Annotated in this window: 104 protein-coding genes and 1 tRNA gene (2 of these 105 cut by a window edge); 54 read left to right on the top strand and 51 right to left on the bottom strand. The window is 63.4% G+C overall.

Going from position 1 to position 113,610, the window contains the following annotated elements:
• Positions 1 to 439, top strand: partial view of a YbaK/EbsC family protein gene (locus ACX17K_RS05965; protein ID WP_493774087.1) — the 3' portion only. It extends 29 nt beyond the left edge of the window; 439 of the gene's 468 nt are visible here — the last part of the coding sequence; its start codon lies off the left edge, out of view; its stop codon occupies positions 437 to 439.
• Positions 440 to 442: 3 nt separating this feature from the next.
• Here ACX17K_RS05965 and ACX17K_RS05970 read toward each other — a convergent pair whose 3' ends face one another.
• From ACX17K_RS05970 to ACX17K_RS06015, 10 genes are all read right to left on the bottom strand, one after another.
• Positions 443 to 1,486 carry an ABC transporter ATP-binding protein gene (locus tag ACX17K_RS05970; protein ID WP_493774088.1) on the bottom strand — a complete coding sequence of 348 codons (1,044 nt, stop codon included), beginning with the start codon at positions 1,484 to 1,486 and terminating at the stop codon, positions 443 to 445.
• 1 nt (position 1,487) lies between these two features.
• Complete coding sequence (locus ACX17K_RS05975) at positions 1,488 to 3,092, bottom strand: ABC transporter permease (protein ID WP_493774089.1); 1,605 nt, start codon at positions 3,090 to 3,092, stop codon at positions 1,488 to 1,490.
• A 72-nt stretch (positions 3,093 to 3,164) separates the two neighbouring features.
• Entirely contained in the window at positions 3,165 to 4,157 is a 993-nt protein-coding gene (locus ACX17K_RS05980; protein ID WP_493774090.1) for an extracellular solute-binding protein, read from the bottom strand.
• A 127-nt stretch (positions 4,158 to 4,284) separates the two neighbouring features.
• A complete protein-coding gene (locus tag ACX17K_RS05985) occupies positions 4,285 to 5,574 on the bottom strand; it encodes a flagellar assembly protein T N-terminal domain-containing protein (RefSeq protein ID WP_493774091.1) in 1,290 nt (429 codons plus the stop codon).
• Entirely contained in the window at positions 5,574 to 6,296 is a 723-nt protein-coding gene (locus ACX17K_RS05990; RefSeq protein WP_493774092.1) for an LPP20 family lipoprotein, read from the bottom strand. The genes ACX17K_RS05985 and ACX17K_RS05990 overlap by 1 nt, the downstream gene beginning before the upstream one ends.
• Positions 6,297 to 6,409: 113 nt before the next feature.
• Positions 6,410 to 7,324: a GlxA family transcriptional regulator gene (locus ACX17K_RS05995; RefSeq protein WP_493774093.1), complete on the bottom strand. Its 915-nt coding sequence runs from the start codon at positions 7,322 to 7,324 to the stop codon at positions 6,410 to 6,412.
• On the bottom strand, positions 7,317 to 8,222 hold the full coding sequence (locus ACX17K_RS06000) for an EamA family transporter (RefSeq protein WP_493774094.1): 906 nt from the start codon (positions 8,220 to 8,222) through the stop codon (positions 7,317 to 7,319). The genes ACX17K_RS05995 and ACX17K_RS06000 overlap by 8 nt, the downstream gene beginning before the upstream one ends.
• Positions 8,209 to 8,421 (bottom strand): DUF1737 domain-containing protein, encoded by a 213-nt coding sequence (locus ACX17K_RS06005; RefSeq protein WP_493774095.1) that lies wholly within the window; start codon positions 8,419 to 8,421, stop codon positions 8,209 to 8,211. The genes ACX17K_RS06000 and ACX17K_RS06005 overlap by 14 nt, the downstream gene beginning before the upstream one ends.
• A gap of 79 nt (positions 8,422 to 8,500) precedes the next feature.
• Positions 8,501 to 9,052 (bottom strand): isochorismatase family protein, encoded by a 552-nt coding sequence (locus ACX17K_RS06010; protein ID WP_493774096.1) that lies wholly within the window; start codon positions 9,050 to 9,052, stop codon positions 8,501 to 8,503.
• A 98-nt stretch (positions 9,053 to 9,150) separates the two neighbouring features.
• Positions 9,151 to 9,771 carry a LysE family translocator gene (locus tag ACX17K_RS06015; protein WP_493774097.1) on the bottom strand — a complete coding sequence of 207 codons (621 nt, stop codon included), beginning with the start codon at positions 9,769 to 9,771 and terminating at the stop codon, positions 9,151 to 9,153.
• Between the two features lie 184 nt (positions 9,772 to 9,955).
• Between ACX17K_RS06015 and ACX17K_RS06020 the strand changes: the two genes are divergently transcribed.
• The 4 genes from ACX17K_RS06020 to ACX17K_RS06035 all read left to right on the top strand — a co-directional run bounded on the left by ACX17K_RS06020 (position 9,956) and on the right by ACX17K_RS06035 (position 14,756).
• The gene (locus ACX17K_RS06020; protein ID WP_493774098.1) at positions 9,956 to 11,398 is read left to right on the top strand and encodes an aminotransferase-like domain-containing protein; all 1,443 of its coding nucleotides are present in this window, start codon (positions 9,956 to 9,958) and stop codon (positions 11,396 to 11,398) included.
• Positions 11,399 to 11,640: 242 nt separating this feature from the next.
• A complete protein-coding gene (infA, locus tag ACX17K_RS06025) occupies positions 11,641 to 11,904 on the top strand; it encodes a translation initiation factor IF-1 (RefSeq protein WP_021478917.1) in 264 nt (87 codons plus the stop codon).
• A gap of 185 nt (positions 11,905 to 12,089) precedes the next feature.
• Positions 12,090 to 13,409: a glycoside hydrolase family 19 protein gene (locus tag ACX17K_RS06030; protein ID WP_493774099.1), complete on the top strand. Its 1,320-nt coding sequence runs from the start codon at positions 12,090 to 12,092 to the stop codon at positions 13,407 to 13,409.
• 192 nt (positions 13,410 to 13,601) lie between these two features.
• Entirely contained in the window at positions 13,602 to 14,756 is a 1,155-nt protein-coding gene (locus ACX17K_RS06035; RefSeq protein ID WP_493774100.1) for a methyltransferase, read from the top strand.
• Positions 14,757 to 14,823: 67 nt separating this feature from the next.
• Here the strand turns inward: ACX17K_RS06035 and ACX17K_RS06040 are convergent, their stop codons facing one another.
• From ACX17K_RS06040 to uvrA, 4 genes are all read right to left on the bottom strand, one after another.
• Entirely contained in the window at positions 14,824 to 15,198 is a 375-nt protein-coding gene (locus tag ACX17K_RS06040) for a hypothetical protein (protein ID WP_493774101.1), read from the bottom strand.
• Between the two features lie 139 nt (positions 15,199 to 15,337).
• On the bottom strand, positions 15,338 to 15,649 hold the full coding sequence (locus ACX17K_RS06045) for a thioredoxin family protein (RefSeq protein ID WP_343481822.1): 312 nt from the start codon (positions 15,647 to 15,649) through the stop codon (positions 15,338 to 15,340).
• Positions 15,650 to 15,705: 56 nt separating this feature from the next.
• Complete coding sequence (locus tag ACX17K_RS06050) at positions 15,706 to 16,152, bottom strand: VOC family protein (RefSeq protein ID WP_046155876.1); 447 nt, start codon at positions 16,150 to 16,152, stop codon at positions 15,706 to 15,708.
• 53 nt (positions 16,153 to 16,205) lie between these two features.
• Positions 16,206 to 19,037 carry an excinuclease ABC subunit UvrA gene (gene uvrA / locus ACX17K_RS06055; protein WP_231150678.1) on the bottom strand — a complete coding sequence of 944 codons (2,832 nt, stop codon included), beginning with the start codon at positions 19,035 to 19,037 and terminating at the stop codon, positions 16,206 to 16,208.
• 155 nt (positions 19,038 to 19,192) lie between these two features.
• Here uvrA and ACX17K_RS06060 point away from each other — a divergent pair, with 155 nt between their 5' ends.
• Positions 19,193 to 20,554: an MFS transporter gene (locus ACX17K_RS06060; protein ID WP_493774102.1), complete on the top strand. Its 1,362-nt coding sequence runs from the start codon at positions 19,193 to 19,195 to the stop codon at positions 20,552 to 20,554.
• 74 nt (positions 20,555 to 20,628) lie between these two features.
• Here the strand turns inward: ACX17K_RS06060 and ACX17K_RS06065 are convergent, their stop codons facing one another.
• On the bottom strand, positions 20,629 to 21,303 hold the full coding sequence (locus tag ACX17K_RS06065; RefSeq protein WP_231150676.1) for a YiaD family glycine zipper/OmpA-like lipoprotein: 675 nt from the start codon (positions 21,301 to 21,303) through the stop codon (positions 20,629 to 20,631).
• 346 nt (positions 21,304 to 21,649) lie between these two features.
• Between ACX17K_RS06065 and ACX17K_RS06070 the strand changes: the two genes are divergently transcribed.
• The 16 genes from ACX17K_RS06070 to ACX17K_RS06145 all read left to right on the top strand — a co-directional run bounded on the left by ACX17K_RS06070 (position 21,650) and on the right by ACX17K_RS06145 (position 44,364).
• The gene (locus tag ACX17K_RS06070; RefSeq protein ID WP_021475777.1) at positions 21,650 to 22,120 is read left to right on the top strand and encodes a single-stranded DNA-binding protein; all 471 of its coding nucleotides are present in this window, start codon (positions 21,650 to 21,652) and stop codon (positions 22,118 to 22,120) included.
• A 128-nt stretch (positions 22,121 to 22,248) separates the two neighbouring features.
• On the top strand, positions 22,249 to 22,911 hold the full coding sequence (locus ACX17K_RS06075; RefSeq protein ID WP_493774103.1) for a hypothetical protein: 663 nt from the start codon (positions 22,249 to 22,251) through the stop codon (positions 22,909 to 22,911).
• A 27-nt stretch (positions 22,912 to 22,938) separates the two neighbouring features.
• Positions 22,939 to 23,523, top strand: coding sequence for a tyrosine-type recombinase/integrase (locus ACX17K_RS06080; protein ID WP_493774104.1), 585 nt, complete (start codon positions 22,939 to 22,941; stop codon positions 23,521 to 23,523).
• Positions 23,520 to 25,061 carry a site-specific integrase gene (locus ACX17K_RS06085; RefSeq protein WP_493774105.1) on the top strand — a complete coding sequence of 514 codons (1,542 nt, stop codon included), beginning with the start codon at positions 23,520 to 23,522 and terminating at the stop codon, positions 25,059 to 25,061. Before ACX17K_RS06080 ends, ACX17K_RS06085 begins: the two co-directional genes overlap by 4 nt.
• The gene (locus ACX17K_RS06090) at positions 25,054 to 27,129 is read left to right on the top strand and encodes an integrase (RefSeq protein ID WP_493774106.1); all 2,076 of its coding nucleotides are present in this window, start codon (positions 25,054 to 25,056) and stop codon (positions 27,127 to 27,129) included. Before ACX17K_RS06085 ends, ACX17K_RS06090 begins: the two co-directional genes overlap by 8 nt.
• Positions 27,130 to 27,142: 13 nt before the next feature.
• Entirely contained in the window at positions 27,143 to 27,616 is a 474-nt protein-coding gene (locus ACX17K_RS06095) for a hypothetical protein (protein ID WP_493774107.1), read from the top strand.
• A gap of 669 nt (positions 27,617 to 28,285) precedes the next feature.
• On the top strand, positions 28,286 to 34,336 hold the full coding sequence (locus tag ACX17K_RS06100) for an ATP-binding protein (protein WP_493774108.1): 6,051 nt from the start codon (positions 28,286 to 28,288) through the stop codon (positions 34,334 to 34,336).
• Between the two features lie 150 nt (positions 34,337 to 34,486).
• Positions 34,487 to 35,647: a hypothetical protein gene (locus tag ACX17K_RS06105; RefSeq protein WP_493774109.1), complete on the top strand. Its 1,161-nt coding sequence runs from the start codon at positions 34,487 to 34,489 to the stop codon at positions 35,645 to 35,647.
• 60 nt (positions 35,648 to 35,707) lie between these two features.
• Positions 35,708 to 36,937, top strand: coding sequence for an AAA family ATPase (locus ACX17K_RS06110; RefSeq protein WP_493774110.1), 1,230 nt, complete (start codon positions 35,708 to 35,710; stop codon positions 36,935 to 36,937).
• Entirely contained in the window at positions 36,930 to 37,592 is a 663-nt protein-coding gene (locus tag ACX17K_RS06115) for an HNH endonuclease (RefSeq protein WP_493774111.1), read from the top strand. Before ACX17K_RS06110 ends, ACX17K_RS06115 begins: the two co-directional genes overlap by 8 nt.
• 456 nt (positions 37,593 to 38,048) lie before the next feature.
• Positions 38,049 to 39,047 carry a hypothetical protein gene (locus tag ACX17K_RS06120; RefSeq protein ID WP_493774112.1) on the top strand — a complete coding sequence of 333 codons (999 nt, stop codon included), beginning with the start codon at positions 38,049 to 38,051 and terminating at the stop codon, positions 39,045 to 39,047.
• 300 nt (positions 39,048 to 39,347) lie between these two features.
• The gene (locus ACX17K_RS06125; RefSeq protein ID WP_493774344.1) at positions 39,348 to 39,629 is read left to right on the top strand and encodes an HNH endonuclease; all 282 of its coding nucleotides are present in this window, start codon (positions 39,348 to 39,350) and stop codon (positions 39,627 to 39,629) included.
• Between the two features lie 591 nt (positions 39,630 to 40,220).
• On the top strand, positions 40,221 to 40,934 hold the full coding sequence (locus ACX17K_RS06130; protein ID WP_493774113.1) for a hypothetical protein: 714 nt from the start codon (positions 40,221 to 40,223) through the stop codon (positions 40,932 to 40,934).
• Between the two features lie 92 nt (positions 40,935 to 41,026).
• A complete protein-coding gene (locus ACX17K_RS06135; RefSeq protein WP_493774114.1) occupies positions 41,027 to 41,950 on the top strand; it encodes a hypothetical protein in 924 nt (307 codons plus the stop codon).
• Positions 41,951 to 42,280: 330 nt separating this feature from the next.
• The gene (locus tag ACX17K_RS06140) at positions 42,281 to 43,063 is read left to right on the top strand and encodes a hypothetical protein (RefSeq protein WP_493774115.1); all 783 of its coding nucleotides are present in this window, start codon (positions 42,281 to 42,283) and stop codon (positions 43,061 to 43,063) included.
• Between the two features lie 263 nt (positions 43,064 to 43,326).
• Positions 43,327 to 44,364, top strand: coding sequence for a hypothetical protein (locus ACX17K_RS06145; RefSeq protein WP_493774116.1), 1,038 nt, complete (start codon positions 43,327 to 43,329; stop codon positions 44,362 to 44,364).
• A gap of 248 nt (positions 44,365 to 44,612) precedes the next feature.
• Here the strand turns inward: ACX17K_RS06145 and ACX17K_RS06150 are convergent, their stop codons facing one another.
• From ACX17K_RS06150 to ACX17K_RS06170, 5 genes are all read right to left on the bottom strand, one after another.
• Complete coding sequence (locus tag ACX17K_RS06150) at positions 44,613 to 45,761, bottom strand: branched-chain amino acid ABC transporter substrate-binding protein (protein ID WP_231162669.1); 1,149 nt, start codon at positions 45,759 to 45,761, stop codon at positions 44,613 to 44,615.
• Between the two features lie 100 nt (positions 45,762 to 45,861).
• On the bottom strand, positions 45,862 to 47,121 hold the full coding sequence (locus ACX17K_RS06155; RefSeq protein WP_493774117.1) for an NAD(P)/FAD-dependent oxidoreductase: 1,260 nt from the start codon (positions 47,119 to 47,121) through the stop codon (positions 45,862 to 45,864).
• A gap of 3 nt (positions 47,122 to 47,124) precedes the next feature.
• Positions 47,125 to 48,699 carry an aldehyde dehydrogenase (NADP(+)) gene (locus tag ACX17K_RS06160; protein ID WP_493774118.1) on the bottom strand — a complete coding sequence of 525 codons (1,575 nt, stop codon included), beginning with the start codon at positions 48,697 to 48,699 and terminating at the stop codon, positions 47,125 to 47,127.
• Between the two features lie 122 nt (positions 48,700 to 48,821).
• A complete protein-coding gene (locus ACX17K_RS06165) occupies positions 48,822 to 49,769 on the bottom strand; it encodes a dihydrodipicolinate synthase family protein (RefSeq protein WP_493774119.1) in 948 nt (315 codons plus the stop codon).
• Positions 49,770 to 49,824: 55 nt separating this feature from the next.
• Positions 49,825 to 50,751 (bottom strand): 4-hydroxyproline epimerase, encoded by a 927-nt coding sequence (locus ACX17K_RS06170; protein WP_493774120.1) that lies wholly within the window; start codon positions 50,749 to 50,751, stop codon positions 49,825 to 49,827.
• 312 nt (positions 50,752 to 51,063) lie between these two features.
• Between ACX17K_RS06170 and ACX17K_RS06175 the strand changes: the two genes are divergently transcribed.
• The gene (locus ACX17K_RS06175; protein ID WP_493774121.1) at positions 51,064 to 51,867 is read left to right on the top strand and encodes a PAS domain-containing protein; all 804 of its coding nucleotides are present in this window, start codon (positions 51,064 to 51,066) and stop codon (positions 51,865 to 51,867) included.
• 123 nt (positions 51,868 to 51,990) lie between these two features.
• A complete protein-coding gene (locus ACX17K_RS06180; RefSeq protein ID WP_493774122.1) occupies positions 51,991 to 52,380 on the top strand; it encodes a hypothetical protein in 390 nt (129 codons plus the stop codon).
• Positions 52,381 to 52,387: 7 nt separating this feature from the next.
• On the opposite strand, the gene ACX17K_RS06185 is transcribed toward ACX17K_RS06180, so the two are convergent.
• A complete protein-coding gene (locus ACX17K_RS06185; RefSeq protein ID WP_231150666.1) occupies positions 52,388 to 52,810 on the bottom strand; it encodes an Lrp/AsnC family transcriptional regulator in 423 nt (140 codons plus the stop codon).
• 189 nt (positions 52,811 to 52,999) lie between these two features.
• Here ACX17K_RS06185 and ctlX point away from each other — a divergent pair, with 189 nt between their 5' ends.
• On the top strand, positions 53,000 to 53,929 hold the full coding sequence (gene ctlX / locus ACX17K_RS06190; protein WP_493774123.1) for a citrulline utilization hydrolase CtlX: 930 nt from the start codon (positions 53,000 to 53,002) through the stop codon (positions 53,927 to 53,929).
• Between the two features lie 230 nt (positions 53,930 to 54,159).
• Here the strand turns inward: ctlX and ACX17K_RS06195 are convergent, their stop codons facing one another.
• Positions 54,160 to 55,512 (bottom strand): DUF3100 domain-containing protein, encoded by a 1,353-nt coding sequence (locus tag ACX17K_RS06195; RefSeq protein WP_343481812.1) that lies wholly within the window; start codon positions 55,510 to 55,512, stop codon positions 54,160 to 54,162.
• A 13-nt stretch (positions 55,513 to 55,525) separates the two neighbouring features.
• Complete coding sequence (locus tag ACX17K_RS06200) at positions 55,526 to 56,734, bottom strand: M20 aminoacylase family protein (protein ID WP_231150663.1); 1,209 nt, start codon at positions 56,732 to 56,734, stop codon at positions 55,526 to 55,528.
• Between the two features lie 168 nt (positions 56,735 to 56,902).
• On the opposite strand from ACX17K_RS06200, the gene ACX17K_RS06205 reads away from it, so the two are divergent.
• Entirely contained in the window at positions 56,903 to 57,823 is a 921-nt protein-coding gene (locus ACX17K_RS06205) for a LysR family transcriptional regulator (RefSeq protein ID WP_493774124.1), read from the top strand.
• Here the strand turns inward: ACX17K_RS06205 and cynR are convergent.
• Positions 57,813 to 58,700, bottom strand: coding sequence for a transcriptional regulator CynR (gene cynR, locus ACX17K_RS06210; protein WP_493774125.1), 888 nt, complete (start codon positions 58,698 to 58,700; stop codon positions 57,813 to 57,815). The genes ACX17K_RS06205 and cynR overlap by 11 nt on opposite strands.
• 109 nt (positions 58,701 to 58,809) lie before the next feature.
• On the opposite strand from cynR, the gene ACX17K_RS06215 reads away from it, so the two are divergent.
• Both ACX17K_RS06215 and cynS read left to right on the top strand, forming a co-directional pair.
• Positions 58,810 to 59,469 (top strand): carbonic anhydrase, encoded by a 660-nt coding sequence (locus ACX17K_RS06215; RefSeq protein ID WP_493774126.1) that lies wholly within the window; start codon positions 58,810 to 58,812, stop codon positions 59,467 to 59,469.
• A gap of 83 nt (positions 59,470 to 59,552) precedes the next feature.
• Positions 59,553 to 60,020, top strand: coding sequence for a cyanase (cynS, locus tag ACX17K_RS06220; protein ID WP_493774127.1), 468 nt, complete (start codon positions 59,553 to 59,555; stop codon positions 60,018 to 60,020).
• Between the two features lie 88 nt (positions 60,021 to 60,108).
• Here cynS and ACX17K_RS06225 read toward each other — a convergent pair whose 3' ends face one another.
• The 7 genes from ACX17K_RS06225 to ACX17K_RS06255 form a co-directional block, all read right to left on the bottom strand.
• A complete protein-coding gene (locus ACX17K_RS06225) occupies positions 60,109 to 61,299 on the bottom strand; it encodes an MFS transporter (protein ID WP_493774128.1) in 1,191 nt (396 codons plus the stop codon).
• 170 nt (positions 61,300 to 61,469) lie between these two features.
• Positions 61,470 to 64,706: a transglycosylase domain-containing protein gene (locus ACX17K_RS06230; protein WP_493774129.1), complete on the bottom strand. Its 3,237-nt coding sequence runs from the start codon at positions 64,704 to 64,706 to the stop codon at positions 61,470 to 61,472.
• 209 nt (positions 64,707 to 64,915) lie between these two features.
• On the bottom strand, positions 64,916 to 65,242 hold the full coding sequence (locus ACX17K_RS06235) for a hypothetical protein (protein ID WP_046156793.1): 327 nt from the start codon (positions 65,240 to 65,242) through the stop codon (positions 64,916 to 64,918).
• 14 nt (positions 65,243 to 65,256) lie between these two features.
• Positions 65,257 to 66,129 carry a hypothetical protein gene (locus ACX17K_RS06240; RefSeq protein WP_493774130.1) on the bottom strand — a complete coding sequence of 291 codons (873 nt, stop codon included), beginning with the start codon at positions 66,127 to 66,129 and terminating at the stop codon, positions 65,257 to 65,259.
• 174 nt (positions 66,130 to 66,303) lie between these two features.
• Positions 66,304 to 68,001: a putative 2-aminoethylphosphonate ABC transporter permease subunit gene (locus ACX17K_RS06245; RefSeq protein ID WP_493774131.1), complete on the bottom strand. Its 1,698-nt coding sequence runs from the start codon at positions 67,999 to 68,001 to the stop codon at positions 66,304 to 66,306.
• Positions 67,995 to 69,095 (bottom strand): putative 2-aminoethylphosphonate ABC transporter ATP-binding protein, encoded by a 1,101-nt coding sequence (locus ACX17K_RS06250; RefSeq protein ID WP_493774132.1) that lies wholly within the window; start codon positions 69,093 to 69,095, stop codon positions 67,995 to 67,997. The genes ACX17K_RS06245 and ACX17K_RS06250 overlap by 7 nt, the downstream gene beginning before the upstream one ends.
• A gap of 74 nt (positions 69,096 to 69,169) precedes the next feature.
• Positions 69,170 to 70,192, bottom strand: a complete 1,023-nt coding sequence (locus tag ACX17K_RS06255) for a putative 2-aminoethylphosphonate ABC transporter substrate-binding protein (protein WP_493774133.1) — start codon at positions 70,190 to 70,192, stop codon at positions 69,170 to 69,172.
• Between the two features lie 360 nt (positions 70,193 to 70,552).
• Here ACX17K_RS06255 and ACX17K_RS06260 point away from each other — a divergent pair, with 360 nt between their 5' ends.
• Positions 70,553 to 72,157: a diguanylate cyclase domain-containing protein gene (locus ACX17K_RS06260; RefSeq protein WP_493774134.1), complete on the top strand. Its 1,605-nt coding sequence runs from the start codon at positions 70,553 to 70,555 to the stop codon at positions 72,155 to 72,157.
• A 55-nt stretch (positions 72,158 to 72,212) separates the two neighbouring features.
• Here ACX17K_RS06260 and phnN read toward each other — a convergent pair whose 3' ends face one another.
• The 3 genes from phnN to phnF are packed head-to-tail and all read right to left on the bottom strand — an operon-like array spanning position 72,213 to position 74,174.
• Positions 72,213 to 72,767, bottom strand: coding sequence for a phosphonate metabolism protein/1,5-bisphosphokinase (PRPP-forming) PhnN (gene phnN / locus ACX17K_RS06265; protein ID WP_031296974.1), 555 nt, complete (start codon positions 72,765 to 72,767; stop codon positions 72,213 to 72,215).
• The gene (locus tag ACX17K_RS06270; RefSeq protein WP_493774135.1) at positions 72,757 to 73,455 is read right to left on the bottom strand and encodes a DUF1045 domain-containing protein; all 699 of its coding nucleotides are present in this window, start codon (positions 73,453 to 73,455) and stop codon (positions 72,757 to 72,759) included. The genes phnN and ACX17K_RS06270 overlap by 11 nt, the downstream gene beginning before the upstream one ends.
• Positions 73,452 to 74,174, bottom strand: a complete 723-nt coding sequence (phnF, locus tag ACX17K_RS06275; protein WP_493774136.1) for a phosphonate metabolism transcriptional regulator PhnF — start codon at positions 74,172 to 74,174, stop codon at positions 73,452 to 73,454. The genes ACX17K_RS06270 and phnF overlap by 4 nt, the downstream gene beginning before the upstream one ends.
• A gap of 483 nt (positions 74,175 to 74,657) precedes the next feature.
• Between phnF and phnG the strand changes: the two genes are divergently transcribed.
• The 8 genes from phnG to ACX17K_RS06315 are packed head-to-tail and all read left to right on the top strand — an operon-like array spanning position 74,658 to position 80,767.
• On the top strand, positions 74,658 to 75,092 hold the full coding sequence (phnG, locus tag ACX17K_RS06280) for a phosphonate C-P lyase system protein PhnG (RefSeq protein WP_493774137.1): 435 nt from the start codon (positions 74,658 to 74,660) through the stop codon (positions 75,090 to 75,092).
• 2 nt (positions 75,093 to 75,094) lie between these two features.
• Positions 75,095 to 75,667 (top strand): phosphonate C-P lyase system protein PhnH, encoded by a 573-nt coding sequence (gene phnH / locus ACX17K_RS06285; RefSeq protein WP_493774138.1) that lies wholly within the window; start codon positions 75,095 to 75,097, stop codon positions 75,665 to 75,667.
• A gap of 1 nt (position 75,668) precedes the next feature.
• Positions 75,669 to 76,754: a carbon-phosphorus lyase complex subunit gene (locus ACX17K_RS06290; protein ID WP_493774139.1), complete on the top strand. Its 1,086-nt coding sequence runs from the start codon at positions 75,669 to 75,671 to the stop codon at positions 76,752 to 76,754.
• The gene (locus ACX17K_RS06295) at positions 76,747 to 77,589 is read left to right on the top strand and encodes an alpha-D-ribose 1-methylphosphonate 5-phosphate C-P-lyase PhnJ (RefSeq protein ID WP_493774140.1); all 843 of its coding nucleotides are present in this window, start codon (positions 76,747 to 76,749) and stop codon (positions 77,587 to 77,589) included. The genes ACX17K_RS06290 and ACX17K_RS06295 overlap by 8 nt, the downstream gene beginning before the upstream one ends.
• On the top strand, positions 77,586 to 78,359 hold the full coding sequence (phnK, locus tag ACX17K_RS06300; protein WP_493774141.1) for a phosphonate C-P lyase system protein PhnK: 774 nt from the start codon (positions 77,586 to 77,588) through the stop codon (positions 78,357 to 78,359). The genes ACX17K_RS06295 and phnK overlap by 4 nt, the downstream gene beginning before the upstream one ends.
• 4 nt (positions 78,360 to 78,363) lie before the next feature.
• Positions 78,364 to 79,071 carry a phosphonate C-P lyase system protein PhnL gene (gene phnL, locus ACX17K_RS06305; RefSeq protein WP_493774142.1) on the top strand — a complete coding sequence of 236 codons (708 nt, stop codon included), beginning with the start codon at positions 78,364 to 78,366 and terminating at the stop codon, positions 79,069 to 79,071.
• Entirely contained in the window at positions 79,068 to 80,204 is a 1,137-nt protein-coding gene (locus tag ACX17K_RS06310; protein ID WP_493774143.1) for an alpha-D-ribose 1-methylphosphonate 5-triphosphate diphosphatase, read from the top strand. The genes phnL and ACX17K_RS06310 overlap by 4 nt, the downstream gene beginning before the upstream one ends.
• Positions 80,204 to 80,767, top strand: coding sequence for a phosphonate degradation HD-domain oxygenase (locus tag ACX17K_RS06315; protein WP_493774144.1), 564 nt, complete (start codon positions 80,204 to 80,206; stop codon positions 80,765 to 80,767). Before ACX17K_RS06310 ends, ACX17K_RS06315 begins: the two co-directional genes overlap by 1 nt.
• Before the next feature lie 15 nt (positions 80,768 to 80,782).
• Here the strand turns inward: ACX17K_RS06315 and ACX17K_RS06320 are convergent, their stop codons facing one another.
• Entirely contained in the window at positions 80,783 to 81,454 is a 672-nt protein-coding gene (locus ACX17K_RS06320; protein ID WP_493774145.1) for a DAPG hydrolase family protein, read from the bottom strand.
• A gap of 95 nt (positions 81,455 to 81,549) precedes the next feature.
• Between ACX17K_RS06320 and ACX17K_RS06325 the strand changes: the two genes are divergently transcribed.
• The gene (locus ACX17K_RS06325; RefSeq protein ID WP_493774146.1) at positions 81,550 to 82,212 is read left to right on the top strand and encodes a TetR/AcrR family transcriptional regulator; all 663 of its coding nucleotides are present in this window, start codon (positions 81,550 to 81,552) and stop codon (positions 82,210 to 82,212) included.
• Here the strand turns inward: ACX17K_RS06325 and ACX17K_RS06330 are convergent.
• The 4 genes from ACX17K_RS06330 to ACX17K_RS06345 all read right to left on the bottom strand — a co-directional run bounded on the left by ACX17K_RS06330 (position 82,209) and on the right by ACX17K_RS06345 (position 84,235).
• On the bottom strand, positions 82,209 to 82,469 hold the full coding sequence (locus tag ACX17K_RS06330; RefSeq protein ID WP_493774147.1) for a P-loop nucleotide/nucleoside kinase family protein: 261 nt from the start codon (positions 82,467 to 82,469) through the stop codon (positions 82,209 to 82,211). The two genes, ACX17K_RS06325 and ACX17K_RS06330, sit on opposite strands and share 4 nt — an antisense overlap.
• Positions 82,448 to 82,705: a P-loop nucleotide/nucleoside kinase family protein gene (locus tag ACX17K_RS06335; protein ID WP_493774148.1), complete on the bottom strand. Its 258-nt coding sequence runs from the start codon at positions 82,703 to 82,705 to the stop codon at positions 82,448 to 82,450. The genes ACX17K_RS06330 and ACX17K_RS06335 overlap by 22 nt, the downstream gene beginning before the upstream one ends.
• A gap of 46 nt (positions 82,706 to 82,751) precedes the next feature.
• A complete protein-coding gene (locus ACX17K_RS06340) occupies positions 82,752 to 83,276 on the bottom strand; it encodes a GNAT family N-acetyltransferase (protein WP_493774149.1) in 525 nt (174 codons plus the stop codon).
• An 83-nt stretch (positions 83,277 to 83,359) separates the two neighbouring features.
• On the bottom strand, positions 83,360 to 84,235 hold the full coding sequence (locus ACX17K_RS06345) for an EAL domain-containing protein (RefSeq protein WP_231163902.1): 876 nt from the start codon (positions 84,233 to 84,235) through the stop codon (positions 83,360 to 83,362).
• A gap of 210 nt (positions 84,236 to 84,445) precedes the next feature.
• On the opposite strand from ACX17K_RS06345, the gene ACX17K_RS06350 reads away from it, so the two are divergent.
• The 5 genes from ACX17K_RS06350 (at position 84,446) to ACX17K_RS06370 (ending at position 89,654) form a co-directional block, all read left to right on the top strand.
• Positions 84,446 to 85,441 (top strand): sulfate ABC transporter substrate-binding protein, encoded by a 996-nt coding sequence (locus tag ACX17K_RS06350; RefSeq protein ID WP_493774150.1) that lies wholly within the window; start codon positions 84,446 to 84,448, stop codon positions 85,439 to 85,441.
• Between the two features lie 479 nt (positions 85,442 to 85,920).
• Positions 85,921 to 86,781, top strand: a complete 861-nt coding sequence (gene cysT, locus ACX17K_RS06355; RefSeq protein ID WP_493774151.1) for a sulfate ABC transporter permease subunit CysT — start codon at positions 85,921 to 85,923, stop codon at positions 86,779 to 86,781.
• Positions 86,778 to 87,656 (top strand): sulfate ABC transporter permease subunit CysW, encoded by an 879-nt coding sequence (gene cysW / locus ACX17K_RS06360; RefSeq protein ID WP_493774152.1) that lies wholly within the window; start codon positions 86,778 to 86,780, stop codon positions 87,654 to 87,656. Before cysT ends, cysW begins: the two co-directional genes overlap by 4 nt.
• A gap of 1 nt (position 87,657) precedes the next feature.
• The gene (locus ACX17K_RS06365; protein WP_493774153.1) at positions 87,658 to 88,728 is read left to right on the top strand and encodes a sulfate/molybdate ABC transporter ATP-binding protein; all 1,071 of its coding nucleotides are present in this window, start codon (positions 87,658 to 87,660) and stop codon (positions 88,726 to 88,728) included.
• Positions 88,725 to 89,654, top strand: coding sequence for a CysB family HTH-type transcriptional regulator (locus ACX17K_RS06370; RefSeq protein ID WP_046156771.1), 930 nt, complete (start codon positions 88,725 to 88,727; stop codon positions 89,652 to 89,654). The genes ACX17K_RS06365 and ACX17K_RS06370 overlap by 4 nt, the downstream gene beginning before the upstream one ends.
• A gap of 2 nt (positions 89,655 to 89,656) precedes the next feature.
• On the opposite strand, the gene ACX17K_RS06375 is transcribed toward ACX17K_RS06370, so the two are convergent.
• Positions 89,657 to 90,811, bottom strand: coding sequence for an FAD-dependent oxidoreductase (locus ACX17K_RS06375; protein ID WP_493774154.1), 1,155 nt, complete (start codon positions 90,809 to 90,811; stop codon positions 89,657 to 89,659).
• 124 nt (positions 90,812 to 90,935) lie between these two features.
• Here ACX17K_RS06375 and ACX17K_RS06380 point away from each other — a divergent pair, with 124 nt between their 5' ends.
• A complete protein-coding gene (locus ACX17K_RS06380) occupies positions 90,936 to 91,736 on the top strand; it encodes an AraC family transcriptional regulator (RefSeq protein ID WP_493774155.1) in 801 nt (266 codons plus the stop codon).
• 65 nt (positions 91,737 to 91,801) lie between these two features.
• Here ACX17K_RS06380 and ACX17K_RS06385 read toward each other — a convergent pair whose 3' ends face one another.
• The 3 genes from ACX17K_RS06385 to ACX17K_RS06395 form a co-directional block, all read right to left on the bottom strand.
• Positions 91,802 to 93,094, bottom strand: coding sequence for an L-cysteine desulfidase family protein (locus ACX17K_RS06385; protein WP_493774156.1), 1,293 nt, complete (start codon positions 93,092 to 93,094; stop codon positions 91,802 to 91,804).
• A gap of 123 nt (positions 93,095 to 93,217) precedes the next feature.
• Positions 93,218 to 94,447: an MFS transporter gene (locus tag ACX17K_RS06390; RefSeq protein WP_493774157.1), complete on the bottom strand. Its 1,230-nt coding sequence runs from the start codon at positions 94,445 to 94,447 to the stop codon at positions 93,218 to 93,220.
• Between the two features lie 28 nt (positions 94,448 to 94,475).
• Positions 94,476 to 95,078 carry a phosphatase PAP2 family protein gene (locus ACX17K_RS06395; RefSeq protein ID WP_493774158.1) on the bottom strand — a complete coding sequence of 201 codons (603 nt, stop codon included), beginning with the start codon at positions 95,076 to 95,078 and terminating at the stop codon, positions 94,476 to 94,478.
• A gap of 77 nt (positions 95,079 to 95,155) precedes the next feature.
• Here ACX17K_RS06395 and ACX17K_RS06400 point away from each other — a divergent pair, with 77 nt between their 5' ends.
• A complete protein-coding gene (locus ACX17K_RS06400) occupies positions 95,156 to 96,328 on the top strand; it encodes a ferritin-like domain-containing protein (RefSeq protein ID WP_493774159.1) in 1,173 nt (390 codons plus the stop codon).
• Between the two features lie 54 nt (positions 96,329 to 96,382).
• On the opposite strand, the gene ACX17K_RS06405 is transcribed toward ACX17K_RS06400, so the two are convergent.
• Positions 96,383 to 96,458 (bottom strand) — tRNA-Asn (locus ACX17K_RS06405).
• A 93-nt stretch (positions 96,459 to 96,551) separates the two neighbouring features.
• Positions 96,552 to 99,479: an Rne/Rng family ribonuclease gene (locus ACX17K_RS06410; RefSeq protein ID WP_493774160.1), complete on the bottom strand. Its 2,928-nt coding sequence runs from the start codon at positions 99,477 to 99,479 to the stop codon at positions 96,552 to 96,554.
• A gap of 525 nt (positions 99,480 to 100,004) precedes the next feature.
• Here ACX17K_RS06410 and ACX17K_RS06415 point away from each other — a divergent pair.
• The 9 genes from ACX17K_RS06415 to ACX17K_RS06455 all read left to right on the top strand — a co-directional run bounded on the left by ACX17K_RS06415 (position 100,005) and on the right by ACX17K_RS06455 (position 106,519).
• Complete coding sequence (locus tag ACX17K_RS06415; protein WP_493774161.1) at positions 100,005 to 100,943, top strand: RluA family pseudouridine synthase; 939 nt, start codon at positions 100,005 to 100,007, stop codon at positions 100,941 to 100,943.
• The gene (locus ACX17K_RS06420; protein WP_493774162.1) at positions 100,943 to 101,599 is read left to right on the top strand and encodes an HAD family hydrolase; all 657 of its coding nucleotides are present in this window, start codon (positions 100,943 to 100,945) and stop codon (positions 101,597 to 101,599) included. Before ACX17K_RS06415 ends, ACX17K_RS06420 begins: the two co-directional genes overlap by 1 nt.
• Entirely contained in the window at positions 101,575 to 101,934 is a 360-nt protein-coding gene (locus ACX17K_RS06425) for a Rieske (2Fe-2S) protein (protein ID WP_493774163.1), read from the top strand. The genes ACX17K_RS06420 and ACX17K_RS06425 overlap by 25 nt, the downstream gene beginning before the upstream one ends.
• Positions 101,935 to 101,977: 43 nt before the next feature.
• On the top strand, positions 101,978 to 102,916 hold the full coding sequence (locus ACX17K_RS06430) for a S49 family peptidase (RefSeq protein WP_493774164.1): 939 nt from the start codon (positions 101,978 to 101,980) through the stop codon (positions 102,914 to 102,916).
• A gap of 16 nt (positions 102,917 to 102,932) precedes the next feature.
• Positions 102,933 to 103,772, top strand: coding sequence for a flagellar motor protein MotD (gene motD / locus ACX17K_RS06435; protein ID WP_493774165.1), 840 nt, complete (start codon positions 102,933 to 102,935; stop codon positions 103,770 to 103,772).
• Positions 103,769 to 104,359, top strand: coding sequence for a malonic semialdehyde reductase (locus tag ACX17K_RS06440; RefSeq protein WP_046156759.1), 591 nt, complete (start codon positions 103,769 to 103,771; stop codon positions 104,357 to 104,359). The genes motD and ACX17K_RS06440 overlap by 4 nt, the downstream gene beginning before the upstream one ends.
• Before the next feature lie 73 nt (positions 104,360 to 104,432).
• Positions 104,433 to 105,467, top strand: a complete 1,035-nt coding sequence (locus ACX17K_RS06445; RefSeq protein ID WP_493774166.1) for a quinone-dependent dihydroorotate dehydrogenase — start codon at positions 104,433 to 104,435, stop codon at positions 105,465 to 105,467.
• Positions 105,468 to 105,491: 24 nt separating this feature from the next.
• Complete coding sequence (locus tag ACX17K_RS06450) at positions 105,492 to 105,953, top strand: outer membrane lipoprotein (protein WP_031296090.1); 462 nt, start codon at positions 105,492 to 105,494, stop codon at positions 105,951 to 105,953.
• Between the two features lie 113 nt (positions 105,954 to 106,066).
• Positions 106,067 to 106,519, top strand: a complete 453-nt coding sequence (locus ACX17K_RS06455) for a MarR family winged helix-turn-helix transcriptional regulator (RefSeq protein WP_021476299.1) — start codon at positions 106,067 to 106,069, stop codon at positions 106,517 to 106,519.
• A 51-nt stretch (positions 106,520 to 106,570) separates the two neighbouring features.
• Here the strand turns inward: ACX17K_RS06455 and ACX17K_RS06460 are convergent, their stop codons facing one another.
• The 6 genes in view from ACX17K_RS06460 to ACX17K_RS06485 are tightly spaced (at most 54 nt apart) and all read right to left on the bottom strand, a layout consistent with a single transcriptional unit that may run on beyond the window.
• Entirely contained in the window at positions 106,571 to 107,959 is a 1,389-nt protein-coding gene (locus tag ACX17K_RS06460) for an MmgE/PrpD family protein (protein WP_493774167.1), read from the bottom strand.
• 44 nt (positions 107,960 to 108,003) lie between these two features.
• Positions 108,004 to 108,576 carry an acyl-CoA carboxylase biotin carboxyl carrier protein subunit gene (locus ACX17K_RS06465; RefSeq protein ID WP_493774168.1) on the bottom strand — a complete coding sequence of 191 codons (573 nt, stop codon included), beginning with the start codon at positions 108,574 to 108,576 and terminating at the stop codon, positions 108,004 to 108,006.
• Positions 108,577 to 108,587: 11 nt separating this feature from the next.
• Positions 108,588 to 110,036: an acetyl-CoA carboxylase biotin carboxylase subunit gene (locus ACX17K_RS06470; RefSeq protein ID WP_493774169.1), complete on the bottom strand. Its 1,449-nt coding sequence runs from the start codon at positions 110,034 to 110,036 to the stop codon at positions 108,588 to 108,590.
• A gap of 38 nt (positions 110,037 to 110,074) precedes the next feature.
• Positions 110,075 to 111,292 (bottom strand): hydroxymethylglutaryl-coenzyme A reductase family protein, encoded by a 1,218-nt coding sequence (locus ACX17K_RS06475; RefSeq protein ID WP_493774170.1) that lies wholly within the window; start codon positions 111,290 to 111,292, stop codon positions 110,075 to 110,077.
• Between the two features lie 15 nt (positions 111,293 to 111,307).
• A complete protein-coding gene (locus tag ACX17K_RS06480; RefSeq protein WP_493774171.1) occupies positions 111,308 to 112,804 on the bottom strand; it encodes an acyl-CoA carboxylase subunit beta in 1,497 nt (498 codons plus the stop codon).
• Positions 112,805 to 112,858: 54 nt separating this feature from the next.
• On the bottom strand, positions 112,859 to 113,610 hold the 3' end of the coding sequence (locus ACX17K_RS06485; RefSeq protein WP_493774172.1) for an indolepyruvate ferredoxin oxidoreductase family protein. 2,749 nt of this gene lie beyond the right edge of the window; the window shows 752 of its 3,501 coding nt (coding positions 2,750-3,501); its start codon lies off the right edge, out of view; it ends in the stop codon at positions 112,859 to 112,861.

Here is a 113,610-nt window from a genome sequence, read left to right on the forward strand (position 1 = left end):
CTCCGCCCGCCAAGCGGACATCGCCATCATCGAGCTGGACGTCAGCACCGCCACCGTGGCCGAAGCCGCCGCCGCCCACGGCGTCGAACCCGGCCGCATCGCCAAGACGCTGGCCTTCCGTCTCAGCGACGGCCGCGAGGTGATCCTGGTCGCGCGCGGCGACGCCCGCATCGACAACCGCAAGTTCAAGGACGCCTTCGGCAAGGGCAAGATGCTGCCGCCGGACGAAGTGGAAGCCATCACCGGCCATCCGGTCGGCGGCGTCTGCCCCTTCGGCCTGGCCCGCGAGCTGCCCATCTATCTGGACGTTTCGATACAGGCCTTCGACGAGGTGCTGCCGGCGGCCGGCGCGGTGCACAGCGCGGTGCGGATCAGCCCGGACCGACTGGGCGACATCACCGCCGGCCAGTGGGTGGACGTCTGCCAGGCTTTCGCCTGAGCCTCATTCCCGGGCAAATGCCAGCAGCGGCCGCGGCTGCAGCCGAATGCCCACCATCTCGCCGACCGCCAACGGCCGCTCATGGCCCAGTTCGGCCAGCAGCCGCCGGCCGGACAGCAGCTCCAGCGCGTAATGGCTGACCGTGCCGCGCAGCACCCTGTCCACCACTCTCGCCCGCAGCGGGCTGCCCGGCTCCGGCAGCACCGCGTCCGGCCGCAACAGCACGTCCACCTCGGCGCCGTCGTCGAAGGGCAGGCCCTCCTCGCACCTCAGCTCCCCGGTCTCCAGCCACACCGCGCGGCCGCTCACTCTGCCCGGCAGAAACGCGCCCTGGCCGATGAAACCGGCCACGTAGCGGTTGGCGGGCCTGTGGTAAAGCGCGTCCGGCGCATCCCACTGCTGCAAGCGCCCCTGGTGCAGCACGCCCACCTGGTCGGCGATGGCGAAGGCCTCGTGCTGGTCGTGGGTGACCATCAAGGCGGCGATGCCCTGCGACTTGAGAATAGCGCGCACCTCGCGCGCCAGGCGCTCGCGCAACTCTGCGTCCAGATTGGAAAAAGGCTCGTCCAGCAATAGCAGGCGCGGTCTGGGCGCCAGCGCGCGCGCCAGGGCCACCCGCTGTTGCTGGCCGCCGGACAGCTGGTGCGGATAGCGCTCGGCTTCGCCCTCCAGCCCCACCAGGCTCAACGCCTCCGCCACCCTGGCCTTGCGCTCGGCGCGGGGCAGCGCCGACAGGCCGAAAGCCACGTTGCCGGCCACCGTCAGGTGCGGAAACAGCGCATGGTCCTGAAACACCATGCCGACCCGGCGGCGATGGGCGGGCATATTCACACCCACGCCGAACACCGTCTCGCCCTCCAGCCGGATGCGGCCGGCCGACGGCGTCTCGAAACCGGCGATGCAGCGCAGCGCGGTGGTCTTGCCGCAGCCGGAGCCGCCCAGCAGGCAGGCGATCTCGCCCGCCGCCAGCGAGAAACTCATGCCGTCCAACACCGGCCGGCCGGAAAAATCCAGGCTTACCGCGTCGAATTCAAGCGTCTTGTCCATCTCACACTCCAGACTTTTGCCGCGACAGCAGCAAGACCGGCAGCAGGCCGGCCAGCACGATGGCCACCGAGGGCAAGGCCGCGCGCTGCCACTCGCCCTCGCTGGTCAGGTTGAAAATGCGCACCGCCAGCGTGTCCCAGCCGAAAGGCCGCGTCATCAGCGTGATCGGCATTTCCTTCATCGCGTCGACGAACACCATCAGCATCGCGGTGAAGATGCCCCCCTTGAGCAGCGGCAGATGCAACCGGAACAACAGCCGTCCGCCATAGATGCCCAGGCTGTTCGCCGCCTCTTCCTGGCTGCGGCTGATCCGCTGCATCGCCGCCTCCAGCGCCGAATGAGCCACCGCCAGGAAACGCGACGCATAGGCCAGCATCAAGACCAGCAGCGTGCCCTTGAACACGGCGGACGCGCCTTCCGGCAACCAGCGGCCGAAATGCTCGAGCAACAGATTGTCCAGCGCCGCCACCGGCGCGAACACCCCCACCGCCAACACCGTGCCCGGCACCGCGTAACCCAGCGTGGCCAGCCTGATCCACGGCCGGCTGCCCGGATCGCGCCGGCCGGCGAAAACCAGGCACAGCGCGATGGCCGGCACCAGCAGCGCAGCCATCGCCGCCAGCGCCAGCGAACTCTTCAGGCTGTCGAGCAGGTCGGCGTCCAGATCGCTGGCCAGATGCCCGGCCGCCCAAACCAGGATCTGGCCGAAGGGCAAGACGAAGGCCAGCGACAGCACCAGCGCGCAGAAGACGCAGGCCAGCCAGCCGCGCGCGCCGGCCAGGCGGGTGCGCGGCAGCGGCGCCGCCCTGCCCGCCTGGACATAGCCGCGCTGGCCGCGGGCGCGCTGCTCCAGCCATAGCAGGACGAACACCAGCAAGACCAGCAAGGAGGCCAGCTGCTTGGCGGCGGGCAAGGAAAACAGGCTGAACCAGGCCTTGTAGATGGCCGAGGTGAAGGCGTCGAAATTGAAGATGGCGACGGTGCCGAAATCGGCCAGCGTCTCCATCAGCGCCAGGCCGAGCCCGCCCGCGATCCAGGGCCGGGCCATCGGCAGCGCCACCTTGAAGAAACCCGCCAGCGGCGACAAACCCATCGACTGCCCGACTTCCAGCGCGCGCCGACCCATGCCAGCGAACGCGTTGCGCGCCAGCAGGTAGACATAGGGATAAAAAGCCAGAGACAGCACCAGCACAACGCCGGGCGTCGAGCGGAGGTCGGGCACCCAGGCGGAGCTGCCGAAGGCCTCGCGCAGCCAGGTCTGGAACGGGCCGGTGAAATCGAACAGCCCCAATTGGGAAAACGCCATCACATAGGCCGGCATCGCCAGCGGCAGCATCAGCGCCCAGGAGAACAACCGCCGCCCGGGGAAATCGTGGACCGCGGTCAGCCAGGCCAGCGGCACGCCCAGCAGCAGCACCCCGGTGCCGACGCCCAGCAACAGGACGGCAGTGTTGCGCAGCAGCTCCGGCAGCGCGTGCTCCGCCAGATGGCGCCACACTTCGGCGTCCGGCTCCAACAGGCCCAGGGCGATCACCGCCAGCGGTATCAGGGTGAGCAGGCTGGCGGCGGCGGCCGACGCGCGCCAGCGCGAAAAGGTAAAAGGCATGCGATGCGATCCAACGGCGGCGGGCCCGCCATCGGCAGACGGCGAGCCCGGTTCAACACAAATCGCGGCGGCTTATTTGTAGCCGGCGCGGTCCATCAGCTTGACCGCCTCGGCCTGCCGGGCGCCGGCGTTGGAGACGTTGATGTAGTTGTGCTTGAAATCGCCCCAGGCCGCCACGCGGGCGTCAGGCTTCACCTTGGGATTGACCGGAAACTCCATATTGACGTCGGCGAACATGTTCTGCGCCTTCTCCGAGCTCAGCCACTCAAGGAATTTCACCGCGCCCTTCTCGTTCCGGGCATGGCGGGTGACGCCTGCGCCGGAGATATTGACGTGGGCGCCCTTGCCGGCCTGGTCGGCCCAGAAGATGCCTACCGGCAGCTTCGGCGACTTCTCCATCATCCGGCCGTAATAGTAGGTGTTGGCGATGCCCACCTCGCACTGGCCGGCGGCGATGGCCTCGAGCATCTTGGTGTCGTCGGGGAACGGCGCGGCGGCCAGATTGCCCACCCAGCCCTTGACCACCTGCTCGGTCTTGGCCGGACCCATCTCGGCCAGCATCATGCCCACCAGCGACTGGTTGTACACCTTCTTGGAGGTGCGCAGGCAGAGCTTGCCTTTCCACTTGGGATCGGCCAGATCGGCATAGCTGGACAGCTGGGACGGCTTCACCTTCTGGGTGTTGTAGAAGATGGTGCGGGCGCGGATGGACAGGCCATACCACTGGTTGGCCGGATCGCGCAGGTGGGCTGGAATGTTGGCGTCCAGCACCGGCGACTTGACTGCCTTCAGCAGCCCCAAACGCTCGGCCTGCCACAGATTGCCGGCATCCACCGTCAGCAGCAGGTCGGCCGGGCTGTTGCGGCCCTCGGCGCGCAGACGCTCCATCAGCGGACCTTCCTTGTCGGACACCAGCTTGACGTTGACGCCGGTCTCCTTCTTGTAGGCCTCGACGATGGGCTTGAGCAGTTGCTCGCCGCGCGCGCTGTAGACCACCACTTCTTCGGCCAGCGCGGGGCCGGCCACGGCCGCCAGCGCGGCGGCCAACATCAGTTGCTGTTTCAAGGTGTATCCCCTGTTCTCGATTGAGACGAAAAGCGAAGTGCGGGAAGCACCGTAACACCAGCTGATAATACTTATCAATACAAAAATAAATTGAAAACGGCGGAACTTCCGGCAGAAAAAACCACCGTCAGCGCGCCGTTCCGAAGCGGACGTAATCCCCCTCCGCCACGCGGGCGCTGCCCTGCGTCACGCCTATCGAGAAATTGGGCTGGACCTGGGTCAGCGTCACATCGCCGTTCAGGCTTTCCGGCATGCCCAGCTCCCGGCCGGAAATCAGGTCGCGCAGCGGCTGCCCGCTCGAGCGCTTGTACAGCAGCAGCTTGTCGCCCACCGCCATGCCGTCCAGCAGGCCGGCGTTGATGTAGACGCGCTTGCCTTCCAGCCTCACCACCCGGGCAGAGAACGGGATGCAGGAAATCACGCTTTCGATGCGGTCCGACACATTGTCCAGCAGCTTATCCACCTGCCTGCCGTACTCTCCCTGCCAAAACGCCAGCGAGGCGAAAGGCTGCGGAATGGCAGAAATCACCGGCCCTTTCGAATTGACGATGCCGCTGACCCTATCCTTGGCGATCAGCGAGCCGGTCAACCCGTCGTATATCCAGAATTCCAGATCGAACTGCCGCTGCGTGGGCACGTACTTGACGCCGCCGCCGAACATGCCGGCGAAGGGGCCGTTGTAAAACGCCCCCTGCTGGCTGGTATTGTTGGATTCGAACAAGGACTTGCGCATTCCCTTGTCCATCACCGATGTGGACAGCACCCGGCCCGCCACCACGAACTGCACGTTTTCCCGCTGCCCCAACTGGCTGGCGACCTGCCAGCCGGCATCCGGCTCGGAAACGCGGCTGTCGGCCAGCACCGACACGGTATTGGCGTCCTTCACCACCAGCATGCTGTTATGCGCCAGCCTGCGCGCCAACTCAGTCGGCAGCGCGGTGGCCAGGTCAGGCATATCGGACGCGTCGGCCGGATGCGCGACGTCGAAATACGTGGTCACCAGCTTGCGCTTCAGCGACCGGCCCACCGGCATCTGGCAGGCCGGGTCTCCGCGCCGCTCCGGCGCGGGCGCCGGAGCGGCCTTGGCCGGGCCGGTGTCCACTTCGACCTTGACGTGGTAAAGCTTGCCCTGCGCGTATTCGTTGACGACCCGCACCGCGCCCTGCACCGGAGACAAGGCCCTCAGCGTGCTGGACTCTCCCTGCCGGCCGGCATCGATCAGTTGCGTGGACTCGATGCGCGCGCCCTGCCGGATCGAGAGCAGCTTCAACGCGTCCTGTATCGCCATCTCCCGCGCGGCGACCGGCCCGTTGTCCAGCGGCGCCACGCCCTCGGCGGTCAGGATTTCCGCTTGCGACGGGCCCGACAAAACAAATGCCGCCGCAAGGGCGGCGGCGCGGATAGCGATTCGCGTCATTACTGGGTCACGTAGAAATTGTTGCTGTAGCGGGCTGGCGAAACGGTCATGACGGCGGGCGCCGGCGCGGCCGCCGGGGCCGGCACGATCTTGGTGGCGCCGCAGTTGGCTTCCGGACAGAGCGCGCCGGCGGTGCCGGTTTCCTTGGACGCCTGCATCACGCTGCCGGTCTTTTCCATGGAGTGGCGGAATTGCTTGTAGAACTCCTGGTCCAGCGTGATCTCGGCCACCGCCTCGCTGGTGCCATCCGGCTTCATCACGGTGGAAACGATGGTGACGCCGCGCAGATAGGCGTCCACATAGGTGCGGAAGCTATCGCTGTTGGCGATCATGTTGGATACCGAGCTGTTGCCGACCAGCTTCATGCCCTGCACCTGTTCCGCGATCGCGCGGAAAGCGTCCAGCCGGGCCGCGCGCATCGCCAGCAGCTTGCGCTGGGACGGCGTGAGGCTGTTGGTGTAGGGCGCGGCGCCGGAGCCGGTCACGCGGACGACGATGGGCTGAAAGGGATTCACTTCCTTGACCACCACCCTCACCTCCTCGCCGCTGGCCGTCTCGTCGCCGGAGCCTACATAGCCGACGCCCGACGGCACCGAGCCGCTTTCCTTCATCGGCGTCGGCGCGGACATCGCGGACGTCTGCGGGGCGGGAGTGGCGCAGGCGGTCAAACCGGCCATCAGGGCGAACAAGGCGAGGCGGGGCATACGACGGACTGTATTCATGGCAATTACCGATAGGTGTTGATGGAATGGTATGAACCATTCCCGGAGCTCGTCAACCTGAAACATCGGCAATAACTGATGAAACTTGAGAAGCGGACGGCATGCGGAGTCTCTCAGTCATGCGCGGCGGCGGCCCGGCTCATCTGCCTGGCCGAGGAAAAACCGGCCGACAACGCCGCCTTTTCCTTGCCAAGACCGGCCGAACGCCACTGTTCGGCCAGCGCCAGGCGCAGCGCGCGGTGGTAATCGTGCGCGGAAACGCCGGCCTGGTCGCGGAACAGCCGGGACAGATGGCGCGCGCTGACATGGACTTTAGCCGCCAGCTCGTCCAGCGGCCAATCGCGCACCGGGTCGGCGCAGATCAGGTCCTGGGCTCGATGCAGGGCCGGGTGCAGATGGTTGCGCCAGGCCAGCCATGGCGACAACTCCGGGTCTTGCGGCGAGCGGCGGAAATACACCACCATCTCGCGCGCCACCGCGCGGGCGATCGCGGGGTCGGCCAAGTCGGCGATCAGATGCAGCGCCAGATCGATGCCCGCGGTGATGCCGGCGCTGCTGTAGCACGGGCCGTCGGCGACGAATACCCGGTTCTCCTGCACCCGGGCGGCCGGCGCCAATGCGCGCAGCCTTTCCAGCAGCGTATGGTGGCTGGTGCAGGCGCGGCCATCGAACAAGCCAGCCTCCGCCAACAGCAGGCTGCCGGAGCAGACGCCGGCCCAAGAGACGCCCGGCTGGCGCCGGCGCTCGGCCATCCAGGAGACGATGCGCCTCGCCTCCGGCCGGGCATAGGCCTCGACGGACGGCGTCGACCCCGGCGCCACCACCACCGCGCCCTCCGGCAGTTGGTCCGGCAACGGCGCCAGGCCGCCCAGCGGCAAGCCTAGCGAGGTATACACCGTCTCCGACGCGCCGATGTAATGCAGGCGAAAGTCCGCGCCCTGCTGCCCCGCCAGACGGAAAGCGTCGGCCGGCCCGGCCAAGTCCAGCAGCAAGACGCTGGGCGACAGCACGAAATAAACGTCACGCACGGCTGGTTCTCCTGGATGCGGCCAAGGCCAGCAGCCTGCCGCCGAACACCGTCGCCAGCAAACCGGCCATCAGCAGCCCGCTGCCGGCCAATTGCGCGGCGGTCAGGCTCTCGCCCAGCAGCCAGTGCGAAGCCAGCAGGCCCACCACCGGCACCAGCAGGGAGAATGGCGCCACTTTGGCCGCGGCGTGCCGCGCCAGCAGGCGGCTCCACAAGCCATAGCCGAACATGGTGGCGACAAAAGCCAGGTAGGCGACGGCGAACAGCGACTGCCCGTCGAAGCCGCGCAGCGCCGCCTCGATGCGCTCGCCGCCTTCCATCTGCCACGACAGCAGCAGGAAAGGAATCGGCGGAACCAGGCTGGACCAGATCACCAGCCCCAGCGGCTCCACTTTGAAGCCATCGCGGCCGATCGCGCGCACCACGATATTGGACGCCGCCCAGCTGGTGGCGGCGGCGATGGTCAGGCCGAAGCCCAGCGCCGTCATATTGCCGCCCTTGCCCATGCCTATCAGCGCCAGGCCGCCCAAGGCCAGCGCCAGCCCCGCCAATTGGCTGGCCTGCCAGCGCTCGCCCAGGAAGACCCGGGCCAGCAACAGGGTAAAGAACGCTTGCGACTGCAGCACCACCGAGGCGAGGCCGGCCGGCATGCCGAGCTTGATCGCGGTGAACAGGCAGCCGAACTGTCCCACGCCCACCGTCAGCCCGTACAGCGCCAGGTAACGCCACGGCAGCGCCGGCCGCTTGACGATGAATACCGCCGGCAGCGCCACCAGCGTGAAGCGCAACGCGCCCAGCAACAGCGGCGGCACGCCGGCCACGCCCCATTTGATCACCACGAAATTCACGCCCCAGACCAGCACGATGGCCAGCGCCTGCGCCACGTCAGCCAGCGGCATGGTCGCTCCCCGGCCACAGCACCGCCTGCGCGACGATCACCCGCTCGCCGTTGAAAGTAGCCGCCGGCGAGCCATACAGCCGGTAGCCCAGCGCCAGCGCCTCGCTGACCCGCTTGCAGAAGGCGGAATCGTCAGGTCCGGTCAGCAGCCGATAAGCCGGCAGGCCGTCGGGCGGGATGTTGCTCGTATCTGCGGGCATGGTTTCACCTTGTTATGACTATTCGCACCACTCTATTCCATGGACATGCCGAGCCGCAAGCGCGGCCCGGCGCTCCAGATCAGCCTTCCATCCGGCGCAGCGCCTCCTCCACGGTGACGATGGTGGCGAAGCGCCCGGCCAGCACCAGCTCGGTGCGGGCGCGGATATCGGCCGCGCTGTAAACCACGCCGCTGCCGGCATGCGTCATCGGGAAAGTCAGCGTCGCCTCTGTGACGAAGTCCACCTCGTAGCCCAGATCGGACGCCACGCGGGTGGTGGTCTCGCAGCACTGCTCGGTGCGGATGCCGGAGATGACCAAGCGGCGGATGTCTCGCCGCTCCAGCCAATCTTTCAGCCCCGAGTCGGTCAGCGCGTTGTGCACGCGTTTGACGAAAGACGCCACCGGCTTGTGCGTCAGCCAGGACTGCGGCTTGACCAGCCCGGACTCGATCCGGAACGATGCATCGTCATCGGTATGGAAGATGTTGACGACCGGCACCCCGCGCGCCTCGGCGCCGGCGATCAAGCGGAGCTGAGCCTCGCGATAGGCGGGCAGTTCGCTCTCTTCCCAGTACGGACGGTGAAGAAAGGAATCCTGGACGTCGATCACCAACAATGCGGTCTTTTTCATTTCGCCTCTCCCGGCGGTGTGGATATGGACAGCATCGTAAGGCGGATAGCGCCAGGAAATAAGGCCGCGAGCGGACAAGCGCCTGCCAAAAAAGGACATCATGCCATCGGGGCAAATACAGGCATCAGTTCGTCGTAGAGCAGCCACACCGCGGTGACGGCCATCAGCGCGCCCATCGTCAGGTTGTAAACCAGCAAGGCGCGCGGCGCGGCCAGCCAGCGCCTCAGCTTCTCACCCCCCCAGGCCCACACGCTGATGCAGGGCAGATTGACCACCGCGAAGGCCAGCGCCAGCAGCGACGCCGCCAGCCAGCGGCCGCCCTCGCCTGCCGGCATGAACAGGATGGACGCGTTCAGCACCATCACCCAGGCCTTGGGGTTCAGCCACTGGAACAAGGCCGCGCCGACGAAGCCCAGCGGCCGAGCCTGCTCGCGCGCCTCCGGCTGGCCGGAGCGGGCGATCTGCCACGACAGCCACAACAGGTAGACGCAGCCGGCCACCGCCAGCGGCAGCCGCCAGGCGCTGAGCCAGCCCAGCATCTGCGCCAGCAGCATCGCGACGATGAATACCTGCAGCGCGCAGCCCAGGCTGATGCCCAGCATGTGCGGCACGGTGCGGCGGAAGCCGAAATTGACGCCGGACGAGGCCAGCATCAGGTTGTTGGGGCCCGGGGTGATGGACATCAGGGCGACATAGGACAGCAAGGCGAATTCTGGCATGGCGGTTCTCCGGCGAAACGGCAAGCGGCGACAAGCCCTTGCCCACTCCCACATGCTATGCGGACCGTCCTTATGGATACAGATTCAAAAATCCATTATTGATCTGGTTACAGATTGATCTTTTCAGCAACTGTCACCATCCACTATGATGAGCGTTGTACTTCTCCCCCGCCGAAAGCCGACGATGCAGAACAGCGCCTCCACCCTTTACCAGCAGTTGGCAGACGATCTGTCGCTGGCGATCAGCCGCGGCACGCTGCCGCCGGGGTCGCGGCTGCCGTCGGTGCGGCGCACCGCGCACAACCGCCAGCTCAGCCTGAACACCGTGGTCAGCGCCTACCGCGTGCTGGAAGACCGCGGCCTGATCGAGGCGCGGCCGCAATCCGGCTATTACGTGCGGGCGCGGCTGCCGTCGCCGGCCAGGCAGGCCGGCACCCAGAGCAGCCCGGCCTCGCCGACCAAGCACGCGGTGCTGGACCTGATCGGCACCGTGCTGCAGGCGCAGCAGACCGAAGGCTTCATCGATCTGGCGCTGGCCTGCCCGCGCGGCGGCGACTTCTACCCCGGCAACAAGCTGGCGCGGCTGATGGGCCAGATCCTGCGCCGCCAGCCCGGCATGGTCAGCACCTACGCGCTGCCGCCCGGCCCGGAGAAGCTGCGCACCCAGATCGCCCGCCGCGGCATGGACCTGGGCATGACGCTGCAGCCGGACGACATCATCCTCACCCACGGCTGCATGGAGGCGCTGCAACTGGCGCTGCGCGCGGTCACCCGCCACGGCGATGCGGTGGGCCTGGAATCGCCCACCTACTTCAATCTGCTGCCGCTATTGGCCAGCCTGGGGCTGAAGGCGGTGGAGATTCCCACCGACCCGCAGACCGGGCTGTCGATAGACGCGGTGGAGGTGCTGCTGGCCGAGGGGCGCATCCAGGCGCTGGTGGCCATGCCCAACGTCCACAATCCGCTGGGATGCTGCATGCCGCTGGAGAACAAGAAGCGGCTGGCGCGGCTGGTCAACCAGCACAAGGTGCCGCTGATCGAGGACGCGCTGTACGCCGAGCTGCAGTTTTCCGACACGCTGGCGCCGGCGGTGAAGTCCTTCGACAACGATGGCTGGATCATCGTCTGCGCCAGCTACACCAAGACGCTGGCGCCGGATTTCCGCATCGGCTGGATGGAAGGCGGCCGCTTCGGCGCGGCGCTGCGCAAGCTGAAGTTCGCCTCGTCGGTGGCGCAGCCGGCGGTGCTGGCCGAGACCCTGGGCGCGTTCCTGGAGTCCGGCGGCTACGACCACCATCTGCGCACGCTGAAGCGCCGCTACGCCGCCCACGTGGAAAAAGTGCGCGGCCTGATCGCCCGCCACTTTCCAGCCGGCACACGCGCCACCCAGCCTCAAGGCGGCTTCCTGATCTGGGTGGAGCTGCCCGAAGGCTGCGACAGCGTGGCGCTGTTCCACGCCGCGATGGCCGAGAAGATCAGCCTGATTCCCGGCCCGCTCAGTTCGCCCGGCGGCCGCTACCGCAACGCGATGCGGCTGTCCTGCTGCTACCCGCTGGACGAACGCTACCTGGCCGCGCTGGTGCGCGTGGGGCAACTGGCCGGCGCGCAGCTTGCGGGCGCGAACTGAGCGCTTTTTTCCGCGATGAGAACAAAACAGCTGACCAGTCTGCCCGCTTGGCGGTACAATACCGGCTTGCCTCTGGATTTCAGCTGTCGAGCCCCGCGCGGCCCGACGCTTAGCCTCGCCTCTTGGGCCCGCCTAGCGCCCATCCCGCAAGGTCACCGAACTGAAGCTAAAACGCCTCGCCGCGGCAGTCGAACCGACAGCCGCGCGAAGCCATTTCATTACCGTATGAGAAAGGAAACGCTATGTCCAAGGAAGACATGATCGAACTGGAAGGCGTCGTCATCGAAATGCTGCCCGAGTCGCGCTTTCGCGTGAGACTGGACAACAATATGGAGATCCTGGCCTACGGCTCCGGCAAGATGAAGATGCACCGCATCCGCGTGCTGCTGGGCGACCGCGTCACCGTGGAAATGTCGCCGTACGATCTGACCAAAGGCCGCATCAACTTCCGCCACCCGACCGCCAACCCCGGCGCCGGCCCGCGTCCGTCGCACCACCGCCGCTGAGCGCCTGCGGCCGTTTTTTCGGCCCTGTGCGCTCCGCATCGGCCAGCTTCGGCTCTGGCCCCTCGCCGCTTGGCGCTTCCTCTGCGGATTGAACTAGCGGCATTGATTTGCATTTGACATACTTCATATTGGTTCCATAGTGGTATTACGTGCCATCCGGCATGCCCCACCATCGAGGAACCGATATGAAATTATTCGCATCCCTTGTCCTGTCGCTGCTGACGGGCTCCGCGCTCGCCGCTCCATGGAACGCCGGCGCCGCCTACCAGAAAGGCCAGACCGTCCAATGGCAGGGCCGCGACTGGCAGGCCAAATGGCCCACCCGCGGCGAAACCCCGGGCGCCAACCCCAAGGGATCGTGGGTCGCCCATGTCGGCGGAACCTTGCGCAAGCTGGATGACGCCGCGCCGCCCATTCCCACCCTGCAGCAAGCGCTGCAACACGAAGCCGACCTCACCAACAACGACTTCTTCCGCAAGGTGAAGGCGTCCATCCGCACCCTGCCCAACGACCAGGTGGAACAAGTAGCCCCCGGCCGCGCCGCCAATCCGGCCAATGTGCGCCGCGTCGAACGGCTGCTGCCGTCGGCCAAATGGGACTATTACTTCAGCCGCCGCGACCCCAGCTACACCTACACCCGCTTCCTGCAGGCGGTAGCCAAATTCCCCGGCGTCTGCGACGACTACAGCGACGGCCGCGACGCCGACGCCATCTGCCGCCACAGCCTGGCCACCATGTTCGCCCACTTCGGCCAGGAAACCGGCAACCACGACGCCAGCGACACCGTGCCGCAATGGCGCCAGGGCCTGGCCTACCTGCGCGAGATGGGCTGCACCGACAGCGGCAGCGCCTGCGGCTACAACACCGAGTGCAACGATCCGGTATTCAACAAGGTGTGGACCTGCGGCAAGAACGCGGACGGCAGCTGGAAGAAATACTACGGCCGCGGCGCCAAGCAGCTGTCGTACAACTACAACTACGGCCCCTTCTCGCAGGCGATGAACAACGGCGACCAATCGGTGCTGCTGCAAAACCCGGACCTGGTGGCCAGCACCTGGCTCAACCTCGCCTCCGCCACCTTCTTCTTCGTCTATCCGCAGCCGCCCAAGCCCTCGATGCTGCACGTTCTTGACGGCACCTGGGTGCCCAACGCCGCCGACATCGCCGCCGGCGCCGGCAACAACTTCGCCACCACCATCCAGATCATCAACGGCGAATGCGGCGGCGGCACCGAGCGCCAGGCCGCGCAGAACCGCATCGACTACTACAAGCAGTTCGCCCACGATCTGGGCTGGGACTACGGCAACGAACAGCTGTCCTGCGCCAATATGCAGCGCTTCACCGCCGCCAGCTCCGCCGCCTACAACATCTACTGGGAAAAAGACTGGCAGTGGCAACACGACTACCAGTGCCAGCTGGTCAGCTACCAGACGCCGTACAGCGCGCTGCAGGCCGGCAACTACCAGCGCTGCGTGGAAGACAACTGGGGCGTCAAGCTGAAATAAGCCCCGCCATCGCGCCGGACCGCCCGCGCGGACCGGCGCGTTTTCCAGATGACGGATGGCCCCGTTGCGTTTACCATTCAGCCCTTCCCCGCAGTCCCGCACACCAAAGCCCGCCGCCTCGCGGCGAGTCGCAGCCCATTGGCCCTGCGCAGACGCGGCTCCGCCCTTGGCCAACCTTATCCGACGCACGACATGACCCAGATTCCGCAGCCCGCCGCCCCAGCGCACCCCATCGCCCACTGGCAGGAGGACGGCGCCGAGCGCAGCGCCCGCTGGCGCTCCGAAGCCGGCCTGCCGCCGCCCAAGCGCATCGTGATCGCCGACGACAGCCTGTCCGCCGACGCCGCCTACAAGCTGGCCTGCGAAGGCGGGACCCTGCTGTGGCGCGGCGACTACCAGAACGCCCGCCAGCTGCTGCAGGCATTGGCGCGGCGCGTGGACCGCAAGGGCGCCAAAACCGGCGCCACGCCGCTGGAATCGTTCCACCTGCATCGCCAGGCCCAGGGACGCCGCGCGCAGATCCTGTCGCGGCTGGTGCTGCCGCTGGACGCCGACTACGCCATCCCGCTGCGCCGCGCGCCCGACTTGCGCCAAGCCTGCCAGGAGGCCTACGGCGAGGGCGGCGAGGCGTCGCTGGTGTCGCTGCGCGAGCTGCTCGGCCTGATCGGCGCGCACGAATGGCGCAAGAAGGGCGTGGAAGTGAAGGCGCTGGCCGCGCGCATCCACCCGCATTACGGCGTGTTCGCGCCGATACGCGGCGAATACGTCGACCTGGCGGCCGACGCCCCGCTGCCGGGAACCGAGCTGGCCTTCGACATCGGCACCGGCAGCGGCGTGCTGGCGGCGCTGCTGGCCAAGCGCGGCGTGGCCCGCGTGGTGGCCACCGATCAGGACGAGCGCGCGCTCGCCTGCGCCGCCGACAATCTGCAACGCCTGCAACTGGACGGCCAGGTGGAGTTGCGGCGCGCCGATCTGTTCCCGGAAGGACGGGCGCAGCTGGCGATATGCAACCCGCCCTGGCTACCGGCCAAACCCAGCTCCGCGATCGAATACGCGGTCTACGACCCGGACAGCGCCATGCTGCGCGGCTATCTGGACGGTCTGGCGGCGCACCTGCTGCCAGGCGGCGAAGGCTGGCTGATCCTGTCCGACCTGGCCGAACACCTGGGCCTGCGCTCGCGCGAACAGCTGCTGCAATGGATAGACCAGGCCGGCCTCGCCGTGCTGGGCAGGCTGGACGTCAAACCCAGCCACAAGAAGGCGGTGGAGCAGACCGACGGCCTGAGCGCGGCGCGCCGGGCCGAAATCACCAGCCTGTGGCGGCTGGGCACCAAGCCGCAAGCCTGAGTCTGGCGGCGGATCGAACGCCCAAAACATCCGATCCGTCCCGACAAGCCGCGCCGGCCTGCCGGCGCTAGCCCTGCTTCGCCATCCTCAACACCCGCTTGATCTGGCCCCGGGTCCAGGCGCTGCGCGCGGCATGCGGCGCGCAAACGTCCGGATGGGTCTCGCTGTCCGCCACGCAGAACAAGCCTTGGTATGTCCAGTTGTCCGCGCCTTGCTTCAGAAAGACCGGAATCGCGCCGCCCTGGCTGGCCAGCTGTTCGCCGGCCGCGCGCTCCGGCGGGCAGGAATTGCACAGGATCACTTCGGGCGCGTCCGGGTTCAGATCCGGACGTAGGCAGGCGGCCACCACCCTGCCCTTGTGGCGCGGCAGGAAGGAATGCTTGTTGCCGCCAACCTCCGCGTGGATTTCCTCGCGGGTGTAGCTTTTGCCTTTTTCAAACATGGATATCTCCAGACCATGCCCAGGCCGGGCATCGCCCCTTGCGACGCCCTTTGGCGGGACGGACATGCAAGATATCCAAATACGCTTAAAAACCGGCTAAAAGCGGAGGCCATCCGCGCAAAACCGGCGTCAAAGCCGTTTACGCGCCAGCCGGCAGCGCCTCCAGATCGTCCAGGCTTTGCGGCCGGACGGCGCGGCCGATCTCGATGCCGTCGCGCAGCAGGATGAAGCTGGGCCACAGCTTGACGCCGTACAGCCGCCCCAGCCGCCTGCCCTTGCCGTCCTCCACCGCCAGATGGCGCAGCCGCGGATGCGCTGACAGATATTGCGCCAGCAGCGGCTGCGCGCCCTGGCAATGCGGGCACCAGTCCACGCCGAACTCCAGCAGCGTCAGCCCCGGCAGCGCCGCCACATCCTCGGGCGAGGGATTGTCAGTCAGATAATGCGTCATGAGCCCGCTCCAATAGAAAAACACCCGCTCGCGGCGGGTGTCTTGAACGACTCGGATCAAACGGCCAACTGGCCGCCCAGCTTCAGCTTGCCGACCAGCCAGGTGTGGTCGTAGCTGACGATCTCGTACGGATTGCCGAACGGATCGACAAAGGACAGCGCGCAGAAGAAGCGGTGGTCGTGCACCGAATCGCGGGCGATGGTCTGGCCTTCGCGGTTGGTGACGCGCTCGCCGGCCAGCTGGTCTATCCACTCGACGAACTCCTGCCCGCTCACCACGAAAGCGACCGCGCCCTGGGCGTCGGACGGCGCGGCGTCCGCGTCCTCGCTGATCGCCAAGCGCACATTGCCGCTGGCGTTGGCCAGCATGGCGTTGTTGTGCTCGCCGTCGGTCTTGTAGCGCGCGTCGGGAACCATGCCCAGCACCCGCTGGTACCATTTCAGCGCGACGGCCACGTCCTTGACGCGGATGTGGATGTGATCGATCTTGCCTAAGCTCAGCATGCCTACCTCTTGATGTGCTGTGGTTTGCCGCCGGACGAGCCGGCGCCTTGGTTTTATTTCTTGTCTCGTTCGAGCAGCGGCGCCAGATAGCGTCCGGTATGGCTGACCGGATTGGCCGCCACTTGTTCCGGCGTGCCGCTGGCGATGATCTGGCCGCCGCCGGCGCCGCCCTCCGGCCCCAGGTCGATCAGCCAGTCGGCGGTTTTCACCACGTCCAGGTTATGCTCGATCACCACCACCGTGTTGCCGCTCTCGCGCAGGCGGTGCAGCACCTGCAGCAACAGGTCGATGTCGTGGAAATGCAGGCCGGTGGTCGGTTCGTCCAGAATATACAGGGTTCGGCCGGTGTCGCGCTTGGAGAGTTCCAGGCCCAGCTTCACCCGCTGCGCCTCGCCGCCGGACAGCGTGGTGGCGCTCTGACCTAGGCGGATGTAGCCGAGGCCGACGTCCATCAGCGTTTTCAGCTTGCGCGCCACCGGCGGCACCACGGCGAAGAACTCCAGCGCCTGCTCCACCGTCATCTCCAGCACTTCCTGGATGCTCTTGCCCTTGTACTGCACTTCCAGCGTCTCGCGGTTGTAGCGCTTGCCGTGGCAGACGTCGCAGGGCACGTAGATGTCCGGCAGGAAATGCATTTCCACCTTGATCACGCCGTCGCCCTGGCAGGCCTCGCAGCGGCCGCCCTTGACGTTGAACGAGAAGCGGCCTGGGCCGTAGCCGCGCTCGCGCGCCAGCGGCACGCCAGAGAACAGCTCGCGTATCGGCGTGAACAGGCCGGTGTAGGTGGCCGGGTTGGAGCGCGGCGTGCGGCCGATCGGGCTCTGGTCGACGTTGATCACCTTGTCCAGCTGGTCCAGTCCCTTGATCTCGCGATACGGCGACGGCTCCTCGCCGGCGCCGTTCAGGTCGCGCGCGGCGATCTTGTACAGCGTGTCGTTGATCAGCGTGGACTTGCCGGAGCCGGACACGCCGGTGATGCACACCAGGCCGCCCAGCGGCAGGTTCAGCGTCACGTCCTTCAGGTTGTTGCCGGTGGCGCCGATCAGCTGCAGCATGCGCTCCTCGCCCAGCTCGCGGCGGCCGCCCGGCAGCGCGATCTTGCGGCGGCCGGACAGGAAGGCGCCGGTGACCGAGTTCTCGCTGGCGGCCACGTCGGCCGGCGTGCCGGCAACCAATACTTCGCCACCGTGCTCGCCAGCGCCGGGGCCCATGTCCACCAGGTAGTCGGCCTCGCGGATCGCGTCCTCGTCGTGCTCCACCACGATCACGCTGTTGCCCAGGTCGCGCAGGCGCTTCAGCGTGCCCAGCAGGCGGTCGTTGTCGCGCTGGTGCAGGCCGATGGACGGCTCGTCCAGCACATACATCACGCCGGTCAGGCCGGAGCCGATCTGGCTGGCCAGCCGGATGCGCTGCGCCTCGCCGCCGGACAGGGTGTCGGCGGAGCGGGACAGGTTCAGGTAGTCCAGGCCCACGTTGTTGAGGAAGGACACCCGTTCGCGGATTTCCTTGACGATCTTCTCCGCCACCGCCTGCTTCTGGCCGGTGAATTCCAATCCCTCGAAGAAGTCCGCGGTTTCCTTCAACGGCAGCTGGTTGATCTCATGCAGCGTGCGCGTGCCGATGAACACGTGGCGCGCCTCCAGCCGCAGCCGGGAGCCGCTGCAATGCGGACAAGCCTGGTTGTTCTGGTACTTGGCCAGCTCCTCGCGCACCGCCATGGAGTCGGTTTCGCGGTAGCGGCGCTCCAGATTGGGAATGATGCCTTCGAAGGGATGGGCGCGGGTGAACTTGGTGCCCTTCTCCGACATATAGCTGAACTCGATGCTGTCGCGGCCGGAGCCGTGCAGCACCACGTGCTTGACCTTCTCCGGCAGGTCGTCGAAAGACAGGTCGGCCACCGAGAAATCGTAATGCTCGCCCAGCGCCAGCAGCATCTGGTAGTAAAACTGGTTGCGCTTGTCCCAGCCCTTGATCGCGCCGGACGCCAGGGAAAGCTCCGGATGGGCGACCACGCGCTTGGGATCGAAGAAGGTGATCTCGCCCAGGCCGTCGCACTTGGGGCAGGCGCCCATCGGGTTGTTGAACGAGAACAGCCGCGGCTCCAGTTCCGGCAGGCTGTAGCTGCACACCGGGCACGCGAATTTGGCGGAGAACCAGTGCTCCTTGCCGCTATCCATTTCCACGGCGATGGCGCGGCCCTCGGCGTGGCGCAGCGCGGTCTCGAAGCTCTCGGCCAGCCGCTGCTGCATGTCGGCGCGCACCTTGAGGCGGTCTATCACCACCTCGACGGTGTGCTTCTTGTTCTTGTCGAGCTTGGGCACCGCGTCCAGCTCGTACACCTCGCCGTCCACCCGCACGCGGACGAAGCCCTGCGCGCGCAGGTCGTCGAACAGGTCCAGGTTTTCGCCCTTGCGGCCGACGATGACCGGCGCCAGGATCATCATCCGCGTTTCTTCCGGCAGCGCCAGCACGTGGTCCACCATCTGGCTGACGGTCTGGCTGGACAGCGGCACGTTGTGTTCCGGGCAATGCGGATCGCCGACGCGGGCGAACAGCAGGCGCAGGTAGTCGTGGATCTCGGTGACGGTGCCGACGGTGGAGCGCGGGTTATGGCTGGTGGCCTTCTGCTCGATGGAAATGGCAGGCGACAGGCCCTCGATCAGGTCCACGTCCGGTTTTTCCATCAATTGCAGGAACTGCCGCGCGTAGGCCGACAGGCTCTCCACGTAGCGGCGCTGGCCTTCGGCGTACAGCGTGTCAAAGGCCAGCGAGGACTTTCCGGAGCCGGACAAGCCGGTAATCACGATCAACTGGTTGCGCGGCAAGTCCAGGTTGACGTTCTTCAAATTGTGGGTGCGGGCGCCACGGATGCGGATGCTGTCCATAAGAAGCTGTTACTCACCGTCGTCAGGGAACCTGTTAATATACCCGACTTGGCCGGGACGGCTCCACTTGTCCGTGCAATGACCGTGCAAACGCGTCATCCGTTTGCGCGGCGCGGTCGTTAAAACCCAGATACGCAAAACCGAAATCTCACCGCATGAATGCCACTGAATTGCGGGCCAGCCTGGGGCTGGCCGGTATCTACGCCCTGCGCATGCTGGGCATGTTCCTGATTCTGCCCGTCTTCGCGATCTACGCCAAAACCCTGCAGGGCGCCGACAACCACACGCTGATCGGCATCGCGCTGGGCAGCTACGGCCTGACCCAGGCCATCCTGCAGCTGCCACTGGGCATGCTGTCCGACCGCATCGGCCGCAAGAAGGTGATTTACGGCGGCCTGTTGTTGTTCGCCATCGGCAGCTTCGTCGCCGCCGGCGCGCACGACATCGCCACGCTGACCATAGGCCGCGTGATCCAGGGCGCCGGCGCCATTTCCGCCGCCATCACCGCGCTGCTGGCCGACCTCACCCGCGAAGAAAACCGCACCAAGGCGATGGCGATGATAGGCATGTCCATCGGCACCACCTTCGCCGCCAGCCTGGTGCTGGGCCCGCTGCTGGCCAAGTACATCGGCGTCAACGGCATCTTCGCCCTCACCGGCTTCCTGTCGCTGGCCGCGTTGATCGGCGTATGGCTGGTCATTCCAGACCCGGCGCAATCGCGCTTCCACTCCGACACCGAGGCCAACGCCAAGCGGCTGCCGGCGGTGATGAAAGACGGCCAGTTGCTGCGGCTCAACTACGGCATCTTCGCGCTGCACGCGGCGCAGATGGCGATGTTCGTCACCGTGCCCTTCGCGCTGATCAAGACCGCGCACCTGGACAAATCCCAGCACTGGCAGGTGTATCTGCCGGTGACGGTGATCGGCTTCATTCTGATGGTGCCGGCCATCATTTACGGCGAAAAGAAAGCGCGGCTGAAGCCGGTGTTCGTCGGCGCCATCGCGCTGATGACCGCCGCCCAGCTGGGCATGGCGCTGGCGCTGGACAGCTTCTGGCAGATCGTCGGCTGGCTGTCGCTGTACTTCATCGCCTTCAACATCCTGGAGGCGACGCTGCCGTCGCTGATCTCCAAGATCGCCCCGGCCGATGCCAAGGGCACCGCCATCGGCGTCTACAACACCTCGCAGTCGTTCGGCCTGTTCCTGGGCGCGGCCGCCGGCGGCTGGCTGTACAGCCATTACGGCCCGACCGGCGTGTTCGGCTTCACCACCCTGCTGATGCTGTCCTGGCTGATCTGGTCGCTGGGCATGCAGCCGCCCAAGGCGGTGCGCTCGGTGATGCTGCACATCGGCGAATCGTGGCAGGGCGACGCCGAGGCGCTGTCGCGCGAGCTGGCCGGCGTGGCCGGCGTGCACGAAGCCTCGGTATTGCTGACCGACCGGGTGGCGTATCTGAAGGTATCGCAGCAGCAATGGGACGAGGCCGAGGTGCGGCGCTTGATAGACGCCACCTTCTAACCTCCCCCAGCCTGAATGCGACAAGGGCGGCTACCCGATTGGGAGCCGCCCTTGTTTCGTTTCGCCGTCCGCGCTTACTTCTGCGGCTGCGCCGGTTCGGCCACGAAGATCTCCACACGGCGGTTCATCGCGCGGCCGGACACGGTGCCGTTGTCGGCCACCGGTTCGCGCGAGCCGCGGCCGTCCACGCCGATGCGGTTGATGTCCACGCCGCGCGACGCGATATAGCTCTGCGTCGCCTTGGCGCGGTTGACCGACAACGGGTTGTTGATCGCGTCGCTGCCGGTGTTGTCGGTGTGGCCGATGATGTTGACCGAGGTCACCGGGTTTTGCTGCAGCGTGGTGGCCAGCTTGTCCAGCACCGGCTTCAGGCTGGGCTTCAGCGCATAGCTGCCGGTATCGAAGGAGGCGTCAGCGGGGATGTTGAGCTTCAGGCGGTTGTCGGCGGTCTGGCTCACGCCGATGCCGGTACCCTTGGTCGCCTGCTCCATCGCTTCCTTCTGCTTCTGCATGTGCTGCGACCACAGATAGCCGCCGCCCGCGCCCAGCAGGCCGCCAATCGCCGCGCCGGTGGCCGCGCTGCGGCCGCCATGGCCGCCCGCGGTCAACGCGCCGATAGCCGCGCCCACGCCGGCGCCGATGGCAGCGCCGCCGCCCACGCCCTTCTGGGTGTCGCTCATGTTGGCGCAGCCGGACAGGCCGGCCACGCTCACGGCAACCAGCATCGATACTATTGTGTTCTTCATCATGTCATCATCCTTTCAACAAACCCATGACAGACCGCCGCGGACCGATACAGTTCCCCGCGCGCGGCCAAGCCCATCGTTCCAAGCGGAAGCACTTCAGCTTGCGCCGCATCCGGAACAAAGCAAAGCCGATTGGCGTGTATAATACGGCCCATTCGCCAAACCTGCCCCGAAACCCAGCCCGCCCGCTGGCCTTTGTGCAAGCGCCCAGCCAGAAAATCCGTCTTCGCGGTAGTATGGAAGGCTGCGGCAATGCCGCATCCTCGCGGGCAACGGCAAGCAGACGCGCCGCCAATCGGGCCTCGCTCGCGGCGCAGGCCAAGCAGTTTGAACTTATCCGGAGAATTGAATGAACAGCATCACCTTTGACGGCCGCCTGGCCGCCGACGCCGAACTGCGCTACACCCCGAGCGGCGAGCCCGTCCTGTCGTTCCGCGTGGCCAGCGACATCGGCTTCGGCGAGCGCAAGAGCACCAACTGGTTCAGCTGCCAGGTATGGGGCAAGCGCGGTGAATCGCTGAAGAACTACCTGGCCAAAGGCCAACAAGTGACCGTGTACGGCCAACTGACCCTGCGCGAATGGCAGGACAAGGACGGCAACAAGCGCGTCTCCCCGGACGTGCGCGTCAACGAACTGAGCCTGCAAGGCGGCCGCAGCGAAATGGGCGCCTCGTCCGGCGGCGGCATGGGTGGCGGCATGGACGACGGTTACGGCTACAGCGCCCCGGCTCCGCGCCAGGAAGCCCCGGCCGCCCCGCGCCGCCAGGAGCCGAAAGCGGCTCCGCGCATGGACGACATGGACGACGACATTCCGTTCTAGCCCTGACTAACGAATTTTTGTCCATAACACAAGCCAAGTTACTGACGTAACTTGGTTTTTTCTTGTTTACACTTTTTTGAAGCAGGAGCATGCTAAGAACAGACGGTGACTAACGAAAGTGTCAACAAATGGCATCTCGGCTCATCATCCGCACCATCACTCTTGCCAACGGCGAACGCCTCCCGCTTCCAATAGAGCGGGCTACCGGCATCCCTCTGTACAACCCCACCCTCTTCATTCTGACCGAAGTACGACAGCGAAACAGGGCTACTGCCACCATCTTGCGCACCCTACGCGAACTGGTCGTTTTCTTCGACTTTCTCTCCGAGCATGACATCAACTTGGAAGAACGGATGGAGGCAGGGCAACTCCTTTCTCTCTGGGAGATCGATGCCCTCGCTCGACGTTGCCGAGAATTCGCAGGGGCAGTAGATCGCATCTATACAGACCAAACCCTTCGCGAAGTGAATGTTTTGTCTCTGGAAAAGGCCCGTATGCGGCGTTCAAAGGCGGTCCACGAAAGTGTTTCACCCCAAACAGCCGCGAACCGGATTCGCACCATTCACACCTATTTGGAATGGCTGACCAGCAGCTATCTCTCTGGACATACGCTAACTTCAGAACACAACGCCATGTTGCGTGCCACAACGGCGGATGTGCTTGGCTCCCTGCTACAGCGTATTCCGAAGTCAAAAGCTCGGAACGTTCTGGGACAACGAGAGGGGCTCCCAAACGATATTCTTGAACGCATCCTTACCGTAATAAACCCGGCATCGCCTGAAAATCCCTGACGAGACCGTTTTGTTCGTTCTCGCAATGTGCTCATCATCTACCTGTTACGCACGCTAGGCTTGCGCCGCGGCGAACTCCTGAATATCAAAATCTCCGATATCGATTTCCGAAAAAACGTGATCAGTATCCTGCGTCGACCGGACGACCCGACCGACCCGCGCATTCATCAGCCACGCGTCAAAACCCGCGAACGCATCCTGCCTTTGTCAGAATCCCTTGTCACTGCGATTGAACACCACATCCTGCATGAGCGTACCCGGATTCCCAGGGCGGAAAAGCAGGCGTTCCTATTCATCACGGAGCGAATGGGGCAGCCAATGTCTCTGGCGTCACTTAACAAGCTGTTCCGTGTTCTGCGCACCAAGCTACCGGACCTGCCGGAAGATTTCACCCCGCATGTGCTACGGCACGATTGGAATGACGAGTTTTCTGAACGGATGGATGCCAAGAAAATTTCTGAGCCGGAAGAGCAGCGATACCGCTCATACCTGATGGGATGGTCACCGACTTCAAACACCGCAGCCACCTACACACGACGTCACGTAAGGAGCAAGGCCATGGAAGTGTCGCTCGAAATGCAGGCCAAAAAGCCGAGAGGGAAATCTGAATGATGCCGAGCCAACTTCCTGCACGTACTGAAACCAACCGCCGACCGCTCCCTACTACAGCACGGACCCGGAATGGTGTTGAATTCGACCCATCATCGGACCACTGGAACTACCGAGATGGTGCACACTCTGTAAGCCTGAATTTTTCGGATATTGCAGATATTTCGCCAGCAATGCGGCACAGCTTGAAAGTGGTCTTGTTGTGGTACGCAGAAAATCTCTCGCCGGCTTTTCTCAATAACGGTTTTGCACATTTCAAACGATTTTTCAAAGAGTTATTCGCCCAAAAGGGCCAGGTACTCGAAGAAGTCAACAGCACAGACCTCATCAACTACCGTGCAAGCCTTGGTAAGAATACAGAGTGGTTCCTTGGCTATGTAGCCGTCTTCCTGAAGCAATGGGAAGGGCTTCGACTCCCCGGGGTAACTTCGGACGCTATCGCATTCCTGAACTCGATCCGGCTATCCGGAAACCCCAGAGGCATTGCTGTTCTGACGATGGACCCGGAGAAAGGCCCGTTCACCAGCATCGAACTTGAGGCCCTCCACAGTTCCCTGAACGACACCTATGCAAAAGGCGAACTATCGCTGGGTGACTACCTGCTTGCCTGGCTCTTGATGATGCTTGGGCAACGCCCCGTCCAATACGCCTACCTAAAAGTCTGCGATGTTCTAGCTCTCGACCAAGGCGATGCAAAAACTTACCTCCTCCGCATCCCACGGGCAAAACAACGGGAGGCCCTTCCGCGCAGCGTTTTCAAAGAGCGGATACTAAATCCACAAGTAGGTGCCCTACTTCTGTCCTATGCCGAGATGGTAAAGGCACAATTCAGGCACCGCATGACGGATTCGACTCAAGCCCCGCTGTTTCCGGAGAAAGGGTCGAGCCGGAAATATCCCGCAGGATTGGAGTTTCATCAAACTGGCTCAGGGCTCGGGCAACGAGTGAAATATCTTTTTGCCAAACTACAAGTTCAGTCCGAACGCACTGGCCAGCTTCTGCACATCTCACCAACCCGCTTTCGCCGCACTCTCGGCACACGCGCTGCTGCTGAGGGGCATGGCAAACTGATCATTGCGGAACTGCTCGATCATTCTGACACCCAGAACGTTTGGGTCTACGTCGAAGCCACACCGGAAATGGTCAAACGCATCGATCGGGCGATGGCGGTGCAATTGGCTCCGCTCGCACAGGCGTTTGCCGGGGTCATCATCGACAAAGATCCACGGCAAGGCGGACACCCAGCATCCAACATCGTCGCACCGCAATACACTGAGGATTTCACGCCCGTCGGCAACTGCGGCAAGCACGGTTTCTGCAGTTTTGCCGCACCCATCGCCTGCTACACATGCAGAAAATTCCACGCATGGCTGGACGGGCCACACGAGGCCGTACTCGACTATCTCATCGCAGAACGCGAGCGTCTGATGACTGGGACAGATCCGCGCATCGCCGCAATCAACGACCGCACCATCTTGGCAGTCGCTCAGGTCGTCCAGCAGTGTAAAAACGTCCGAAGCGAAAGAGGAATACATGGCTAACAACATCATCCACTTCACTCCGAAATCGGAGCTGGACGCTGAAGCCAACCTAGCCGGATTCATTGACATCTGCCGTCATCAACTAACAATGTTTGGTGCTGACTTAGCATTTGATGACATGGTCTGGGACGTGACTGATGCCTGTGCCCGCAAAGGGCAAGGTACCAAACGAGAACGCATTACCTTCTGTACGCTGAAAAGTGCCGGCACATCCACCCCATCCCCCATGCCGGCTTCCTTCAGTGACTTTGCCAAGGCATACATCCGTTATATGCAAGGTATGCGTCCGGTCGTGGCACTTGGACCGCGTGTAGCGGCTTTGCGCGCACTTTCTGCTGCGTTGGCCGAACATGGGGAATCCACCTCTCCCGTTACCGTGAATGCCGAAATCCTGAACAGAGCAGCCCAATTCATCAAGGCCCATTTTAGCGAAGCCGCTGCATACCGGAATTGCAGGCAACTGGAGCTCATTTCAGCTTTCATGGCCGAGCATAAATTGACGACAGCCCCTATCCGATGGCGAAACCCAATACCTCGCCCTATTATGGGAGGAACACGCGTCGGTGCAGAGTTCGATCAACGACGCACAGAAAAAATGCCAACTCAAGCAACATTGGATGCTTTGCCGAGAATCTTCCGCAGCGCCAGCGAACCAGCCGACAGACTCATCAGCTCCATCGCAGCCATACTCTGTGCCTCACCAGATCGCATCAACGAAGTTCTTTTGCTGCCACTCAATTGCGAAGTAACACAATCCCGCCCGAATAGTAACGAGCACGTTTACGGGCTGCGTTGGCGGCCCGCAAAAGGCGCTAACCCGATGGTGAAGTGGGTCGTGCCATCCATGGTCGGAGTAGTAAAAGAGGCTTTGCAACGCATCCGTTGTTGCACAGAATCCGCACGTATGGTTGCAGCTTGGTATGAGGAAAACCCGCGGCAGCTATACCTGCAAGAAGATCTGAGCTTTATGAGGCAACATGAGTTCTTGTCTATGCATCAGATTGCCGAAATCCTGTGGGGACGCAACAACGCGAAAGGAAGCGCTCGCGCCTGGTGTAAAACGAATGGGGTACCGTTGCACCAACAGGGACGAGCGATATATGCCCGATTCTCCGAGGTAGAAATAGCAGTGGTCAGACAGCTTCCGCAGGGATTTCCCTATGTAAATCGGGAGCATAGACTGAAATATAGTGAAGCACTGCTTGTTGCTAACCTGAATTTCTTCCATAGCCGAAAAGCCACCTACATCCCATTAATTGAGCCTGTAGTTATTCAGCACATCAACGATGGGCTAGGAGCCCGTAAGAAGCATGGCTGCTCTTCGATTTTTGACTCCCTTGGAATTACAGAAGATGACGGGAGCCCTATCTACGTCACGACCCATCAGTTCCGCCACTACCTGAATACCCTCGCACAAGCCGGCGGCCTGAGCCAGCTTGATATTGCAAAATGGTCAGGCCGCAAAGACATCCGCCAGAACGAGGCCTACGACCATGTGTCGGCTAGTGAGATGGTCATGACTATCCGTAAAGCGGTCGGTAATGATGAATTAGCCTATGGCCCACTAGCCTCGCTACCGAAGTATCTGCCCATCGCACGGGACGAGTTTGCCCGGCTGAAAATCCAAACAGCACACACGACAGACCTCGGCTATTGCATACACGATTACTCCATGATGCCGTGCCAAGTCCATCGAGACTGCATCAACTGCGAAGAACACGTATGCGTTAAAGGGGACGAGGCCAAGTTGGCTCGCCTTCGGCTGCAACTAAATGAAGCCCGGCAGCTATTATTGAAGGCACGAGATGCAGCCAAGGATGAATACGTCGGTGGTGATCGCTGGATGCAGCACCACCAACTCACGGTCAGCAGGCTCGAACAGCTCCACGACATCATGCAAAACCCTGCCATCCCCATTGGGGCAGTCATCCAATTGTCAAACGTTCGCTCACCATCGCGGCTGGAACAGAACACAGAAAATATAACTGAGAACCTACCTGCTATCTCTGTCGACGAGGATGAAAATATACCTCCAATAACACTACTCCGCGAATTGCTTGAGGATTGACGGAGAATCACTCATGGGAACTCAGCGAGCTAAAAATATCGATGACAAAATCATCGAGGAAATCGTCGGCATTCTCGATGGCTGGAGCAGTAAGCTAACTTGGGAAAGGCTCATAGAAAGCATCGAAAAAAGACTGGGTAGCTCCTACACCCGACAAGCCCTTCACCAGCACGAGCGTATCCTTTCAGCATTTCAAGATAGAAAGGCCGCATTAGCCGATAAGTCGAACCACCCCACAAAGCCTGCGCGACCAAGATCTGAAGAAGAAGTGGAAATGCTCATTGGCCGCAATGAGCGGCTGCAAGCAGAGAACGCCAGGCTAAAAGCGGAAAACACACGGCTCCTGGAGCAATTTGTTGTCTGGGCGTACAACGCCCACATACGTGGCCTGAGCGAGGAATTTCTAAGCCGACCACTACCGACAATAGACAGAGATCACACCCGCGTAGTAGCCATCTCTTCACCCCCCAAGAAACTAAGAAAATAATTGAGGAGCCGCAATTATGACCACAAATGACATCGAGAGCCGCTACGCATGGCAGTTCCATGGAGGCAGAGGCATCGACAACTGCGTTCCGCCACAATGGCTCCCCATTGTGGCAGAGCTGTGCAAAGCAATTGAGGAAGCAATCCCAGCAGCGGATCGGTCCGCATTCTACTGGCTGGACATCAAGGAGAAGCGTGGCACGATCGCAGTCGATTACGTAGCCCCGACAGATATGACAGATACAATCGACACTCTGATTGAAGCGACTTGTGCAAAGCTCGTAATAGGATAGTGGGCCACGATCTTGGGAGTTACCAGCCCCAAGACACCCAGACAACATATCTCCCTAATCAGGGGTACCTATTATCAGTCGCAGGCTTGGGATGTGTAGCCATCACGAAAGGTGAATGTTTATGGGGAGCTACAGCGCTCAAAAAAATGAATACCACGTTCGATCACCCAGGACCCTCCCTTCAACCCAAGATCTATCTCTTCGAGAAAGTGGCAGGGGGAGACACTATTGTCTTTGAATTGATAGTCACTCCCCCACATCTCAATTTATTTTGAATTTATTTGTCGCCACCAGCGTGACAGAGAGATAATTCGGCAATGGTCCTCCTATCTCGTCAGCCTGTTGCGTCGAGATCTTGCACGTTGAGCACTTAAGGCATGCACTCAAAAAAAGACACAGACCTGCAGAGCCACAAAGCACAAGTTCAAGCCCTACCACCGGCAGAAGGCGAGCGCAGGGCAATGCGTGGCTATATGGGGCAATATGACCGAGCTGGCGCGGCAATCTACGCGGAGTTAGAGCGTGGCCAGCTACTATGGATTGGCGTCGCCGACAGAAGTGCAGGTATTGCAGACGATCTCGTATTAGGGCTCGACGGACTAGTAGTAGGCCACCAGTTCAAAACATCCCGATTCCCCGGCACTTTTACGGTCGAAACACTGTTGACCGGCGCCAACGGACTTCTGAAGCCCCTAGTCAACGCCTGGCAAAGTTTATCCAGGAGCTCCCCAGAATCCAGGATAGAGATCCGTCTGGTTGTGAACGACTACCCGTCGAATCATGACAAGCCAGGCGAGGCAGCTCCGGCACACAGCGCGGCATTCTTAGAGGAATTCGAGCAATCGCCAGACCGCCCCCTGCAGGCTTGGCAGACCAGCAATTGGAGGCGTCTGATTGAAACGCTTCTGGAGGAGTCGGGTCTTCAAGAAGCAGACTTTGAGCAATTCTTGCATGCACTGCGTGTTCTTCACGGTGTGGCAGCCAACTTTGTACAGTTTCACCAGCTAAGTGTAGCGCAAGCTCGTCTGGCGGCAGAGATCGCCGAAGTGCTGCCAAAGCTGGTCACCGACACGAGAGACAAGGATCGATGGTCTCGTGAGGAGCTTTTGAAAGAGTTAGGATGGAGAGATCCGGCCAAGACCCTCCATCAGCATCGATTTCCCGTCGGCGCTTATGCCCAGCGCAACAGGGATACAGAGATCGCCTTGCTTCATGTGCTACACAATGTAGATCAAGGCTATGTTTCGCTAGTGGGACCTCCAGGCTCGGGTAAGTCCACGCTGCTTCAAATGGCATTAACCACAGAGTCAAACATCCGGCTAGTGCGCTATCTCGCATTCATGCCAAGCACCGCACAGGGAGTGGGCCGAGGGGAAGCTGATAATTTCTTGGAAGACGTTATCACGCAATTACGCAGCGGTGGATTATTTGGTCTGCGCCTAAGAGACAGCACCCAGAATGAAAGGCGCGCACAGTTCGGCACGCAATTGAAGCAAGCCGGTGAACGTTATGAACGAGATGGTGTTCGCACGATCATCGTCGTGGATGGACTCGATCATGTGCCGCGAGAAGAACAGCCAACAATCTCCTTACTTGGGGAGCTACCACTGCCCGCTGCGGTGCCCAAAGGAGTCACGTTCGTACTGGGTACCCAGCGTCTTGCACTTGCCCATCTAAAGCCCGCGGTACAGGAGCAGGCAGCACAATCCAATCGGTATGTGGAGATGCGCCCCTTGGACCGAGAGGCGGTGACACGAATGGCTGATGCCCTTGGTCTTGACTCCACCATCTCACGTCAGCGCCTCTACGAGCTCGGCCATGGGCACCCTCTAGCCATCCGCTACCTTATTCAAGCGCTATTGAGCGCAGACAAGGCGATGAGCACACATTTGCTCTCGGGTGGAATGGAGTTCGACGGAGATATCGGATCGGTGTATGCATCCGCCTGGAGAGAAATAGCCCACGATCCCGACGCCATGAATGTACTTGGATTCATCGCTCGAGCAGAAGCCCCCATGCCTTTGCCTTTACTCGCCACTATAATGGAGGAGCCAGCAATCGAGCGCGCACTCTTGACAGCCCGCCATTTGCTGAAAAAATCACCGCGCGGCTGGGGTATCTTCCACAACAGCTTCCGCTTGTTCATTCTTTCCAAACCACGCATACGCCTTGGAAGCATTGACCTCGATTACTCTCCGCGCGTTTACCGCGAACTTGCACAGTTGTCACGACGAGCGCCAGCGAATTCGCCGCAGCGCTGGTTGGAGTTGCGCTATCGGGCTCGGGCAGATGATAGAGATGACGTACTAGCCCTAGCGACACCTGAACGCTTTCGTCGTCAACTGGCAGAAGGACGATCCGTAACAGAAATTCAGTCCGATATCCGCCTAGCCTTGCTCGCGGCACGCACCAGTCTTGACGCCACTGTCGTGACCAGGCTGCTGCTGAGTGACGACGAAGTGTCCCGGCGTGTGGCTGCGCTTGAGAACGCAGACCAGGTACCACTGGCGATGCTAGCAGTGGGAGACACCGAAGCTGCCTTCGCCTTTGTCCAAGATTTTCCCAATATGGGCTATGAAGTCGTAGATGCCCTATTAGAACGGGGAGAGTTCGATCGAGCGAAAGAGCTATTTGAACACCTTGAACCACTGTCACAGCTACACACGGACAGGTATCAGAACCACGGCCAAGATCACAATCTTCAAGAGTTTGTGAAGTGGGCGAGACGAGTCTTCCACTTCCGTGATTTCGAGCAGATCTTGCAGTCGATCGATCACCTAGCTGTCGAGGGGATAAAGCAAACACCTAGAGCAACATCCGAGGAAACAGCCACCTCCGTACGCAAACGCCTGAGGCTAGAAGTAGCCGAGACAATCCTTGGCCAGCAGAGCGGCACAGACGCCTGTGAAGTCTGCGAGAAGCTCGGTGTTGAGCAGGCTTTTCTACCTGCGCTGATGGTACGGGCCGGATTTGATGCTCGGAACAGAGGCGAAAATGCACATGCGCTAGCATTGTTCCTAGCAGCTAAAGATCTACCCGGATTTGATAACGTCCCCAACGGCTTGCGCCGCTCGATTGCACTACTCGCAGTAATCAACGGACATCGAGAGGTTGCGGAATATCTGTTCAGCAAGCTCGTAGTACCAGCAATCTCAATGATCGACAAAGAACCGCGCAGTGGAGCGACAGAGGATCTCGTTCATGCCGTATTAGAACACTCACAATTATGCGCAATGCTTGCAAGGCCGCTACCGATAGTAGCTCCATCAAAGCACGCAATTTTTCAGCCGCTGCAGGCTCATGCCTCCAAGATCGGCACACTCTTGGGGTGTGCCATGATGGATCCTCTCTCCATCGCGTCTGGCAATATCCAGAGGATTAGCCGTTCGGCCATGAGTTACGTACTTCATCTCGGAACGAACGGTGGGTACGAGTTTGATCTAACACTCCAAGCGGTAAGAGCCGCACCAGTGCTTGCAAAATCTCTGATCAAAATAGGGGCGCTCTGTGGTGAAACGGAATATCGTGCGGTACTGAACGAAATCGATAAAGCTATCTCGACATCAGCGCACAAAGGCACCATGCTGCTGCGCCGCGAGCTTGCCATTGCAACTTATCAAGCCGATGGAGACCGCGTAAATGCTGCAACGCGTTTGGAACCATTAGTTGATGAGCTCTTAGAGAGCACCCCGAGCGAACAACTCAATGGTCTGTCGGACCTTGTGATCGCTTTTGCGGCCATTGGGGATGTAGAACGGGCACGAAATCTCATCGCCACCATACCGGACCACTGCCTAGGTTACGCTCTTGCCGCTCGTAAAGACCCTCAATACTCAATGTGGCGCGACATCCTCGTACTAGCCAATGCAGCTGATCCAGAAAAACGAGGAGAACGAATCTCTCTACTGATGCAGCAAATCGATGGTATGAGGGAAACCGAAGGTGCTTCTGCAGCTCATCGATTGACCATGACACTCATTGATGAAGCAATGCAGATTAATGCCCGCTACGGTTTCGATGTATCGCAAACGCTTGCCGATTGGCAGCTAATTGCATGGCCGAACCAGGTAGATGCATTGATGATCGGGTTGCTGCGCCGTCAGCCAGGATTGCTGTTTGCTTGTGTCGCAATCTGGAGCAGGTTGTGTCTGCCGTTTTATATGGAGCCGCACTACCGCGATCCAACTCATGTCGGTGATTTTATCGACATTGCTGCCGATGCTGCTGGTCCAGAACAAATAGCCAAGCTCGTGCTTATGCTACAGACTGCGATTGAGGTGGAGAGCCGCGCTTACGAGCGGCTGCTCCTTCTCAACCGACTACGAGCTGCTGCAGCTAGGCATGGGTACACAAGCTGCCACCTACAGGATGCTGTTGACCGTTGGTCCTTGGAAGCACCGGAGCCTCGTCACTCATCAACTCCACAGAAATATGACGATGCGGCCGACCTGAATGAGTTGCAGCAAGCTTTCGAAGCGGATGGCACGAAACTGGATTACAACGCGCCATACCGCTTTTATGAACTGGCTCCGTCAGCGCCACTAGAGCAAATTCGCCAGATGTATGAATGTTGGGACATTCTACAGTCTGACCCGCGTTGCAGATTTATGTTGGTTGAGCGTTCAGCATTGGCTGGAGATACAAGCTACGCAAAGAAACTGGTTCAAGAATACAAAATCAACGAAGACCAGAGAGGATATTGGAATAAATGGATGGGAGGAGGCAAGTTCCGATATTTCCACGCGCGAAAATTACTAGAGGGCAAGACAGTTCACCAGGCTGCCTATGAGAACTTAGTTGATTCGGTAATCGCACGAGAGGAAAACGCTCAATTCATACTCATGGATATCGATTCAATATTGCCTGTAATCACGGAGTCACCGGACTGGCCTGCCATTTGGTCGGACGTAACTGAGCAGATTACTTTCACACGCGAACATCAGTTGGGTGAGCCATTCACCGTTAGTCAGAAACCACTCAGCGATGTGGAATTGCTCGTTGAGCTGCTTTACTTCGCGCTGCGATTGCCTATTCCCCAGGTTCAGCGTCACGCGAGAGATTGTGCTCTGCAGTTAGCAGATCATGAAGGAGATGGGAAAGACGTATTTGAGCTTACCATACGAAAACTCCTCTCCGGAGACTTGGATGAGCCGCTACAAGCACTCCATGTACTCCTTCTACTGGCTCATGATCGTTTCTCCGAACCATTAGGCTTCATGCTGGCAGATTTTATTAATCATCGGGACGTGGCCGTAGCAGAAGCTGCGAGGCTTTTGGCACGGCGTTGGGATATACCAGTATCGATGGAAGTAGATTCTCTGCCGCTTTTTTATCAGTTAGCGCTCTCGGGTAGTCCGGAAACCGACGATGTACTCATAGACAAGGCCACTGGTGCCATGCGTATTGAGAGCAATATGGGCTGGACACGGCACCTGCAGACAATTGCTCAGGCATTGGCGAAAGCAGCAGACTGCGACGAACTGAATATTCGACTACGCGCTGCAATGTTTATACAGCAATGGGGTGGTCTTGAGGCATTTGGATTACCCGCACTCAAACGAGTGGAAGCACAGTTGGGCGTACTCTCGATGCGTATCACCTACTCAAAACCCCACGCACGGATCGGCATACTTGCTCTGCGTCATGTAGCTGGAGAGTTGCGCATCGCGGGACGGCTACCTCCAAAGAATATGCCGTCAATTTTGGAACAGTTAAACTCACCGCTACCACCTCGGGTTGTCATCCCCGTACAAGTTCGTCCACAAGGAATTCATCGGCCACTTGAAGTGCGAGATGCACCTTGGCAGGAAAAAGAAAAGCTATGGGCAGACCAAGTCAGTAGTGATGTTGCACCATGGATAGATCGAGCCGATGAGTTTGTCGTCGCAGAAGTTTCTCGATTCACAATCTTTAAAGTAAGACAGGCCAAGTATGAGTTACACAGAATTCGAGCTCCCAGACTCCAAGCGGAGGGCGATGATTTCTGGAATTGGTACAAGGAATTGCCAGCTGCAGTTTGGCTGGGCCAAGTCGTACCGCTGGATAGAGAATTGTCGCTCACCCTAGTCCGACGCTTAGTCAGCTCGTTTGGCTGGGAAGATGTTGCCTATCCAATAACCCTTTGCCCCAACTGGCTCTGTCGGCTTAGATGGCGCGCACATGAAGCAGACTCCTCAATCTACGTCGACAGCAATTCTACCATCGTAGCAAGAATTGTTGTATGGCGTGATGCCGGACCGGTGGATATAGAAAGCGAGTCAATTTGGGGAGAAGGAACATACGTTGCACTAACTAAAACGGGTCTCCAGCAATTCTCCGCAGTGCAGGCAGATTCTCCAATTTATGCCTTTGCCAGACGCGAGATTCGCAAGTTCCATGAAGAAGATTCGGAAATTGTCAAAACATTCAAAAACAGTTACAGAAGCTAGGTTAGATGACAGAGACACTCAACGATAATTAGATTTTTTAAATAAAAATACTCATTGGCAGCACTTTCTTATTGGCACTCTAACCGCATTAAACATTTCACTAAAAAACATATCAACCATATTTTAAGCAATCACTTCGCACAAATAAGCATGGAAAAAATCAATGATCCCGAGAAAGTAGAAATTGAACTTCCTGAGATTAATTTCGACGAGTCGCTTTTGGAAGCCTGGACGAAAAATCAACGTAAGTATCTTCAGAAAAAGCGAATTGCTCGATTCTTTGAATTCAATCCTTTGGCCTGGTTCTTTGACGAGTATCCTCCGCAAGATATTTATATAAGCTCCTTTGAAGACAGAAGAAATACTCGACAAAATGTGCGCTACCATTGGATACGACAACGTACTGGCTGGTCATTTTTGTTTCAATTGAAGACCTCGGCAGGTATTCGATTTGCAGCGATTGCCGGGTTGATAAGTGCCGTTTTTCAAGCTGCCCCAATGTTGCATACTACAGAATGGAGTGGAATGCCTTTCCGCTGGCTGCTACTTGCAGGACTTTTCTATTTGGCGGCAGTGGCCTTGATTGAGATGTTTACTCCCATTTTGTTGAAGCAAGTTATAAATTATAAGGGAGATCCACTTGGACATCATGGTAGACAATGGTTCCGCACTTTAGTTGAGGATGAACTACGCAGATGGTGGTCTAAGAGAGAATGGTGGCCACACCCGGATTTGTTAGACTCATCCAAAATGGAAGACAGCACTGTTCTTGGAATAATGTCCGGGTATGGAGTTCCAGCATATTCTGGATTTGGAGTGTATGCTAGCGCCCATATTGAACTGGCACTTGATGAGTTTTCAAAAGAAAGAAATTTAAAGCTATGGAGAGTAGAGCGGCATAACAAGAGCGTGTCAAAATTTTACCCTTGCCATGGATATGAAGGAAATAGACCATGGATGCAACGACTGCACATTCGGCATCTTGACTCACTGGAGTTAAAAGAGAACCCAGGAATTTCTGAAATGGACTTGGTGATCCAATGGCATAATTCCTCAGTTGACATATCTCACCGCATGCCAAACAGAAGAGATCTTTTAATATCCGAGGAAATTAAAGGATTGAGATATCTCTTTGGAAGTAATGAAGATGCAATTTGCTTTGCAAGCATTACTTCTCGCTGGCAAAATTCTATGCACCCATGGCGACGGCTATTTGTGATTATTTTTTATGCAGCCAGCTTATTCTGCTTTGCTTGGTTTATTGTATTACAAGTCTTTATGGTGTCTCAAGGGTTAAAATTTTTTATATAAATAAAAACCAACCATTTTGTGAAAAGCAGCAACCATACTGACATTATCGGTGAGTAATTTATGAAAAATACCAATCAAACAATAATAAGTAACGAGCCCATGGGGCTAAACGTTTCCATTATTGTCGGAAAGAACGGAAACGGTAAGAGTCGTTTATTAAGAGATTTGGCTATACAGTATCGGAAAGCTGATCGTTATGTTATTGCTGTTTGCAATACACCATATGACCGTTTTAGCTCTATACGGGGAATGTCTAGAGTATCTGCATCTAGAGGCAGCAAGCTTCCTGAAGAGGTTTTAAAAAAAACAATCATTGCCGCATTGAAAGATGGGCCAACGAAATTTAGAGCCATTGGAAAGACACTTGACTATTGCGGCTATCGACCGGGTTTTGGGTTGCATGTACAAGGCCCAAAAGAGAAGAAAGTCCCGCCAAATTCGGATGTGTATGATTTTTTTGCGGAAGACGATCTCCGTCACAAACCTCTAGAGGTGGATTATCAGCAGCTGGAGGAAATTGCTCGTGGACTTAATATCAAGGACAGAGATATTACTGAGGTTCTGCAACTGGCAGATTTGCTTGAAAAGATAATTAATACTGAGCAGCTTTGGTTGGATTTTTCTCGATCCGATTTTGAGACGCTTATCAACGAGAACATATCAAGACTAGTCAAGCATGAACATATATTTCGCAAGGCAGGTCTTATTTCTAGCATTAATATATTTCTAACACGCTCCGACGGAGTAATAATTCCACTGGCAGAGGCAAGCTCGGGTGAGTTAACTCTCATATCTACATTGGTCTTCTTATCAGTTAACACACGATCACATTCCGTGATTTTGATTGATGAGCCAGAGAACAGCCTTCACCCACAATGGCAGAAGGAATACGTTGAGCGAATTACGAACCTGCTTTATTACCAACAGCCAACCATAATCATAGCAACCCATGCACCTATAATCGTTTCAGGGGCGTGCATTACAAGTGATATAGAAGTACGTTTGTTCTGTGTGGAACAGGATGCAGTAAAGGAACTGAAGCTCGAGTCCAATAGTGTTGAAGGAACTCTATGGAACATCTTCGGCACCGTAACCCCTATGAACCACTATGTAAGCGAGGAGATTATCAAAGTTATTGAGGCTATGGCACATAGCGATATTTCCCAAGAAGACGGGTTCCAATTGATCTCAGACATGCGCAATTCAGCTTACGACCCGAAGCAGTTAAAGTTCTTTGATGCGGCACGTAGATTAGCAGAGAAGGTACTTATGGAATCTAAAAATGGATGATTCTTACTTATCTAAGTTGTCTGACCATCAATGGATACCAGAAGAAGAGGAAATAATAAAGGTTGCTTTAGCGCACAGTGATCCCTGGGATGAGAATGCCCCAGCGTTAGCTGCAATCAAGGAACAATTGAAACAAATAAAGAAAAAAATTAGAGACTTGCACATGCACCTGCAGGAGAACACCTGCTGCTATTGCAAAACAAACTTAGCAGGAGGTGGACTATTTATGGTCGATAGGGAACATATTTTGCCAAAGAAGAAATTCCCTCTGCTGACTTTCGTGCTTTCAAATTTGTCTGTGGCATGTAAGCGATGCAACATGGAATACAAAAAGGATAATATTGATTTTATAATTGATCCAAAAACCATTGAGTTCGATCACTGCAATTCTAAGCGATATTTACTTGTACACCCGAATCACGATAAATGGTCGGAGCATTTGGGTAGAATAACCCTACAGGAAGACGAATTCGTTCTCGTCAAATTTCGAGTCAAAAATCAAAGCCCCAAAGGCGCGTATACATACAATTATTTCAAACTTGACAAACTAGAGATAGATAACTTTGATCGAGCCCAAGGTTGCGAAGTTCGCAATCAAGAGCAAGAGGCTATCCGAAATAAGCTTGAAGATGAACACGGCTCCCCCTTGCCATAAATTAAAGTCTGTGAATCGTCCCTAATTTCCTAGACGCTTCTGCCCCTCATGCCGAAGCCATTAAAAGGCCTTGGGGACTCTCACTTATCCAAGGTCTGCTTCTCTCGGCCAGAGCGGACAATCACGCCCCGGCGGCAGACAACAGCTACCGGTCAAGAACGGTCTGATATGAGCCATGACTGTCAAAAGTCATACTTTCTCCTTCGGCCACAGGGACAACGTACCAAAGATGCGTCCCACTGTTCGACGACTTCAGGCATTCGAGCCTTCTCGCAATCCTCTCGGATCAAAGATATGAGCAGCCAATTGGACTAACCAGCGGCCTAACCGGCAGGCCTGCCGCAGCCTTAAAAGATTAGGGGATTGCTACTCGCCAGCCTCCACGACATTTGTCTACTCTTCCTCGTTATATTATGCTTTTGTGCTTATTTGGCTCAATTTACAGGAGGAGATTCAATGAATGAGTTCGCGTCTCAATTCAATCAGATCACGATGCGAGTGAGTGTTCCTCGGGACCAGGTCGAAGTATTCATTGCCACTATGCAGCAATGGATGCTGATGGTACCCACCGTCTACTTACTCGATATTTGTGCAATCGGCCACATCAAGACCTACCTCCCGACCAAGAGCTTCAAGGACGAGCATCACATGAAGTCGATCCAGGAACTTCAGGGTCTCGACTTGCCACACAACAGCGTGTCCTACCTACCAGCCCTGATGGAGAAGGCCAGCGACCAACGCAGTAAGTTTTCTGTTATTGAGTTCGTCGCCGAGGCGCGGCGTGACTGGGATGCCATGGGAGCCTTCTTCAGGAACGCGAGTGTCTTAGAGCCATGGGACTTCGTCGAGGCCTATGCGACCGACCTGTTCGGAGCCCATCCTGAGCAGTCTACCCCAGAGTATCTGGCATTTCTTCAGTTCGCGAACGACCAGGGCCTGCACAACAAGATTGCCGCAGAAAAACGCCTCAAGATGGCTCAAGTGCTTTGCGGCAAAGCGCAGGAGCTCGGTATCAGCACGAGTCACCCAGTGGTGCTGGTGCCGATCGCATGCGTGTATGGGTGCGAAGACGCCCAACTGGTGATGAAATTCTCTGGAAAGCCGGAGAACTTCAATCCCGGCAATGCCCTGGGTGACATTCAGTCGATCTCACGTGTCGCCGGAACGATGACCAGTTTCATCCAACGAGCGGGCACAAGCGGCGGACCGTTCAAGAACGGAAAATTCAAGACCGCAGACTCGCCGCTTCATAACATGTTGCGCTATTTCACCGTGCAATCCGTGAGCACAACGGAAATGTCGGACGGGGCAACTCACAAATTTACGGTTTCCGTTGACGCCCCTAGTCTTTATCCAGATCTCTTCGGTGCGGATCGCGAGCCCAAGGATGAGAAAAGCCGAGCAGAGCTGGACAGACTTTACGATCTGCTAGGCGCAGAATTTCCCGAGCACTGATCTCCCACTAGCCCCAGCTTGGCCGGCGCGTGATGCCCGGCTCTTTGAGTAACTGTTGGAAGTACCCGCCGGTGTATTGCTTGCTGTGATCCGAGTGGTGCCTCGTGCTGCAAGTTTGCCGCGCTACCAGATGTCATCATCGGCACATCGGCCAACAGCTGCGAGGTCATGCGAGATCCGCATGCTTCGCAATAAAGCCGTGCAACGGCCCTGCCCTCTAACGTTGAGCGACAACTTTCGGGCATCGAGTTCGCCGTCGGCCAAGACAGCAACGGGGTGCCTCCCCCCAACAAGCAAGACGTGTGTGGTTCGGTCTATGTCCAGTCACGAGACGTTCGTCGCAACGTATTGTCCCGGGCACAGGGCAAATGTGAGTACTGTGAGCAACCAGGCTTTCTAACGGAGCATGGCGCGATCTTTCTAGAAACACATTACGTTATTCCTCTGTCGGAGCGGGGGGCGGATCAGGAGTGGAATGTCATGGCGCTTTGCCCCGATGATCATCGGAAAGCGCACTATTCCGCTGACAAAGCTGCGATGCAGCAACAGATGCTGGCAAAACTAGCGATGATAGGAACTTAACCGCAGGCTGGACGCACCCCGGCAAGCGAAAAGTGTAAACAATGATGGCCACAATTGTGCATGTTATTTACACCTAGCCAGTAACGGTGCCAAAGAGCAATGCCAATACTAACTAATACGGCTATTTACACTTTTTAGTAAACATAACCGTTTTGATTCACTGTATTGTCTTGCACAGACAAAAGCCCGCGTCTCTTAATGAGCGCGGGCTTTTTCATTTCTAGCGGACTGGGCTGTCAGCGATTCTAGCCAATCGCTGGATGACCTCTAGGGCAATAGACACACCATGATGGGCCACTGTGGCCGCTATTCGGCCATAGCCGACGAACTAGCTAAAGCCCGCACTGACCGCTATCGACCCAAAGCTGCCGTTTCCTGGTCACAATGGATACCGACAACTTTGAACCATGATGCCGCCGTTGCAGCGGTCGGCGTGGGAGGCTCGACTATAGCGGCCGTTGATAGGGACAAGCTCGTAGTTTATGGCTTGAGAAATATAGTATTTGGGTACGATAATGGTTGCCTGCAATATCAATTGATATACAGAGCTTGGTGTCCGTATAAACACGGTTAGCCACCTAGGAACAGACCATGCTTGATAACCCTTGGTTCGTCGGAATCGTTGGTGGAATCCTAAGCGGTGTTGCTGCAACCTGGATTAGTCGGCTCATCTTCTCGAAGCGAGACAGCCGCGAGTACGCGCAGAAAGTGGCGGCGGTCAACCGGGAAGTGATCTACTCAGTTCGCCCGGGAATTTCCGAGGGTAGCATTCCCGTGTCGGAAGTTCTACAGGCACTGATCGCGGCAACATGCCGCAAGTACGGTGTGACCAACAAGGATGCATTCAACGTCCAACAGATTTCCGAAGAACTTATGAAGGAGGTGATGGATTCCAGCTTCATCTCCTCAGCCATAAAGCAAGACTACTGCACCAAACTTTTGCAAATGCAGGAAACGCAAGTAACGCCACCTTCTTCTGGCCTGCGAGTCATCGAGGCCAAGGAAGGGGTATCGGTCTCGTCCATCGAGAACTTAAGGTCCAAGATGCTCACGCAAATGAGCGCCATCACTGGTGTCATGGTCACTACGCTGACGATCTTCTTAACCTTGTACAAAGAGCAGTTTGACTTAGGGATTGGCAGCCCTATCAAAGACTTATCGCTTCCCTTTGTCGTACTTGCAGCGTCCGTTGTTAGTATGATGTCGGTACTACTAGTTACCGTCGTCGCACGTGAAGCAAGGCGTTCCACAAGAAGGCGCGAGCAAACGGGATCGGAGGCGGATAGTGAGCGCAAAGACGGCTAACCCATCCCGCGAGAGGACGCCTTTCGGCGGGCTGCGCCCACTCACTGTCGCCTCTCATGTCAAACGTTAGGCCCTAATAATAAGGTGCATCAATGGCAAAGCAGCTTTCACCCGCCGGTGTAATGGCGCTTAAAGAAGCACTGTGTTCGGTCTACTGGTACAAATCTGACCTGCGCGGCTTTCTAGGTCTTTGCCTGTCGAATCCTGTCATTCTGAATTCGTTCAACTGGGAAAACTACAAGCGTCAGATCGCATCTGATGTCGTCGACTTCCTGGTCACCAACCCTGACCACCACCTAGGCGATCTGACCAAGATTTGCTTCGAGCTATGCAAGCTGACGGATTTTTCCCATCTCAAGCCTCTTGACGATGGTTCCGCCAAGGTTGAGAAGGCACGCAACGCCGTCAATCAACTGAAGCAACTTGTGGAACCACACCAAGAACTTAAACGCGAACAAGACGAGATCAAAAAGCGGCAAGAGACAGCAGCAAAGAAGTTGCGTGAGAATACAGCGGTTCGCCAGAAGCTTGAGTCATTCAAAAACAAGTACATGACATTAATTAGTTCAAACGACCCACAAGGACGGGGGTTTGAGCTTGAACGCATCATGTACGAGCTCTTCGAACTTTTCGACTTGGACCCGAAGGCCTCCTTCAAGAACCTAGGCGAACAACTAGACGGTGCGTTCACACTCGACGGCACAGAGTATCTATTCGAAGCGAAATGGCATAAGGAGCTTGTCAACAAGGCATCTTTGGCAGCGTTCACCGACAAAGTGCGCACGAAGCTAGAGAACACTCTTGGCATCTTTCTTTCAGTCAATGGGTTTTCTCAAGACGGTGTTGCAGCCCACCAGGCAGGTGGGGCATCCATTCTCCTGATGGATGGTGGCGACCTAATGGCCGTATTTGAGGAGCGCATCGACTTTGTGAGTTTGCTGCTAAGAAAGAAGCGCCATGCTGCGCAAACAGGCAACATCTACTTTTCCTATTACCAAATGGTCACGGGTACCTAACTGGGAAATCAAGCGGATGCCAATATCCTTCGCGCTTAAGCTGCCCTCTCCTTCAACGTTGATGGCAGCTTTTCGATAAATACCGACCATTTAGTTATCGAGCAACGCCCCCGGTATTGAGCACCACTAGACAAGCGATGCCCATATGATTGCAAATTCCACAGTTGCTTAACATCGAAATGACGGATATGCATCTCTATGACAATCAAGCACTTCACCTATATTTTAGCCAATATGGACTTCACGTAAAAACATGTATGGTAGGTTACCTTAAATGTTAGTACTCAGATGAAACGGTACCGCGTAATTGCTCTGGACTTCGATAGTCGCGTGCTCACCCTCGACACTATCCAGGATCATTGGGAAGAACACGTAAAGGAGTCACATCGCCAAAATCAGGAACGGCTCATTGCTTGCTTGAGAACAGAGTTTGGCGAACTCGATTTCGACGCAAAGCTCACCAACTTCAGAGAACTTGGGGTGAAGCCATTCTCTGTGGTTGCCTTCCACAATCGTTTCCTCGCGCAAGCCAGACAGGCGTTTGTTCATTGCCTGTACTACCCAGCACTCACAGGCGCCTGCGCGTTGGGTGAGCGAATACTGAACCACCTCATCCTTGGGCTCAGAGAAAACTACAGGGCTCATCCGCTGTACAAGAAGGTCTATCGAAAAGAGTCCTTTGACTACTGGCCCCTCGCAATCGAAGTGCTAATCGAATGGGGAGTGCTTACTCCTGAGGCGGCAGCAAGTTTTAAACTATTGAATGAAAAACGTAACAATGCTCTCCATTTCAATCTGGCTACCGAGATACATGATCGGCAACTCGCGCTAGAGGCAATAAAGAATGTGGAAGAAATCGTAAGCTACCAATTTTCGGGATTTGGCTTGTTGCCGTGGCTACTTCCCGCACCGGGTGAGTGCTATGTTAAGAAGGACTACGAGCAGTCACCATTTGTCCGACTTGTCTATCTTCCGAATTGCGTTTACGTCGGCTACAAGCATGTCGTCACAAATGTTTTTCCATGGACCTTTCAAGATCATGACGATTATCCAAACCAAGAAATTTCCGATGAAGAATTCCTGCACCTGCGTTCAGAGTTGTCTGGACGTTAACCTCTCATTCGAGAGGGACGCTACACCGGTAAGCCAGCGTCGTGCACTATAAATCAAATGTTCCTTACCGTCAGCTTGCAGAAGCTACCTAATTCCGGCTTGGGTCGTTTTCAGACACTGAAAGCAAACCGCATTCGGCCAGAAACAGTCGTTGCCGTCCCAGCACACCACGCTTTCGAGAGCGTTCTATGGGAGCAATCTTCTAGTCGAAAGGGTTACGCATGTATATCGCTGGAGCTCTATCACCTACTCGAAATATCTTAATGGTTGACAAAAAATACGATGAGATAATGGTGCGTTACTTCGCGGACATAGAAAAACAGTCCCGCAAACGGCTAGTCGAAGCTGCTGACCTGATTGCGAAATTCACTGCTCTGGCTGCATCCAAAGGCGTGATTCTCAGCGCGGAGTCGTTCGAGTACATCCAGACCACGGGTATCGTTGCCAGGGCACAGGGCATCGCAAGGACTCTATTGGGACCAATAAGGAGCGAACGTGACGGGCTGCTGCCGTTCAACGAGATCGCAAGCCGGCTTCCTCCCAGCCAACATTACGAAGGATGCTTTGCCGGGCCTGACTTTATCTTGATGGCCCACCCCTGTTATCGGCGCGGAATGCATCCAGTCAACAATTGGGCCCCGAGGTTTATAGACCTGTTCTGGTGGTTAGACGGCCCTGGTATAGAGAAATACATTGCCCTCGATGAGGACCGGGTCCGGATCGACGTCAACGGACTAGACTACTTCGAGGCCGACACTTGGTACGGTGCTCCCTTCGACGAGGACATACGAAACATCAAATCTGGAATCGCCAAGCTGCGCCCGCCCCCGGATCTCGAATCTCGACATGTCTCCTTCTTCTTCGCTAACGCGTACTGCCTAGACATTAAGTGGAGCGAATCGGATGGTATTAAATCGTTTCAGGCCCTGGAAATGAAGACGGAGGATATTCGGATCGAGATAGGAGGGCAGCACTACTTCCCCGCCCGCTACCTACACGCCGAGTTTGATCTCGCAGCCAACTGTTTCAGGCACTTCGACGGCGCGATCCAGCTTTTCACGGAAGAAGAATATTTCCATAGACGGGATTCCGACTTCAACATGACAATGAAGAATCCTGCGCACATCAAGGCCAGATCGAACAAGGTCTTCAAGATCAATGGCCCGTTGAAAACGGAAGACTGGGTCGAGCTCTGCTGCCACTTCTATACAGCCAATCCACTTACTTTCGAGTACTTCAGCGGTGAATATCCGAAGCACATCACTGAGCTCCTCGAAAAGATCAGGGGCCACGCATCGTAACTCGCCCACGAGACCAAATCTTGCTGCTAGGTGAGTTTGTGGCGAAGGTCCGCAACGGGTTGGTAGCGGCTAGTACGGGCTTTGTCTGGTTCGGCCGATAAGCAGCCAATCTGACTCGATTAGTTGCAGTAACCAGCCCCCCCTCCTACGCCAAACCAACCCTCTAAATAAAAAAGAAGCCAGCCCCCAATCAAGAGAGCCGGCCCAGAGGAGTACGCCAGGGGAAATATCGTTTTAAGCCGTCACGCTCAGCGGACCACCGTCTCCACCGCCCAGGCGTTGTTTTTCACCGTGGACAGCGTCACCGGCGCTTTCAACAGATTGCCATTGGGCGCGAAGGCGAAGTCGGCGGTGACGCCGCTGTAGCGGATGGCGGCCAGCTTGGGCAGGTATTTGGCCGGCTCCACCGATCCCGCCTGTTTCATGGCCGCGGCCACCAGCATCACGCCGTCGTAGAACTGCGGCCCCAGCAGCACCACGTCTTGATGAAAGCGTGCTTTGTAGCGGCGCTCGAACTCTTTGCCAGCCGGGCGGGCGCCGAGCACGCCGCCGGCCACCGCCGAGTAATGGCCGGCCGCGTCCGCGCCAGCCAGCTGGATGAAGGTGGGAGTATTGAGCATGTCGCCGCCCATCAGCTTGGCCTTGAGGCCCAGCCGTTTCATCTGCTTGACCATGGGCGCGGCCTGGGCGTCGGCGCCGCCGTAGAACACCACGTCCGGATTGACGGCCTTGAGCGAGGTGAGGATGGCGGTGAAGTCGGTGGCTTTGTCAGTGGTGAATTCTCGGCGCGTCACCTTGCCACCGTTGGCCGCCACTGCCTTGACGAATTCGTCGGCGATGCCCTGGCCGTAGGCGGTGCGGTCGTCGATGGCGACGATGGTCTTGGCCTTCATCGTTTTGACGGCGAACTGCCCCAGCGCGCCGCCTATCTGGCTGTCGCTGCCCACCAGGCGGAAGGTGGTTTTGTAGCCTTGCTGGGTATAGGCCGGGTTGGTGGCCACCGACAATTGCGGGATGCCGGCTTCTGAGTAAATGCGCGAGGCCGGGATGGACACGCCGGAGTTGAAGTGGCCGATGACGGCCTTCACCCCGGCGTCCACCAGCCGCTGCGCCGCCTGGGTGCCGATGCGGGGGTCGGCCTGGTCGTCCTCGGACACCAGTTCGAACTTGATCTTCTGCCCGCCCACCACCAGGCCCTTGGCGTTGACATCGTCCACCGCCATCTTGGCGGCGTTTTCATTGTCCTTGCCATAGTGGGCCTGCGGGCCGGACATCGGCGAGGCGAAGCCTATCTTGACCACGGTATCGGCATGGGCCGCCGCCATGGCGAACGGCGCCATCATGCCGCCCAATGCCACCACCCAGTTCACTTCCGCAAACAGTTTGTTCCAAGCCATGAGATGTCTCCTTTATTGCTGCATTGACCAGGGCAAGCCACCCGGCCCGCCCTGCTACCGCTCCCCCGCCGCGGCTGGTCTCTGCCAGCCTGAGACGGGGTCAAAAACGAGATAGCCGATACGGCTGCATGTCCAGCGCCGGAGCCCGCCCCTGCAGCATGTCGCGCAGCAGCGCGCCGGTGGTGGCCGCCAGGGTCAGGCCCAGATGGCCGTGGCCGGTGGCGAACCACAGCCCTGGCTGCGGCGCCGGGCCGATGATGGGCAGGGTGTCCGGCAGCGACGGGCGGTTGCCCATCCACACCGTCATGTCTTCGGTTGAGAAATCGCCGACGATGCGCCTGGCCTTGTCCAGCAGGATGTGGGCGCGGCGCCAGTCCGGCGGGGCGTCGCGGTGCGCCAGCTCCACCGTGCCCGCCAGACGCAAGCCGCCGTTGGCCATCGGCAGGATGACGAAGCTCTCGCTGGCGCACTGGATGAAGTGGCGCAGCGCCACCCCGGCCTTGGGCAGGTTGACGTGATAGCCGCGCTCGCTTTCCAGCGGCACGCGGTATTGATGTTGTTTGACGAAGCGGTCGCTCCATACGCCGCAGGCGATCACCACCGCATCGGCGCGCAGGCGGCCATTGCCCGCCGTTTCCACGCCGACCGCGCGGCCGGCTTCCGTCGCCGTGGCCAGCGCCTCGTCCCGGACAAAGCGACCGCCCTCGCGGATGAAGGCGTCGAACAGGCCGCGGCTGAAGACATAGGGGTCGTCCACATGGGACCACGCCGGCACCTTGACTGCGTAGCGCCACTCCTCGCCTACAGTCCCCTCCTCTCCCGCCAGCGCCTCGCGGTCCAGCGCCTGCCATTGCACGCCATTGCGGCGCTTGGCGTCCCAGTCCGGCGCGGCGGCGTCGAACTCTTCCCGGCTGCGATACAGCGTCAGATTGCCGTGCCGCCGCCACAAATGGCCAAGGCCGGCTTGGGCGATCAACCCGGCATAGTCGTCATTGACCCGGCCCAGCAGTGCGGCCAGCGCCTGCGTCAGCTCGGCCACGCGACGCGGCCGGCTGGCGGCCAGAAAGCGCAGCAGCCAGGGCGCCAGCGTGGGCAGGTAGCGCCAGCGCAGGGCCAGCGGCCCCAGCGGGTCCAGCATCCAGCCGGGCACCTTGCGCAGCACGCCGGGCTCGGCCAGCGGGATCACGTCGCTGACGGCGAAAGCGCCGGCATTGCCGTAACTGGTTTCCATCGCCGGCTCGCCGCGCTCCAGCAGCGTCACCTCGAAACCGGCCAGGCGCAGCTGCAAGGCGGCGGCGATGCCGACCACGCCGGCGCCCACCACGATGACGGCCGCGCCGGGCGCAAGAGCGGGCGCCATCGCTCAGCTCTCCCGGCCGCCGTCCAGCAGGCGGCGCAGCGCCAGCGGATTGGCCTGTTGCAATGCCTGCGGTAGCAGCGCGTCCGGGAAATCCTGGTAGCAGACCGGCCGCAAAAAGCGCTGGATGGCCGCGGTGCCCACCGAGGTGGCCCGCGCGTCCGAGGTGGCCGGGTACGGCCCGCCGTGCACCATGGCGTCGCACACTTCCACACCGGTGGGCCAGCCGTTCGCCAGAATGCGGCCGGCCTTGCGCTCCAGCGTGGGCAGCAGCGCGTGGGCCAGGTCCAGATCGCCCTCGTCCAGCTGCAGCGTGGCGGTGAGCTGGCCTTCCAGCTGTTCGGCCAACTGGCGGAACTCCCCCGCGTCACGGCATTGCACGATCAAGGCAGCGGCGCCGAACACCTCGGCCCGCAACGCTGGGTTGGCCAGGTAATCCCGCGCGTCGGCCAGCCACAGCTGGGCCTGGCACTGGTTCGGCCCGGTAGCTGGCAGGCCGGCAGCCAACTGCCGAGCATGGCCGGACCAAGCCTCCACGCCAGCCTGATAAGCCTGGAAGATGCCGGGCGTCAGCATGGTTTGCGCCGGACTCTGCCGCAGCAGGGCGGACGCGGCGGCGATGAAGCCGTCCAGCGCCGGGCCCTGCTCGGCGATGATCAAGCCGGGATTGGTGCAGAACTGCCCCGCGCCCAGCGTCAGCGAGCCGACGAAGCCCTTCGCCAGCGCCTCGCCGCGCGCCCGCAGCGCCGCCGGCAGCAGAAACACCGGATTGGTGGAGCTCATTTCCGCATAAACCGGAATCGGCTCCGGCCGGCTTTGCGCCAGCCGGCACAAGGCCAGGCCGCCGCCGCGCGAGCCGGTGAAGCCCACCGCCTTGACGCGCGGATCGTCCACCAGCGCCTGCCCCGCTTCGCGGCCTTCGCCGAACAGCAGCGCGAACACGCCGGCCGGCAGCCTGCATTTTTCCACCGCCCGCGCGATGGCCCGCCCCGCCAGCTCGCTGACGCCGGGATGGGCGCTGTGGGCCTTGACGATGACCGGGCAGCCGGCCGCCAGCGCGGAAGCGGTATCGCCGCCGGCCACCGAGAAGGCCAAGGGGAAATTGCTGGCGCCGAACACTGCCACCGGCCCCAGCGCCACCTGGCGCTGGCGCAGGTCGGCGCGCGGCAGTGGCTGGCGCTGCGGCATGGCCGGGTCTACCCGCGCGTCCAGCCACTCGCCGGCCCGCAGCGTGCGGGCGAACAGCCGCAGCTGGCCGCAAGTGCGGCCGCGCTCCCCCTGCAAGCGGGCGCGCGGCAGGCCGGTTTCGGCCATCGCGCGTTCTATCAGCGCATCGCCCAGCGCTTCCATTTCGTCGGCGATGGTTTCGAGAAAGCGTGCCCGCGTTTCCGGCGCGGTTTCTCGGTAGGCGTCAAACGCCTCCCAGGCCAATGCGCAGGCCTGCTCCACTTGTTCGCGGTCCGCGCCGGGGTAGCCCGGCTCCAGCGCTTGATCGGTGGACGGGTCTATCGCCCGGATCTTGTCGCGGCGGCCGGCGACGGCCTGCCCGCCGATGAGCATCTTGCCTGTCAGATTCATCATGTTTCCTGCGTGAAGGCCGCGAACAAAACTCCTGATCCTGCGTTGGCTCAGGCGCTCTGCGAGGGTTTGTTCGCGGCGTCCATTAAACTGCCGCGCCGCAATGGCGCGGCGGGGATGGGATATCAGGCGACGTTCTGCTCGGCCGACCAGTTGCGGTACCACTCGCGGAACAGCGCGTACTGGGTTTCGGCATAGCGGCGCTGGGCGGCGCTCAGCGCGTCGGTCTCGTTGAAATGCAGCGCATATTCCTTGTCGCCGTTCAGCACCATCAGGTGCTTGTAATACAGCACCAGGTCGCAGCCCTCGTCGAAGGAGGACAACACGGCCAGCGCCGATTCCAGCTCGCCGGCACGGCGGCGGGCGGCGGCATCGCCCCTGGCTGCCGCTTTGCTCAGTGCCACCAGGTGCAGCACTTCGCGCGGCAGCGCGTTGCCGATGCCGGTGATGGCGCCGGTGGCGTTGCAATTGACGAAGCCGTGCACCACCTGGGTGTCCACCCCCACCATCAGCGTGACTTCGTCATCCTGGGAGGTGATGTGCTCGGCGGCGTAGCGCATGTCGGCGGCGCCGCCGAACTCCTTGAAGCCGATCAGATTGGGATAGGCGCGGCGCAGCTCGAAGAACAGGTCGGCGCGGGTGGCGAAGCCGTAATAGGGGCTGTTGTAGATCACGGCCGGCAGCTTGGGCGCGGCAGCCAGAATGGCCGAGAAATGCGCCTTTTGCGCGGCCGGCGACGCGCCGCGCGACAACACGCGCGGGATCACCATCAAGCCATGCGCGCCCACCCTGGCGGCGTGGGCCGCATGGGAAACCGCCTCGCGGGTGTTGACGGCGCCGGTGCCGACTATGGTCGGCACGCCGGCGGCCACCAGCCGCGCCACGCCCTCCTGGCGCTGGGCTTCGCTCAGCAACGGCCAGTCTCCCATCGAGCCGCAGTACACCACCGCACTCATGCCCAGGGATACCAGCTCCTTGCCCTTGGCCACCAGCGCGTCGAAATCCGGCTGGCGATCGGCTGTGCACGGGGTCATCAGCGCCGGGATGCAGCCGGTGAAAATGTTATCGCTCATTGTCTTGCTCCTTGCGGCATTCATTCAGGTGGTAAAGGTAACGAGAGGCGCGGGCTCAGATGCCCCACGCGAAGGGGTCTTGCTCGTCGATCAGCAATGTGGCGCGCGCCGTGATGTGGGCGCGGCCGGTGATGTAGGGGCGGATGAAGTCGCCTTCGCGCTGGTAACGGCCGATGAAGCGGCTGCCGGTGATGCCGGCCTGCACCCACTCTTCGCCTTCGGCCAGCTTGCCGTCGGCGGCCAGGCAGGCCAGCTTGGCGCTGGTGCCGGTACCGCAGGGGGAACGGTCGTAGGCCTTGCCGGGGCACATGACGAAGTTGCGGCTGTCGGCGTGTTCGTCATCGGCGAACAGCTCCACATGATCGATGCGCGCGCCGTCGGCGCCGGTGATGCCCTGCGCCTCCAGCGCCTGCATCGTGGCGCAGCTGAACGCGCTCAGCGCCTCGACATTGTCCAGCCGCACGCTCAGGCCATGCTCGGCCACCAGGAAAAACCAATTGCCGCCCCAGGCGATGTCGCCAGCCACCGTTCCATGGCCGGGCACCTCCACTGTCGCCTGCCTGCGGTAGCGGTAGGCCGGCACATTGCGCAGCGTCACCGCGCCGTCCTGATGCAAGACGGCGTCCACCGGCCCCACCGGGGTGTCGATCTTGTGGGTGCCGGGCGCGATGCGCCCCAGGTAATGCAAGGAGGCAATCAGGCCTATGGTGCCGTGGCCGCACATGCCGATGTAGCCCGTGTTGTTGAAGAAGATCACCCCGCAGGCGGCGTCGGGCGAAACCGGCTCGCAACACAGCGCGCCCACCAGCACATCGCTGCCGCGCGGCTCCAGCAGGCAGGCGCGGCGCCATTGGTCGTGCCGCTCGCGCAATTCATCGCGCTTGTCCGCCATGGAGGCCCCCGCCAGCGCGGGAAATCCGCTCAGCACCAGCCGGGTGGGTTCGCCCCCGGTGTGGGAATCGATGATCTCCATCTGTTTCATTCGCTTGTCCATTTTCAAACCCCATCCAGTCCGGCCGACCGCGCCGTCGTCTCGCAGGCCGTTGATTCCATTGAATCTCCTCGCCGCGCCGGTATTCGCTTCCACCCCGCTAGCATGGCTGCGTTGTCGCCGACAATCTTGATGGTTATCATCAGTTGCGATGACGAAATCGGCATAGTTTTCGTTTCAGAGGGCTTGACGTGCGGGATAGGCTTGATGCTTGGCCGGGCGGCAGAGCATTCGGGATGGCGAGGCGGCGTCGGACGCCGACGGCCAGGCGCGGCGCTTGGCGCGCCAAGAAAGGCGGGAGGGATGACGAGCGAGACCGTGGAAAAAATCGCCCGCTGGCGGGATGAAATCCGCCCGGCGACGATAGACCAGCTGCTGGCGGGCATCGCCCCGCTGTTGCCGGTGCTGGACCTGATCCCCAATGCGGCCATCTTCATCAAGGACAGGCAGGCGCGCTATCTCTGCGCCAACCAGACGCTGGTGCAGCGCTGCGGACTGAGGGATTTGCGGCCGTTGCTGGGCAAGACCAGCGCGGAAGTGTTCCCGGCCCAGTTGGGGCCGGCGTATACGGCGCAGGATCTCAAGGTGCTGCAGGACGGCCTGGTGCTGGAAAGCCAGCTGGAACTGCATCTGTTCAAGAACCGGGAGCCGGGCTGGTGCCTGACCTACAAGTGGCCGTTGCGCGACCGGCAAGACGAAATCATCGGCCTGATAGGCATCTCGCTGGACCTGCAAGCGGCCAGCAAAACCCACCCGGCGTACAAACGCCTGGTGGCGGTGGACGAGTTCATTCGCCGCAACTTCAGCCAGCCGGTCACCATGGCGGAGCTCACCGGCATCGCCGGCATGTCCGCCGCCCAGCTGGAGCGCTACTGCAAAAAGGTGTTCCACCTGTCGCCGCGGCAGATGATACACAAGGCCAGGCTGGAACACGCGCACCGGCTGCTGCATGAAGACATGGCCATCACCGAAGTGGCGCTACGCTGCGGCTATGCCGATCACAGCGCCTTCAGCCGGCAGTTCAAGGCCTTGACCGGCCTGACGCCGCGCCAGTACCGCCAGCAGCTGGGCAAGAGCGATGCCGGGCCGGCTTCGGATGCTGAATAGCCAGCGCGGGGTTCTGAGACCGGCTGCGCTTGTCCGGCCGTGGGTCTGACAGCAAGTCCACGCAACCTCTGGCGGCGGCCTCGGTCATAATGCGGTGATCCATCACTGAACACGGAGCGTTTGATGAAGTTTCTCCTGCCCGCCGCCGCCCTACTAATTTCCGCCGCGGCCATGGCCGATGCGCCAAGCAAGCCCGTCATCACCGGCAACATCCTGCGTCTGGATTCCGCCTGCGATTTCACCGAAAGCAGCCTGAACATCCAGCGCGACAACCTCTCCCTGAGCGCCACGCTCAACAAGCCAGCCGCCGCGCGCCTGCAGCAGGCCACCGGCGACTTCCTGAATCAAAGCATGGTGGTGGTGATCAACGACGTGCCCGTCAGCGCTCCGGTAGTCCGGGCCGTGATCAACACCGGCAAGGTTCAATTCGCGCTGGGGCGCGACGCCGCCGACAAACTGTTGCCCACCCTGCTGGAAACCACCTGCTACCAGGAAAAGCCGCAGGCCAAATAACCGGCCGCTAGGCCTTGTGCGTGGACAGCAAGATGCTGGTTTCGCTGGCGGAAATGCCCGGAATCAGCCTGACGCGCCCCAGCACCCGGTCGAATTGCTCGAGCGAATCGGCGCGCAGCTCGGCCAGGATGTCCCAGCGGCCATTGGTGGAGTGCAAGGCGTGGACGCTGGGATCGCCGCGCAGCGCCTGCATCACCGCGGCGGCCTTGTTGCCCTCCACCGAGATGCACATCCATGCCCGGATGCGCCTGGCTTCCGCCTCCGGCTTCACTTTCACCGTGTAGCCGACGATCACCCCGCTCTCTTCCAGCCTGGCGATGCGATGCTGCACCGTCGCCCGCGACACTCTCAGCTTCTCCGCCAACGCGGTGACGGATATCCGCGCGTCGTCGCGCAGCAGCGCCAGTAATTGCCTGTCGGTATCGTTCATGCCAAATCGTCAATCAAACCCATCAATTTGTAAAACAATATGAAAATTCTGTAAGGTTTGCCAGCTTTTTGACGACAATCCGGAGGCGCACAATATCGACCATTCTTGATCGGCATCAATACCGGCTCAATCAATGGCCGCGGATCAAGACGGACACCTTACCCACCGCCTCCCCTAGGATGAAAAGGCATGCAAACCACCAGCGACGTTCTGATGATCCGGCCGGTCCGCTTCCTGTCCAACCCGCAAACCACTGCCAGCAACGCCTTCCAGAACCGGGAACGGGACGCCGCCGAGGCGCAGCGCGCCGCGCTGGCCGAATTCGACGCCTATGTCGACGCGCTGCGCGCCTGCGGCGTCAATGTGCTGGTGGTGGATGACACCCATGAGCCCCACACGCCGGACTCCATCTTTCCCAACAACTGGCTGAGCCTGCATGCCGACGGCCGGGCGCTGATTTACCCGATGGAGGCGGAAAACCGCCGGCAGGAACGGCGCCAGGACATCCTGGACGCCATCGGAAAACAGTTCGATTTGCGCCGCGCGGTCGACCTCAGCCCTTTCGAGCGCGATGGCCATTACCACGAGGGCACCGGCTCCATGGTGTTCGACCACTCGGCCCGCGTCGCCTATGTCTGCCGCTCGACGCGCAGCAGCGAGCGGGTGATGGAAGCGGTGGAGCGGGAAATCGGCTACCGGCCGTTCTGGTTCGGCGCGGCCGACCGCGTCGGCAAACCCATCTTCCACACCAATGTGATGATGAGCGTGGGCCGCGCGCTGGCCGTGGTCTGCCTGGAATCGGTGGCCGACGCCGGCGAGCGCCGCGCGCTGCGCCATTCGCTGGAGCAAGGCGGCAAGCGCGTCGTCGACATCGACTACCGCCAGCTGGAATGCTTCGCCGGCAATATGCTGGAGCTGTCCGCCGCCGACGGCGCGCCGGTGTTCGCCTTGTCGCGCCAGGCCTGGGAGGCGCTGACGGCGGAACAGCAAGGCCTGCTCTCCAGCGAGGCCCGCATCGCGCTGGCGCCGATCGACACCATAGAGCGGCTGGGCGGCGGCGGCGCGCGCTGCATGGTGGCGGAGATTTTCCTGCCGCGCCGAAGCGTGGCTCAACCCTAGCCGATGTCGCCGGCGCCGGCCGACAAGAAAAAAGGCCGCACGAGGCGGCCGCAAAGGGGTAGATGGTTGAATGTCATGAACATGATCATTCCATTCATAACAATTTAGCACATAGGCATTCTTTAGCAAGCTTGCTTGACTTAATTTTTATTAAGAAAAGCTTGATTGTTCACAAAGCTATTACATTGAATTTGGCAACTTTACTGAATTTTAAGCCGATCATTTGGCAATCAGTGTCCAAATTTCAACGAAAACAGAATATCGCTGACCAAGGCCGATCCCAGGAAGGTGCCGCTGAACACCAGGATGGCGATCACCAGCAGACGCAGGCCGTCGCGCTTGAAAATGGCCGCTTCGCGCCGGGTCACGGCCAAGCCGGCGTAGGCCAGCACCAGCGTCGCGCAGGCCAGCACGTCCACCTGGCTGAAGCACTGGTTGCGCCACTCGCCGCCGGGCAGGCCCGGCAGGCTGGCCAGCACGCCCAGGATGGACAGCCAGATCAGCGTCGGGATCTTCAGCGGCAGCCAGCGGTTGAGCAGGCGGCTGGCGAAACAGATGCCCAGCACCATCGCCACGCCCGGCAGCACCGCGGCCAGCTCTTTCTTGGGGCCGATCAGATGGCTGAGCACGATGATGGCGCCGGCCATCAGCAGGTTGGCGGCGAAAGCGCCCAGCCCCAGCTCGGGCTCTTCCGATTTCAGCAGCTCGGCATCGGCGGCGTCCATCCGGATGGCGGCTTGCGGCCGGGGCGCGCGCAGGCGGCTCAGCAGCGCGTACAGCTTGTTGGCGAACGGCAGCGCCACGTAGATGCCGAACAGCACGCCGGTGGTGGTGGTCAGCAGGTTGCTGGCCGCCGCCAGCGCCATCAGCGTGTCCTTCTGCTCCGGCAGGGCGGTGATCAGCGTGCCGGCGCAGGCGGCCATCATGCTGCCGCTGCCGACGCCGCAGGCGATGGCCAGCGCCTTGTCGCTGAACAGGTTCCAGGAGTGCACCACCGGCACGATCAGCGAGAAGAAAATGGTGCCGAACATGGTGCCGATCGCGTAGACGCTGAGCGCGCCCATGCCTTCCGGGCTGCGCAGGCCGTAGCGTTCGGAGATCACCGCGATATTGGGTTCGCGGTCGATGGAAAACGTTGCCCCCACCGCCTCGCGGCCCATGCGGAACAGCAGCACCGCCACCGGCATCGCCACCAGCGCGGTGGCGACATTGCCCAGCTCGTGGAAGATCAGCACCGGCCCGGCGGCGACGATGGCCTGGAACTGCGGCCCCAGCAGCGTGGCCAGCTTGGCCACCAGCGGCAGCACCGCGATGATGATCACCTGGCTCAGGGTGGCGCTGACGTCGCGGCTCACCCAGCGGCCGGCCAGCGGATTGACAGCCGGGTTGCACATCATGCCCAGCACGAAGGCGTACAGCAGCGGCAGCAGGATGATGCTGCCCTTGCCCACCGAAAACTTCTGCACGTAAATCAGTTCGGCGACGATCACGATGCCTATCGCCATCAGGTGGGCCAGACGGTTGAATCCCGCGCCCGCAGCCACCCCGCCGCCCTGCAATTGCCCAACACCCGCATGCGCCATGCTTTTATTCCCGTTATTGTTTTGCGGCCGCGGGGGCCAACGTGGTTTCCACCAGCTTGATCCAGTACGCCGCGCCTATCGCCAGCGCCTGGTCGTTGAAATCGTAATGCGGGCTGTGCAGCCCCGCGCTGGGCGCCGGACCGTCCACGCCCAGCCAGGCATAACAGCCGGGACGCTCCTGCAGCATGAAGGCGAAGTCTTCGGACGCCATCGACGGCCGCATATTGGTGCGCACGTTCGCCTCGCCCAGCAATTCGGCGGCGACGTCGGCCGCCCGCCAGGTTTCCGCCTCGGCGTTGATGGTGGCCGGATAGCGGTACCAGTAGTCCATTTCCGCCTCCACGCCCATCGCCAGCGCGATGTGGTCGACCAGCGCGCGCATCCGGCTCTCTATCACCGCCTGCACCGTGGGATTGACATAGCGGACCGTGCCACGCAGCAGCGCCTGCTCGGGAATGATGTTCCAGGTGGAACCCGCTTCCACCTGGGTGACGGACAGCACCGCGCAATCCAGCGGATCGACGTTGCGGCTGACGATGCTCTGCAGCGCCGTCACCAGCTGGGCCTGGGCCGCGACCACGTCGCGGGTGCGCTCCGGCATCGCCGCGTGGCCGCCCTGGCCGCGCAGGCGGATCTCGAACAGGTCGAAGGCCATCATCATCGGGCCCGGATGCATGGCCATCTGCCCCAGCGGCAGGCCGGGCCAGTTGTGCATGCCGTAGACGCCGTCCACCGGGAAGCGCTCGAACAAGCCGTCTTCCAGCATCTCCTGGCCGCCGCCCTCGTTCTCTTCGGCCGGCTGGAAGATGAACTGGACAGTGCCGTCGAACGCGCGGCTCTCGGCCAGATGCCTGGCGGCGCCAAGCAGCATCGCGCAGTGGCCGTCGTGGCCGCAGGCGTGCATGCGGCCGGCGTGCAGCGAGCGGTAAGGCGCGTCGCCCTCTTCATGCAGATGCAGCGCGTCCATGTCGGCGCGCAGGCCGATGGAGCGCTCGCCGCCGCCGGCGCGCAAGGTGCCCACCACGCCGGTGCGGCCGATGCCGGTCGCCACCTCCAGCCCAAAGCTGCGCAGCAAAGCAGCGATCTTGCCCGCGGTGCGGTGCTCGTCGAACGCGGTTTCCGGATGGCGGTGCAGATCCTGCCGCCATGCCGCCATGTCCTGCACGGCGGCATCGGACAGCATCGCGAATCCGCCCAACCGGCCTTGCCTGTCTGCCTGCATACCCTTCTCCCGATTCGCGGCAGCCAAGTCCAATGGACTGAATAACCACACCGCGAAAGTACCTTGTCATTATGAGCGGCGATTGTAAGCAAATGACAAACAATTCTCCAACATCATAGAATGGTTTCTTTGTTGCCTTTAAGGCAACACAACTAATCAGGATGAAACATGGAGTTCAATGATCAGCGCGTCCGTTACTTCTTCGAAGCGGCCCGGCTGGGCGGCGTGCGCGCGGCGGCGGACCGCATGGACATCGCCGCTTCCGCGGTCAGCCGGCAGATCCGCCAGCTGGAGATGGAACTGGGCGCCACGCTGTTCGAACGCCACCGCCGCGGCTTCCAGCCGACCGAGGCCGGCCGGCTGCTGCTGGACTATCACAGCAAGCAGCTGAGCGAGCAGGAAGCGGTGATGACGGCGCTGCGCGAGCTGAAAGGCATACACCGCGGCCACGTGTCCGTGGTGACCGGCGGCGGCGTGATCAGCGATCTGATCGAAGCCATCCATCCGTTTTCCCAGCGTTACCCGCAGATCACGGTGGGCATCGACATCCGCGGCACCAACGACATCGTGCGCACGGTGCTGGAGGACCGGGCGCATATCGGCATCGTGTTCTATACCGCGCCCAACCCTTTGTTGAGGGTGCACCGCAGCTCGGTCCAGCCGCTGTACGCGGTGGCAGCCCCCAATCACCCGCTGGCGCGGGCGAAACGCCCCATCGGCCTGGAGGAGCTGGCGCGGCACAAGCTGGCGCTGCCGGACGTGAGCTTCGGCGTGCGGCAGATCCTGCGCGACGCGGAGCGGGCCGAACAATGCCAGCTGGAACCGGCCATCGTCACCAATTCCTACCGGGTGATGATTGAATACGCGCTGACCGGGCAGGCGGCGACGGTGCAGCCGCTCTTCGCAGTCCGGCGCGAGCTGGAAAACGGCCAGTTGCTGGCCATTCCGATCGAACAGCGCAATCTGCAGCGGGCCGAGGTGCACCTGATCACCCATCAGGGCCGGCGGCAAAGCCCGGCCGCCGCCAGGCTGCTGGAGATGCTGGCCGGCTCCATGCCGGCCTTCCGCGACGGCGCCGTTACGCCGTAGCGTCCGCGAAGCTCCGCGCCAGTTCCGCGAAGGCGCGGGCGGCGGCGCTGCGATAGCCGTCCCGCTTGGTCAACAGCGCGGCCTGCCGCCCCGGCAAGGCCGGCTCCAGCGCCAGCACCACCAGCCCTGGCTGGCTGGCGGCGACGGCCGCGGGCAGGATGCCGGCCAAGCCGCCGTGGCGGATGACCTCCACCGCCGCGCCCATGCCGTTCACCTCGATCGCCGCCCTGGGCCGGATGCCGTGGCGGAGGCAGTAGTCGTCGACATGGCGGCGCGTGATGAAATCCGCGCTCAGCAAAACCAGCGGCATCGCCTCCAGCTCCGCCAGGGACAAGGCCTCCCTCCTCCCCGCCAGCGGGTGCCCCTCTCCCGCCACCAGCGCCAGGCGCTCGTCCAGCAAGGGCTGTGCCTCCACCTCCAGCGTGCCCGAGGGCGCGAAGCCAATGCCGATATCGAAAGCGTCGTCGGCCAACCCGGCCTCCATCGCCTCTTGCGACATCTCGCGCACGATCAGCGCGATGCCGGAATGGCGCTGATGGAAGCGCGCCAGCAAGGGCCCCGCCAGCCAGGCGGCGAAGGTCGGGGTCATCGCCAGGCGCAGCTGCCCGCGCTGCAACGAAGCCACATCGTGCAAGGCGCGCTTGCCGGCCTCCAGATCGCGCAGCGCGCGGCGGGCGTAGACCCGGTAGGCGTCGCCGGCGTCGGTCAGCCGCAGCTGGCGGCCGCTCCGGTCGAACAGCTCCGCGCCCAGCGCCTCTTCCAGCTGGCGTATCTGCTGCGACAGCGTCGGCTGGGAAACATGCAGCGCCTCGGCCGCGCGGGTGAAATTGCGGTGCTCGGCTACCGCGAGGAAGTAACGGATGTGTCGTAACAGCATGAGCCCAAACTATTGGTTATTCCTATGAAAGTCATAATTTACCAGTCTTGGACCCAATAATAAAAGCGGCGCATCATCCGTTCATCGTTTCACCACACGGAGAACCGCCATGCAGGACATCATCGCCGGCACCCTCAAATTCCAGCGCGAGGCCTATCCGGAACGCGCCGAACTGTTCCGCCGGCTCGCCGGCTCGCAATCTCCCGCCACGCTATTCATCGCCTGCTCCGACAGCCGGGTGGTGCCGGAATTGCTGACCCAGCGCGAACCGGGCGAGCTGTTCGTCATCCGCAACGCCGGCAACATCGTGCCCGGCTACGGCCAGGAGCCGGGAGGCGTGTCAGCCTCCGTGGAATACGCGGTCGCCGCGCTGGGCGTGGCCGACATCGTGGTCTGCGGCCATTCCGACTGCGGCGCGATGACGGCCGTCGCCTGCGACAAGGATCTGACGGGCATGCCCGCCGTCGCCGGCTGGCTGCGCCACGCCGACTGCGCCAAGGCGATCAGCGACGCCGGCGAGCACGCCGGCCACGACGCCAAAGTGAATGCCATGGCCCGCGAAAACGTCATCGCCCAGCTGGCCAATCTGCGCACCCATCCCTCGGTGGCGCTGGCGCTGAGGCAGGGCCGGCTGCGCCTGCACGGCTGGATGTACGACATCGCCAGCGGCGACATCCAGGCCCTGGATCCGGAGCAAGGCCGCTTCGTTCCGCTGCTAGATTGCCCGCAAACGGCGGCCATGCTGGACGGCGCCGTCCAACGGCCCTGAACCAAAACCATCCCCCGCGCGGCGGCGCGCCAGCCTTTCATGGCACCGCCAGCCGCGCTCAATCCCAAGCAAGGAGAATCAATATGCAATCCCAATGCCAGCAAGCCCCGCGCCAAGCCCTGACCGACGCCATCATCGCCGCCAAGACGCGCAAGCGCCTGAGCTTCGAGGAGATAAACCAGGGCACCGGCCTCAGCATCGCCTACACCACCGCCGCGCTGCTGGGCCAGCACGCGCTGCCGGAAGCGGCCGCCCGCCTGGTGGCGGACCGTCTGGAACTGGACGACGACGCCGTCACGCTGCTGCAGACCATCCCGCTGCGCGGCAGCATTCCGGGCGGCGTGCCGACCGACCCCACCATCTACCGCTTCTATGAAATGGTGCAGATCTACGGCACCACGCTGAAGGCGCTGGTGCATGAGCAATTCGGCGACGGCATCATCAGCGCGATCAACTTCAAGCTGGACATCAAGAAAGTGGAAGACCCGGACGGCGGCCAACGCGCGGTGATCACGCTGGACGGCAAGTACCTGCCGACCAAGCCGTTCTGATTGTCCCCGCAGGCGGATCGGCGGTCTCTCCCGAGCCGCGTCCGCAGCAGCCGCCGGCATCGCGCCGGCGGCTGAACCGGCGCTACTGCTAGCCGCGCGCGGGCTCCGGCGCGCGCTCGGCCAGCATCAGCGCCACCGTGGCCATGCCCAGCATGGCCGCCACGGCCCCGGTCAGAAACACCGCGCCGTAGCCGAAGCTGTCGGCGAACAAGCCGGCCACCGGCCCCGTCAAGCCATAGGCCAGATCCTGGAAAGCCGCGAAGCCGCCCAGCGCGGAGCCGCGCAGATGGGCTGGCACGCGCTTGATCACCTCCACGCCCATGCCCGGGAACACCATGGAGCAACCGACGCCGGTCAGCAGCGCCCCCAGCAAGGCGGCGGCCGGCGTGGCCGCGCTCCAGATCAGCCACTGGCCGACGGCCTCCACCGCCAGCGAGGCCAGCGCCACCTTCGCGCCGCCGATGCGATCGGGCAAATGGCCGCACAACACGCGCACCAGCACGAAGCCGACGCCGAAACCGGTCAGGCCCAGGCTGCCCCAGGCCCAGCCCCGGCTGGAGAAATACAAGGCGAAGAAGGCGCCCAAACCGGCGAAGCCGACCCCTTGCAGAAAGACCGCCGCACCCGGCTTGCCGATGCGCCCCAGGATGCGCAGGAAGGACTCCCGCTGGCCGGCATGCGGCGCGATGCGCGGAAACCGCCGGATCAGAAGCAACCCGGCCAGCGGCAGCAACGCGCAAGTAGCCATCAGCGGCCGGAAGCCCGCCTGCTGGAACAACAACAGCCCCAAAGGCCCGCCGGCGGCGAAAGCGCCATACATTCCCATGCCCACCAGCGACATCACCTTGCCGGAATGGGCCGGCCCCATCAGGCCTATGCTCCAGGCCGCCATGCCGACGATGGCCAGACTCTCGCCCAGACCCAGCAGCAAGCGCCCGGACAACAGCACGCCCAGCGCCAAGGCCGGCTGATCGGCCAGCCAGGACGAAGCCAGGCAAACCGCGCCGGCCAGCATGTACAGGTACAGCCCGCGCCGCATGCAGGCCTTGCCGCCCTGCTGATCGCACAGGCGCCCGGCGTAGCCGCGGGTCAGGATGGTGGAAAAGAAAGTGATGCCCACCGCCAGCCCGCCCAGCGCGTTGCCGTAATGCAGTTGGTCGATCACATAAATGGAGGTGACCGGCAGCGACATCGCCACCGCCAGATAAGACAGGAACAACGCCGCCGTCTTGGCCAGCAGGCGGCGGTAAGCTTGAGGAAATGACAGGACTTCAGACATGAACAGCGATCTCCGCGCAGATCCCGGCCCGCGCGGCGGTCGCTTCAATAAGGCAACGCACCGCGCCACGGCCGGGTGGCTAGGGTGCGTTGCTTGACGTAAACGCTTACGGCCGCAGGCTTGCGCCTGACGGCGGATATAGTTCGCCTAACTTATCACTTGCGCCGCCGTCACGCAAGCCCGCGGCCTCCCCGCCTGGCCTCATCCTGGCTCGCCGGCGGCCCCGGCTTCATTTCCGGCTGCTGAAGCAACTGGCACATGCCGCCCATGCTGGGCACCATGCACAAGGGCGTGCCCGGCGGCAGGCCGGCGTCAGGCGTCCCTTCCGCCACGCTGTCCGCGCCGCGGCTGGTTTCGAGCGGGGTGTAGTCCAGGCGCGGCAACAAGGTCGGCGCCAGCACTTTCAGCACCTGCACCGGCAAGGCGCTGGTGAACCGGTAATCGGCCGCCTTGGGTCCGGCCACGTAGGCGACGATGGTGCCGAAGTAATGGTCGCCGATATAGAACACGAAGGCGCCGGAGCGGCTGACCACCCGCGCCGAGGTCAAGCCGCCGCCGCGGGAGAAGGTCTTGAAGCGGTTGTCGCCGGTGCCGGTCTTGCCGCCTATCAACGTGTGTTCGCCCTTCTTGCGGTCGAAGGAACCGGCCACCCGGTGGGCGGTGCCCTTGTCCACCACTTCGGACAGCACCTGGCGCACCAGCTGCGGAATCTCCGGCGGCAGCACCCTCACCCCGCGCGTCGGCGCCTGCGCCAGCGAAGTCTCGTACGGCGTGGCCTCGGCGAAGCGCATCTTGTCGATGTAGACGGTGGGCAGGCGGACGCCGTCATTGGACAGGATGCCCATCAGCTCGGCCAGGGCCGCCGGCCGGTCGGCCGAAGCGCCCAGCGCGGTGGCGTAGGACGGCACCAGGGAGTCGAAGGGATAGCCCATCCGCTTCCACGCCGCGTGTATCTTGCGGAAAGCGTCGGTTTCCTGGATCTGGCGGATGCGGTTGTCCTGGCCGCCCTTGTGCTTGCTGTTGAACAGCCACTGGTACACTTCCTGGCGCTGGGCGGCGCTGGCCTGGACCATCTCGCTCCAGCCCGCGTCGGGATGCGCGTGCAGATAGGCGACCATCCACAGCTCCAGCGGATGGACCCCGGCCAGGTAGCCGCGGTCGGCCAGGTTGAAGCGGTCCGGGCCCAGCTCGTCGTACAGCTTGGCCAGCGTCGCGGGCTCCAGCTTGGCCGGCGGATTGGCGTGCTTGGCGATGAAAGCCGCCATCGCCTGCTGATCTTCCGTCGGGCGGATGCTGCGGAAGATCACCGCCAGACGCTTGGGACTGCGCCGCGCCTTCTCCACCAGCAACGCGTCGATCTGGTTCACATCCTTGCCGCGGTACTTGTGGTAGAAGCCGGCCATGAAGGTCTTGCCTTCCTTGTCGGCGAAGCGCTGCAGGTATTCGCGCCGGCGCGGGTCTTCCTTATCGCCCATCAGGGTGTCGTCGTAGCCGGCCGGATACATGTAGTAGCGGACGATGTCGCGCATCACCCGGATGTAGACCAGGTTCACCGAGCGCTGGGTCGCCTCGCGCAGGCTCAGGATGCGGCCATTGTCGTTCTTGTCGAAGTTCTCGAAAGTATGGCGCCCGCCGCCGGTGAAGAAGCTCTCGCCCGGGCTGGCGCTGTACTTGCGTTCCAGGGAAGCGGCCAGCATGGACGGCAAGGTGCGGTCGTCGCTCTGGCGCAGATAGTCTATCGCCCAGCGCCGCAGCACCGACTCATGCTCGCCCGACTTGATCTTGCCCAGCGCCTCAGGGCTCAGGCCCGCGTATTGCCGGTGCAGATCGGCGATCACTTCCAGATAGGTGACCAGCGTGCGCAGCTTGGAGGTGGAGCCCAGGTCCAGCTTGGTGCCCTCGTTGATGTCGAAGGGCTGGTCGAAATTGTCGGCCTGCACCCGCACCTTGTTGCCGAACGGCGTGCGTTCGATCAGCGTGAAGCTGTAGGTCACGCCCTCCGGCGAGCCCTGCTGCAGCAGGAACTTGTCGCCCAGGCCCACCGACTTCGCGTACTCGGGGTCGCGCAGCTTCATCAGGTGGTCGGTGACCGACTGCTGCAGCTGCGAATCCAGCGTGCTGTTGACCTCGAGATCGACATGGTCCAGATCGTACAGCCTGGGCATGCCCAGCATGCCGGCCAGCTTGATCCGCACCGCGTTGGCGCCCTTGCGCTCCACCAGCGACTTGACCGTCGGATTCACTTTTTCCTTCTGCTGCCGCAGCGACACCTTCAGCGCCGCGTCGCACAGCTCCTGCGAGATCACCTTGTCCCGCGCCATCAGCCGCAGATAGGAATTGGTCAGGTCTTCCAGCACCTTCATGTCGCCATTCAGGTAAGCGGACGGGCCGCGCTGGGAAATCATCAGGCTGAACGCCTCCTTGAACACGGTGGCCTGCTCGTCCACCGTCAGCGGAGAGTCGTTGTCCAGCGTGCGGTTCATCTCGTCGAAAGAGCGGCCATACCAGGCCCACATGCCGTCGCCAATGCCGGAGATCTCGCCGAAACCGGCGCGCGCCGCCAGCGGCACCGTGTTCAGATACTCCACCACCAGTTGGCGGCGGAAAGCGGTGGTGTCCTCGCCGTTGTGATAGGCGCGCACCGAGGCCGACAACATCTGGCGCAGCTTTTCCTTGGGCGAGCCGGTGCGGCCGCCGGGGGAATGGCGGAACTTCTCGATCTGGGTGGCCAGGGTGCTGGCGCCGGCCGAGTGGTAGCCGGAGCGGAACAGGTGCAGGCTCTCGTCGGCCAGCGCCTTGCCGAAGCGCGACCATTCGATGGCCGGGTTCTGCTGCGGATTGCCATCGTCCAGCAGGGTATGGTTTTCGATGTACAGCAGACCGGCCACCAGCAACCGCGGCAGCGATTCGAAATTACTGTATATCCGCTGCGGATACTGCGACTGGTAAATGGGCCTGCCATAGCCGTCCCGGACCAGCAGCCCGGCCTGGTCCTTCTCGCGGTATGGCGGGAACAGGCCCAGCGGCAGCAGCGGACCGGTGACGCCGCGGTCGGTCAGCTTGATCAAGTCGGGGGACTGGCGGGCCTGGGCGTCTATCGCGTAACCGCGCTGCCCCAGCCGCTGCAGGAAGCGCGGCAGCTCGACATAGCCCATGCGCTGGTCGTAGGGGCCGCCGGGAGAGGGAAAACGCATTTCCTTGCTCGGCCCCTGCTCCACCGCGAAGGTGGCGTGGCGGCCGGCGCGGCTGAAGAACATCGACTGGAAGTGGGATGTGTGGATTTCGTTCAGCAGCAACGAGGCGCCCAGGCCGAACAATGCGATGCCAAGGCCGGCCAGCGCCCACCAAACGGAAGAAGACGGTTTGCCCTTGCCCAATCCGAGTTTGGCTTCCGAAGTGTCTATCATGATCAGTCGGCCCTCAGGGCCGCCCCCTTAGCAGGAACTGGAGAATGTCGCCGCCGCTCCGCCCCCGGCGGCATCCTCTCGGATATCGCGCGCCAGACAGGCTTTATCTCACTATCGGACAGCCTTACGGCTTTACAAGCCCGGGACAACTCTACTCACAATTCCCTTGCGCCGACACGCGCCTTCCGCGCCCTGCGCGCCCCTTCGGCTCAGGCCAGCACGCCCGCCGCCAGCGCGGACGCCTGGCCGGCGAACTTCACCACTTTGGCCACAGCCTCGATCGAACGCGCGGTCTGATCCAGCGCCGCGGCGGCCGCGTCCGCCTCCTGCGTCGCTTCGGTCAACGCGTTGACGGCGGCGGCATACTGGGCGGTGGCATGGTCCAGATCCTTGGCGATGGCCGCCAAAGCCTGGCCGGTAAGTGTCTCCTGCAAATCGGAACATTGGCGGCTGACGGCGCCCGAGGTGTCCACCATCAGGTTGTTCAGGCGCGACGCCAGGCCGGTCAGCAGCTCGGCCAGATCATGACTGTCCATGGTTTGCCTCCTCGTCAACTATTCGGCAGATCGCGGTACAGCGCCCGCAGGCGCCGCGCCTCCGCGATGAAATCATGCAAGCGGTCAAGCGGCTTGCCTGGCTGATCCAGGCTGGCGCGCAGCTGTCGATGCAGCTCCGGGAAGTCCCGCACCGCCTTGTCGGTGGAGTCCAGCGCCTGCTCCAGCCTGTCGTAGCCGGCCAGCTGCGCGGCTACCTTCTGGTCGAAGCGATAGCGCTCCCAGCTGTGATAAGGCGGGCGCACGCCGTCGCGGTTGACCAGCCCCAGATAGCGCAAGCGGATATTGAGCACATAGAGCTTCAAATCCTCGTCCACCCGTCCCATCATCTGCGCCAACGCGTCCAGCCCGGGCTGGGCGCGGTCCATCACGCTGCGCAAGCCCTCGCGGCGCTGGGCCGCGAGCATGGCCTGGCCCAATGCGTCCACCGCGACAGCGACGCCATTCGCCGCCTGAGCGTCCAGCGTCCCGGCCGGCAGGCCGCGCAGGCTGGCCGCCAAATCCTGCGACGCGCGGTCTATGTCCTCCATCTTGCCGCCGTCCGCCAGCTTGGCCAGCGCTTCCGAGTAGCAGCTGAGCGTGTCCAGCGCAGCAGCCACCCGGGACAGCGGCGCGCTCAGGTCGTAGCTTTCGCCCTGCGCGTTCACCAGCGGGAAGCCCTGCGCGCCCACCTTGCGGTCAGGATAGCCAAGCACGGCGCTGTCACGCGCGTCGCGCTGCAATTGGTCGAAGCTCGCCTGGGCGCCGCGATTCACCTGGACGGCGGCGTCCCGCAAAGCGATGAATTTTCCGCTGTCGACGCTGCCGGCGCAGCCGGCGAGCAGCGCCAGAAGCAGCGCGGCGGGCAACAGGGATGAAGGAATGGGCATGGCGCGACTCCGCGATGGACGATGACGGCCCGGACCGCCTGGCGGGGCCGGCGATGACATGCCTTCCAGATATAGTCCGTCATCAAACCAAGGCAAAGCGATTGCAGACCGCTTAAGTAATACGCCGTATTCCCCTCTTGCCCATGAACGCCCGCGCCATGCCGGCGTGAACCGTCAGCGCGGACGCCACGGCTGGCCGCGCCCCACCAGCCGCCGCGCCAGCAGCGACGCCGCCAGCGAGGCCAGCGCCGAGCTGAGCACGATCAGCGTCGCCATCGCGGCGGCGGCAGCGGTGTCGCCGGCGTCGTCCATGGTCACGATGGCCACCGCCGCCAGGCTGCGCTCCGGTCCGGCGATGAACACCAGCGCCGACAGCGTGGTCATCGCCGACACGAACAGGAAGCGCGACACGTCCAGCAGCGCCGGCAGGCAGACGGGCAGCGTCACTCGGCGCAGCGTGATCCAGAACGGCACTTTCAACGCGGCGGCCACGGCTTCGAACTCGCCATCCATTTGCTTGAGCGCGGTGGCGATGGTCAGATGGGCGGTGGTGTAGAAGTGGACGACAGTGCAGGCCGTCATCAACGCCAGGCCGCCATACAAACCGTTGAGCGGATTGTCAGGGTGGTTGAAGAAGAACACATAGCCCAGGCCCAGCACCAGGCCGGGCACCGCCATCGGCAGCATCGCGAACAGCCGCAGCGCGCCCTTCGCCAGAGGCGCGGCCGGCAGCTTCTCGCAGCAATAGGCGCCCAGGAAAGCCAGCGTCGCGCCGATCGCCGCGGTGGCCGCGGCCATTTCCAGGCTGTTGAAATACGCGTCCCAGCCGCCGCCGTCCACTTGGTCGAAACGGTAGTGCGCCAGCGTCAGGCTCAGGTCATACGGCCAATACTTGATGAAGGAAGCCGCCACGCCGACGCCCATCAGCCCCAGCAGAGGAATCGACATCGCCGCCAGCAGGGCGAACGCGGCCGCGTCCCGCGCCGGGGCTCTAGAGGGCGCGAACGGCGTGGACCGCGCGGACAAGGCCGCGCGCTGGCGGCGCGACATCGCCCGCTCGATGAAGCAGGACAGCACGGCTGGCAACAGCAGCATCAGGCCCACCACCGCGCCGCGCGGAAAATTCTGCTGCCCCACCACCTGCTTGAACGCCTCCACCGCCAGCACATTGCAATTCCCGCCCACCACCTTGGGCACGCCGAAGTCGGTAAGCACCAACGTGAACACCAGCAGCGCCGACGACGCCAGGCCGTAACGCGCGCCAGGCAGCGTGATGGTGGCGAAACGCCGCCACGCGCCGGCGCCCATCGCCCGCGCCGCCTCGTACAAGCGGGCGTCGGCGACGGACAAGGAAGTGGAAAGCAGCATGAACGCGTAAGGGAAAGCATAGAACGCCTCGCCGGCGACCATGCCCCAGAAGCCGTAAATGGACCCGCCGCCCAGCCAGCCTTTCAACAGGCCCTGGTTGCCGAACAGGTAAACCAGCGAGATGGCAGGCAGCAGCGAAGGCGCCAATAGCGGCAACAGCGCGATCTGGCGGAACATCCCCCTGCCCGGCGCCCGGCTGCGGCACAGCGCCCAGGCGAAGAGGAAAGCCGACGGCACCACCAGCGCCGACACCGTCAAGGCCAGCAGCAAGCTGTTGCCGGCGGCGCGCATCAGGCCGGGCGAAGCCAGCACCTCGGTGAAATTGTCGAGTCCGGCGAAATCGCCGTCCATGGTCAGCACCGATTTGCCGAGAATGAACAACAGCGGCAGGCCCAGCGCCAGCGCCAGGCATCCCAGCAGCGCCCAGGCCAGCGCGGCGCCGGCCAGGCGTTCGCCATCCAAGCTCAGGGCGGCGGGCAGCCATCGTCGCGCCAGGCTCAGCATGCCGTTTCTCCCGGATAGGCGCGCAACTGCGCGGCCGGCAACTCCACCGGCACGATCTCGCCCGGCACCAGCGGCTGGCGGTTCAGCATCGACGGACATACTTCGGCGCGCAGGATCAGGCCGGGCATGCCTTCCGGGCGCAAGCGCAGCCGCGTCATCGCGCCGCCGAAAGACACATCCTCCACCCGCGCCAGCAAAGTGTTGGCCGCCGGCTCCCAGCGCGGCTTGACGATGACGTCCTCCGGCCGGATGAACAGCGTCAAGGCCATGGCATCGGGCAGATCCCAGGTCAGGCTCAGCGCGCAGCCGCCAACCGCCGCCTCACGACCGCCGCGGCGCTCCGCCGGCAGCCAGTTGGCGTCGCCGACGAATTCGGCGACGAAACGGCTGGCCGGGCTGCGGTAGATCTCGGCCGGCGTGCCGATCTGCTCGATCCGGCCGGCGTTCATCACCACCACCCGGTCGGCGATGGACAAGGCTTCTTCCTGATCGTGGGTCACCATCAGCGTGGTGACGCCCAGCCGCCGCTGCAGGCCCTTAAGCTCATCGCGCAACTTGTCGCGCACCCGCGCGTCCAGCGCCGACAACGGCTCATCCAGCAGCAACAGGCCGGGCGAGGTGGCCAGCGCGCGCGCCAGCGCCACCCGCTGCTGCTGGCCGCCGGACAGCTGCGACGGGTATTTTCCTTCCGAACCCGGCAGGCCGACGATGTCCAGCAGCTCGCGCACCCGGCGGGCATGGCCGGCCTTGTCGCGGCGTGGTGTCAGGCCGTAGGCGATGTTGTCGGCCACGGTCAAGTTGGGAAACAGCGCGTAACTCTGGAACACGATGCCGTAGTCGCGCTTGGCCGGCGCCGCGCGGGTGATGTCGCGGCCGGACAGGTGGATCGCGCCGGCATCCGGCAAGTCCAGCCCGGCGATCAGCCGCAACAACGTGGTCTTGCCGCAGCCGGATGGGCCAAGCAGGCAGACAAACTCGCCCTTGCGGATGGAAAGCGAGGCTTGGTCCAAAGCGGTGAAGGCGCCGAAACGGCGGCTGAGCGCATGAACGGATAAATGCTCGGACAAGCCGGACAAGCTATCGACCGGTTTCATCGGGTGCTCCAGTGACCTGAGACAGTGCGTAAAACAAGCCGCCCCCGGCACGGGGGCGGCTGCTAGGCGGCCGCTTATTCTTTCGGCGCGGCCTTGCTTTCATAGCGGCGCGACCATTCCTTCAGGATGGCGTCGCGGTTTTTGGCGGCCCAGCCGAAGTTGTTCTTGGACAGCCGCTGCGAGTAGTCGACCGGGATGAAGGGGTTCTGCTTGGCCACGCCCGGCATCGCCAGCACCGCGTAGTTCTGCTCGTACAGCTTCATCGCCGGCAGGCTCACCGAGAAGTCGGCCAGCTTCCTGGCGGCTTCCAGGTTCTTGGTGCCCTTGATGATGGCGGTGGCTTCCAGATCCCAGCCCAGACCTTCCTTCGGGTAGATCAGGTCGATCGGCGCGCCCTTCTCCTTCAGCTGCGCGCCGCGGTATTCAAACGAGATGCCGATCGGATACTCGCCGGCGGCGGCCATCTTGCAGGGCTTGGAGCCGGAATGGACGTACTGCGCCATATTGGCGTGCAGCTTGTCCATGTAATCCCAGCCCTTCTTCTCGCCCATGGTCTGCAGCCAGGCCGACACGTCCAGATAGCCGGTGCCGGACGAGGCCGGATGCGGCATCACGATCTGGCCCTTGTAGACAGGCTTGGTCAAATCGGCCCAGCTTTCCGGCTTGGGCAGATTCTTTTTCGCCGCTTCGACGGTGTTGAAACAGATGGTGGCGGCCCATACGTCCATGCCGGTCCATTTCGGCGGCTTGGCCTTGTCGACGAACTGCGGGCTCAGCTTCTCCACGCCCTTGGGCGCATAGCCCTGCAGCATGCCCTGCTGGTCCAGGATCATCAGGCTGGTGGCGGCCAGGCCCCACACGGCGTCGGCCTGGGGATGGTTTTTCTCCGACAGCAGCCGGGCGGTGATCACGCCGGTGGATTCGCGCACCCAGCGGATGTCGATGTCCGGATTGGCCTTCTCGAACGCCTCCTTGTAATCCTTCACCTGGTCCGCCTCCAGCGCGGTGTAGACAGTCAGCGTGGTCTTGGCCTGCGCCAGCGGGGACAGCAGCCCGGATACGGCCAGGGCGGCCGCGACAGCCATCTGCTTTTTCATCGACGATGCTCCTTGGTTTAGACGTATAGACAAATCTATTTACACATCGGACTGATTGAAACAAAACAGCGCAACGATAAGCGCCGGCGATGACAGGCCGGTGAACTCGGCATGAAGCTTGTCTTGCCGCGCTAGACCTATGCGGGCGGAAAGCCCCGCGGCTCTTATCTATAGTGAGGACTGGACACAGGCGACGACAGATGAATACGACCCCGCAAGGCCATATGGCGCAGCAGGCATGCCGCTCTCAGGAAATGGCGCTTCGCCCCGCATCCCCGAAAAGGAGCGATGGTTGACCCTGCGCGAGGAAAGCGGCAGCCTGGGTCCGGGCGGAATCCGAGCGAACAAAGCGGAGCAGACATGAAGTCCAAACGTCTGTCGGACAGCATCATCATCCGCCTGCTGGCGCTGTCCCTGGCCATCATGATCTTCGGCGTGCTGTCGCGTTACTACGCGCTGGGCTCCTTTCTGCGGCAGGACCTGGGCCAGGTCGTCTCCGAGCAGCAGCTGGCGCTGGCTGGCTACGTCGCCCACGACATCGACGACAAGATCAAGCAGCGCAAAGCCTTGCTGTCCCGCCTGGCCACCGCGCTGCCTCCCGAGCTGCTGGACCAGCCTGACGCCCTGCGCGCCTGGCTGAAGGAGCGTTACCAGTACCAGCCGCTGTTCTCCATCGGCTTGTTCGTGGTGCGTCCGGACGGCCGCGTGATCGCCGATTATCCGGAGGTGCCGCACCGGATTCAGGTCAACTACGGCGACCGCGACTACATCCGGCAATCCCTGCAAGGCCGGCTCTACATCGGCAAGGCGATAACCGGCCGCAGTTCGGGCGTGCCGGTGCTGCCGATGTCGGCTCCGGTGCAGGTGAGCGGCGAAGTGCCGGCGGTGCTGGTCGGCGTCACCGCCATCGCCGCGCCGGGTTTCCTCGACTTGCTGCAGCAATCCCGGATTGGCGACCATCGCGACAGCTTCCTGCTGATTTCCCCGCGCGACCATCAGATCATCACCGCCTCTCAAAGCGAGCTGACGCTGCAACCAACGCCGGAACCCGGGCGCGACCCGCTGCACGACCAGGCGATGGCCGGCTATCGCGGCGCGGCGGTGGCGGCCACGCCGCAAGGGGAGGAGGAGGTCCGCGCCATCGTGCAGGTGCCCAGCACCGGCTGGCTAGTGGTGGCCAAGCTGCCCGGCCGCGACGCCTTCGCCACGGTCGCCCGGGTGCAAAGCTTCACGCTGCGCCAGGCTTTGATCGCCTTCGTCGTGTTCTCGCTGCTGGCCTGCGGCGGCATGTACATCGTGCTGCGCCCGCTGTTCCGCGCCGCGCGCCACGCCGACCGCATGACGCGGGGCGAGTTGCCGCTGGAGCCCCTGCCGATACACCGCAAGGATGAAGTGGGCTATCTGATCGCCTCCTTCAACCGCCTGCTGCGCAAGCTGGAAGACAAGCAGACGGAGCTGGCGCAGATGGCGCACCACGACTCGCTGACCGGCCTGCCCAACCGCTTGCTGCTGTCCGACCGGCTGCACGTGGCGCTGGCCCAGGCCCAGCGCCGGGAGACCCGGCTGGCGCTGCTGTTCATGGATCTGGACAGTTTCAAGATGATCAACGACACCCTGGGCCACAAAGCCGGCGACAAGGTGCTGTGGCAGGCCGCGCAGCGCCTGTCCGGCACCGTGCGGCAGAGCGACACCCTGGCCCGGATAGGCGGGGACGAATTCGTGCTGTTGTTGAGCGATCTGGACGACAAGGCCGAAGACATCGCCCGCACCGTGGCCGACAAATGCCTGGAGGCCTTCGACACGCCCTTCCTGGTCTCCGGCACCTCGTGCCAGCTGGGCATCTCCATCGGCATCGCCATCGGCGACGGCTACAGCAACCCGGACAGCCTGCTGCAAGCGGCAGACCAGGCGATGTACCGCGTCAAGAAAACCGGCAGCAGCGGCAGCGCCACCATCACGCTCTAGAAGCAGCCAGCTTCGCGCGAGCAACGGCAGCGGTCCGCTCGCCGGCGGAAAACAGTCAGCCGGCTTTCGCCAGCAAAGCCAGCAGACGCTCGCCGGCATCCTCCAGGCGGCCGTCGTTCACCAGCTCGACGCAGCCGGGCGGCGGCGCGAAACCGGCCGACTCGCCCAGCCGGCGCGCGATCGCCTCCGCCGACTCCCGTCCGCGGCCAGCCAATCGCGCGGCCAACACCTCGGGGCTGGCGGTGATCCACAGCGGCCTCAACGTGGCGAAACGCTCGGCGGCGCGCGGCAACATCGCGCGCGAGCCATTGACCACCACATCCAGCCCCTGCTCAAGCCACATCGCCGTTTCCACGCCCAGCCCGTAAGCCAGGCCATGCCGCCTCCAGGCCAGCGCGAAACAGCCGCGCCGCTCGCGAGCGTCGAACTCCTCGGCGCTCAGCGCCACGTGGTTCTCGCCGCCGGCGTCCGCCGGCCTGGTGATGTAGCGATGGGCGAACATCACGCCGGACTCGGCCGGCAAGCGGCCGCGCGCGTAAGCGAGCAGGCTGTCCTTGCCGGCGCCGGACGGGCCGATCACATACCACAGGATTCCGGACTCAACAGTCATGGCGCGCCACCACTCCGTCAAAACCGCAGTGGGCCAGGTAGCGGAACGGCTCGCCCGGCGTCCGCTCGACGAACAGCGCGACGCCCTCGATCTCGGCCGTGGCGGCTAGGCCGGAGAAATGCCGCCTGGCGCCCGCCTCCAGCGCGGCGGCCGTTTGCGATCCGCGCGCCAGGCTGCTGGAAAGCGTCAGGTGGAAACGGAACTGCTCGAACACATATGGGTAGCCCCAGCGCCGGCACAGCTCCTCTTGCCGCGGACTCAGTCCCGGCCTGGACTTGGCCGGGCCGCTCCGGTCCGCCAGCGGCTCCAGCGCCGCCACGCAGGCGGCGGCCAGCTCGTCCAGCCGCGGCAGCGGCGTAGCCGGCCGCAGCGCGAGAAAGTCATCCAGCCAGCCCACCTCCAGATTCAGCGCGAATGGCTGGAACGCCGCCGCCAGCCCGGCGGTCCGCCGCAACAGCGCGTCCTCATCCAGGTCCGGCCGCAAAACGAACGGCGCCTTCAAGGTGGCGTGCCAGCCGTAGCGGGCGGCTTCGCCGGTCAAGCCGGCCAGGCCCTCCGCCCCGATGCCTGGCACCTCAGGCTGAGTCAGGGCGCCGCCGCTCAAGGCATCTCTCCCCAGCCAGCGGCAGCCGGCGCGCCACAGCTCGCTGTCCGGCCTGGGCGCATAATAAATCGCGTAGCGCGTCATTCCTGCTCCATCACCAATTGCACCAGGTCGCCGTTGAAGCAGGTGACGCCGTACTGCACCGGCGCGCCGGCCGCGTCGACGTTCAGCGACTTCACATGCAGCACAGGACGGTTCTTGGGAATGCCCAGATAATCGACCGTCTCCGCGTCCGGCAGCCGGGCGGTGACGCGGGTGAAGCGGCGGGTGTAGTCGGCCACGCCGCACTCGGCCAGCGCGCGCGTCACCGAGCGATGCCTCAGATACGCTTCCGGCAAGCCTGGGAACCGGGAAGCGGGAAAGAACATGGTCGCGTAATCCACCACCCGTCCCTCTACCTTGCTCAGGGTCTTGATGCGGTACAACGTGTCGCCCGCGACCACCTGCAGCAATTCCGCCAGCTCGGCGTTGGCCGGCACAGTATCGCTGTTCAGGATGTCGATGTCCGAGCTGAGGTTCTGCCGCGCCATGTTCTGCGAGAAGCGCGTGCGCTTGCTGATCGCGTAGTCGATCGCATTGTCCTGCACGAAAGTGCCGCGCCCCTGTTCCACCCGCAGCAGGCCGCGCTCCACCAGCGTGGCCACCGCGCGGCGTATGGTGTGGCGGTTGACGCCGAAACGGTCCGCCAGCTGCAGCTCGGTGGGCAGCTGCTGGCCCGCCTGCAATGCGCCGCCGGCGATGTCGGCCGCCAATGCCTCCTCTATCTGCCGCCACACGGCGATGCCGGAGCCTCTCTCTATCATTCCTATCCTTTCGCGTTTCTTAAACGACGTTTTCGCCTGGATCTGCAAATAGCAAACACGGGGCCGACGCGCCCAGATCCCTTCAAGCCTGCGTCGGGTGGCAGGCCCGAGGTTTTAAGCGGCTGCCTGTTTGAGCGATTTGACGTTAGCAAATCGCGAGTTCAGCCGCGCCTCGGGCCTGGCGGGACCCGACGGGAAGCCGCAGGCCAGGCTTGCAGGGTGGCTTTTAGGGGTGGAGGGGATATTTGGCCACACAAATATCCCCTCCCTGCCCGCCGGGCAGCCCCGGCTATGAAAAGCATCATCCGCGCAGCGGATTCAAAAAACATGTTGATCACCGCAGCGCTAAAGCAATCGTCTGTGCCCGCCTTGAAAACGTCACAAAACCTTCATCGCCGCGTGCTGTTTGTCCTTCGATGCCCGCCATTATCATGCATACGTCTATACGTTTATATGAATCTTTCTTGAACCATGAGGCACACGATGGACACCTCCACCCGACAGCGCTGGCTTTCCGCGCTGGCCAACAGCCCCATCGAACGGCTGCTGGCCCTGCTGCCGCCGGCTCTGCCCGCCGCGCCGCGCTGGCTGCGCCGCGCCGAAACCGGCCTGATGATGCTGCAAGGCCGCAGCGGCGGCGCCGGCGCCCGTTTCAACCTCGGCGAGATCAGCGTCAGCCGCGCCAGCTGCGAGATAGACGGCCATGTCGGCCACGGCTGGGTGCGCGGCGGCGACGGCCGCCACGCCGAGCTGATCGCCCAGGCCGACGCGTTGCTGCAAGACCCTGCCCGCCACGGCGAGCTGATGCTGGCGTGGATTGTGCCGCTGGAAGCGGAGCTGGCCGAGCGCCGCGCCGCCCGTTCGCGCGAAGCCGCCGCCAGCAAGGTCGAATTCTTCACCATGGTGCGGGGGGAATGACCATGCGCAGCGCTTTTGCCCATCCGGTGGACGATTCCCAACAGACTTTCCGCGCCGTATTGAGCTCGATGGCCGAACCCTTGTCGCCGCGCGCGCTGCCGGTGCTGCCGCCGGTCTTGCCCGGGTTGCAGGCCGCCACCGCCGCCCTGCTCTACACGCTGGCCGACCAGGATGTGCGCGTCTGGCTGCCGGCGCTGCCGGACGAAACCATCGCCAGCCTGCGCTTCCACACCGGCATGCGCGTGGCCGATCAGGCGGAAGAAGCCGACTTCATCGTGATCGCCGCCGGCATGCCGCTGCCGGATTTGATGAGTTTGAAAGCCGGCAGCGCCGAATATCCGGACCGCTCGGCCACGCTGTTGATCGAAGTGGATGGTTTCGGCGCGGATCAGGTCGAAGGCAGCGGCCCCGGCTTCGCCGCGCCGCGCCGCTTCGGCGCCGCCGGCCTGTCCGCAGGCTTCTGGAAAGCATGGCAAGACAATCATGCCCGCTTCCCGCTGGGCGTGGATGCCGTGCTGATTTCCGATACCCACATCGCCGGCCTGCCGCGCAGCGTCCGCATCCGGGAGGGTTGAGATGTATGTAGCCGTGAAAGGCGGGGAAACCGCCATCGCCCGCTCCTGGGACTTGCTGGCCGCCGCGCGCCGCGGCGACGAGGCAGTCCCGGAACTGAGCATCGCCCAAATCCGCCAGCAACTGCGCCTGGCCGTGGCCCGTGTGATGCAGGAAGGCTCGCTGTACGACGAAGAGCTGGCCGCGTTGGCGCTGAAACAAGCCAGCGGCGACAGCATCGAAGCCGTGTTCCTGCTGCGCGCCTTCCGCACCACGCTGCCGCGCTTCGGCCAGACGCTGCCGCTTAACACCGCGGCGATGCGGGTGCGCCGCCGCGTGTCCGGCACCTTCAAGGACGTGCCGGGCGGACAGATACTCGGCCCCACCGCCGATTACACCCAGCGCCTGCTGGACTTCGGTCTGACGGAAGCCGCGCCAAAGAGCGAACTGGAGCAGGCCGCCGCGCCGCTGCCGGACACGCTGCCCGGCGTGCTGCAGCTGCTGGACCGCGAAGGCTTGATCGAAGCCGACCTGCCGCCCGAGGGCGATCCGGAGCCGGTGGACCTGACCCGCGAGCCGCTGATGTTCCCCGCCGGCCGCCCGGCGCGGCTGCAGAACCTGGCCCGCGGCGACGAAGGCTGGCTGCTTGGCCTGGCCTACTCCACCCAGCGCGGCTACGCCGAGAGCCACCCCTTCGCCGGCGAAATCCGCATGGGCGAAGTCAGCGTGATGGTCTGCCCGGAAGAACTGGGCTTCGAGATAGACATCGGCGAGATCACGCTGACCGAATGCCAGATGATCAACCAGTTCGCCGGCAGCAAGACCGCGCCGCCGCAATTCACCCGCGGCTACGGCCTGAGCTTCGGCGAGGCCGAGCGCAAGGCGATGGCGATGGCGCTGGTGGACCGCAGCCTGCGCGCCGGCGAGCTGGGCGAAACCGCCCACGCGCCGGCGCAGCAAGGCGAATTCGTGCTGTATCACAGCGACAATGTCGAAGCCTCCGGCTTCGTCCAGCACCTGAAATTGCCGCATTACGTGGATTTCCAGGCCGAGCTGGCGCTGATCCGCCAACTGCGCGCCGCCGCCGACCAGGAGAAGGCCGATGACTGACTCCCGCAACGACCGCTACAACTTCGGTTTCCTCGACGAGAACACCAAGCGCATGCTGCGCCGCTCGCTGCTCAAGGCGGTGGCGATTCCCGGCTACCAGGTGCCGTTCGGCAGTCGCGAAATGCCGCTGCCCTACGGCTGGGGCACCGGCGGCATCCAGGTGACCGCCAGCGTGATCGGCCGCGACGACGTGCTGAAAGTGATAGACCAGGGCGCCGACGACACCACCAACGCCGTCAACATTCGCCGCTTCTTCGGCCGCGTGGCCGGCGTCGCCACCACCACAGCCACCGCCGACGCGACGCTGATCCAGACCCGGCACCGCATCCCGGAAACGCCGCTGGTGCCCGGCCAGATCATGATTTTCCAGGTGCCGGAGCCGGAGCCGCTGCGCACGCTGGAAGCCAGCGAGGTGGAAACGCGCAAGCTGCACGCGCACCAGGAATACGGGCTAATGCACGTCAAGCTGTACGAGGACATCGCCCGCTTTGGCCACATCGCCACCAGCTACGACTACCCGGTAATGGTGAACGACCGATATCTGGCCTCGCCGTCGCCGATTCCGAAATTCGACAACCCCAAGCTGGACATGAGCCCGGCGCTGCTATTGTTCGGCGCCGGCCGCGAGAAGCGCCTGTACGCGATCCCTCCCTACACCAAGGTGGAAAGCCTGGCCTTCGACGACCATCCGTTTACAGCCCAAACCTGGGAGCAAGGCTGCGCGCTGTGCGGCTCGCGCGTGAGCTACCTCGACGAAATCGTCACCGACGACGCCGGCAGCCGGATGTTCGTCTGCTCGGATACCGACTATTGCCAGCGGGAGAAACAAGCATGATGGCGCCCATCCTTAGCGTAAACGGACTCAGCAAGGACTACGGCAACGGCCAGGGCTGCTTCGGCGTCAATTTCGAGCTGTATCCGGGCGAGGTGCTGTGCATCGTCGGCGAATCCGGCTCCGGCAAATCGACGCTGCTGTCCACCCTGGCCGGCCGCCTGGCCGCCGACGCCGGCAGCGTGCGCTTCGCCGACCGCGACGGCGCGGCGCACGAGCTGACCTGCCTGCCGGAGGCCGAGCGCCGCCGCCTGGCACGCAGCGAATGGGGCTTCGTCACCCAGCACGCCTGCGACGGCCTGCGCATGGGCGTCTCCGCCGGCGCCAACGTCAGCGAGCGGCTGATGGCGCTGGGCCAGCGCCACTACGGCCGGCTGCGGCAGACCGCCGGCGACTGGCTGGAAAAAGTGGAGATAGACCGCGCGCGGCTGGACGACAAGCCGTCGGCCTTCTCCGGCGGCATGCAGCAGCGGCTGCAGATCGCCCGCAATCTGGTGACGCAGCCGCGGCTGGTGTTCATGGACGAGCCCACCGGCGGCCTGGACGTGTCGGTGCAGGCGCGCTTTCTCGACCTGACCCGCCGCCTGGTGCGCGACGCCGGCATCGCCGTCATCATGGTAACGCATGATCTGGGCGTGGCGCGGCTGCTGGCGCAGCGCACGCTGGTAATGCAGAAGGGGCTCGTGGTGGAAGCCGGCCTAACCGACCAGATACTCGACGACCCGCAACACCCGTACAGCCAGTTGCTGGTGTCCTCCATCCTGCAGGCCTGAAATCATGAATCTATTGATAGACGCGCAAAACCTGAGCAAGACCTTCACCCTGCACCAACAGGGCGGGCTGCGCCTGCCGGTGCTGACCGATGTTTCGCTGCAGGCGGCCGCCGGCGAATGCGTGGCCCTGGCCGGCCCGTCCGGCGCCGGCAAAAGCACCCTCTTGAAAGCGCTGTACGCCAACTATCTGGTCGAAAACGGCCGCATCGGCGTGTTCCACCAGGGCGCATGGCTGGACATGGCCCGCGCGCTGCCGCACGAGATCGCCGCCGTGCGCCGCCGCACGCTGGGCTATGTCAGCCAGTTTTTGCGGGTGATTCCGCGGGTGTCGGCGCAGGACATCGTCGCCGAGCCGCTGCGCGAATGGGGCGCCGCCGACGCCGAGGCGCGGCTAGCCGCCGGCGAATGGCTGGCGCGGCTGAACATCGCCGAGCGGCTGTGGAGCCTGCCGCCGGCCACCTTCTCCGGTGGCGAGCAACAGCGCGTCAACATCGCGCGCGGCATGATCGCGCCGCGGCCGATACTGCTGCTGGACGAGCCGACGGCATCCCTCGACGCCGCCAACCGCGACGTGGTGGTACAACTGATGCGCGAAGCGCTGGCGCGCGGCGCGGCGCTGATCGGCATCTTCCACGACGCCCCCACCCGCGACGCCATCGCCAGCCGCGTGTTCCAGGTACCGCTGGCGCAACAAACGGAAATCGCAGCATGAAACAGATTCTGAACCACGCCCGCATCGTGCTGGCCGACCGCGTGATCGAAAACGGCGCGCTGGAGATCGAGAACGGTTTGATCGCCGCCATCCACGAGCAGCCGCTGACCGAAGGCGAAAACCTGGCCGGCGCGCTGCTGCTGCCCGGACTGGTGGAAATCCACACCGACAATCTGGAAAAACACCTGATGCCGCGCAACGGCGTGCTGTGGCCGATTTTGCCGGCGGTGATCACCCACGACGCCCAATGCGTGGCCGCCGGCATCACCACCGTGCTGGACGCGCTGGCGGTGGGCGACCTGGAAGGCGAAAGCGTGCGGCTGGATACCCTGCACAGTTCCTTCCAGGCCATAGACCAGGGCATGCGCGAAGACGCGCTGCGCGCCGACCATTTGTTCCACCTGCGCTGCGAGCTGGCCTATCCGGGGCTGCTGGCCGAACTGGAGCCGCTGATCGCCCATCCGGCGGTGAAGCTGGTGTCGGTGATGGACCACACGCCGGGCCAGCGCCAGTACCGCGACCTGGAGCAATACAAGAAGTACTACGGCAAGAAGAAAGTGGGCTGGAACGAGGATACCTTCCTCGCCGCCGTGGAAGAACGCAAGGCCAAGCAGGCCGAATTCGCCGGCCGCCACAAGCAGGCAGTGGTGGAGATGGCCCGGGCGCGCGGCATCGCGCTGGCCAGCCACGACGATACCGACGAGGCGCACATCGACGAGGCGCTGCGCGACGGCGTGGCGATCTCGGAATTCCCCACCACGCTGGAGGCGGCGGCGGCGGCCAGGCGGCATGGCCTCGCCACCGTGATGGGGGCGCCCAATGTGGTGCGCGGCGGCTCCCACTCCGGCAATGTGGCGGCGCTGGAGCTGGCCCGCCATGACTTGCTGGACATCCTGTCGTCCGACTACGTGCCGGCCAGCCTGCTGCACGGCGCCTGGCTGCTGCACGCGCAGGCGGGCTGGAGCCTGCCGCGCGCCGTCGCCGCTGTCAGCCTGAATCCTGCGCGCGCAGTGGGCCTCGCCGACCGCGGCGACATCGCCGTCGGCCAGCGCGCCGATCTGGTGGCGATGACGGCGCGCGGCGACGTGCCGCTGGTGCGGAGCGTGTGGAAGCTGGGCGTGAGGGTATTCTGATGTTCGACGCCATCGCCGCGCTGCGGCAGCTGTACCGCGAACACGGCGCCCGCCGCTACGGCGAGGCGGTATCCCAGTTCGACCACGCGATCCAGGCCGCCACGCTGGCGCGCGATGCCGGCTGCGACGACGAACTGACGCTGGCGGCCTTCCTGCACGACGTCGGCCATCTGCTGGAGCACGACGGCGCAGAAGCGATGGGCGACTACGGCGTGATGGCCCACGACAAGCTGGCGCGCGACTATCTGCTCCAGCTGGGCTTCTCCTCCCGGCTCGCGCGGCTAGTCAGCATGCACGTCGAGGCCAAGCGCTACCTGTGCGCGGTCGACCCGGCCTATCTGGCGGCGCTGTCGTCGGCCAGCGCCGCCACGCTGGGCTACCAAGGCGGGCCGATGCGCGCCGACGAGGCCGACGCCTTCTCACGCCTGCCGGACCTGGCCGACATCCTGGCGCTGCGGAAGCTGGACGAGGCGGCCAAGGACGGCGGCTGGAGCCTGGACGCGGCCGACTGGGTGTGGCCGCTGATGGCCGGGCACCTGGCCAACCACCGCACAGGCGCTTAGCAAGCGCTTACGCGCTCACCACGCCAGCGGCCCTTTCTCGCCGTTGGCGTGCTCGCCGTAGTACAGCGACGGCAGGAAACGCGCCAGGCTGCTGAACTCGTTGTAGCAATGCTGCATCAGGCCCAGGCCCAGTTCGTCCGGCACAGGAGATTCGCCGCCCAGCACGAAGCGGCTGCGCAGCACCGCGCCCTGCGGCTTGTCGCGCGCCAAGTGGATCATCTCGCCGTCCAGCGGATCCCCGTCGGCCGCCAGCCTGGGCTCGTCGCCGAAAGCGATGCGCGCGCACACCAGCCCGGACACCGCCTGCTCGCGCCTGGCCTGCGCCAGCGCGTCGGCCGAGAAAAAATCTTCCGGCTCGTGAAACTTCAGCACCGCCGTCACCGGAGGGAAATCGCCCAGCGACTCCTCCGCCCGCACGCAGGCGCCGACATAGCTCTCGCCCCGCCGCCAATGCTGGTCCCAGCCATGCATCCGGTGATGATCGTGCGGATGCCACCAGCGGATGTGCTGGGTGGTTTCGAAGAACTTGAACCACCATTCGACCATCCGGCCGGCGCAGCCCGGCAGCTCGGTTCTCACCGCCACCAGCAGCCGGCCGTCGTCCAGCCGGCGGATGCCGGTTTCCAGCGGCAGGGGACGCGGCGACAACAATTCGTCATGGTTGGATATCCGGTTCTGAGCGTTCACAGCGCACTCCTTGTTGTTTGATCGTCTGGGCCAGTTTAATATGGCCAAAATTAAGAAACGATATACGTTTCCATATTCAAACAACATGAGAAGACATGTCAAGCGCACCTGACCTTTCCCCCTCCCCCGTTCCCCGCCCGCGCGGCCGCCCGGCCTCGCCGGAAGAGACGCTGCGCAGCCAGGTGCTGCGGGCAGCGACCGAGCTGCTGCTTGGCGATGGCTATCGGACCTTGAGCATAGAGGCGGTGGCCAAGCGCGCCGGCGTGGCCAAAAAGACGGTGTACCGTTTCGCCGACAACCGGGAGCAGTTGCTGGCGGCCATCGTCGACGACTGGACCGCCGGACTGGTGTGCGCCGTCGAAACGCCTATGGATGAAAGGAAGGATGTGCCGCAGGCGATGGAAGCGCTGCTGCTGTCCATCGCCGAACGGGTGCTGTCGGCGGAGGCGGTGGGCATGTTCAGGCTGCTGATCAACGATTTTCCCGGCCGCGAGCAGGCGCTGGCGGCGTATACCGGGCACGGCATCCGCCACAGCGCGTCGCTGCTGGCGGACTGGCTGGCCGAACGCCAACGCCGCGGCCTGCTGAAAATGGACGACCCCGCGACCTGCGCCGAGTTGATGCTGGCGATGGCCATCGCCGAACCATTGCGGCAGATGGCCCTCGGTCTGGCCGCGCCCGGCGTGGACGCGGCGCTGCGAGAACGCGTGCGGGCCGCTGCGCGCCTGTGCTACGAGGGAATGCGGCCGGCAGGCTAACCGGTGGCGACCACCGCGGCCAAGGCCAGCTCCTCAGCCGTGGCCGGCTCCAACTGGGCCTCCATCGCGTCGAACATCGCCGGCGTCACTTCGAAGGAGAAAGTATCGCCGCGCGCGGCATTGCGCTGCAATACGCGCTGACGGCGCACATCCCGCTCCGCCGTCACGTAGTGCAGCTTGGCGCTCAAGCCATGCTCATCCGCCAACGCCAGAAAACGGCTGCGGCCGGCAGCCTTCATGAAGCCGAGGTCCAGCACCGCGCGGCCACCACCGCGGCCAAGGCCAGCGCCGTCAGCCAGATGCGCCGCTCGCAGCGCGCCACCCGTTCCATCACCCAGCCGAAGTCCAACGGCTGCGGCAGATCGGGGCCGAACAGCTGGCCCATCCAGTCGTCTATCGCCAAGTGCACCGCCTGCTCGGCTTCGGCCAGCTTGCGCGCGTGAGTGGATTTGCCAGCCCCTTGCGGACCAAACACCAGATTCAACTGCGTCATCGAATCTGCCTTTCCTAAAGAGCAATGCCGCCCGCAAGCGGCTGGATCAGCGCTTGAACAGCGCCATGCCTTCCGACCGCGGCGCTGTCGGCTCGAAGCCGAACTGGACGTACAGATGCTTGGCGTCGCCGTCGGCGATCAGGCTGACGTAGGCGCTGACCGGCAGTTCGCGGTCGATATAGCCGCGGATCGCCGCCATGATCCGCTTGCCCAGTCCCCGGCCCTGGTGCGCCGGCAGCACGGCGATGTCCACCACCTGATAGAAACCGCCGCCATCGCCTATCACCCGGCCCATGCCGATGGTTTCACCACCATGGCGCAGTTGCACCGCGAACAGCGTGCCGGCCAAACCGCGGCGGGCGGCCTCTTCGGTCTTGGGGCTAAGGCCCGATTCGGCCCGCAAGCGGCGATAAGTGTCGACATCGGGCGCCGCCTCAATCAAGGCGTAATCATCGCGGTCCGGAATAACGGCCGGCACGGCGGCGGAAGATGAGAAGTTCAGCGGGCGCTGCATCAGCACCTCGTCCAGACAGCGGCCATCCAGCATCACCGCGCCGGGAATCAAGCCCACGCGACGATTGCCAGTTGTTTCATTTCGCCTCTGCTTGGATATCGCATCATGCAATTGACCGGGCGGTCAAAAATGCAAATATCCTAACAGGCGATGCCCGACAAAGCCACCTCGCGCGCCGCGCGCTGCCGCTTCAGCCGCTCCGACAACAGCGGGCCCGAACAGTGCTCGGCCCCCATCCTCTGCGCCAGGCCCAGCATGTTCTGACAGACGATGTCCTCCACCGCCAGCGCGAAGCCCTGCTCCACCAGTTGCGGCGCCAGCTGCAGCAACTGGTCCCGCACGCGGGGATACATCACCGCCCGGCTCATGAAGCGCGGGGCCAGCGCCAGTCCGTCCGGCTCCAGCCTCCACAGCCGCAGCAAGTCCTGCCCGCCGGCGCCGAAGTCGCCCAGCGCCAGCCGGTGGCCGTGCTGGCGGTAGCGCCGCAGCAGCGACAATCCGAGCTCGCCGGTGCGCTCATCCAGAAACAACAGCATCTGCGACAGATTGGCCGGAAACTCCAGCGTTTCCAGCAGGCGGGCGGTGAAATCTACGATGCGGTCGCTGTAGGCGTGGCAGATGCGCGGGTCGACGTCTATCCGCAGCGGCAGGTGGCGGCCATTGCGCCCCAGATGGTTGAGCACGTGCAGCACGCGGATCAGCTTGAGCAGCGCCACCGCCTTGGTCTCGCCGTAATTCATCGCGAACAGCCAATTGGCCGGCAGCGCCTGGCCGAACTGGCCGAAGATGCGCAGCCGCGCAGCGTATTGCTGCAGCTGGCAACGGCCGTCCCTGACCTTGGCCTGCGGAATGAAGCTGCTGCACAGCCACCAGCCGTCGAAGCTGGCGAAGACTTCCTGTTCATTCCACTGCAGCTTGATCTGCACGCCCTCCCGCTGCAACAACTGCTGACAGGCGGCCAGCATCGCGGGCGCAAAGCCGGCTGGCAGGGTTTTGACGGGCTTGAATCGTTTCATGGCCTGACCCCGGGTGGTGGAATTGGCGCCACTATAGCCCCGGCCGTGACAAGGTCATATACGATTTGCCGATAAGCCTATCTGTTTTTCCGGAATGCCGGCTTTTGCCGTATTTTCGATATCGATTGCAGATTTTCTTGTTTCCCGGCTGAGATGAGGCCTGCCTACAGTGCTCCCCATCAGAACATTCATCATCACGGGAACAAAGCCATGCGCCCCCTGCACCGCCTCGCCATCGCCCTGCTGCTCGCCGGCAGCGCCTCCGCCTTCGCCGACGTGACCCTGCTCAACGTCTCCTACGACCCGACGCGCGAGCTTTACCAGGACTACAACGCCGCCTTCGCCAAGTACTGGAAGGCCAAGACCGGCGAGAGCGTCACCGTCAAGCAGTCGCACGGCGGCTCCGGCAAGCAGGCGCGCTCGGTGATAGATGGCCTCGACGCCGACGTGGTGACGCTGGCGCTGGCCTACGACATCGACGAGATCTCCAGCCAGGCCAAGTCCATCGCGCCCAACTGGCAGCAGCGGCTGCCCAACAACGCCTCGCCGTACTCGTCCACCATCGTGTTCCTGGTGCGCAAGGGCAATCCCAAGCACATCAAGGACTGGAACGATCTGGTCAAATCCGGCGTGGAAGTGGTGACGCCGAACCCGAAGACCGGCGGCGGCGCGCGCTGGAACTACCTGGCGGCCTGGGGCTACGCGCTGAAGCAGCCCGGCGGCAACGACGCCAAGGCCAAGGACTTCGTCAAGAAGCTGTACGGCAACGTCAAGGTGCTGGACTCCGGCGCGCGCGGCTCGCTGATCACCTTCACCCAGCGCGGCATCGGCGACGTGCTGCTGTCATGGGAGAACGAAGCCTTCCTCGCCACCAAGGAGCTGGGGCCCGACAAGTTCGACATCGTCACCCCGTCCGTCTCCATCCTGGCCGAGCCGCCGGTCAGCGTGGTGGACAAGGTGGCGGACAAGCGCGGCACTCGCAAGGTGGCCGAGGCCTATCTGAAATACCTGTACAGCCCCGAGGGCCAGGCTCTGGCCGCCAAGCACTACTACCGCCCGCGCGATCCGCAGGTGGCGGCCAAGTACGCCGGCCAGTTCAGCAAGGTGAAGCTGTTCACCATCGACCAGACCTTCGGCGGCTGGCAGAAGGCGCAGAAGACCCACTTCGCCGACGGCGGGGTGTTCGACCAGATCGTGGCGCGCTGAGGTTTCCCGCTATTCAAAACCGCCCGGACGCAACGCCGGGCGGTTTGTTTTTAGCGATATCGTTTAGACGAATGGTCGGCGACGCGACAGCTCCCCCTTCCGCACGCGCCGGCAAAAAAGTGCCTGGCCAGGTTTGAAGCCGCCGACTTGTTCGACGCCGCGCGACGCTAGCGCGCGGCTAGTTTCGGCGGCGCCAGGCCAGGCGTTTTTTTGCAGGGGTCTCGCGGGCGGCAGGGGCGGCCTGGGATTGCCAAGGGGCTGGCCGCTCAGCTCCTGGCCCGTTTGCCGGGCGGAACCGGCACCTAAAATATTGTCCGCATAGCGGACTCCTCAACCTAGGTTCAAACAAACCACATCTCGCTGACCATTTCACCTCCGCCCGTTTTGCATAATATCGAATAAGCATTGAAGAAATACTTATTTTCAGAATAAGGGCCTCGAAGATATCGTTTATTCGGTTATATGAATTGGAATCCACGATGTCAGCGACACTCGCCTCGCCACCCCGCCCTCCCCGCGTCCTGCCCGGCTTCAACCTGTCGCTGGGTTTCACCGTCAGCTATCTGTCGCTGCTGGTGCTGATTCCGCTGGCCGCGGTGGCCTTGCGCGCCGCCGGCCAACCGCTGGAAAGCTTCTGGCAGGCCGCCGCCTCTCCGCGCGTGCTGGCGTCCTACCGGCTCAGCTTCGGCATGGCGCTGGCCGCCGCCGCCATCAACAGCGTGTTCGGCCTGCTGCTGGCCTGGTCGCTGACCCGCTACCGCTTTCCCGGCAAGCGCCTGGTGGACGCGCTGGTGGACTTGCCGTTCGCGCTGCCGACGGCGGTGGCCGGCATCGCGCTGACCGCGCTCTACGCCGGCAACGGCTGGCTGGGGCAATACCTGGAGCCGCTGGGCGTCAAGGTGGCCTTCGGCCCGCTCGGCGTGCTGGTGGCGCTGGTGTTCATCGGCTTGCCCTTCGTGGTGCGCACCGTGCAGCCGGTGCTGGAAGATCTGGAATCGGAGCTGGAGGAGGCCGCCGCCTGCCTGGGCGCGCGCCGTTGGCAGATTTTCCGCCACGTGATCCTGCCCACGCTGCAGCCGGCGCTTCTGACCGGTTTCGCGCTGGCCTTCGCCCGCGCGGTCGGCGAATACGGCTCGGTGATCTTCATCGCCGGCAACGTGCCGATGGTGTCGGAAATCACGCCGCTGATGATCATCAGCAAGCTGGAGCAGTTCGACTACGCCGGGGCCGCCGCCATCGCCAGCGTGATGCTGGCCGCGTCCTTCCTGCTCTTGCTGGCGATCAACGGCCTGCAATTCTGGAGCGCGCGCCGCCACGGCCGCGCGGGAGCCGCCCGATGAGCGCCGCCATCACCCATCCGCGCCCGGCGGCGGACAAGGCCGCGCAGCTGGAGGCCCGCGCCGCCACCCGCGAGTCGCGCGCCGTCAAATGGATCATCCTGACACTATCCCTGAGCTTCTTCGCCGTATTCCTGCTCCTGCCGCTAATCGTCGTGTTCGCCGAAGCGCTGGCCAAAGGCTGGAGCACCTATCTGACCGCGCTGGCCGAGCCCGACGCGCTGGCGGCGGTGAGGCTGACGCTGCTGGCGGCGGCAGTATCGGTGCCGCTGAACCTGGCCTTCGGCGTCGCCGCCGCCTGGGCGGTCACCCGTTTCGACTTCCGCGGCAAGCAGTTGCTGATCACGCTGATCGACCTGCCGTTCTCGGTGTCGCCGGTCGTCGCCGGCCTGATCTTCGTGCTGGTGTTCGGCCAGCAAGGCTGGCTGGGGCCGTGGCTGGCGGAGTACGGAATCAAGATCATTTTCTCGGTGCCCGGCATCGTGCTGGCCACGTTGTTCGTCACCGTGCCATTCATCGCCCGCGAGCTGATCCCGCTGATGGAAGCCCAGGGCCGCGAGGAAGAGGAAGCCGCGGTGGTGCTGGGCGCGCGCGGCTGGCAGGTGCTGTGGCATGTGACGCTGCCCAATGTGCGCTGGGCGCTGCTGTATGGCGTGATTCTCAGCAACGCGCGGGCGATGGGCGAGTTCGGCGCGGTGTCGGTGGTGTCCGGCCACATCCGCGGCGAGACCAATACCCTGCCTTTGCACGTGGAAATCCTCTACAACGAGTACAATTTCGCCGCGGCCTTCGCCGTGGCGTCCCTGCTGGCCTTGCTGGCCCTGGTCACGCTGGCGCTGAAGAGCTGGGTGGAATGGCGCAGCGTCAAGGAAAACTGAGATGAGCATACAAGTAGAAAACATCCGCAAGGCCTTCGGCGACTTCGCCGCGCTGGACGACGTCAGCCTGAACTTCCCCGGCGGCGAGCTGGTGGCGCTGCTGGGCCCATCCGGCTGCGGCAAGACCACGCTGCTGCGCATCATCGCCGGCCTGGAACAGGCCGACGCCGGCCGCGTGCTGCTGGACGGCCAGGACGCCTCCGCCACCCACGTGCGCGAGCGCCAGGTAGGCTTCGTGTTCCAGCACTACGCGCTGTTCCGCCACATGAGCGTGTTCGACAACGTCGCCTTCGGCCTCAGGATGAAGCCGCGCCGCGAGCGCCCGTCCGAAGCCGAGATCGCGCGCAAGGTGCACGCGCTGCTGGACCTGGTGCAGCTGGACTGGCTGGCAGACCGCCTGCCGGCCCAGTTGTCCGGCGGCCAGCGCCAGCGCATCGCCCTGGCCCGCGCGCTGGCGGTGGAGCCGCGCGTGCTGCTGCTGGACGAGCCGTTCGGCGCGCTGGACGCCAAGGTGCGCAAGGAACTGCGCCGCTGGCTGCGCAAACTGCACGACGAGCTGCACATCACCTCGATCTTCGTCACCCATGACCAGGAAGAAGCGCTGGAAGTGGCGGACCGGGTGGTGCTGATGAACCACGGCAAGGTGGAGCAGATCGGCTCGCCCGCTGAGGTGTACAGCCAACCGGCCAGCGCCTTCGTCTACGGCTTCCTCGGCAGCGCCAACCGCGTCCGCGGCATCAGCGCCGCCGGCGCGGTGGCGATCGGTGGCCAGACGCTGAACGCCGACCACCAGCTGCCGCACGGCCAGCCGGTGGAGGCCTTCATCCGTCCGCACGAGCTGGCCATTCTGCCGGAACACGGCGCCGGCCTGCCGGCGCGGGTGCAGCGGGTGCTGACGCTGGGCGGGCTGTCCCGCATCGAACTGGAGGGCCGCGACGAGCTGGCCGGCCAATCCTTCGACGCCGAACTGCCGGCCGACGCGCCGCTGCTGGCCGAGCTCGCCGTCGGACAGGCGGTGCGGCTGCAGGCGCGCGCCGCGCGCGTGTTCGCCGCGGAAGGAGACCAGGCATGAACTTCCAGCAACTGCGCATCATCCGCGAGACTGTTCGCCAGGGCTTCAATCTGACCGAGGTGGCCAACGCGCTGTTCACCTCCCAATCCGGCGTCAGCAAGCACATCAAGGACCTGGAGGACGAGCTGGGCGTGGAGCTGTTCATCCGCAAGGGCAAGCGCTTCCTAGGCCTGACCGATCCCGGCAAGGAGCTGCTGACCATCGTCGAGCGCATGCTGCTGGACGCCGGCAACATCAAGCGGCTGGCGCAGCAGTTCAGCCTGCGCGACGAAGGCCAGCTGACCATCGCCACCACCCACACCCAGGCGCGCTACGCGCTGCCGCAGGTGGTGACCGAGTTCAAGCGCGCCTTCCCGCGCGTGCACCTGGTGCTGCACCAGGCCAGCCCGGAAGAGCTGGTGCGGCTGCTGCTGGCCGGCGACGCCGATATCGGCATCGCCACCGAGGCGGTGACCGAAGTGTCGGAACTGGTGTCCTTCCCCTACTACAGCTGGCACCACTGCGTGATCGCCCCGCCCGAGCATCCGCTGCACCGCGAACCGCTGACGCTGGACGCGCTGGCCGAGCACCCCATCGTCACCTACCACCACGGCTTCACCGGCCGGGCCAAGATAGACAACACCTTCGCCGAGGCCGGCCTGGCGCCCGACATCGTGATGGCGGCGCTGGACGCCGACGTGATCAAGACCTACGTCGAGCTGGAGCTGGGCGTCGGCATCGTCGCCTCGATGGCGGTTGACCCGCGCCGCGACGCCGGCGTCAAAGTGGTGGACGGGCCGCCGCTGTTCGGCCAGCAGACCAGCCGCATCGCCATCCGCCGCGGCCACTATCTGCGCAGCTACGCCTACCGCTTCATCGAGCTGTGCGCGCCGGCGCTGAACGAGCAGAGCGTGCGCCAGGCGCTGAGCCCGGCGACGCAGGAGTAGGCTCAAGCGCGCCGCAGCAGGCGCTCGGTTCCGGCGCGCGTCGCCGCCAGCGCCTGCTCGGCCCGGCCCCGCATGTCTACCTCGTAACGCGCGACCGCTTGGTCGATGCCGCCATCGGCCAGGCTGGCCGCCAGCATCGCCGCGTCGGCCAGCGCGGTGTTGGCGCCGACGCCGCCGGCCGGACTCATCGCGTGGATGGCGTCGCCCAGCGCGGTCAAGCGCCCCGGCTGCCATGAGGGAACGCCGGCGGCCATTCTGACCGGCCGCCCCATGACGGCCTCCGGCGCCGTGCGCAGCAGCAAGTCGGACAAGCTGGGATGCAGGCCTCTCGACACCGCCTCGATCCGCCGCCACAATCCGGCGGCATCCTCCTCCGCGGACAGGCTGCCGCCCAGGCTAGCCTCCCTGCCGAACATCGCCCAGTAGACGTAATCGCCCGTCACGCTCAAACGGCAATCCGGCGCGTGGCGGGCGGCCAGCTCGCTCATCGCCGCGCCAAAACGCATCGGCTCGGCCACCAGCGTGAAGCCGTCGGCGAACACCACGGTCGGCCCGGCCAGCAAGGCCGGATCGACGCCTGCCAGCGGCGCCTTGCCGTAAAGATTCAGCGCGCCGATCGCTTCCGGCTCCGCCTGCGGCAGCCATTGCCGACGCAGCGGCGAGTTCAGGCCGTCGGCGGCGACGACCAACCCCGCCCGATATTCAGCGCCGTCGGCGCAGCGCACGATGATGCCATCGCCGTCGCGCTCGAATCCCCTCGCCCGCCGCCCCCAACGGATGCGCGCCGCCAATCCGTGGCTCAGGATGTCGCGCAATACCTGCCGATCGGCGCTCAAGTCGCCGTCCGCCTGGCCCGCGCCGGTGTTTTCTCGCCAGTTTTCCGGCCGCCGGCCCGGCAGCGGATTCAACTGCGGATCGACGAAACGCGCCGGCCCGCTGACCGCGCAACTGGCGCGGAACAGCTCGAACAACGCCGGCGGCAGACACTGGCGCAGCGCCCGCTGCCCCATCGCGTCTATCCGCAAGCGATAGCCCTGGTCCCGTACCTGCGGACCGGCATCCGCCTCCAGCACCTCGAACTCGACACCTGCCCGCTCCAGCCCCTGCGCTAGGCACAGGCCGCCTATGCCGGCCCCGACGATGATCACGCTGCTCATGATGACTCTCCGTTTCAGATGAATGCGGCGGCCGGCCATGCCAAACCCCGCGCCATCATTGTCGGGCGCGCCGGAATTATCGATATAACGCTATCTGGACAATAAATAGTGAATAATGGCCAGCATGGAATCGACCCCCACTCCCACCGACTTCAGCGAATGGCTGGAAGGCCCGGCGCTGATCGCGCTCTGCGGCGGCGACGAGGCCGGCCGCGAGTATCGGCTGGGCACCCGCGAATACGACTGGCACAGTCATGCGCGCGCCCAGCTGTTTTGCGTGAACGACGGGCTGATCCACGTCCAGACGCCGCGCGGCTCCTGGCTGCTGCCGCCTCACCGCGCCGGCTACATGCCGCCGGACACGCCTCACCGGGTGCGCGTCAGCGGCGCATTGAGCGGCTGGAGCGTGTTTCTGCTGCCCAGCTGCTGCGGCCTGCTGCCGTCCCAGCCCTGCGTGCTGGCCATCTCGCCACTGCTGCGGGAACTGGTGCGGCGAGCGGCTTCATGGCAAGCCGACGCGCCGCATCAGCCGGAGCAGCAGCGCATCGCCGCCGTCATCCTCGACGAGATCCGGCAAGCGCCACGCGAAGCGCTGCATCTGCCGATGCCGTCCGATCCACGGCTGCAAAAGATCGCCCGCGCGATGCTGGTCGATCCGGCCGCAAACTATTCAGCGGAGGAATGGGCCGCTCGGGGCGCGCTGTCCGGCCGCAGCCTGCGCCGGCTGATCCAGGCCGATACCGGCATGAGCTTCACCCGCTGGCGGCAGCAGGCGCAGCTGGTATGGGCGATGGAACAACTGGCGTCCGGCCGCACCGTCGCCCAAGTGTCGGACGCGCTGGACTACGCCTCGCCCAGCAACTTCATCGCCATGTTCCGCCGCGCGCTGGGCGCGCCGCCGGCGCAATACCTGGCTTCCCGTTGAAACCCGCCGCGCGGCAAGAAAAAAGCCCGGCGTCGCCGGGCTTGTCGCATCGTGCTGAACTGCGCTCAGCGCTTGTCCATCATGATCTGCAGGATTTGGGTGTCGGTCTGCGCCATGCCCTGGGTAGCCAGCTTGCCCAAGTTGGCGATGGATACGTCGACATCGTGGGCGACGATGCCCTCGTTGCCGGTGACACGGGTGCCATCCAGCGCCATCAGCACCGCCTTGAAGCCTGAACCGGCCGAAGTGGAGACCTTCATCGCGCAGCTGTTGGACGCGCCGTCGCAGATCATGCCGGCCAGGTCGCCGATCATGCTGGAAATCGCCATGCTGACCGCCGGATAACCGCCGTTCAACAACAGGGCCATGCCGGCCGCCGCGCCCATCGACGCGGTGGTGACCGCGCACAACGCCGACAACTTCGGCAGCCTGGTATGGATATATACGGCGATCAGGTGCGACAGCGCCAGCGCGCGGATCAGCGTTTCCCGATCGGCCTTCACATGCTCGGCCACCACCACCACCGGCATGGTCGCGGCGATGCCCTGGTTGCCGGAGCCGGAATTGCTCATCGCCGGCAGCGTGGCGCCGCCCATGCGCGCGTCGGACGCGGCGGTGGTGCGGGTGAGGATGTTGGACAGCAGGCCCTCGGACAACAAGCCGGCCTCGATCTGCCGCTGCAGCGTGGCGCCGATGTGCAGGCCGTACTTGCCGCTCATGCCCTCGTCGGCCAGCGCGCTGTTCAGCACCGCCGCATCGTGGATGAAGGCGATGCTGTCCAGCGGCGCGCGCATCGCGAATTCGTAAACGTCGCGCGCGGTGGCGTCGCCCAGATCATAGCTTTCCAGCGGTTTGGCGTCGGCGGCTTCGCGCTTCAGCTTCACTTCGCCGTTGAGCTCGATCCTGATCACATTGGTGTGGGCATCGGCGATGGCGACGCGCGCGCACTCGTCGCCGTGCCAGACACAGGCCTCGGCGTACAGAATGTTGGGCACCGCGGCCACGCCCAGCTTGACCTTGCCGTCGGCCAGCATCTGCTTGCCGGCGGCCACCTGCTCGACGGTCAGGTTCTTCAGCACTTCCAGCTTGGCGTCCGGGTCGCCGCCCAGCGCGCCGACTGCGGCGGCGATCGGCAGGCCGACGGTGCCGGTGCCGGGGACAGTCACGCCCATGCCGTTCTTCATCAGGTTGGCCGATACCCAAGCGTCGATGCGCTCCGGCGCCTTGCCCAGCTCGCGGGTCGCCAACGCCGCCGCCAGCGCCAGCGAAATCGGCTCGGTACAGCCCAGCGCCGGCACCACTTCCTGTTTCAGGGCCTTGACGAATTCCGGCCACAACCTAACTTCACGTTCAGACATGCTCACTCCGCCGACACATAACAAATTGATATAAGCAAATAACTTTACATTTACTTTACCACCAACTTGCCGTTTTGTGCGCTTAAAAAACAGGCAATGTGCGCACAGTCAAAACACTATCCGTCAGAACTGTCGCAGCGGGCGCAAAACCAGGCCGAGCAGCAAGGCCCCCGCCGCGAACGCCGCGCCGCCGTGAAAGGTCGCCGCCGCGCCCCACGCCTGCCACAAAGCGCCGGCCAGCGCGCTGGCCAACAATGTCGCCGCGCCGCAAATCAGGTTGAACAAGCCGAATGCCGATCCCGCCAGGCCAGGCGGCGCGGTCTGGGCCACCAGCGCCGACAACAAGCCCTGGCTGCATCCCAGGTGCAAGCCCCACAACAGCGCGCCGGCCAGCAACATCGCCGGTCCGGCAGCCGCTCCCAGCGCCAGGTCGGCGGCGATCAGCAACAACAGGGACAACTGCAACAGCCGAGCGCGGCTGACATGGTCCGACAACCAGCCCAGCGGATAGGCGCTAAGCGCGTAACTGATAGACATCGCCACCATCACCAGCGGCGCCCAGGCCAGCGGCAAGCCCAGCTGCGCGCCGCGCAACACCAGGAAGGCTTCGCTGAAGCGCGCCAGCATGAACACCGCGCCCAACCCGGCCACGCCCCAGAAGCCTGCTGAAAATCGAGAAAAGACAGCTCGGCTGAACAGAGAGGCAGGCGCGCGCGCCTCGCCATGCTCTGCCGGCTCCCGCACCCACAGCCAGATGGCGGCCACCGCCAGCAGCGCCGGCGGCAGCGACCACCACAGCGCGCTGCGGATATCGTCGCGGTAAACAAGCATCAGGCCGATCGCCAGCAGCGGGCCCAGCACCGCGCCGACGGTGTCCATGCTCTGGCGCAGGCCGAAGGCCGCGCCGCGGATATCCGACGGCGTGATGTCGGCGATCAGAGCGTCGCGCGGCGCGCCGCGCACGCCCTTGCCCACGCGGTCGACAAAGCGCGCGAGCAGCACGGTGGAGGCGGAGTCGGCGAGGGGAAACAGCGGTTTGGAGAAAGCCGCCAGGCCGTAACCCAGCAAAACCAGGGGCTTGCGTTTGCCCAGCCAGTCGCTGAGCGTGCCGGAGAACACCTTGCAGATCAGCGCGGTGGCTTCGGCCACGCCTTCGATCAGGCCGATGGCCAGCACCGGCACGCCCAGGGTGCCGGCCAGAAACAGCGGCAGCAGGCTATGCGCCAGTTCGGACGACACGTCCATCAGCAGGCTGACGACGCCCAAAACCCAGACGCCGCGCGGAATCACCGAGCGGCCGCAGGCGGCGGAAAACGGAGAGGAGGATTGCGGCACGAAAGCTCCCAGCGGCATGGACAGCCGCCGGAAGCTACAGACGAACTCAGCGCCTGATCAGCCCGGCGGCGATCGGTTTGGCCAACAACTGGCGGTACAGCGACTCCAGGGACTCGGTCAAAGCTGCGCCGCGGCGGGACCACAACGGCGACAAGCCAGCGTACCAGAAGATGGATACCAGCAAGGCGCCCAGCATGTCGAGCGGGAAATGCACGCCGAGGAACACGCGGGACCAAGCGACGGCGATGCCGGCGATCGCCAACAGCCAGCCCCAGCCGCGCGCCGAGCTGAAGCACCAGCACAAAGCCATCATCGCGAAGATGGTGCCGTGATTGCTGGGGAAAGACGGCGTGGCGTCATGCAACAGGAAGGTGTGGCCAAGCGGAATCGCGAACGGCCGCGGATGCGGCCAGACCAGGCCGATCAGCCAATTGCCGAGCAAGGCCACGATGGTCAGCGCAACCGATTTCAAAATGGCGCCGCGCAAGGCCGGCCGTCCCCACAGCCACAGCGCGGCCAGCCACAGCGGCAGCAGGCGCATGACGTCCTGGGCGATGAAAGTGGCCAACTTGATGGAGAGCGGAGAAGTGTCCGGCGTGGCGTTGATCAACAGAAACAGCGTTTGATTCAGGATTTCGATTTGGGACATCGGCTTGCAATGAAACGCGGCCGCACGGGCGCGAAGACCAGTAATAAAAACGACATATTAGGGCGAATGGCGGCGGTTTGGTTCCTCCCGTCGCAAAAATACCAACGACATTCCATCTCTCGCCTATTGCCCGCAGAGCCGTCTACACCAAAGAACAGTTCCCAGCGGAGAAACCCCGCAGCCATGCTTCCACCGTTGGCGGCGCCGGCGGCGGCGCGCCCCACTCCCAAGGAAAATCCGGCATGAGCGTATCGCACCGCCCCCTTTGGCAAGCAACAGCGCAGCATGCCAGTGTCCGCGACATACAAAGCCTGCCCGACACAGAAATCGCCGGCAGGCTCCCTTCCCTGCTGCAACAGGCGCTGCGGCGCGAACATAGCCTGATCCCGCCCCTGCTCGCCGCCCGGCTGTCGCTGAAGCCCGCGGCCAACCGCGCGCTGTCCATTCTGCTCGAGGAAGCGATCGCGTCGCAGATGCGGCGCATGGCGCTGGCCGCCAAGCTGCAGGCCATCATCGGCGGGCAGCCGCGCGCGACGCTGCCCGGCTTTGCGCCGGCCTACCCATCACCGCCGCCGCAGGCGCCGGAGGCGCCGGCCATGGGCATAGAGCGGTTCAGTCCCCGCCTGTTGCGCGATGCCCTGCTGCCGCAGATCGCGCTCTCTCGCGATGGCGAAAACAGACATGCCGGAGCCGCCGGCTTTTACCTTTCGTTGCGGGAAGGGTTTCAGCAATGTCATAAACAGCTGAATTTCGACGCCAGGCGCAGTCAGGCGCTCGATTACCCTCCCGGCCCGCCGATCGCCGCCATCCGCGGGCTGGAGGACGCGCTGGCCGCGCTCAAAGAATTGGCCAGCCATCATGCTCCGCTTTGCGACGGGCTGGCCGCCTTCGCCGCATCAGATTCCCCACCCGGCTTCGATCCGGACGGCGTATGGCCGATGCCGGCCAATGTCCGTCTTGACGACTACCCGCCCGGCAGCCCGGAGCAGGCGCTGCTGGCGCGTTTTTCGGCATGCTACGCCGACTTTCTCAGCCACCTGGACGCCGCGTTCGCCGGCCGCGCTCAAGCGATGGCGCATGCGCTGGACCTGCTGTTTGATCTTCGGCTGCTGGCCACAGGCCTGATGAACCCGGCCATCGCCATCGCGCCCAGGCATCGCCAGCCCCTTCCTCCGATCGGCCTTTGCTTTGTCGACGCGCAGCCCACCGGCGGCCCTTTCCATCCTGGATGGCATGCCCCACCAAGATAGCCCGCGCGAAATGCAAAAAGCCCATGCGCGAACGCATGGGCTTTTTTGAATTCCTGGCTCCCCGAGCAGGGCTCGAACCTGCGACCTGCGGATTAACAGTCCGTCGCTCTACCAACTGAGCTATCAGGGAACATCAGAGAGAGCGATTCTAATTCAGATCAAAGCAGCTGTCAACACATGAGGCCTGCGAAGAGGGCGCTGCCCTCTTCGCGCGGCATCACGCTCAACCGTTGCGGGTTTCGATCTGCACCAACTGCACCGGCTCGGCGACTGCCGCGTCAACGGCGGCGACATCGCGGCGGCGCGGGCCTTGCGGCAGATCCGGCTCGGACGCTGTCGAGGACAGCTGAGACACCGGTTTGGTCGCAACCATCACCAGGCCGCCCAGATCCAGCGGCTTGGATTCCGCCGCCACCGGCTTGGACTCGACGACAATCGCCTCGACCATGACCGCCGGCGCTTCCGCAACCGGAGCCTCTTCCACCTTCGCCAACACCACCGGCGCGGCCTCTTCCACAACAACCGCTTCCGGAGCGACAAGCTCGGCGGCTGCTTCGGATTGAGCCTCGGTTTCCGCCACTGCAACCGGCTCTACCGCCACCGGCTCGACAACCGGAGCCTGGTCGGCTTCGGCAACCACCGCCGGCTCGACCACTACAGCCTCAGGCTGAGCTTCGACCACGACGACGACAGGCGCTTGCTCCTCGGCGACAACCTCCTCGACCGGAACGGACTCGACCGCCGGCTTGGACTCGACCGCTTCCACAGCCGACTCTACCGCTACCGCTGCGACGGCTGCTGCCACCGCGGCTCCGGCCGCTTCGGCGACAGGCGCGGCCGGCGACTCGGAAGCCGCTTCCGCAGCGTTTTCCTGCTGGCCTTCCGGATTGTCGCGGCGACGATCGCGGCGGCTGCGGCGACGGCGGCGTTCGCCGCGCTCCTGCTCAGCCTGCTGCTCGCCTTCGGCATCCAAGCGCAGCTCTTCCTGAACCGGCTTTTCAACGACTTCGGCCGGCGCGGCTGCCGGCGCCTGGCGGCGGCGCGGCTCCTGCTGCGGCTTGTCCTGCTTCTCGGCCTTTTCGCTCACGCGCTCTTCGCGCGGCGCTTGCTCGCGGACTTCCTTGGGCTCGCGCGGTTCACGCGGCTCGCGGCCCTCGCGTTCGCGGCGGCGGTTGCCTCGCGGCTCGCGCGGCTGCTCGCTGCGCTCTTCGCGCTCGCGGCTCGGCGCCTCCTTGCGTTCGGCGCGCTCAGCGCGTTCGACGTCTTTGCGCTCGTCCTGGCGGCGGGTCTTGCCCTCGTCCTGCTGGGCATGACGGCGCTGCTCATGCTCGCGGCGGGCCTGGCCGCCGGTGCGGCGCTCCTGCTGCCGCTGGCGGTTGCCGCGCTGCTCGTTGTTGCGCGAAGCGGACGGAGCCGGCTTTTTCTTGACGTCTTGCGCGGGTGCCTTCTCCGGCTCGGCGAACAAGCTCTTGACCCAGGCGGCGATGCCGGCGAACAGGCCGCCTTGCTCCGCAGGCTTGGCCGGCTTGGCTTCCACGCTCGGGGCCGGCTGCTGCGGCGTGATGCCCTTGACCGCGGCTTCCTGGCGCTCCACCTTCGGCTTTTCCTGGCCGAAATTGGTGATCACGTCTTCTTCCTGCACTTCGACGCGGCTGTAGCTCGGCGCTTCGCCCAGCTCGGCCAAGTCGTCGTGGCGCACGCGCACGATCTTGTAGTGCGGGGTTTCGAGATGGATGTTCGGGATCAGCACCACGTCGACATCCAGGCGCTCTTCGATCGAGTGGATCTCGGCGCGCTTCTCGTTCAGCAGGAAGGTCGCCACGTCGACCGGCACCTGCGCGTGCACCGCGCCGGTGTTTTCCTTCATCGCTTCTTCCTGGATGATGCGCAGGATGTGCAGCGCCGACGATTCGGTGCCGCGGATGAAGCCGATGCCGTGACAGCGCGGACATGGCTCGTGGCTGGTCTCGCCCAGGGACGGCTGCAGGCGCTGGCGGGACAGCTCCAACAGGCCGAAACGGGACAGCTTGCCCATCTGCACGCGGGCGCGGTCATGCTTCAGAACGTCGCGCAGGCGGTTTTCCACGTCGCGCTGGTTCTTCGGGTTTTCCATGTCGATGAAGTCGATCACCACCAGGCCGCCCAAGTCGCGCAAGCGCAGCTGGCGGGCGATCTCTTCCGCCGCTTCCAGGTTGGTCTTGACCGCGGTTTCCTCGATGTCGGCGCCTTTGGTGGCGCGAGCCGAGTTCACGTCGATGGAGACCAGCGCCTCGGTATGGTCGATCACGATCGCGCCGCCGGACGGCAGCTGCACGCTGCGCGAGAAGGCGGTTTCGATCTGGTGCTCGATCTGGAAGCGGGAGAACAACGGCACATGATCCTTGTACACCTTCACACGCGACAGCATGTTCGGCATCACATGGCTCATGAACTGGCGGGCCTGATCGTGGATTTCATCGGTGTCGATCAGCACTTCGCCGATGTCCGGATGGAAATAATCGCGGATCGCGCGGATCACCAGACTGCCTTCCTGCAGAATCAGGAACGGCGCGGACTGCGCGCCGGCGGCGCCCTCGATGGCGCGCCACAGCTGCATCAGGTAACCGAGGTCCCATTGCAGCTCTTCCAGATTGCGGCCGATGCCGGCGGTGCGCGCGATCAGGCTCATGCCATGCGACACTTCCAGCTGCGACAGCAGATCCTTCAGCTCCTGGCGCTCTTCGCCCTCGATGCGGCGCGAAACGCCGCCGCCGCGCGGGTTGTTCGGCATCAGCACCAGATAGCGGCCGGCCAGGCTGATGTAGGTGGTCAGCGCCGCGCCCTTGTTGCCGCGCTCGTCCTTCTCCACCTGCACCACCACTTCCATGCCTTCGCGCAACACGTCCTGAATGCGCGGACGGCCGCCCTCATAACCCTGGAAATAGGAGCGCGACACTTCCTTGAACGGCAGGAAGCCGTGACGCTCGGTGCCGTAATCGACGAAGCAAGCTTCCAGCGAGGGCTCGATCCGGGTGATGATACCCTTGTAGATATTGCCTTTGCGCTGTTCCTTGCCTACGGTCTCGATATCGAGATCGACGAGCTTCTGCCCGTCGACAATCGCGACGCGCAGCTCTTCGGCTTGCGTCGCATTGAACAACATACGTTTCATTTACATTCCTTGCGCAGCACTCACGCAAGGATGCAGCCAGTATTTGACGGCCCAGTGACTATTAATGGGCGCTTTCCGAAAGAAGTGTCGAGGTAAAGATCGAGAAAAACAGATTTGCTATGAAAGCCGACTTCCTGATTTTGGTCACATGCAGCCCCGCGATTCTGTGCGCAAACGGCGCATCGGCGTTGTCGCCGATCCCGCCAACCAGGCGGGACAAACATTGCAGGACGGCTGGCATGCCGGGTCAAACTTCGCTGCAAAATCCCCCGACTGGCTTTGCATCAAGGGATGGAATACTCGTGAGTGCGTTATGCGTATAAATGCATTACCATCGCTACTTTTCGGTGAGCGAGTTAACCTTGGCTGCGGCTGTGCAAACGGCATCAGGTCAGGAGTTGGCCCCTGCCGGCCATTATCGGTTTCCGCAGCAGCATCACGCTAAACAGGCCGTGACCTTGGTTTCCGACCGCTGCCCGCTCAGGGTGCACTCGCACCGCGGACAGCGCCATAAGTATAAGCAATATGACAGACATTCGCAAAGATTCCGTAACCTTCCTTGAAGTGGACGCAGAAGATGCCGGCCAGCGGCTGGACAACTACCTGCAACGCCTGCTGAAGGGGGTTCCCAAGAGCCATATCTACCGCATCCTGCGCTCCGGCGAAGTGCGGGTGAACAAGGGCCGCGTCGACGCCAGCTACCGCGTGGCGGCCGGCGACACATTGCGCATTCCGCCGATCCGCGTCGCCGAGCGCGCGGAAAAGAACGTGCCCGCCGCCACCTTCCCGGTGGTGTACGAAGACGACGCGCTGCTGGTGATCGACAAGCCCGCCGGCGTGGCCGTGCACGGCGGCAGCGGCGTGTCCTTCGGCGTGATCGAGCAATTGCGCCGCGCCCACCCGGAATGGCGCTATCTGGAACTGGTGCACAGGCTGGACCGCGAGACGTCCGGCCTCTTGATGCTGGCCAAGAAACGCTCCGCGCTGACCAAGCTGCACGACATGATGCGCGACAACGTGCCGGACAAGCGCTACCTGGCGCTGGCCGCCGGCCACTGGCCGGAAAACGTCAAACAGGTGAAGCTGCCGCTGTTCAAGTTCCACACTCCGGACGGCGAGCGGCGAGTGAAAGTCGCCGAGGGCGACGATGGCCAATACGCGCACACCAACTTCGCCATCCAGCAGCGCTACACTGAATTTACGCTGGTTGAGGCGCACCTGCGCACCGGCCGCACCCATCAGATCCGCGTGCACATGCAGGCCAACGGCTGCGCGATCGCCGGCGACGAGAAATACGGCGACTTCGCGCTAAACAAGGACCTGGCGCGGCGCGGCCTGAAACGGATGTTCCTGCACGCCAGAAGCCTGACGCTGCCGCACCCGCTGACCGGCGCGCCCCTCAAGCTGGAAGCGCCGCTGCCGCCGGAGCTGCAGAAATTCCTGAAAACCCTGGAGCCGCGCTGATGCGTGAATACGATCTGGTAGTGTTCGACTGGGACGGCACCCTGATGGACTCCACCGCGCATATCGTGAATGCCATCCAGCAGGCCTGCCGCGACCTGGCCCTGCCGGTGCCGGGCCGCGAGGCCGCCAGCCATGTGATCGGCCTGCGCCTGGCCGAGGCGATGCAGCAGTTCTGCCCGCCGGACCAGGCCAGCCGCCTGCCCGAACTGGTGGACGCCTTTCGCCGCCATTACCAGTCCGGACTCGACCGCGTCACGCTGTTCGACGCCGCCCGCGACACGCTGGAGGCGATCCGCGACTGCGGCGCCTTCGTCGCCATCGCGACAGGCAGCAGCCGCGCCGGCCTCGACCGCGCGCTGGCGGCCTCCGGCATCAAGAGCCTGTTCGACGCCACCCGCACCGTGGACGAATGCCACTCCAAACCGCACCCGGACATGCTGCTGCAGCTGACCGACCTGTTCGGCGTGGCGCTTGAGCGCACCGTCATGGTGGGCGACACCAGCCATGACCTCCTGATGGCGCGCAACGCCGGCAGCCACGGCGTCGGCATCAGCCACGGCGCCCACGACAGCGCCGAGCTCATCCGCTGCGAGCCCCGCGTCATCGTCCACTCGCTGTCCGAGCTGTCGTCATGGCTGCTCCCCAAGCTCTGCTGATCTGCCGCTCCTCCGATCTGGAAGACGGTGGCCTCGCCCGCCGCTTCGAGATCGCCCAGGCGGATGGCGATCCGCTGCCCGCCTTCGTGATCCGCTACCGCGGCCGGGTTTACGGCTATCTGAACCGCTGCCGCCACATCCCGGTGGAGCTGGACCTGCAGGACGGCAATCTGTTCGACCTCTCCGGCCACTACCTGATCTGCAGCATGCACGGCGCGCGCTACCGCCCCGACACCGGCTATTGCACCTGGGGCCCCTGCCGCGGCCAATCCCTGACGCCGCTGGATGTCGTCGAAGAGGACGGCCAAGTCTGGCTGAATGTCATGCCCGCCTGAATTTTGCTAGACTCACGGGATTATCCTGGAGCAGATTCGAAAAATGAGCGACACCCCAAACTGGGAACGACAACTGCTGGAAAAGCTCGCCTCGGCCTCCCTGGTGGAGCAGCGCCGCAGCCGGCAATGGAAAATCTTCTTCCGCCTGGCCTGGCTGATCATCATCGGCCTGATCGCCGCCAGCGTGTTCATGCGCGGCGAGGAAAAAACCGCGGGCGGCCTCGCCGGCGGCGGCCATACCGCGGTGATCGAGCTGGACGGCGCCATCACCAGCGAGAACGAAACCGGCAAGAAAATGATCTCGGCGCTGGACCATGCCTTCCGCGACAAGAACACCAAGGGCGTGATCATCGACGCCAACAGCCCCGGCGGCAGCCCGGTGCTGTCCGGCATGGTCTACGATGAAATCCGGCTCCTGAAAAAGAAGCATGCCGACATTCCGGTCTACGTGGTGGTGAGCGAGGTCTGCGCGTCCGGCTGCTATTACATCGCCGCCGCCGCCGACAAGATCTTCGTCGACAAAGCCAGCATCGTCGGCTCCATCGGCGTGCTGTCCGACGGCTTCGGCTTCACCGGCGCGATGGAAAAGCTGGGCATAGACCGCCGGCTGAAAACCGCCGGAGAGAACAAAGCGATGGGCGACCCATTCTCCCCGCCCAACCCCAAGCACGACGCCATCCGCCAGCAACTGCTGGACGACATCCACGCGCAGTTCATCCAGGCAGTGGAAAACGGCCGCGGCCCGAAGCTGAAGAAAGATCCGCAGATGTTCAGCGGCATGGTGTGGCTGGGCGAAAAAGCCATTCCGCTGGGCTTGGCTGACGGCTACGGCACCGTGGCCTCGGTGGCGCGCGACGTGGTGAAAGCGGAAAAAACCGTGGACTTCACCCAGCAGGACGACTTCTCCAGCCGGGTGGCGCGCCGCATCGGCGTGGAATTCGCCGGCGGCGTGAAGTCGCTGTTCGACACCCAGCTGTTCTGATCAGGCGGAGGCGAAGATGGCATCGCGGCGCAGGAAACAGGAAGAAGAGCACGAGAACCACGAGCGCTGGCTGGTTTCCTACGCCGACTTCATCACGCTGCTGTTCGCCTTCTTCGTGGTGATGTACGCGATCTCCTCGCTGAACGAAGGCAAGTACCGCGTGATGTCGTCCGCCATCATGGACGCCTTTCGCAACGGCACGGTGATCACGGTGCAATCGACGCCGCCCACCGGCGGCGCCAACACCATGATAGAAATTCCGCAGACCAAGCCGATCGCCAAGGCCGTCTCCCATGGCCGCAAAGAAGCGGAAGCCTCCAAGCTGGGCCAGCTGACGCAAAACCTGGCCAAGGTTTTGAGTCCGCTGGTGCAAAGCGGCGAGGTCACCATCACCCAGACCGACCAAGGGATCAATATCGACATCCGCGACAGCGCGCTGTTCGCCATCGGCCAGGCCGAGCCGAACCAGCAGTCGCTGCCGCTGATGTCCAATATGGCCAAGCTGCTGTCCGGCGTGGACAACGCGATCAAGGTGGAAGGCTTCACCGACGACGCGCCGATCCGCACGCCCGCCTTCCCGTCCAACTGGGAGCTGTCTGCGGCGCGCGCCGGCGGCGTGGTGCGGCTGTTCCAGGAAAACGGCATCGCGGCGCAACGCATGGTGGCGGTCGGCCACGGCGCCAATCTGCCGGTGGCGGACAACGCCACCGCCGACGGCCGCGCGCGCAATCGTCGCGTCACCGTCTCCGTCCAGGCCAACACTTTCGCGGAACCGGACAGCCCTGAAAGCTCCGCGCCCGCAACCGCCGGCAGCGCCAAGCAACAACACCCCACCCCAACCGAGGTAAGACCATGAGCACTCCCCTCTCCCACGCCACGCTGGAACAGCTGTTCCTGAATGCCCGCACCCACAGCCACTGGCAACCGCGTCCGGTGAGCGACGAGCTGCTGCATCAACTGCACGAGTTGTTGAAGCAGGCGCCGACCAGCGCCAACTGCTCGCCGGCCCGCCTGGTATTCGTCAAGAGCGACGAAGCCAAGGCCAAGCTGAAGCCGTGCCTGGCCGCCGGCAATGTCGACAAGACCCTGGCCGCGCCGGTCTGCGTGATCGTCGCCCACGACACCCGCTTCTACGAACACCTCCCGCAGCTGTTCCCGCACGCCGACGCCAGGAGCTGGTTCGAGGGCAATCAGCCGCTGATCGACACCACCGCCTTCCGCAACGGCACGCTGCAGGGCGCCTACCTGATCCTGGCCGCGCGCGCGCTGGGTCTGGATTGCGGCCCGATGTCCGGTTTCGACAACGCCGCGGTCGACGCGGCTTTCTTCCCGGACGGCCGCTTCAAGTCCAACTTCCTGATCAATCTGGGCTACGGCGAAGCCGACAAGCTGTTCCCGCGCTCGCCGCGCTTCGACTTCGACGAGGCCTGCCGGATTCTGTAAGCCGCGCATTTGCCACTGGCCTGATCCCGATGCCCGGTTATAATGCCGGGCATTTGTCTGCCCGGAGAATGCCATGCTGTACCCGCTGCTGCGCCCGCTGCTGTTCAAGTTCGACGCGGAAACCGCCCACGAGCACACGCTGAAGATGCTCGATCGAGCGCATCGGCTGCGCCTGACTCCGTTGGCCGCCTCCCCCGCCGCGCGCCAGCCGGTGCAGGCGATGGGCCTGACCTTCCCGAACGCCGTCGGCCTCGCCGCCGGCCTGGACAAGAACGGCGCCCACATCGACGCCCTGGCCGCGCTCGGCTTCGGCTTCATCGAAATCGGCACCGTCACCCCCCGCCCGCAGGACGGCAACCCCAAGCCCCGGCTGTTCCGCCTGCCGGAACACGAAGCCATCATCAACCGGATGGGCTTCAACAACCAGGGCGTCGCCGCGCTGCTGGACAATGTGCGCCGCTGCAAATTCAAGGGCGTGCTCGGCATCAATATCGGCAAGAACGCGATCACGCCGATAGAAAACGCGGTGGACGACTACCTGGCCTGCCTGGATCAGGTCTACGCCGCCGCCAGTTACGTGACCGTCAACATCTCCTCGCCCAACACCAAGAACCTGCGCCAGTTGCAGCAAGGCGACGAGCTGGGCCGTCTGCTGGCCGCGCTGAAACAGCGCCAGCAGGCGCTGGCCGACCGTCACGGCCGCTACGTGCCGCTGGCGGTGAAGATCGCGCCGGACCTGGACGACGAGCAGATAGCCGAAATCGCCCGACTGCTGACCGGCAACGGCATAGACGGCGTCATCGCCACCAACACCACGCTCTCGCGCCGCGAAGTGGCCGGCCATCCGCTGGAAAACGAGGCAGGCGGCCTGTCCGGCGCGCCAGTTCGCAGCCGCTCAACAGAAGTCATACGCAAACTGTACAAGGAACTTGACGGCGCTCTGCCTATCATAGGTGTTGGCGGCATCCTTTCCGGCAACGACGCCGTGGAAAAACTGGATGCCGGCGCCAGCCTGGTGCAGCTGTACAGCGGCCTGATCTATCGCGGTCCGGAACTGGTCAGCGAATGCGCGCGGGCGGCGGCGCAATATCTACAAGCTCGCAACTAAATAGAAAGAATGGAGCAGGAAAAAATGATTTCTTCCATCAGCCGCATTACCCTGGTCAGCCTGCTGAGCGTCGGCGTGCTCGCCGGCTGCTCGACATCCGACTCCGCAGCCGTCTATTCCAAGGGACAAATGCGCCAGGCGCAGACCGTTCAGCTCGGCACCGTGCTGTCGGTGCAGAACGTGAAAATGGAAGGCCAGAACAATGAGCTGCTGACCCTGGGCGGCGCCGCGCTGGGCGGCCTGGCCGGCAGCAATATCGGCGGCGGCAAGGGCCAGATCGCCGGCGGCATCGTCGGCGCGCTGGCCGGCGGCTTCGGCACCCAGGCCGCTCAACGCGCGATGACCAAGAACGCGCTGGAAATCACCGTCAAGCTGGACACCGGCCGCACCATCTCCATCGTGCAGGAAGCCGACATCCCCTTCGTCGCCAACCAACGCGTCAAAGTGCTGAGCGGCGGCGGCAACGACCGCGTCGTGCCGTACTGATTCCCCGAACGCGACGTTTCATCGCAGAGCCGATGTTGGCGTATCATATGGCATGATCTGCCGCGATACGCCAACCCGGTTCGCGGGAGCGCCACCGCCCACGGGAGAAATTCTTGTCCATCAGCCTGCTCTCTGTCGCCAACGACAGTTTCTGCCTGCGACTGCAGCGCGCCGCCCGCCTATGGCGCCAAGTCGCCGATGAGGAGCTGAAGAAGTACGGCCTGTCCGAAGCCACCACAACGCCCTTATGGCTGATCGGCCGCCTGGGAGAAGGATTGCGCCAACGCGCGCTGGCCGAGCATCTCGGCATCGAGGGGCAATCTCTAGTCAGGCTTATCGATCATCTGGAAAGCTCCGGACTGGTCGTGCGCCGGGACGATCCAACCGACCGCCGCGCCAAGGTATTGATGCTGACGGAGGCGGGCAAGTCGATGGCGGCGCAAGTCGATCAGGTCGTGCGCGGCATCCGCGAACGGCTGCTGCAGGACGTCAGCGCCGAAGCGCTGCATATCACGGACCAGGCGCTGGACTCCATCTCCCGGGCCGCCGACAAAATCAGGGAATGAAAAATCCCGCGGCAAGCGCGGGATTCCACTCGACCACCCATCAGCCGGCGCTTAATCGCACAACAGGCCCAGCAAGCTGCTGAACGGGCTATCCTGTTCCGGCAGCCTGTCTATCGCGCGCAAGATATCCTGGGCTCGGCCCGCCAGCGCGGCTCTCCCGCTGCGCGATACGCATTTCACAAACTTGGCCTGGATCTCGTCCCGGCTCATCGGATTCCGCGGATTGCCCTTCGGATAGTCGATCTGCCCCTTCAACGTCGAACCATCGCGCAACCGGATTTCCACCTTGATCAGGCCGTGAGTGCCCAATTCGGGGATCTCGCACTCCGGGGCCGTCTCCGGATGGATCAAACGGCTGATCGCGATCACGTCCGGACGCCGTATCGCCTCCTCCGTGAAATCATCGATGAACACATCCCCAGTCGCCAACGCCACCGCGACGTTGTAAGCGATGCTGAAACGCGCGTCGACGATGGTCTGCGGCTCGCGCTTCTGCTCCAAGGGCGCGCTGACCAGATCATATATCTGCTGGTTGGTGCGGATGGAAATGGCCTCGATCTCCTCTGCCTGGTAGCGGCGGCCGCCGGTCAACGCCAGCGTCACCGCGGCGGCCGAAGTATTGGGCCGGCAGGTCGGATAGGGCTTGAACGCCACGCCGCCCTCTCCGGCGAAACGCTCCCCCAGCTCGCCGGACACTCTGGACAGATCTGAGCCCGGCTCGAACGCGGAATAATACCCCCAGTGCCCGGTGAGGAAATTCACAGTGCCGCCAAAACCCGCCTTCGCCAACAACACCGCCTTGACGGCATTGGAAGCGACCAGGCCCTGCTGATAAGACACCGTCGGCGCGCCGTCTATCATGCACTGCGCCTCGCCAAGCGCCGAGGTATAGGCGATGCCCATCGCATGGCGCAGCTGCTCCTCGCTGAGGCGATGCAACCGGCCCGCGGCCGCGGTGGCGGCGATCACCTTGCTCAAATCATAGCGACCGCTTTGCAGCAGGGTCTCGCGGCGCGCCTCCGCCAGCCGCACCGACAGGTCCTGGCCAATGGCGAATGCAGTGATGAACTCCCGGCCGCTGACGCCCGGCTGGGTCTGTTCGGCGATGGCCAGCAACGCCGGAAACAATGCGACGCTGGGATGCGTGCCGAGCGGATCGGCCACATCGTCAAAATCCAGCACGCGCGATGCCGCGCCATTGAGCAGCGCCGCCATGGGAGCCGGCAATCGCGCCTGGCGGCCAAGCACGGTAGCCTGCGGCGCCCCGCCCCAACTCTCGACCACCCCGGCGAGAATACCGACATCCGGATCATCGGCGCCGGCGATGGTCACGCCCAGAATATCGGTGATGGCCTGCAGGGCGATCTCCACCGCTCCAGGCGTCAATTGCTCAAACTGGATCGTCGCCGCATAGCGGGCAATGCTTGCTTCAAGACTCAAGATCGTTTCTCCTCAAGCGTAATGATTCGGCCCCGCGGGACCGCCTACTCGAACACCATCAGCCGCTGCCCGGCCAAAACCGGATCTCGCGGCGCCACCGTCACTTCGCTCACCACGCCATCCTTCGGCGCCGTCAGCGTCATCACCATTTTCATCGCCTCTATCCGCGCCACTGCCTGGCCGGCCGTCACCGTCTGCCCCGGAGCCACCAGCAACTCGGTGACCGTCGCCGGCATCGGCGCGACCAGCGTCCCGTCCTCCGACGACGCGCGTCCCGAGCGGCGCGAAGAAAAACGAGACGACGACGGATCAGCCAAACCGACTTCGCTGTAGAACCCATCCGCCAACACCCAGACAGCGCCGGACGGCCCGGCCATCACCGAACACTCGACCAGCTCGCCGTCGAGCCGGTACTGCAGGCGGCTGGCCTTGCCCTGCCGGAACGAGCCCGCGTCGAAATGCAATATCTCGCCATTCCCCGACGCCAACCCTTCCGCGCTCAACCGAAAGCCAGCCTCGCCATCGCCGCGCAGTTCGACCCCGCCGCTCCAACCTGCCGGCAGCGCGGCGTGCAAACGCAACGCCACGCCGCCCTCTCTATCCACTCTATCGTTCATCCAACCCTCTCCTAGCCTCGAGCGCCGGCCGCAAGCAGCGGATCGTTGCGCAGTTTCCATCCCGACACTGCGGCGGAGCCCTCCGGCTTGCGCTCGGCCGCGCCGGCCAGCGCCGTCGCCAACGCTGCAGCGAATACGGCCCTCCGATCGACGGCATGCAGCTGTTCCGGCGGCAGTTCGAACCCCTCCAGCAATGACAAGTCGTAGCTGCCATTACGAAACTGCGCCTGCTCCAGCAGCCAGTGATGGAACGGGACATTGGTCGGAAAGCCGAACAACCGGAACTCGCCAAGCGCATGCGAGGCCCGCGCCAGCGCGCGCTCACGGCTGGACTGATGGACGATGAGCTTGGCGCACAGGCTGTCGAATCGCGGCGACTGCGCGACGCCGCTGGCCACGCCCGAGTCCAGCCTCACGCCCTCGCCTTCCGGCACGGCATAGCTGGCGACCCGGCCAGCCGCCGGGAAGAAATGGTTGCGCGGATCTTCGGCGCACAGCCGGAATTCGACCGCATGGCCGCGAAACTCAATGTCATCCTGGCGCAGCGACAAACGCCCGCCACCGGCGACATGGATCATCTGCTCGACCAGATCGACGCCGGTGATCGCCTCCGTCACTGGATGCTCCACCTGGATGCGCGCGTTCATTTCGATGAAGTAGAAGCGCCCATCGTCGGCGACCAGGAATTCGACCGTGCCGGCGCTGTCGTAACCCAGCTGCCGGGCGATCGCCAGCGCCGCCTGGCGCAATTCGTTCCGCAGCGCCGCGTCCAGGCCGGGCGCAGGCGCCTCTTCCACCAGTTTTTGCCGGCGGCGCTGAACGCTGCAGGCGCGGTCGCCCAGATGGAGCACATTGCCATGCTTGTCCCCGAGCACCTGCACTTCGATATGGCGGATGGCGGTGCCGAGAAATCGCTCGAGATAGACGTCGCCGCAGCCAAACGCGGACAGCGCCTCGCTCCTCACCTCATCCAGCGCGCCGGCGAAAGCTTCCGCCGTCTCCACCACTCGTATGCCTCGGCCTCCGCCTCCCATCACCGCCTTGATCAGCACCGGAAAACCGATTTCCCGCGCCAAACCCAATGACTGCTCCAGCCCGTCCCCTGGATGGCCGCCGGGAATCACCGGCACTCCGGCCAGGCAAGCGGCCTCGCGGGCGCGCAGCTTGTCGCCGGATTGCTGGATGGCTTCCGGCCTGGGGCCAACGAAGATAAAGCCCGCCTCGGCGCACGCGGCGGCGAATTCGGCGTTCTCCGCCAAAGGGCCATAGCCCGGCGCGATCGCATCCGCCTGCGACAACCGGGCGACCTGCAACACCTCGGCCATCGCGCTGCCGGCGCTGGCCGCCTCGATGGGAAACCGCTGATCGGCGGCCAGGACATAGGGATGGCCGTCATCCTCCGCCGGATAAGCCGCCACGGTTTCCACACCCATCAACCGGCAAGTGCGGATGAAGCGCATCGCGATTTCGCCTCGGCAACAGAGCAAAAGCCGCCGTATCATGCCTTGCGCTCCGCAGCATCGCCGTGCAGCCCGCGCCCCAGCACGGTATGCGCATGGGTGAACTCGCCCGCCGTCACGGCGCCGGCCACCGAAACCTCGCCGGCCAACGCGACGGCGGCGATGATCTCGGCCAGCTTGATCACGTCCCCCTCGCAACCCAGCATGCGCAGGCACTCCTGCTGTCCCGGCAGCTTGACGCCGCCGCCAACGGTCCCCAGCAACAAATTGGGCAGCGTCACGGAGGCGAGCAGATCGCCGTTGCTCTGCGGCTCGAACGTGGTGCTGGCGTTCTTGAACGACACTGTGACGAAGGCCGGATCCTGGCCGCAGGCGATGAACATCGCCGTCAGCGCGTTGGCGATATGGATGTTGGGCGCCGTGGCGCCGCGTTGCGCCAGCAGGATATTGCAAGCTCCGAGGAAGCGCCGCATCCGGTGCGCCGTGGTGCGCAGCCGCTGCTGCAGCAGCTGGGCCGGAATTCTGACGCTGGCCGACACATAACGCCCCTTGGCCTGATCCGGCACAAAGCGCTTGTCGCCCCCCAGCGTGTTGAAATAGTCGATGGCCAGCCCGCCGCTATGGGCCAGGATATAGCGGCAAGCCGCCTCATTGGCCTTGGTCGCCATGTTCAGCCCCATCGCCTGGTCGGTGGAGTAGGTGAAAGCGAGGCCGACCAGATCGCCATGGAACAACGGACTGACTTCCAGCAGCTTGGCGAATCGGCTGGTGGCGTTGGCAGCGGCGACGATCTGCGGCAAATGCTCGCGCAACCAACCGTCAAAACGGCCGGCTTCGGCTGCGTCCCTCAGCACCACCGCGGAAATCTTGGTCAGCGCGTCGCCGAGCACGCGGTACGGCTGTCCGGTTTCGCTCGGCAAAACATTGCCCGGACTGAGCACATGGCAGCCGCCGCTTTCGGTGATGATGCTCATGCCGCGCGAGAACGACGCCACCAACGCGCCCTCCGTCGTCGCCATCGGCACCACGAACTCGCCTTGCGCGCGGCTGCCGTGAATGGCGAGCGGCCCCGCCAGGCCGACCGGCACGCCGATGTTTCCGACATAATTCTCGCAAGTGCCCAGCACCGAGCCCGGCTCGTAGGGACGCCCCTGCAGATACGGAAAATGCTGCCCGGTGAATGTCTCCAGCCAGCCATGGCGTTGCGCGATGATTTCCTGGCTGTAATCGTCTTCCTTGGAACGCGGAATCTTCATGGGAAACAGACCTTTCTAAAGCGGGATGTTGGAATGGCGGCGAGCCGGGGTGCCGGTCACCTTGTCCGCCAGCAGTTGCAGATGGGACAGCACGGCGTTGCGCGCATCGGCGGCAGCCAGCAACCCATCCACATAGCCTTTTTTCGCGGAGTACGACGCATTGGCATGCGCCGCGCGATAGTCGTGCAGCAACTTCTCCCTCAGCGGCGCCGGATCGGCTGCAGCGGCCAGTTCTCTGCGGAATATGATGTCGACCGCTCCTTCCGGCCCCATCACGGCGATTTCCGCCTGCTCCAATGCAAAGGTGAAGTCGGTCGCGGACCAGTTGGCCAGCGTCGGATAAGCGCCGCCGTAAGCCTTGCGCAGCACGATGGCCAGCTTGGGCACGCTGGCCTCGCAATAGGCATGCAGCAGTTTGGCTCCGGCGCCGATGATGCCGCGCGTCTCCTGTTCGCGGCCCGGCAAATAACCAGGCACGTCCAGCAGCGTCAACAAAGGAATATCGAAGCTGTCGCACAAACGCACGAAACGCGCGCCCTTCAGCGAGGAGTCGACATCCAGGCAGCCAGCCCGCTGCAGCGGCTGGCTGGCCAGCACGCCGACAGTACGCCCGCCGAAACGGGCGAAACCGGTCACCAGGTTGGGGGCGTACGCGGCCTGGACTTCAAGGAACTCGTTGTTGTCGGCGATTTCAGCGACGACATCCAGCACATCGTAGGGTTCGTTCTGATTGGCCGGAATCAGCTGCTCCAGGCGCGGGGTGCGCCTGGGTCCGGTGTCGCCCCGATCGATACGCGGCGCCGGGCTGGCATTGTTCTGCGGCAGATACCCAAGCAGCTCCCGCACCAGCGCCACCGCCTGCTCGCGCCCATCGCAATTGAAATGAGCCAGCCCGGTGACTTCAGCATGCAGCTGCGCGCCGCCGATTTCTTCCTTGGTGACGTTTTCGCCGGTGGCCGAACGGATCACCGTCGGTCCGGTCAGGAACATCGTCGACTCCGCGCCCGCCATGACGATGAAGTCTGTCAGCGCCGGCGCATAGGCCGCGCCGCCGGCGCAGTCGCCCAAGATCACCGAAATCTGCGGCACCACGCCGGAAGCCTTGACCGTTTTGTGGAACACCTCGCTGAATTGCGCTCCGGCATCGACCCCCTCGTGTATCCGTATGCCGGAGGAATCATTGAGGCCTATCACCGGCAGGCCGAGCTGCAGCGCCATGTCCAGCAGCTTGCCTATCCGCACCGCATGCACCCGGCTGGAGCTACCGCCGAGAAAATCGCGGTCATGGGCGTAAACCAGCACCGGGCGGCCATCGATGCGGCCATGCCCGGTCACCAGGCCATCGCCGGGCACCTTGCGGCCAGCGGTGCCGAAGTGCTGGCAGTCGTGCTCGCTCAGCGCATCCAATTGGTAAAAGCTGCCGCTATCGACCAGCCACTCAATGGCCTGCCACACCGCGGAATCGCGCCGCGGCGTGCCCGTGGCGGAAAAAGAGGCCTGAACCGTCGTCATCGTCGCTTGCCTTCTCTGTTGTCAATCATCGTTCAACTTCATGGCCGGACAGCGTTATCTGGCCACGATCGGAATGTGCCTACGCTGCGTTTGCGCCGGCTGCGCCAGCCCTGTGGACGGCTCGGCAAAATCCAGCAGCAACTCAGCCTTTCTCTTGCCCATCGCCGGAATGGAGGCCAGCTTGACATGGCCGTAACCGCGCACCGACTCCGGCAACCTGGCCAGTTCCACCGCAATGGCCAGCTTGCCGCGGGCCAGGCCGGCGCAAAGGGTATCCAGCAAGGACTCGTAATCGGCCAACAGCAGCCGCTCCGCCCGGCGGTCTTCCTGGCCGGCGAAGGGGTCGAACGCAGAACCCCGCAGGAAACGCAGACGGGCCAATCCGCGCATCAGCGGCAGAATCCAGCGGCCGACAGCCACCTTGCGCGGCTGCTTGCGCCAGAAGTTGAAAACATCCGGCGCCAGATGGAAGCGCAAGCCATCGAGGCCGCCATGCTCCTCGGCCAATCGCTGCAGAAAACCGCGATCGCTGAGCTGACGCGCCACCTCGTACTCGTCCTTGCAGGCCATCAGCTTGTAAAGATTTCGCGCGACCGCGATCCGCAGCGCGGCAGCCTGGCTGGCGTCCTCGCCCTGCCAATCTCGGGTGGCCTGCTCCACCTTGCCCAGCCAACGCAGATAGCGGGCCGCGTAATCAGAATTCTGGTACTCGGCCAGCAGCCGGGTGCGGCTCAACTTCAACCGCTCGTAATCGTCGGCCTTCTCCTCAGCCCTCTCGCCGTCGCCCAACTGCCGCAGCGCTTCCG

This window comes from Chromobacterium sp. INPA-IVC (genome assembly GCF_059047085.1).

Excerpts from the sequence above, each read along its gene's own strand:
- cysT (WP_493774151.1), top strand. The coding sequence starts at position 85,921 with ATGTCAGCGACACTCGCCTCGCCACCCCGCCCTCCCCGCGTCCTGCCC.
- ACX17K_RS06010 (WP_493774096.1), bottom strand. The coding sequence starts at position 9,052 with ATGAAAAAGACCGCATTGTTGGTGATCGACGTCCAGGATTCCTTTCTT.
- ACX17K_RS06215 (WP_493774126.1), top strand. The coding sequence starts at position 58,810 with ATGCAGGACATCATCGCCGGCACCCTCAAATTCCAGCGCGAGGCCTAT.
- ACX17K_RS06370 (WP_046156771.1), top strand. The coding sequence starts at position 88,725 with ATGAACTTCCAGCAACTGCGCATCATCCGCGAGACTGTTCGCCAGGGC.
- ACX17K_RS06250 (WP_493774132.1), bottom strand. The coding sequence starts at position 69,095 with ATGAAACCGGTCGATAGCTTGTCCGGCTTGTCCGAGCATTTATCCGTT.
- ACX17K_RS05990 (WP_493774092.1), bottom strand. The coding sequence starts at position 6,296 with ATGAATACAGTCCGTCGTATGCCCCGCCTCGCCTTGTTCGCCCTGATG.
- motD (WP_493774165.1), top strand. The coding sequence starts at position 102,933 with ATGGCATCGCGGCGCAGGAAACAGGAAGAAGAGCACGAGAACCACGAG.
- ACX17K_RS06035 (WP_493774100.1), top strand. The coding sequence starts at position 13,602 with ATGACCCAGATTCCGCAGCCCGCCGCCCCAGCGCACCCCATCGCCCAC.
- ACX17K_RS06335 (WP_493774148.1), bottom strand. The coding sequence starts at position 82,705 with ATGACGCAGTTGAATCTGGTGTTTGGTCCGCAAGGGGCTGGCAAATCC.
- ACX17K_RS06205 (WP_493774124.1), top strand. The coding sequence starts at position 56,903 with ATGGAGTTCAATGATCAGCGCGTCCGTTACTTCTTCGAAGCGGCCCGG.
- ACX17K_RS06065 (WP_231150676.1), bottom strand. The coding sequence starts at position 21,303 with ATGATGAAGAACACAATAGTATCGATGCTGGTTGCCGTGAGCGTGGCC.
- ACX17K_RS06375 (WP_493774154.1), bottom strand. The coding sequence starts at position 90,811 with ATGAGCAGCGTGATCATCGTCGGGGCCGGCATAGGCGGCCTGTGCCTA.
- ACX17K_RS06135 (WP_493774114.1), top strand. The coding sequence starts at position 41,027 with ATGGCAAAGCAGCTTTCACCCGCCGGTGTAATGGCGCTTAAAGAAGCA.
- ACX17K_RS06075 (WP_493774103.1), top strand. The coding sequence starts at position 22,249 with ATGGCATCTCGGCTCATCATCCGCACCATCACTCTTGCCAACGGCGAA.
- ACX17K_RS06100 (WP_493774108.1), top strand. The coding sequence starts at position 28,286 with ATGCACTCAAAAAAAGACACAGACCTGCAGAGCCACAAAGCACAAGTT.
- ACX17K_RS06155 (WP_493774117.1), bottom strand. The coding sequence starts at position 47,121 with ATGGCGCCCGCTCTTGCGCCCGGCGCGGCCGTCATCGTGGTGGGCGCC.
- ACX17K_RS06270 (WP_493774135.1), bottom strand. The coding sequence starts at position 73,455 with ATGACGCGCTACGCGATTTATTATGCGCCCAGGCCGGACAGCGAGCTG.
- ACX17K_RS06130 (WP_493774113.1), top strand. The coding sequence starts at position 40,221 with ATGCTTGATAACCCTTGGTTCGTCGGAATCGTTGGTGGAATCCTAAGC.
- ACX17K_RS06185 (WP_231150666.1), bottom strand. The coding sequence starts at position 52,810 with ATGAACGATACCGACAGGCAATTACTGGCGCTGCTGCGCGACGACGCG.
- ACX17K_RS06445 (WP_493774166.1), top strand. The coding sequence starts at position 104,433 with ATGCTGTACCCGCTGCTGCGCCCGCTGCTGTTCAAGTTCGACGCGGAA.
- ACX17K_RS06020 (WP_493774098.1), top strand. The coding sequence starts at position 9,956 with ATGCAGAACAGCGCCTCCACCCTTTACCAGCAGTTGGCAGACGATCTG.
- ACX17K_RS06230 (WP_493774129.1), bottom strand. The coding sequence starts at position 64,706 with ATGATAGACACTTCGGAAGCCAAACTCGGATTGGGCAAGGGCAAACCG.
- ACX17K_RS06225 (WP_493774128.1), bottom strand. The coding sequence starts at position 61,299 with ATGTCTGAAGTCCTGTCATTTCCTCAAGCTTACCGCCGCCTGCTGGCC.
- ACX17K_RS06465 (WP_493774168.1), bottom strand. The coding sequence starts at position 108,576 with ATGAACGATAGAGTGGATAGAGAGGGCGGCGTGGCGTTGCGTTTGCAC.
- ACX17K_RS06385 (WP_493774156.1), bottom strand. The coding sequence starts at position 93,094 with ATGTCTGAACGTGAAGTTAGGTTGTGGCCGGAATTCGTCAAGGCCCTG.
- ACX17K_RS06325 (WP_493774146.1), top strand. The coding sequence starts at position 81,550 with ATGTCAAGCGCACCTGACCTTTCCCCCTCCCCCGTTCCCCGCCCGCGC.
- uvrA (WP_231150678.1), bottom strand. The coding sequence starts at position 19,037 with ATGGACAGCATCCGCATCCGTGGCGCCCGCACCCACAATTTGAAGAAC.
- ACX17K_RS06255 (WP_493774133.1), bottom strand. The coding sequence starts at position 70,192 with ATGAAAAAGCAGATGGCTGTCGCGGCCGCCCTGGCCGTATCCGGGCTG.
- ACX17K_RS06260 (WP_493774134.1), top strand. The coding sequence starts at position 70,553 with ATGAAGTCCAAACGTCTGTCGGACAGCATCATCATCCGCCTGCTGGCG.
- ACX17K_RS06235 (WP_046156793.1), bottom strand. The coding sequence starts at position 65,242 with ATGGACAGTCATGATCTGGCCGAGCTGCTGACCGGCCTGGCGTCGCGC.
- phnL (WP_493774142.1), top strand. The coding sequence starts at position 78,364 with ATGAATCTATTGATAGACGCGCAAAACCTGAGCAAGACCTTCACCCTG.
- ACX17K_RS05985 (WP_493774091.1), bottom strand. The coding sequence starts at position 5,574 with ATGACGCGAATCGCTATCCGCGCCGCCGCCCTTGCGGCGGCATTTGTT.
- ACX17K_RS06090 (WP_493774106.1), top strand. The coding sequence starts at position 25,054 with ATGGCTAACAACATCATCCACTTCACTCCGAAATCGGAGCTGGACGCT.
- ACX17K_RS05975 (WP_493774089.1), bottom strand. The coding sequence starts at position 3,092 with ATGCCTTTTACCTTTTCGCGCTGGCGCGCGTCGGCCGCCGCCGCCAGC.
- ACX17K_RS06030 (WP_493774099.1), top strand. The coding sequence starts at position 12,090 with ATGAAATTATTCGCATCCCTTGTCCTGTCGCTGCTGACGGGCTCCGCG.
- ACX17K_RS06410 (WP_493774160.1), bottom strand. The coding sequence starts at position 99,479 with ATGAAACGTATGTTGTTCAATGCGACGCAAGCCGAAGAGCTGCGCGTC.
- ACX17K_RS06170 (WP_493774120.1), bottom strand. The coding sequence starts at position 50,751 with ATGAAACAGATGGAGATCATCGATTCCCACACCGGGGGCGAACCCACC.
- ACX17K_RS06050 (WP_046155876.1), bottom strand. The coding sequence starts at position 16,152 with ATGCTGAGCTTAGGCAAGATCGATCACATCCACATCCGCGTCAAGGAC.
- ACX17K_RS06175 (WP_493774121.1), top strand. The coding sequence starts at position 51,064 with ATGACGAGCGAGACCGTGGAAAAAATCGCCCGCTGGCGGGATGAAATC.
- ACX17K_RS06200 (WP_231150663.1), bottom strand. The coding sequence starts at position 56,734 with ATGCAGGCAGACAGGCAAGGCCGGTTGGGCGGATTCGCGATGCTGTCC.
- phnG (WP_493774137.1), top strand. The coding sequence starts at position 74,658 with ATGGACACCTCCACCCGACAGCGCTGGCTTTCCGCGCTGGCCAACAGC.
- ACX17K_RS06180 (WP_493774122.1), top strand. The coding sequence starts at position 51,991 with ATGAAGTTTCTCCTGCCCGCCGCCGCCCTACTAATTTCCGCCGCGGCC.
- cynR (WP_493774125.1), bottom strand. The coding sequence starts at position 58,700 with ATGCTGTTACGACACATCCGTTACTTCCTCGCGGTAGCCGAGCACCGC.
- ACX17K_RS06430 (WP_493774164.1), top strand. The coding sequence starts at position 101,978 with ATGAGCGACACCCCAAACTGGGAACGACAACTGCTGGAAAAGCTCGCC.
- ACX17K_RS06415 (WP_493774161.1), top strand. The coding sequence starts at position 100,005 with ATGACAGACATTCGCAAAGATTCCGTAACCTTCCTTGAAGTGGACGCA.
- ACX17K_RS06045 (WP_343481822.1), bottom strand. The coding sequence starts at position 15,649 with ATGACGCATTATCTGACTGACAATCCCTCGCCCGAGGATGTGGCGGCG.
- ACX17K_RS06425 (WP_493774163.1), top strand. The coding sequence starts at position 101,575 with ATGGCTGCTCCCCAAGCTCTGCTGATCTGCCGCTCCTCCGATCTGGAA.
- ACX17K_RS06245 (WP_493774131.1), bottom strand. The coding sequence starts at position 68,001 with ATGCTGAGCCTGGCGCGACGATGGCTGCCCGCCGCCCTGAGCTTGGAT.
- ACX17K_RS06040 (WP_493774101.1), bottom strand. The coding sequence starts at position 15,198 with ATGTTTGAAAAAGGCAAAAGCTACACCCGCGAGGAAATCCACGCGGAG.
- ACX17K_RS06240 (WP_493774130.1), bottom strand. The coding sequence starts at position 66,129 with ATGCCCATTCCTTCATCCCTGTTGCCCGCCGCGCTGCTTCTGGCGCTG.
- ACX17K_RS06390 (WP_493774157.1), bottom strand. The coding sequence starts at position 94,447 with ATGCCGCTGGGAGCTTTCGTGCCGCAATCCTCCTCTCCGTTTTCCGCC.
- ACX17K_RS06160 (WP_493774118.1), bottom strand. The coding sequence starts at position 48,699 with ATGATGAATCTGACAGGCAAGATGCTCATCGGCGGGCAGGCCGTCGCC.
- ACX17K_RS06440 (WP_046156759.1), top strand. The coding sequence starts at position 103,769 with ATGAGCACTCCCCTCTCCCACGCCACGCTGGAACAGCTGTTCCTGAAT.
- ACX17K_RS06105 (WP_493774109.1), top strand. The coding sequence starts at position 34,487 with ATGGAAAAAATCAATGATCCCGAGAAAGTAGAAATTGAACTTCCTGAG.
- ACX17K_RS06120 (WP_493774112.1), top strand. The coding sequence starts at position 38,049 with ATGAATGAGTTCGCGTCTCAATTCAATCAGATCACGATGCGAGTGAGT.
- phnK (WP_493774141.1), top strand. The coding sequence starts at position 77,586 with ATGATGGCGCCCATCCTTAGCGTAAACGGACTCAGCAAGGACTACGGC.
- ACX17K_RS06005 (WP_493774095.1), bottom strand. The coding sequence starts at position 8,421 with ATGCCCGCAGATACGAGCAACATCCCGCCCGACGGCCTGCCGGCTTAT.
- phnF (WP_493774136.1), bottom strand. The coding sequence starts at position 74,174 with ATGATAGAGAGAGGCTCCGGCATCGCCGTGTGGCGGCAGATAGAGGAG.
- ACX17K_RS06315 (WP_493774144.1), top strand. The coding sequence starts at position 80,204 with ATGTTCGACGCCATCGCCGCGCTGCGGCAGCTGTACCGCGAACACGGC.
- infA (WP_021478917.1), top strand. The coding sequence starts at position 11,641 with ATGTCCAAGGAAGACATGATCGAACTGGAAGGCGTCGTCATCGAAATG.
- ACX17K_RS05970 (WP_493774088.1), bottom strand. The coding sequence starts at position 1,486 with ATGGACAAGACGCTTGAATTCGACGCGGTAAGCCTGGATTTTTCCGGC.
- ACX17K_RS06145 (WP_493774116.1), top strand. The coding sequence starts at position 43,327 with ATGGTTGACAAAAAATACGATGAGATAATGGTGCGTTACTTCGCGGAC.
- ACX17K_RS06060 (WP_493774102.1), top strand. The coding sequence starts at position 19,193 with ATGAATGCCACTGAATTGCGGGCCAGCCTGGGGCTGGCCGGTATCTAC.
- ACX17K_RS06420 (WP_493774162.1), top strand. The coding sequence starts at position 100,943 with ATGCGTGAATACGATCTGGTAGTGTTCGACTGGGACGGCACCCTGATG.
- ACX17K_RS06095 (WP_493774107.1), top strand. The coding sequence starts at position 27,143 with ATGGGAACTCAGCGAGCTAAAAATATCGATGACAAAATCATCGAGGAA.
- ACX17K_RS06380 (WP_493774155.1), top strand. The coding sequence starts at position 90,936 with ATGGAATCGACCCCCACTCCCACCGACTTCAGCGAATGGCTGGAAGGC.
- ACX17K_RS06345 (WP_231163902.1), bottom strand. The coding sequence starts at position 84,235 with ATGAAACGATTCAAGCCCGTCAAAACCCTGCCAGCCGGCTTTGCGCCC.
- ACX17K_RS06350 (WP_493774150.1), top strand. The coding sequence starts at position 84,446 with ATGCGCCCCCTGCACCGCCTCGCCATCGCCCTGCTGCTCGCCGGCAGC.
- ACX17K_RS06165 (WP_493774119.1), bottom strand. The coding sequence starts at position 49,769 with ATGAGCGATAACATTTTCACCGGCTGCATCCCGGCGCTGATGACCCCG.
- ACX17K_RS06115 (WP_493774111.1), top strand. The coding sequence starts at position 36,930 with ATGGATGATTCTTACTTATCTAAGTTGTCTGACCATCAATGGATACCA.
- ACX17K_RS06085 (WP_493774105.1), top strand. The coding sequence starts at position 23,520 with ATGATGCCGAGCCAACTTCCTGCACGTACTGAAACCAACCGCCGACCG.
- ACX17K_RS06110 (WP_493774110.1), top strand. The coding sequence starts at position 35,708 with ATGAAAAATACCAATCAAACAATAATAAGTAACGAGCCCATGGGGCTA.
- ACX17K_RS06310 (WP_493774143.1), top strand. The coding sequence starts at position 79,068 with ATGAAACAGATTCTGAACCACGCCCGCATCGTGCTGGCCGACCGCGTG.
- ACX17K_RS06195 (WP_343481812.1), bottom strand. The coding sequence starts at position 55,512 with ATGGCGCATGCGGGTGTTGGGCAATTGCAGGGCGGCGGGGTGGCTGCG.
- ACX17K_RS06070 (WP_021475777.1), top strand. The coding sequence starts at position 21,650 with ATGAACAGCATCACCTTTGACGGCCGCCTGGCCGCCGACGCCGAACTG.
- ACX17K_RS06395 (WP_493774158.1), bottom strand. The coding sequence starts at position 95,078 with ATGTCCCAAATCGAAATCCTGAATCAAACGCTGTTTCTGTTGATCAAC.
- ACX17K_RS06295 (WP_493774140.1), top strand. The coding sequence starts at position 76,747 with ATGACTGACTCCCGCAACGACCGCTACAACTTCGGTTTCCTCGACGAG.
- phnN (WP_031296974.1), bottom strand. The coding sequence starts at position 72,767 with ATGACTGTTGAGTCCGGAATCCTGTGGTATGTGATCGGCCCGTCCGGC.
- ACX17K_RS06000 (WP_493774094.1), bottom strand. The coding sequence starts at position 8,222 with ATGCCGCTGGCTGACGTGGCGCAGGCGCTGGCCATCGTGCTGGTCTGG.
- cysW (WP_493774152.1), top strand. The coding sequence starts at position 86,778 with ATGAGCGCCGCCATCACCCATCCGCGCCCGGCGGCGGACAAGGCCGCG.
- ACX17K_RS06365 (WP_493774153.1), top strand. The coding sequence starts at position 87,658 with ATGAGCATACAAGTAGAAAACATCCGCAAGGCCTTCGGCGACTTCGCC.
- phnH (WP_493774138.1), top strand. The coding sequence starts at position 75,095 with ATGCGCAGCGCTTTTGCCCATCCGGTGGACGATTCCCAACAGACTTTC.
- ACX17K_RS06290 (WP_493774139.1), top strand. The coding sequence starts at position 75,669 with ATGTATGTAGCCGTGAAAGGCGGGGAAACCGCCATCGCCCGCTCCTGG.
- ctlX (WP_493774123.1), top strand. The coding sequence starts at position 53,000 with ATGCAAACCACCAGCGACGTTCTGATGATCCGGCCGGTCCGCTTCCTG.
- ACX17K_RS06015 (WP_493774097.1), bottom strand. The coding sequence starts at position 9,771 with ATGCCAGAATTCGCCTTGCTGTCCTATGTCGCCCTGATGTCCATCACC.
- ACX17K_RS06480 (WP_493774171.1), bottom strand. The coding sequence starts at position 112,804 with ATGACGACGGTTCAGGCCTCTTTTTCCGCCACGGGCACGCCGCGGCGC.
- ACX17K_RS06470 (WP_493774169.1), bottom strand. The coding sequence starts at position 110,036 with ATGCGCTTCATCCGCACTTGCCGGTTGATGGGTGTGGAAACCGTGGCG.
- ACX17K_RS06475 (WP_493774170.1), bottom strand. The coding sequence starts at position 111,292 with ATGAAGATTCCGCGTTCCAAGGAAGACGATTACAGCCAGGAAATCATC.
- ACX17K_RS06150 (WP_231162669.1), bottom strand. The coding sequence starts at position 45,761 with ATGGCTTGGAACAAACTGTTTGCGGAAGTGAACTGGGTGGTGGCATTG.
- ACX17K_RS06450 (WP_031296090.1), top strand. The coding sequence starts at position 105,492 with ATGATTTCTTCCATCAGCCGCATTACCCTGGTCAGCCTGCTGAGCGTC.
- cynS (WP_493774127.1), top strand. The coding sequence starts at position 59,553 with ATGCAATCCCAATGCCAGCAAGCCCCGCGCCAAGCCCTGACCGACGCC.